We start from the raw sequence: 115,343 nt of genomic DNA on the forward strand, positions 1-115,343 counted from the left end.
AACCGAGCATTGTCGCCATGTTCGGGTGAATCATCCCCGAACCCTTAGCCGCTCCGGCAATGTGAACCTCTTTGCCGCCAACCACAACACGAACGCACGTCATCTTCTGCACGAGATCCGTCGTCAGGATCGACTGGCAGAAGTCCTCGCCGCCGTCTAGCTTCAACTTCGCTGGCAGCTGCTCGATGCCGCTCAGCACTTTACCCATCGGCAGAAGCTCGCCGATCACGCCCGTGCTCGTCACGCCGACGTGGTGCTCCGCCACGCCAAGTGCCTTCGCACTTGCCGCGCGCATGGAACGCGCGTCGTCTTCGCCTTGCTGCCCAGTGCACGCGTTCGCGTTGCCACTGTTGACGATCATCGCCTGCAGCTTGCCGCTGTGGGCGATGCTTTCCTGCGTCACGCGCAGCGGTGCCGCCTGGAACGCATTCAGCGTGTACACGCCTGCCGCTGAAGCAGGTACATCACAAAGGATCGCGCCAAGATCATAGCGCTCCGTCTTCTTCAATCCGCAGTGCAATCCGCCAGCGCGGAAGCCTTTCGGTGTTGTTACAGTGCCCTCTGGCACAACTGTAAAGCTAACTTGGTCCGACATGGTCGACTGTTCACCTATCCTTATCTTCTAGTTATGGATATACCGGTGCGAACAACAACCCTGTCGTTTCGTCCCAGCCTTGCATAATATTTAAGTTTTGAATCGCTTGACCTGCCGCGCCCTTCACGACATTGTCGATGACGGAAACGATCGTTACGCGCCCTGTGCGCTCATCCACAGAGAAACCGATATCGCAGTAATTGGAACCCGCGACTTCCTTCGTTGAAGGATATTTCCCGAGCGGACGAATCCGCACGAATTTGCGGCCTTCATAGTACTGGCGGTACTTCTCGATAAACTCTTCAGCTGTATGTTCACCTGTTAGCGTGGCATACATCGTCGCCATAATTCCGCGTGTCATCGGCACAAGGTGCGTCGTGAACGTCGTCACAACCGGTTTCCCCGCAATGCGGCTCAGCGCTTGCTCGATTTCCGGGATGTGCTGGTGTTTATTTATTTTGTAAGCCGATAAATTCTCATTCACTTCGGAGTAGTGTGCGCCTAAGCCCAAACCGCGACCTGCACCGGAAACACCCGATTTAGCATCAATAATAATCGTCGCTGGATCGATCCATCCCGCTTCAACCGCAGGAATAAGACCAAGCAGTGTCGCTGTTGGATAACAGCCTGGGTTCGCGATCAGATCGCTGCCCTTCACTTCGTCGCCGAACACTTCGGAAAGGCCATAGATGGAACGAGCCAAAGCTTCTTCGGAAGCGGCCGGTTTTTTGTACCATTTTTCATAGTCGCTAGCCGACTTCAATCTCAAATCCCCTGAAATATCAATGACCTTCAGGCCCGCTGCAAGCAGCTTCGGCGAAAGTCCTGCGCTCACACCTGCTGGTGTGGCCAAGAACACAACGTCCGCTTTGCTTGCGATGAGATCGACATCTAGAACGTCGAGGATATCGACAACAATTTCCTGCAAATGTGGAAAATGCTCCGCCAGTGGCGCTCCTGCATTCGAAGTTGAAATAACGGATGTAATATGTACATGTGGATGCGCCTGCAAAAGACGAATCACTTCCACACCACCATACCCTGTAGCACCAATAATAGCCGCTCTAATACTCTGACCCATGTCCCATGACCTCCCGATGTTCCGAAAATATATGTATTATTATACATTCGTATACATAATAATTCAATGAATATTTTTGCTGGTGATTTACCGCATTTTTCGCTTAATAGCAAGGTATTTCAAGGGTTTTACGGATCGAAACTCGCCGCCTTTATATTCACAGAATAGTCTGACTATATTCAGTCTTATGCACAATATGCATCATTTTCGTGTAATACGTGTATGAGAAAATTTGTGCAGTTCACACAGCTTCCTTCCACCTCTCATCCCTTTGCACGCTATCCATTATCCCAAACTCTCTAGCAAAAAGGCAAATTATGTTTATTGACTGATAGTTATTCACATAATTACCTACATGCTGTGGACAATTTTAATGGTTATACACAGATTGCCAACAAGTTATCCACATTTAGCACAAAAAAGCCCCGTTACACTTCGGCTTCTCCACATTCGATTGCAGATACCTGAGCATAACTAGAGGCTTATCTTGATGTTATCCACCCTTCGACTAGGCGTGGTGTTTAAATCCTTCTCCCAACACTTCATTCGTCTCACTCAAAATCACAAAAGCTTGCGGGTCCACAGATTGCACCAGTGTTTTCAGGCGACTAACCTCATTCTGTTTCACGACGACCATCATCACTGTTCGTGATTCACCTGTGTATCCGCCTGCTCCGCTGAGCTCTGTTAAGCCGCGATCCAAATCGTACAAAATCGCCTTCCGAATCGCATCCGTATGATCTGAAATTATAAAGGCCACTTTGGCATAGTTGAAGCCGATCTGTACGATATCAATGGTCTTCGTTGTGACATACAAACCGATCATCCCGTACAACGCGTTCTCTGGGGTAAACACTAGCGCTGAGCTAATAATGACGAGTCCGTCGAAAATGGCGACCGAAAAGCCGAGGCTTAAGCCTGAATATTTATGCAGCATTTGAGCAGCCAAGCCCAACCCGCCTGTGGATCCACGTCCTTTGAACACGATACCTAGCCCCAAACCCACACCGATCCCGCCATATACAGCAGCTAGTAGTGGATTATGTGTAGGAACGCCAAGGTGGCTGGTGATGAGTACACAGAATGGGAAAATGACCGATCCTACGATGGCTTTAATGCCGAATTTCTTCCCCAGTAACCATATGGCTAATAGTAAAATCGGGATATTGAGCGCCCACTGTGTGTACGCGGGGTTAATTTTGGTGACTTCCTGCAAAATGGTAGATATCCCCGACACGCCGCCTGTTGCGATTTGGTTCGGGTTTAAAAAGCTGTTAAAGCTAGCCGCCATGATTAACGATCCGACGATCAGCAGTATGTATTCGAATGCGGTGTGGCTAGGACTTCCTATCTTGATACGCGGTTCTCTTCTGGACACAATTGGTCCTCCTTCGTCACATGAAAAATCCTACACCTATTAGGTGTAGGATCAACGTTAATGATGCAATACATGCACAGCCGACAAAATCAGCTTGCTTATCTTTTTACCTGATTACTCTGGCTTACGAATTTGATGGCGCAAATACGCGTCGATAAAGGTATCGAGATCGCCATCCATGACGGCTCCAATGTTTCCTGTCTCTGCAGCGGTTCTGTGGTCCTTCACCATGCTGTACGGGTGGAAAACATAGGAACGAATCTGGCTGCCCCAAGCAATATCCGACTGCTCGCCGCGAATCTCGGCGAGGTGCTTCATTTGCTCTTCGATCTTCCGCTCGTAGAGCTTGGATCGCAACATCTTCATCGCTTTCTCGCGGTTCTTAATCTGCGAGCGCTCTTGCTGACAGCTCACCACGACACCAGTCGGAATGTGCGTAATCCGCACAGCCGAGTCCGTGGTGTTAATGTGCTGACCGCCGGCGCCGCTCGCGCGGTACGTATCGATCTTGAGATCCTCGGAGCGGATCTCACCTACTTCGGTGTCGTCTTCGATCTCTGGCATCACGTCACACGATGCGAACGAGGTGTGACGACGGCCAGAGGCGTCGAACGGCGAGATCCGAACTAGCCGATGCACGCCCTTCTCTGCCTTCAAGTAGCCGTAGGCGTTGAAGCCTGTGATCTGCAGCGTGACACTCTTCACGCCGGCTTCGTCGCCGGGCAAATAGTCGAGTACCTCGACTTTGTAGCCCCGCTTCTCCGCCCAGCGGCGGTACATCCGCAGCAGCATCTCTGCCCAGTCCTGCGACTCGGTGCCGCCGGCGCCTGGATGCAGCTCGAGAATGGCATTCAGCCGGTCATACGGCTGATTGAGGAGCAAGCCGAGCTCGAAGGACTCGAGCTTCTTGATGAGAGCCGCGATGCCCACTTCGATGTCTTTGACGAGGCCAGCATCGCTCTCTTCCTCTTCCAGCTCGACCATGACCTGCAGGTCATCGAAGCTATTCGTGAAGCCATGGAACTCATCAACGACGCTCTTAATGGCGTTGAGGTCCGCGATGGTCTTCTGGGCACGTTCGTTATCGTCCCAGAAGTCCGGCGCTCCCATTTTTTCCTCATAATCCCCGATCGCTTCTAGCTTATGATCTAAGTCAAAGAGACCCCCGTAATTCGGTTAGTCGCTTCGCTGTTTCTCTTAAGTCTTGTTTCACTTCTGGTTCTAGCATGTCTTACACCTCGTTTATTCTGCTTACATGTGCCTAGACAAGTTGTTTCAATGCTTACATGCCTTGCCCATGGCATTGCTTGAACTTCTTCCCACTGCCGCATGGACATGGGTCGTTGCGTCCAATACGCTGCTCTTCCGCGCGTACGAGTGGCTTTTTGCCGCCTGCTTCATTCTTCGTGTCAACTGCTTGACCTTCTGCTACCGCTTGACGCTCAAGGTTGCTCTGTACGTGTGCTTTCATGATGTACATCGCGACTTCTTCACGGATGTTGTCGATCATCTCCTGGAACATCTCGAAGCCTTCGAATTGATACTCACGAAGTGGATCTGTACCGCCGTATGCACGTAGGTGGATACCTTGGCGCAGCTGATCCATCGCGTCGATGTGATCCATCCATTTGCTATCAACCGCACGAAGTGCTACGACTTTTTCAAATTCACGCATGAATTCTGCGCCAATTTCCGTCTCACGCTCATCATAACGTTTGCTGACAAGTGCTTTGATTTGCTCAATAACCTCATCCTGCTCTTTGCCCCACAGATCTTGATCTGTGATTTGAGCATCGTCATGAAGCAAGTTATTGTTCACAAAGTTCGCAACTTCTTGCAGTTCCCACTCTTCCGGAATCGTTTCTTCAGGACAGTGCGCTTTCACGATACGCTCGATCACAGCACTGATCATTCCTTCAATAACCTCGCGGATATTCTCGGACTCCAGCAGCTCGCGGCGCTGTTTATATATAATTTCACGTTGTTGATTCATGACATCGTCATATTGAAGGACGACTTTACGCACGTCGAAGTTGTTGCCCTCAACGCGTTTTTGCGCGGATTCAACGGCACGGGAGATCAGTTTGCTCTCAATTGGCTGATCTTCTTCCATTCCCAGACGATCCATCATGGCCATAATATTTTCAGCACCAAAACGTTTCATCAATTCATCCTCTAGGGAGAGGTAGAACTGTGAGGAACCAGGGTCGCCTTGACGTCCTGCACGTCCACGCAGCTGATTATCAATCCGTCTGCTCTCATGACGTTCTGTACCTATGATATGCAAGCCGCCTGCTTCGTGTACGCCTTGACCGAGCATAATGTCGGTACCACGGCCCGCCATGTTCGTTGCAATGGTTACGGAACCTGGTTGGCCTGCACGTGAAACGATTTCCGCTTCTTCCGCATGATACTTGGCATTCAAAACTTTATGTTGAACACCTTTCTTCTTCAGCATTTCCGAAAGTTTCTCAGAGTTCTCAATCGATACTGTACCTACTAGTACCGGCTGATTCTGCTTGTGACGCTCCACAATTTGCTCAACAACGGCTCTGAACTTACCGTTCTCTGACTTATAAACCACGTCTGGTAAATCTTTACGGATCATTGGACGGTTCGTCGGAACGATAATAACCTCAAGGCCGTAAATTTTCTTCAACTCTTCTTCTTCCGTCTTCGCTGTTCCCGTCATTCCCGCTAGCTTGCGGTACATACGGAAATAGTTCTGGAACGTAATCGTTGCAAGCGTCATGCTCTCATTCTGAACTTTCAGCTGCTCTTTGGCCTCAATGGCTTGGTGCAACCCATCACTATAGCGACGGCCTGTCATAATACGACCTGTAAATTCATCAACGATCATGACTTCTTCTTCTTGAACGACATAATCTACGTCACGTTTCATAATGAAACGCGCTTTAAGCGCTTGTGTAATGTGGTGGTTGATGCTTACGTTCTGATGATCGAATAAGTTCTCGATACCAAACGCACGCTCCGCCTTCGCCACACCTTCTTCAGTAAGCGCAACAGCCTTCACTTTGATGTCGATCGTGTAATCTTCTTCTACTTCCAGCTTCGCTACAAAACGGTCAGCTGTAAAATACAATTCTGTCGATTTCGCCGCTTGTCCAGAAATAATCAATGGCGTTCTCGCCTCATCGACTAGAATGGAATCGACCTCATCGATTACTGCATAGTACAGAGGACGTTGAACCATCTGCTCTTTGTACAAAACCATGTTGTCGCGCAGGTAGTCAAATCCGTATTCGTTATTCGTACCATACGTAATATCACAAGCATAAGCGGCTTGCTTCTCTTCATGAGACAAGTCGTGCAAGTTAACCCCAACGCTTAAGCCGAGGAACTCATAGATTTGTCCCATTTCGCCGCTATCCCGCTGTGCCAAATAGTCATTGACGGTTACAACGTGTACACCTTTACCTAGCAAGGCATTCAAATAAACAGGAAGTGTTCCAACAAGTGTTTTCCCTTCCCCTGTTCTCATCTCCGCGATACGGCCTTCATGCAGCACCATACCTCCAATGAGTTGAACGTCATAATGACGTTTGCCTAGCACACGCCAAGCCGCTTCCCTAACAACTGCGAAAGCCTCTGGCAATAAATCATCAAGTTCTTCGCCTTTCTCAAGGCGTTCTCTGAACTCTATTGTTTTCGCTTTTAACTCTTCATCGGACAGCGGCTTAATGCCAGCTTCAAGCTCGTTGATGTAGTCAACGGCCTTGAGCATCCGTTTAATCTCCCGTTCATTGGAATCACCAAAAATCTTCTTCACTAGTCCTAGCATCGGTGAACCCCTTTCCCTTGCGTTCGTATCCTTAAATTGTACCACTTATGACAGTCTTGTCGCAACAAACGTGCAATCTATTCCCAATAAAACCTATATAAATAGGACTTAGAAACCATGCTTTCCCGTATTTCATAGTATGAAATGGAGATGCTACTAACATGCATACTAGCTCGATGATTTCTTTCTTTAAAGGAAAAAGCTTAATCCGATGAGATCGAATTAAGCTTACGTGATCAATTTTGTATAGGAATGTTGATAATTTATTAGGCAATTTACTTCTGCATTACATCGCTGGTTCGATTAGGCCGTACTTGCCGTCGTCCCGTTTGTACACAACGTTGACCGTGTCTGTTTCCATATTGGAGAAAACAAAGAAGCTATGACCCACCAGATTCATCTGGAGAATTGCCTCTTCCACGTCCATCGGCTTCAAATTGAAGCGTTTGTTACGTACGAGTTCAAAGTCCTCTTCTTCTTCCACATAGGAAGCTGCTGCGACCTCTGCTCTGAACAAATCACGTTTGAAGCCATCTTGGCGAATTTTACGATTCGTTCTTGTTTTGTGCTTGCGAATTTGACGTTCTAATTTGTCCACAACCAAATCAATGGATGCGTACATGTCGGAGTTACGCTCTTCTGCTCGCAGTAGCACGCCGATTAGCGGAATGCTGACCTCGATGGCCTGAAGACCTTTAACCACACTTAGCTTTACTTGTACATCGGATGTAAGGGGAGCTTCAAAATACCTCTCTAGTCTATTCAACTTCTTGTCGACATAGTCTCTGAGGGCTTCAGTAACTTCAAGGTGTTCTCCGCGAATGCTAATTTCCATAGTTAAACATCTCCCTTCCTGCTTACATTATACTACATTCCACTCCATCTTCATAATTCCTTTAAATACCGCTCTAAACTTTTTAGGCAAAATACAAAAAAACACCCCAGGTTCATGCCCCAGGGTGATGTTCGTAGGTGTATGCGATGGCACAACGCGTGCCAAATAATTATAGTCTGCTTACGTTTGCAGCTTGTGGTCCGCGCGCGCCTTCTACGATATCAAACTCAACAGCTTGACCTTCGTCTAGCGTTTTGAAACCTTCGGACTGAATCGCTGAGAAATGAACGAATACATCCCCGCCATCTTCACGCTCGATGAAACCATAGCCTTTTTCTGCGTTAAACCATTTTACTTTACCTTGCATAACGTACACATTCCTTTCGTTTTGAAAAATATAAAATGATAAAAGTAAGTAAATGAAAACCCTTACATTTTGACTATACCACCGATCTGCTTGACCTGTCAATTTCTAACTTTATCGGAAATTAATATTTCTGAAAATTCAAGTATTTACAAGCCGTGGATAACTGCGTAATTTGTAGAATCCTGTCGTGGCGGGCTTCTTTACACTTTATTAACAAACTTATTCACAGGTTTATGCACATTGTCCACAGGTTCAGGAGAGAGAAATATGGATAACTCGAGATGAAATGATCTATTTATTCACATGCTGGGGCTGGATTGTATTGTTTATCCACGGGTTTCTTCTGGCTGCTTAGGAAAACAGGGGATAAAAGAAAAAACCTATTGCCGCGGCAGTAGGTTTCTGTGGATAGGTTACTTCTTTTTGTCGAAGAAGTAGCTTTCTTGTGCATAGGGTTGCTCATACGCGTTGTTATGCACACGAGCCCGTTCTATTTTATCGATGCTGCTCTTGGCTTCATCCTTTAAATGCTGCATCCGTTTCACAATCGCCTCATCATGTTGGAGAATTTCCTTAATCACCAGCTTTTGCTGATCACTATAACTCCGATTCATCAATTGCAATTCATTAATAATGAGTTGTCTGTCCTCAACAAAACTCGCTAGCTGCTCATAATCCATCTGTTCCAGCTCTTCGATGATTTCTTGCGTTATCCGATGTAGCGTCTGGAGAAGCTTATCCATGTTTCGATGCTAAAGAAAGCTTCGCGGCTTCAACCCACGTTTCTTTCAGCTCTACTAGATAGCCTAAAACTTCCTCGGCGGATTCCACTTGCTTCTTTGTATTCGCTTCAACTAAGCGGAAGAGGAAATAGTCATACAAACGTAGCAACTCGTCTGCTATAGGTGCGTTCTTATCTAAAGTGATAATGAACTCTTGGATGATATCTTGAACTCTCATTAAATAGTTATTCGCATCTTGATAGTTCTTTTGAGTGAGCGCCTCAATTGCCTGTTTACAATATCGGATCGCACCGTCGGATAACATGATAAGCAGCTGAGTTGGGCTCGCTGTTTGAATTGAATTTTGCATATACTTATTCTGCTGCGCCGAAATCATGCAAATACCTCCTAAATTCTTATCTTATTCGCTTATTACCTGCGCTCATCTACCATGGCTCCAGCCATTTCCCATACCTTAGCTAGAAAATCAAGCGATTTCTCATTCGGAATTTCTCTAATAACTTCCCCGTTGCTTTTGTCTAATACTCTAACAATAATATGTTTCGTCTGTTCGTGAATTGAGAAGTCAAGCGTTGTGGAGGTTCCTTCTACCGCCTTAATTGCCCGTTCAATAGCCTTTACTAGCTGCTGCTCACTGATAGGAATATTCTGACCTTGTGCTTGTGCTTGCTTTAAATCATGAACATTCTGAATAACATCATTGCTCGCAACTTTAGGTGCTGCAGGAACTACGTTAGCGCTAGGCTTTGGAACATTTCCAATCGGCTGGTTCATACTCAAAGCAAAGACCTCCTAAAAATAATAGTTATTATTAATATCGGTGAACTGAGACATATTGTTTATAGGTACTAAATGAATGATTAACCACCATTTGATAGGGATTGTGATAGATAAGAGCTTTGCGAATTATAGTTATTCATCGCTGTTTCCATCGCCGTAAACTTTCTGTAAAAATTAGTTTCTTTCTTGCTTAATCGATCTGTCTCGGTATTAATGTCCTTGTATGTCTTACTCATCAACTTTCCGATTACACTTTGATCAAACTGGGTATTTCCAGCACTCCCCGCTTTATCTTGAATTTTAGTAAATACTGTCTGAAAATCATCGTACAAACGAACTACCAGTCCTTTTTTCACATCAGTTGTTGTATCGCTGGAGGTTTGTGAAAATAGGTTTTTGACCGCCTCTGGATCAGCTTGAATCGCCGCCCGCAACTTCGTTTCATCAATATACAGCTTCCCTTTATCCGTATAATTTTGAGAAGCAATACCGATTGAAGAAAGAGAGTTGTAACTGCTCCCATTATCCACTTTAGACGTTATATGATTTCGCATATTATTAATTAATTCTTTTAAGCTGCTGTCACTATGGAACAATCCGCTCTTAGCTTTCGTTTCCCACGCTGTGACCTGTGTTTCTGTCATAGCTTCTCTTTGCTCATCAGTCAAGGGCTGAAAGTCCTTGTAGACTGTTTCATTAACCGCTTTATTGAGTTTATCTAACATCTCATTATACTTGGTAACGAAATCTTTAATGTTTTTCACTTCTGCATCAATATCACTCGCAACAGTTACCGTCTGAGCTGTTGTGGTAGCATTTTTTAGTGTGTAATTAACTCCCATTATTTTCACACTATTAGATGCTGAGGTGACGTCCGTACCGTTAAATTTAATTTTTGCATCTTGTGCAATATTTTGATTCGATGGATCAGAACTACCTTTTCCAACAATTTTCCCCAGCGCTGTCGCTGCGGAAGCATCTTTAAGAGAGAAAAGATTTGCTACTTTGTCCGCTAGCGTACCATCGCCTGCATCTATCTCAATAGAGCTCGAAGGACCTGCCGATTTAGTCTTAAAACTAATATCTGTACCGTTTGTATTAATATCAACCATATCAGAAAGTTTGCTAGTGCCAGAGGTTACTTTCTTTAACTCGGCAACCACATCAGCAAGTGTCTTTCCAGACCAATTTTTTTGCAAAGCTAAAGCAATATCGAAGCGTTTGCCGTCAACTGTAATACTAGCATTCTTTGTAACATCCGTAGCACTCAAATCAAACATACTTGCTGATCCAGCTATATAGTTAGTCGCACTAGTGTCTGGCGCACGAGTTGCACTTGTTCTTTGAGCTGTCGCATAGGAACTTGAACCTCCGTTAAAGCCATTTGTAAAATCAGTATCTGCAGCTCTTTTAAAACCGAGTGTTGTATCCAGGAATGTATTAGGCGAAGTGTCGGAAGTATCGGTATTTGTTGCCGAAATTGAGATTTGTGTGTTTGCCCCTGTATCTTTTGTTTTTAAAATAAACTGTTTGAGTGTGGAATCGTAGATCGCTTTCAGGCCAAGACTTTTTCCAGATTCAGGTCTACCAGTTGTATTATCTTTGGCCGCATTTAATTTAGCGATCACGTCACCTATTTTATCCGTGGCAACAACGCTGACCTTCGTCGTGTAGGAAGCACCGGTCTGATCTTTGGTCGTTATAGTTAACTCCGTCGCACTACCCAATGCAGCAGTCTGGTCAATATCGATATTAGACTTCATCGTTGCCGATTGGGCTATGTTGGAAATCTGATAACTATATGTTCCCACAACAGCATCAGCTGATGATACACCACTCATAGAATCTGGACTCGAAAGAGTTGTTGAATAAGTGTTGTAATTGCTCGATAGCTTCATATTAAACAACGTGTTACTCCGAAACGCAAATAAGTCTGAATTCCATTGGCGGTAACCATCACTTTGCCAGGTGTACTTTTGTTGATTTTGCTTCATTTTATTTAACTTGACACTTTCAGCATCCATCATTTTTTTTACCAGCGCATCTGTGTCCAGACCTGAGGCCAATCCACTGATCCGAGTAACCGAAGTCATCATCATTCCTCCACTTATCAATAAAATTTCCAAGCATTATCCTGCAAAGAATTCTCTACTCTTTATATCGGTAGTAGCATCACTTTTCTGAATCCCTTTATGAAAAAACTCTAATACTAGCTACTATAACAATTATAAATAGACCGCCCTTGGTTAAAGGTTACGGTCTATTTCATCGGTAAACTAGATTTGATCAACGGAAGAGATTACTAACTACTTCATTCTATTACCTATACCTTAATATCAAAATTACTACCGAGATGTGGCTGTACAGACTGCTGTATGACTGTATTCTGACTTAACATCTCTGTAAGATTAGTTGCACTCACTTTAGCTGAATCCATCGCTATTTTCATAACAGACAAGCTTGCATTTTGCACTAAGTTAGTCTGACTCATGACCATCGACATTGCAGCAATATCCATTTTAGTACCTCCACTAATTTTTTAAGTCATGATCTTAAATATCTTATAGTTATTTCAGAGTATAAAAAGGGGACTCTAGAGAGTCTAGAGTCCCCTTCAGTAGGGCTAGCCACGAAGCAATTGAAGCACGCCTTGTGGTTGTTGGTTTGCTTGTGCGAGCATAGCTTGAGCAGCTTGTGCCAAGATGCTAGCCTTGGATTGTTGCATCATTTCTTTCGCCATATCAACGTCGCGAACACGGGATTCTGCAGCTGTCAGGTTCTCGGAAGATGTGTTCAAGTTGTTGATTGTGTGCTCTAAACGGTTTTGGTAAGCCCCCAGTTTGGAACGTTCCGCAGATACATTCTTGATAGCTTCATCAAGAATTTTTGTAGCATTTTGAGCGCCTTCTTTAGTAGAAATATCTACATCTGCTACGAAATTATCTGTACCGTTAATGTTCGTTTTACCAACAGCAGTAGTTCTCATATCACTGATGCCGATTTGAAGCGTTTGGTTTGCATTAGCACCGATTTGGAACGATACACCGGAGTTTTTAATATCCGAATTGATATCGTTCAACCCAAGGGAAGAAGCACCATTTGAAGTCTCATCGATCTTCATTTCGAAATCATTACTAATTTGTAATTTGCCTTCACTGTTAAATGATACAGCAAGGTTTGCTTTTAGATCAGAAGCATATGCAGCTTGGGCAGTTGCAAGAGTGCTGTCTTTGTATCCTAATTTATCTAACTGGCTAGCAGTCAATGCACCAGTTGCCGTATCAATAGCACTTTCGATTGCTGTCTTAACTGCTGTAGCAAGAGCAGTAGTGGTTGTATAGCTACCCTCAGCAACGTTAGCAGTTAAATCTAATCCATTCATTGTCAGTTTAAGTTGATTATTCACTTTTTCTGGAGATGCAATTCCATCCTCAATAGAAACTTTGAATTCATTCCACTGATAATCTGTAGTCCCGTCAGACGAGAAATTAGTTGCGGAAGAAGTTACTTTGTTAGTACCATCTCCTGTCACTGTTAAGTCTGCAGTAATACCCAATCGCTCATTTAGGAAAGTATTACCTGTACCTGAGAACTTAATTGCTATTGAATCAGTTGCTGCTGCTGCGTTTGATGCTGACAGATTGAAGGTAACTTTTCCATTGTTGCTAGCTGTGTTATCGACTTCAAAACCTAATGAGAATTTAGCGACATCCGCTGTAACATCTACTCCACCATTATCTGCTAATTCTTTGGCTGCTTTTTGAAGTGCTGTATTAAAAGCATTTGTAAAAGATACTACGTCATTGTAGTCACCTTCGGCAATTTTAACATTTAATTGTGTAGCCGTAGTACCATCATTAAATTCTACCACTATTTGATTGTTTTGAGTTTCACTAGAATCAGTCAGTTTAACTCCTGCAGCGACATCAACTTTCACACCACCAGTCAAATCTGCACTAGTAGTCTTAGCACCTTTGGAGCCATCAAGCAACTTCTGTGTATTGAACTCAGTTGTGTTACCGATACGGTCGATCTCGGATTTCAACTGTTTCACTTCTTCTTGAAGAGCATTACGGTCGTCTAATGTATTCGTATCATTGCTTGATTGAACGGAAAGTTCGCGCATACGTTGTAGGATATCGTGAGTTTCGTTCAATGCACCCTCAGCTGTTTGGATCAAAGAGATACCATCTTGAGCATTACGGGAAGCTTGATCTAGACCACGGATTTGACCGCGCATTTTTTCGGAGATTGCTAGACCAGCTGCATCATCACCTGCACGGTTGATGCGAAGACCGGAAGACAATTTCTCGATAGATTTAGATTGGTTAGCTGTGTTTGTGGACAATTGGCGGTGCGTGTTCAATGCTGTTACGTTGTGATTAATTCTCATTGGTAATTCCTCCCTGAATTATATAAATTCCACATCCATGTGGATTAGCGTTTCTTCCAGGTCGGCCGCCCTTGGAATCGCTCATAGTATTTATATCGACAGGAGGTGACTATTTCTTAAGTCCTATTTTCGCGAATTTCCGACATTTGAACCCATAAAGCATCTAGTATTCCGTTTTTTCGTATGTAATTAGCCTATTTACTCTGTTTTTCTCGATTTTTTAAACATTTCATTTAAACTATTGAAGTTCGATGCACTGCTAAGAGCATCCTTGTTAGCTTGCTGGATCGATAGGTAGATCTCTTTTCGAAATACCTCTACACTTTTAGGAGCTGAAATACCTAGCCGAACGGTGTCCCCTTCTGTACCTATTACGATCAGTTCTATATTATCGCCAATCATAATGGCTTCGCCTTTTTTACGAGTTAGAACAAGCATGCCTGTCACCCCTTATTTGTCATCGGATGGAACCGATTGCATCAGTTTATGTTTGGCGTTGTAGGAAGAGCCGTGAAGGATGACCTGCTTCCCTAATCTCGTACTCGCATTTACAATAATAGGTGCTAATAAATTTAATGTTGCTTCATCAAGCTTTTCCCCTACGGTTACAACCGACCAAACAGCCACATCTTCCTTGCTTTCAATCCCTAATTCAGTAACGACACTATCTGATAATTCCAAATCATAATCAGGGAAGAACTCGAATGGATTCGTTAATAACAGGGCTACATTCCCATCGTCCACACACTGTAAGAAAATAAATGGCGACTCCAGATCGGGTTGAATAAAAATATAACGAATATACTGTTCAAACCCTGGGATCCCCTGCGGGAATGTGAAAACTTCTTGCTCGGCGATGCTTAATTCACCAAACTGCAAAGTGGTTATATTCATGAGTGGCAACTCCTATACGGATTAGTGTTTAAAGGATAAACAAAAAAACTATAGATTAGTCAATCTACAGTTTAAACTATACCCTACTTTGTAGGGCAATCATACTTTCATGTCGATTTCTGGTGGAATCATCTCCACCTTTGGATATTGCTTCATATATATTGAAACCTTACCAGGCGTGTACGATATCTCAGCTTGATGCGGCGTGATCTGAATATCAACACTACCCGGATTCACTTCAATTTCAACCTTATGCTGCGTATAATCCAGGTCAACATTATCGTAAGATGCCTCGCCTAAATAGTTCATGCTGCTTGGTTCAAAGGCCCGCTGTGCTGCCAAATCGGCAATTGGGTTACCACCCTCATGTATGGCTGCTAGTCGATTCCCTTTCTCTACAATGCTTGCAATTCCTTGTAGAGCAATATTCTTCGACTCGCTGTAAATCCGATTCATAAAGGTTGTGTGGCTTCCCATCCCTAACGCATCCCAAGCACTACTCTGATCAATATGCAATTCCCCTTGAGGGGAGCGTATTTCCATTGTTAGCGGCGTTGTATGCATCTCCATATCAGCTTTAGGCTGACGAATATCCCACTGTCCTCGCTGAAAATCTATGCCAATCTGGGCAGACTGGATATCAAGTCTAATCGAAGGTACGGACGACATCACCTACACCGCCTTATTTGAGAAAATCAACTAGACTTGGACGTATAATTTGAGAACCTATTGATAAAGAGGCTTCATACACATTCTGCGAGGTTTTGAGGTTCGTCATCGCTTCAGCAACATCTACATCTTCCACTCTAGTTTGAAGCGTCTGGAGGTTAGTATTAATATCCTTCAGGCGTTCATTAGATAAATCCACACGGTTCATCTTAGCGCCTACTTCCGCGCGAACGGATAAGAAGCTTTCCATTCTGGTATCCAGACGAGCTAAACCGTCACTGATCCCCTTCAAATCACTTGTTCCCATAGCGGTCATTAAATCTTGCATAATTTTAAATGCGTTGTCTGCATCTGTTGATTTTCCAAATACCTGTTCTCCTGTAATATTTACAGAAATCCGTACGCCTGCACCAATTTCATACTGAATGGATGAGTTATCGGCATCAGTTATTGCAGCATTAGCCTCCGTATACGGCGATAAATCTGTAAGCTGTCCATTGAAAACATGCTTACCATTAAATTCACTATTGCCCAACTCAACGAGTTGACTGTATAACTGCTTAATTTCACTATTAATAGCATCTTCAGCAGTTTGCGGATTAGTTCCGCTTGCTGCCTGTACAGTTAGCTCTCGCACTCTCTGAAGGACTTCATTAACCTTACCTAGCGTTGAATCTGTATAATCCAACCAAGATGTAGCCGACTCCACATTCGCTTGGTATTGATCATTCGCAGACAGCTCACTGCGGTATCTCATAGCAAAGCTAAGACCTACCGGATCATCCGATGGCTTATTAATTCTTCTGCCTGTTGCTAACTGATTTTGCAGATTATCCATACGATTGAGATTCGTACCCAAATTTCGAACCATCTGGGTATTAATCATCGTTTGCGTGATTCTGGTTGGCATCGAGTCTCCACCTTTTATACAAAATAATTATTATCTGCCGACTACACCCATACTGTTAATAACTTTATCTAACATTTCATCAAATGTGGTTAATGATCTAGCCGCAGCGTTATAGGCGTGTTGATATTTAATCATGTCCGCCATCTCTTCATCCAAAGACACACCGCTTACAGACTGTCTTCTCGAATCGACCTGATCTACAAGTGCTTGTTGGTTCGTGGTTTGTCTCGTTGCTTCTTGCGACTGTACGCCTAATTGACCTACAATGGCACGGAGAAACTCGTCGAATGTACCGCTAGTCAAAAGCGGCGTTCCGTTAGAGCTTGGATCAAAGTCAAACTTCTGATTCTGAAAGGACGCCAAAGCTAGTGCGATATCATTATTCCCTCTAACTACTTTTGTACTGCCATCCGTATCTACATAAGTACGTGAGGAAGCAGCAATATTGGCCACTTTCTTAACAATCTCCGGATTTACAGAGAGACTGTTTGCATTAAACTCTGTAGCTCCATCTTTCATAGTAAAGAAAGGAATTCCGCTTTTCGGTGGATCTTCCAAGGTATATCCTAAGGCGTGCAGACCATTAATTCCGTTAACCGTTACTTTCGTATCGGCCGCTAAAGTGCTTCCTGGTGTCGCACCGGTAAGAGTTGCGCCTGCCGGGATCACTGCACCTGCAGGCAACGTTATCGTTACTGGTCCTTGGACAAGAGACTTCACCATTGAGTTGAATTGGAATTTGTAACTTTCTAAATATTGATCTCGGGAAACAAGCATTCCATAGATCTCACCGCTCTGCAAATCATTGGATTGTAAATCAGCAGCAACAGAACTAGCATCAAGCGGGGTGGTTACGCTAATCCCGTTAACCAACTCAACACTGCCCATTCTCAACGTATATCCGCCAGTCGTATCAACAGAGGTTATATTAACAATTTTAGACAAACTATCTACTAATAGATCCCTCTGATCTCTTAGATCATTCGCGTTATTACCTAAGCCTTCTATTTTAAATATTTCATTATTTAAATTAGCAACTTGCTCTAACATCGTATTGGCTTCAGAAACCTTAACGGAGATATTATCTGTCAGATTCGCTGATAAATCATCCAATTGCTTTCCTGTATGATTGAAAGCATCCGTCATGGCTAATGCTTTTTCCTTAAGCGCGGCACGAGCTGTCAAGTTATCAGGTTCCTTACTGACATCCTGCCAAGCACTCCAAAAGCCCTCCACCACTTGCCTAATACCTGTATCAGAAGGCTCATTCACGATAGCTTCCAGCTTCTCTAACGTATCTCTGCGAATGGTCCACTCGCCTAAGGTCTTATTCTCATCATAAAATTGCGTATCCAGAAACTTCTCGCGAACTCGTTTGATTTGATCAAATTCCACACCCTGTCCCAACTGACCTGGAACTGCGCTTCTTGTCATGCTCGCAGGTTCGTATGGGAGAGATGCTACCAAATTTACTCTTTGTCTCGAATATCCTTGTGTATTCGCGTTCGCCACGTTATGTCCAGTGGTCTGTAAGGCTGTTTGTTGTGCGAATAAACTTCGCTTTGAAATTTCAATGCCAGAGAATGTAGATCCCACAGCGATTCCCCCTAGATGTACTTATTCAGATCCGATTTCACGCTAAGCCTTTCTGTCAAACATCCCTGATCGTTTATCATTTTTCTGCAGAGCAGGGTTCCGATAAATGACATCATCCTCAGAGGGTCCCATCACAAGATCGATGGTATAATCTATAAATGAAAGTGATTGTTGTATCAATTGTTGATTGGATGTGTTGATCTCTTTCAACTTCTCCAAGACAACCATAAGCTGCTTATGTGCGTGTGCAAGAGCTACCTTCTCTTCCGCTTTGAAAATGAGCCTAATCAAGTCACTCACCGTAACCTGAGGATTCGGGTTATATCCACGCGAAATTAAATACTTGCCAGTTTCATGAAGCCGCTGCTTATCCAGCTCACTAATATGCCTAACAAGCTTACTCTCTTTATTAACAATCACATTAAGCTGATTCACGTTATTACTGACTAATTCCTGAGTCTTCTCTTGTGCAAGCTCTAGTAGTGATTCATGCGCCTCAAGTAACTGTTCCAATATCGTAATCAACGGTTGAATTGACATAGCGATCTCCTAATTCTTAATAAATCTATATAGACAGTTATTTCAAGTAGGGAAGAAGTTTCTCTGCAATTTTCTTAGCATCTACGTGATAAGTCCCTGAAGAAACTGAATTCTTCAATGATTCGATTCTAAGGCTTTGCTCTTCCGTACGAGCAGCTCCTGAAGCTCCTAGAAGTTCCTTGGCTTCCGCAGAGATTTCAACCTGATCCTTCACTTTGCCCTTCTTACCAACGGATTGTGCAGAAGATGCTTCTCCCGCTTTCTTATACGGATTCACAGCGCCGATACGGCTATTCTCATTTATTTTCATACCGATACACTCCTATGTTCACTGACCTAAAAAAATAAAAAACCGATAATCGTTAGTACTATTATCGGCATCTTCTATATAAAACTTTATATCTCTATAGACCTATTTCGAATTAACGCTTATTTTTTAGTCGTTCATGAATATTAAAGGTCACCTTATTCTCTTGCTGTCTACGTTCTTCATTCCGCCGTTGATCCGCTTCATGATTACTGACATCTTTCACAAGTTTCTGGCGACATAATTCACAAATGGTATTCTCTCGAATGAGGGTTCCACACACCTCGCACGGATAAGACATATTGGGAGCATTATAAATGGAGATTCGCCCGTCACGAACAAACTTAGTGATTTGCTTAATCGTTACGCCTGTTGCTTCGCTTAATTCCGTAATGTTGACACCCTTATTCTCGCGCAAATATTTCAAACATTTCTCATATTGTAATTCCTGCTCTCTCAAGCAATTCGGACAAAGCTCTACGAAGCCTTTCACAAATATTTTTCCACAGCGCGGACAATTTGCCACATTCATACCCATTGTATGGCCTCCTTTTAGTATTCCCAGTTCCCATTTTTTAATTCCAGTTTACCGCAATTCGACAGCTTTTGCCTATCCTTATTTTTGTAAAAATAAGACTAAACTGCTACTACCTCGCCCATGTGAGTCCGAAAATTTCGACAGGAATCGACATATTCTCCTTAACTGTCATAGCACATTGATTCATCGTGCTCCCCGTGGTGTACACATCGTCCACGATGTAAATGATAACAGATTCATTTTGTGTACCTATTTCACGCAGACCCACAACATCAACTTCAAAAACATGCGCAAGATCATCAATCCTCTCACTCCGCTTTTTAAAACTTTGCTTATCGGTATGCTTTGCACGATTCAGCAAACGTACGACCGGAAGGCCCACGTGCCGACCTAATTCCACAGCCATTTGCTCCGCTTGATTGAATCCACGCTCTTGCATACGACGTTCACTAACAGGTACGTATGTGATGAACTCTCGCACTTCACCCTGCGATGCCCCCCTCTCTGCTTGCAGCAACCGAAAAGAGTGCACAAGCATATGCCCGAGAACTGCCTTTAATCGTTCATCCCCTCGGTATTTGTACCTGGCCAGCAGCTCTTTCATCGATTCATCGTATCTGACGGCACTTCGACTTCTCGAGAAATAGGTATGCGGCTTCCGGCGACAATCAGGACAGTATTCCCCTCGTCCACAGGAAGTACAAATGACCTTGCGAATCCATGGAATACGTAGGTAGCACGTGTGACAAAGCCCCAGCTCGCCCGCTTTCAGGCTGGTTATTTGTTTGCATAACAAACATTCTTCTCTCTGAGCACTTAACAGCGAAAAAACCTCCTCGCTCACACGCCTCCACCACCAACTCATGAAACTCCTCCTTGTAGAAATCCTTGTTTACGAGCTATACGATTCATCATACGGATCTGCCGAACGGCTTCCTTTTGAGATTTCGATATTTCTGCGGCAGCAAAATACACTTTCCCATGCGGGTCATCCTTCGATCTTCCTGCACGGCCCGCCATTTGGACGAGTGCTGCTTCATCAAACAATTTTGAATCTGCATCTAAAATGAAAACATCCGACTGGGGCACAGTTACTCCGCGTTCAAGGATAGTCGTCGTGACGAGCACACGGATCTCCCGACTGCGGAAAAGCTGTACCTTCTCGGTGCGCGACTCGTCTTTGGAGGAGGTGCCCTCCACACGAATGGCCGCCTTGTTTCCTTGCAACCTAAGCCTCAATAGCTCTACCATCGGCTCCACGAGCTGAATATTCGGAACAAAAACAAAAACTTGCGCACCACGTTCAATGGACACTTCTAAACGGGATTGTATGGATGGCGGAATCGTTAGTGCAGCGATGGACTTTCTTAAGGTAGGGGTCATAATTAACTGCGGGATGGGCAGGGGATGTTTATGAAAGCGTACGGGTACGCGTACATGCGGTAGGCGCCCGCGCTCTGCGGCTCGCCTGATTAGAACAGGAGGTGTCGCCGATAGCAGGATGTTCGTCCCGCTGGGCTTGCATACTTGCTCAGCAGCATAGCTGAGCATCGGGTTGTTGTGGTACGGGAAGGCATCGATTTCATCGATGATGACGAGGTCAAAAGCTTGATAGAAGCGCAACAACTGATGTGTTGTTGCGATGGTGATTTGCCCTTGCTCCCAGCGCTGCTCGCTTCCTCCATACAGCGTAACCACGCTGTAGTTGGCGAACGCCCGCTGGATGCGCGGCTGTAGCTCTAGCACCACGTCTTTGCGTGGTGTCGCAATGAGGACACGCCCGCCCCGGGCGGCGGTGTAGTGAATAAACGGGAAGATCATCTCCGTCTTCCCGGCCCCAGTAACGGCCCAGATGAGGAACTTGCCTGGGCCACTAGCTTTCCTCCCCTGGATGTAGCTCAGCCCCTCCAGGGAAGCTTTGGTTTGAGCATCACTGAGCCCCCAGGGCTCTATGTAGGCTTGTAAATCTTCAACGCCATACCTCTCAGCGTTCATGTCTCCCGTGCCCCCATGCACGAGCAATGAGCAGGAGCGAACTCTCCTCATCGTGAGGCACTCTTCACAATAGGGGCAATCTTGTCCACAATGCACGCAGGGCGACCAGAACATTCGCTCATTACCGCTGCCACAGCGTTTACATCGGTAGTTCGCAACCTTTCTGAACCCCCGTCGCCAATCACGCCGTTCACGAATGTCCAAGCCGTTTGTGAGCATCACATCACCGTTAAGATGAGCAAGTTGTAGATAGGCCGGCCACGAAGCCTCCAAGCCTGCCAACTCTGCACCAGACGCTGCTATCAGCTGCTGAAGCTCATCAATCAGCAAGGAACGCCCTCGGCAAGCTTCAGCGAAACGCATGTATATGCCTGCAAGCAACCTAACGTCTTGAACATCCCTACCGCCTCGCCATACTTCGAAATCCACGCTATCCGATCGCATTGCGTCCACATTCGTGATGCCAATCGCCGCAGCCTCTCGCTTAACCATCGCAAGTAAATGTCTCTCACTACCCTTGCTACCAGCTAAAACTGGCCTCTTACTTAGCCCCTCAACGAGGCGTATTCCCTGCCCTAAAGAAATAAAAGGTTCGAACACTACGAGGCCGGCGTCGGCTGCGTAATGCTCGAACCAATATTGGATATCTGTCTGGGCGTGAACCGTAAATCTCCATTCCCATACATTTTCTTTGCGAACAGCATAGATCTGAACCTTCATTCCTCACCATACTCTCTTCATAGCTTGCATATTTGAAAGCGTTTACTATTAGATAACAGGAACTTTGACGAGATCCTCTCTATTACTGAGATGAACAAGTACAACAGGATCTTCCTCATGCTGACTCAGAAAACGATCAACAGCATCATAATCTGACTGAACACGCAGCTCCAGCGCATATGTTTGGGATAAACGCTCAATGATCTCTCTAGTATCGTCGGACGAACCCTCATCAATTATCGTCGCCTTGACCTGGTTGCCTTTTACACGTGAAAAGAAAAATAACGAGCGAATAACCCACTCAATCTGATTTTGATTATTTTTGGTAACGAGTAAAATAGTAGCCGGTTTCTTCATCTTCCTAGTCCTCTTACGAGAACCCAATAAGAGATGCAGCACGACAATGCTCAAGCCATAACAACCGAAGATACAAAGCAATCCAATCCACATAGCGGGTCCCTCCCTTACCTGCAGTGTATGCGGCAGAGTAAAGGGGGGTTCCTCCTAGTGCGGAATGGGAATAGCGTGAATTACAGCGTTACCCAGCCATTTTTGATTGCAATAATTACCGCTTGTGTACGGTCATCGACTTCCATTTTTTGAAGAATACTACTCACGTGGTTTTTTACCGTTTTCTCACTGATATACAGGAACTCGCCAATCAGCTTATTGCTCTTACCTTCGGCCATAAGACGAAGCACTTCTGCTTCCCTTTTAGTCAACGGGCTGTTCGCATTATGTATGTATTTCAGAGCGGAATCCTTCACTCCAGTGCCTGTTCCTACCACACCAGCGTCATCCAGATACGTCATACGTCTAAGTTGATTAATGAGCTTACCTGTTACTTTAGGGTGAATGTAGGCATGTCCTGCAACAACAGAACGAATCGCATTAATCAGCGACTCTGCTTCCATATCCTTCAACAAGTAACCTGAAGCCCCTTTACGCAGTGTCTCAAATACATAGCTCTCATCATCATGGATAGAAAGAATGATGACTTTAATATCTGGAAAGATCAATTTAAGACGTTCTGTTGCAATAACACCGTTCTCAAGGGGCATATTAATGTCCATGAGCACAATGTCAGGCGTGATTTGATTACATAGCTCAATGACTTGGATGCCATCGCCACACTCACCGATAACTTCCATGTCATCTTCCATATTAATAATTCGTTTTACACCTTCACGAAAAAGCTGATGATCGTCTGCAATGACAATATGCACATTGCGTTTATGACTCCCCGTGTTGTCCATTCTGATTATCCTCCTTGTTCTCTCCAACGCCGCCAATAGGGATGAGCATCGTAATTTTTGTTCCTGAATCTTTTGCGGACTCCAGAACCATCGTACCTTCTAGCAGCTCCACACGCTCTCGCATTCCGAGTAGACCAAAGTTATTCCCTTTGGCTATTCTTAGTTCTGTTAGCGGCACATCAAAGCCAATTCCATTATCTACAACGTAGATCTGTACTTGATCTGGTTCTAATGTGAGTTCAACAGATACGAAGGTTGCTTTGGCATGTTTGTTTACATTCGATAAAGCTTCCTGCACCAATCGGAATATCGCAATTTCTAGCCCGGACGGAATGCGTGTCTCTTTTCCCACCAAGTTGAATTGTGTGTGGATTCGATATTTATCTTCGAAATCCTGCACATATTTCCGTAATGTAGGCACAATCCCTAAATCATCAAGCGCCATTGGGCGGAGATTGAAGATAATCTTCCGAACTTCCTCAAGGCCGTTTCTGACTTGCCCTTTTAAATCGATTAGCTCATCCTTCACCGCAGAAATATCTTCCTTGACGAGCATGCGATGGGCAATTTCAGTCCGAAGCACGACGTTCGCTAAGGTTTGGGCCATGCCATCATGAATTTCTCGTGCGATTCGTTTGCGTTCTTCCTCCTGTGCCAAAATAATTTTAAGCCCCAGAAGTTGTCGATTTTTAGCAGACTCGATTATACGTGTTAACTGATTGAGATCGCCTGATAAGTATTCCAGTGCGACGTTCATCTGCGAGACTATAGTCTCGGCGCGTTCTACCTGCTTGTCCACATTTTTCATGCGGACCTGCAGGTCATGGCGGCGGACTTTGAGATTATTCTCTTTTTCCCGCGCCACCGTTAGCTGTAATTGAAAAGCGATAGCGGCTTCATAAGCAATCTTGATATCTTCTTCACGATACTTGTTGAAATCACGACTAACTTCCGTAAGCCGGATCCGCGACCTCTTGTATTCTTTTTCTAACATATCCACGAGATCAATCGTGACACCCGTCTCATGCTTAATGTCATTCAACTCTCGAGTAAGCGACTCTTTCTCTAAGCGTGATGACTCAGCAATCTCAAATAATTGATACTTGCTGCTTTCCATGACGTTAATGGCGTTGGTTATGACCTGGTCTATAGCGTCTGGTTGCACATGAAACGAGCTCCTTTTTAATAAAACCATATAGTAGTAAGTTGTCTACCCCATATTGTAGCATAGTTCTTCCCGTTTGCCGTGTACTTCTAGTACTATTTATTCAATAGAAATTCCGTAATTTTGGGGATCCCAGCCTACTTTGAAGCCTAATCTCTCCGAAATCATCCGTAATGGGACCATAGTCACATTATTCATGATCACTGGCGACACTTCTGCCGTGATACGCGCGCCGTTTACAAGCAGATCTGCTTGATCAATCCAAAGGTCAATTAGTTTATCACCACGAATCACAGTCACCTTACGTTCTTTGTCATCCCACTTCACATTTCCGCCTAATGCCTCTGTCACGAAACGGATTGGAACCAACGTATTGTCCTTCACTATTGTCGGTGCTTGCTCTAACGTCATCGGCTTGTTATTTAAAGTTGCTTGTTTTTTATTAACGGTCAATTTCACTGTATTCTTCGGTAGTGCTGGCAACTGTCCTTTATAAATGAATGAAATATCATCAATATTAATTTTCCCTTTAGCGGCTCTTTCATCCTGCCCGTTAGCGGGATTTGCTACATAAATGCTTTTAATAACAAGGGGAGCCTTCAGATCGGACACATCGGCCGTCACCTTACGCCAGCCCGTCCAATTCATATTTTCTGTAAAACTGACAAGATTCGATTTGCCGTCAGCATCCATTACTTCTGCACGAACCCAATTGAAGCTGCCATCGCCCAAGATTTTAGCTGTTATAAATTCTGGCTCACCCTCAATCGGCGCGCCGTTCCCACTATTGAATTTCGCATAGGCTGCTTTCGTTCCTAGTCCCTTTGAGAAATCATAAGCGATTTCTAAGTTCTTATTCCCGTTGTTCTGTGCAATGTTGACCGTAGAAACGACCTCAGCCGGATATTTATCCCCCGTTGTCATTACGGCAAACTTATCTAGATCGTACCACACCTTCTCCTGTCCAACTGGCAGTGTGACCATTGTGCTGTATCCATCGTATCGTGCTATGACCTGTGCGGTTTGTGCTCCAGCCGTACTATCGACATGCAAAACACCGCCCGTGATCGTCCCTTTGACCCCACTGAGCTCCCATGTGGCTGATGCCGCGGGTAATTCTCTTGTTGCTCCACTCCGCGTTGTTACGGTAATCGGAAGCTTGAAATCGCCACCCTCTGTCAGTGAGAATGACCCTGAGCTAAAAGCCATCGACGCAATCTGGTCACGTCCGACAACTTCGACATCTATAGCCGCAGTTCCTTTGCCGGATTTAGCTACAATCTGTGTTTTCCCAGGCATAGTTGGTGTATAAACATTATCTTTAAACGAGCCATTGGCAATTGTACTGCTCCATTGTGGAACAATGCCCGTTGTTGCAATCGGATTATAATAATCATCATAAGCTTTAAATTGATAAGTGCTGGATTCATTCACGAATAATAAGGATTGCCCTTTTAAAATAAGACCTTTCAACTCACCCTTCGGCGCCGTAGAATAGACACCCAATCCATTTGCAACCGCACGTTGATTGCCATACTGTGTTTTGTTAACGAGCTTCGGATCCACTTCACCTAGTGACCTAGACACCATCTGCGTTGAACCGCCGCCATCGAGAACCATGCCTCTCCAGACACCTGCATCAATCATGAATTGCTGCAACTCTGGGAGCGTCATACCAGCACTAGCACCGCTGCGATCAGCCGTTATAATATAAGCCTTCTTCAGATCCTTAGAGTAACCCACAGCCGTACGTGAAACTGGACTATATCCGCTAAAATCATTAATATTTCTTGTAAAATAGCTCGGCTTCGCCTCATCCACCAGCAACGTGCTGCCGCCTATGAGCATTTTGAAGTTTTTCCAATCATATGTCTTGGACGCATCGTGTGGAACCATGTCATATTTCGTCGTAATTTTATCGCCAACCTTCAGATGCTTTACGATAAACTCTCTGGCTAATCCGGACCCTCTTAGGATATACCCATCTTCAGGAGCAACCATTTTCACATTCGTATCAACTTGAATCTCTTTGACGATATCGTTCTGAATGAGCGCCTCCGTCGGAACGTGTGTGCCATCCACAGCGCGCTGTGTCATCGCCCAAGCACTCGTATAGAGGAAAAGACCATCCGCTATCAACGGAACATCGTTATCGTCCCAGTAAAACGTTTTGTTCACGCCGCCAAGCTCGAATGAAGTGCCATCTTTAGCCGTAACCGTACCCTGAAAATCAAAAATATCAATAATCGGCTGATTCGTCTTCGTAATAGCAAAAGAGTATAACCCCGAAATCTTCGCTGGTGTCGCCATTACCTGGCCATTCGTGATTTGCGCACCCTCTGGTACACCCTCAGCCTGTGTATTGTAAAAGTCGCCATTTACCCCAGCCACAGCGCCTGTATCCTTCACCATTCCGAGTACGCTCTGATTCTTCGTGAACTGGTTATTCGTTCCTGCCATTGCGTCTATCTTCACGTTCGGGTTTGTAAGATCAACCTCGATCACATTAGCGTTCACCGAGACTTCCTTATTACTTCGTGTTGTTGTCCATAAATAATTCTTCATTATTGCGCCCGATGTAATCGTCTCCTGCGAACTCAGCGTCAACTTCGTGCCCGCCGCGCTCACTGTTATTCCCGACACCAACTGCCACACCATAGCGCAAGTCAGTGCAGCTACTCCTACTTGCCTCTGTACCTTCACGTTGCTGTTCCACTCCTCTTTTTCATCTAAGTCTAGTATCTATCATTTATGCGATAACTATATAGACTCTTAAACTATGGAAAAAGTTACGATAATCCCCATGTTGTATTCATATGTCAGTAAAAATGGTAAAAAAACTAAAAAGAGCACACCCCGGCGGGGTTTGCTCTCTGCTTGAGATGCTTATATGATCTTATATAATCTTTTTAAGTTTAGCTTCTTGTTCAATGGAACGCGCTGAGAGAAGTTCAATAATTCTGTGTTGTTGTTCTTGAACATTCTCCAATCGTTTCACGATTTCATTAGTTTCTAGAACGGCTTGTTTGATTTGTGATTGTTCAAATTCTAGTCGATCTAATCTAGAGTCTATCACACCTAACCACTCTATTACCGGCGATATTTCTGCCTTAATTACCGTGGTAAGTGCTTCTTTTAATTCATTATCCATTCCGCCGCGCTCCCTTCGTTTAAAAAGCAGAAATAATCCTATCATCATCATAACATAATTCTCTATGTAATAGCACCAGATGACATATACAGATATTAACACGATGTTTCGCAAATATAAATTAAATATTTACTATTGTAAATTTATTGACGAACAAAAAGCCGCCCCTAAGGACGGCCTCATTTATATGCTAATGCTTAAGCTCTAACGCTTGTGCTTTCAACGTTTCTGCTTTATCTGTACGCTCCCAAGGAACATCTAGATCGTTACGACCAAAGTGGCCGTAAGCTGCAGTTTGACGGTAAATCGGACGGCGAAGATCAAGCTCTTTAATGATACCCGCTGGGCGAAGGTCAAAGTTGGAGTGAATGAGCTCAACAAGTTTCTCTTCACTTACTTTAGCCGTGCCAAACGTATCCACAGCAATGGACACTGGACGAGCAACACCAATGGCGTAAGCCAATTGAACTTCACATTTCTCAGCAAGACCCGCTGCTACGATGTTTTTAGCAACGTAACGCGCCGCGTATGCACCGGAACGGTCAACTTTTGTCGGATCCTTACCGGAGAACGCGCCGCCGCCATGACGAGCATAACCGCCGTACGTATCAACGATAATTTTACGACCAGTCAAACCAGCATCCCCTTGAGGTCCACCGATTACGAATCGACCTGTTGGGTTGATGAAATAGTTTGTTTTCTCATCCAGCAAGTGTGCTGGAACGATTGGAAGAATAACGTGCTCTTTAATATCTTTTTGGATTTGCTCCAAAGTTGTATTCTCATCATGCTGTGTGGATACAACAATTGCATCAACACGAACTGGTTTGTCGTCGATGTACTCAACGGTTACTTGCGTTTTACCATCTGGACGCAGGTATGGAAGAGTGCCATTCTTACGAACTTCAGTCAAACGACGAGCCAATTGGTGAGAAATGGAGATCGGAAGAGGCATAAGTTCAGGCGTCTCATTAACCGCAAACCCGAACATCAAACCTTGGTCACCAGCACCAATTGCTTCGATTTCTTCATCAGACATGTTACCTTCTCTTGCTTCAAGGGCTCTGTCTACACCTTGTGCAATATCAGGGGATTGCTCATTCAAAGAAACAAGAACCGCACATGTTTGGGAGTCAAAACCGTATTTCGCGCGCGTGTAACCAATTTCCTTAATTGTTTGTCTTGCGATCGCTTGAATATCTACATATTCAGACTTCGAAGTGATTTCACCAATTACCAAAACTAAACCTGTTGCTACAGAAACCTCACATGCTACACGAGCATTCGGGTCATTAGCTAGAAATGCATCCAATACCGAGTCAGAAATTTGGTCACAAATTTTATCAGGATGACCTTCTGTTACGGATTCGGATGTAAATAAACGACGTCCACGTACTTGAGCCATATTATTCATCCTCCTACATTATCATTTAGTATGCTTGAAAAGCTTCTACTCGATGCCTCTATAATAAAAAAATTGGGCCCGGCTTTAGCGTCAGCTTTTCACGCCAAACGGAATCCCTCTTTTGCGCTCATGCGCTGACAAGATCTTCGAATTCCGCACTAGGTAAATATATAAATCATGAATAAAGACAACATTAAAATGACCCTTTCCCTATAGGAAAAGGTTCCATTGAATATTGACCTTCAATAAATCATCCTACTTCATTTGTCGTCTGTTGTCAATTTATATTTGTTAAATCACTTTAAGAAAGCCTTAAGGTTCTCTTCACGGTTTTTTCACAGTTGGCATCTATACTCTATAAGTAAGTTATCCGTTACATAAATTGGTAAACTATATGAAATTACTCTAAAGGAGATCGTGAAAGTTAACATGAAGATGTCAATGAAAATGGTTCATACCATTACCGCGGCTATACTACTGCTATTTGTAGTTACTGCATGTGGGCAACAAAAAGAAAATGAAAAAGGCTATTCCTCTCAAGCCGTTAGCAAAATACAAGAAAGTCTAAAAGAACCTGATTACTGGCCAACAGCAGGCTGGAAGACTTCTTCACCTGAACAACAAGGGATGGATTCCAAGCTATTAGCAGAGGTATACAACAATTTAGAAGGCAAAAAAGTAGATAGTATGCTCGTAGTCCGTAACGGCTACCTGGTGGCTGAAGGTTATAACAGCGCATATTCTGCCGATAAAAACCATGACGTATTTTCTGTAACCAAGAGTGTACTATCAGCCCTAATTGGCATAGCCATTAATGAGAAGAAAATGCCTGACGTGGATGCCAAAGTTGCTGATTACCTGCCTTACCCTGAGATGAAAAATGACAAGCAAAAGAAAGACATAACCATCAGAGACTTCCTATCCATGACACCAGGTTTGAAATGGGATAATACAAACGAAAACTCAACTACCGCTATGACAGAATCGGAAGATTGGGTTAAGTACGTGATAGACCAACCCGTTGACGCCAAAAAATCTCAACAATTCGAGTACAGTAATGGAAATCCACATGTTTTATCAGCTGTCTTTCAAAGTGAAGTCGGACAAACTGCTTACGATTATGCAAAAGAAAAGCTATTTGCTCCATTAGGTATTACTAACACGAGTTGGTCCACAGATAACAAGGGGATTCAAAACGGAGCCTATTCACTCCATTTAACCCCTAGAGACATGGCTAAAATCGGGTATTTATATCTAAACGAAGGCAAGTGGGAAAACCAGCAAGTCATTCCTACAAATTGGATCAAAGAATCCCTTTCTACACAAACAAGTTTCACTTACTTTGATAAAACGCAAGGCGGTTACGGATACTTTTGGTGGCTAAAACCAGTTGAGTATGAAGATAACGGCAAAAAAATATCTCTAAACACCTATTATGCAGCTGGTTCTGGGGCTCAACGAATTTATCTTATTCCAGAGCTTAATATGGAAGTCATATTCACTGCTCATAATAACGCAGACGAGTTGCTAACCGAAAGATTGCTGCAAATGGTTGTAGCTAATGCAAAAAAATCAGATAAAGCTCTTCCTGAAAATGCTGCCGGGACAGAGGAACTGGGTAAAGCGATACTAGGTTTTAAATCAGCTATCGATTAATAACTACTATGAATAAAAGAGGCTAGCAATTGCCGGCCTCTTTCTTTTTTCCATATGCATATTAGGGAATGATTACAGGGTAAATAAGGTCTCTTCCGCTCTCTGAATGAGACGCTGCGTAATCCGGCCGCCAACGGCCCCGTTATCTCTGGATGTGATATGTCCCCAGGATTCTTTTTTCATAGATGAAGCTTGAATTGAGCCTAATTCTGACGCAAACTCCGTATCCGCATTTAGAGACGACATATGCTTACCTACGGGCAAGCCTAATTCTGCAGCAATTTCATACTTCAGAATGTCCAATGCCTTTTTCGATTCCGGAACCACTTTACTTCTTGCCATAACCAAACGCCTCCTCAGAGTATAAGTTGTGATCATGCACGTGTTAAGTAGCAACCATGTCATCTGGGTACATGAATTAGTATGGCTAGAATCATAAAGGTAACACGGATAAGAAGTTGTCAGATTGGGTAAAATTATGGAGTAAACATTTATTGCGCAACCTTACTACCGTCTGCATTCAAAATTAAAAAAGCCCCACGTACCATCACATAGATGGACGTATCATTCTTAGGAGAAGGCTTAATTCCACGGCCCTCTGTTGGGAAAATCAAAAGATGATTCAGCGCGACTTCCATCCCCGCTGCGAGATCTTTGCCTCCCGTTACATCCGGGATGCCGTTTTCATCGTTGCTCACCGCTAGTACCCTGCCGGTTCGCACGATAAATTCCGCACCAGCTCCGGCGTATAAAGTTTGTCCATTTTGCAATTGGACAACCTTCATACTCGTTGCCGCCACTGGAATAGTGCCCGTGCCTCCGTTGCTCCCTGCGATCGCAGTTGCAACAATTTCTTTCACCTTTGCTTCGCTTAAGGTGTTTAGTTCGAAGTAGCTTTTAGTGATTACAGGGTCGGTTGTGCCTGGGGACGGGGCTTCGGCTTGTGAGGTTGAAATCGTTGCGGTCAAGAGACATGTTGCTAAGATAGCTGTTGCATAGAATTTGTTAGGTTTCATCTGGCATCTCCTTGTTGTCTATATTCTTTCATTTATTATAGCTGTTTAAGGAAAAAAAAGAAGACCCCGAAGGGTCCTCTTATTGTTACACTAAATTATAGTGCATCTACGCTTACTTCAATAGTTGCAGTTTTTCCGTTAGGAGCAATTGCAGTAATTTTGAAGCTTTGTAGGTTTGTTGTTCCAGCAGTAATAGTAGCACCGCCATATTGTGTGAATGTAATTACACCAGCATTAGTAATTTCAATTGCGTTTTGAGCATTAGCTGCAGTTCCAGCAACATACTTCTTGTCAGAAATGAAGTATGTTACATTGTAGATTCCGTCGTAAGCAGCATCTTCAATTTTGTTGCTAGCTGTAGTACTTACAACTTCAGAACCATAGCTATCAACAAGTTTAAGTTCTTCCATCAACGCTAGATCCCAAGCAGCTTTAGTGTTAAGTGCAGTTGCAGCAATTGCTTTAGCTGTTTTCTTAGCAGTCAAAGTTGCAACAGTAGGAACTTCCTCAAGAACACTTACATCAAGAGTTGCAGAAGATTTACCTTTAGGCGTGTTAACAAGTACACTTACAGTTGCAGTACCTTTAGTTAAACCAGCAAGGTAGTAAATACCAGTATCAGCAGTAGCACCAACAACAGATGGATTAGTAACAGTTATGCTATCAACGGAAGTTGCAGGAATTGCTACAGTCGTGTCTCCTTCTTTAGCAGCTACAACCAACTTCTTAAGCAACAATGGGTTTGCAGCGTATTCAGCAGCAGCAGTAGTTGGTGAAGCAGTAGTGCCTAGAGCAAACAATTTGTTATCAACTGATTTGTCAAGCGTTACTGTGTAAGCAAGATTAGTATCAGTGCCTGTGATTGACTCAACAGTGCTAGTTGCATTGCTTACTTCAATGAATGCACCTGAAGCATTTTTCTTGAGAAGTGTAGCAGTAACTTTGTATTTACCAGTTTTGTTAGCAACTGCAGTCCATGTGTACTCATCATCAAAGATTGTGTCAGTACCTAATACTTCAGCTACTTGACCATTTGTATTTAAAAGTACAGCGCTGTTAGCTACAGTATTTCCGCCAGCAGCTTGAGTTGCAGTACCACTGAAAGTAAGCGCACCATCATCACCAGAGATTTTCTCTAGCTTCAAAACTACCTTACTTGTGTGATCAGCATAAGTAGCAGTAGTTACTGCTTGAGCCCAATCTCCACCGAATTGATCATAAGTTTTGAACTTCACTTTTGTTGTTGCAGTTTGAATTGCTTTGCCTGCAGCTGCAGAGGAAACAGTAATTCTGTCAGCATAACGAGAGTCATTTGCTGAGATATTAAGTTGAGCTTTAACATTTGGCTTATCTTTCAATTGAATAACAATTGTTGCAGTCCCTTTGTTATCTACAGAAGCGATTTTGATCTTACCTTTATCCGCTCCAGTTTCTTGGATTACAGGAGTTCCAAGTGTTACTACACCACCAGTAGCATAGATCGTGAATGCATTCTTGTTATCAACGATTTCTTGAGCGGAAAGAACATCGCCTTTTTCGTTTTTAATAACAAGTGGTACAAATTTATTAGTATCACCTTTAGCTAATGTAGCTGTGTAAGCACCAAACTCAACAGTTGCAGGCACTTTAGGTTGTGCAATTTTAATTGTTTTCGTTACGCTTTGACCTGTACCGTTAGCAAATAAAGTCACTACAATATCTTTAGCTTCTGCATTTGCTTTAGCAGTCAATAGAAGATCTGGAGCATCAGTACCGATAACTGAGCTTACAAATGCATCGTCAGCGCCAGTTGTACCTTTAACAAGGTTACCGTCTGGGATTACTACAGTTACACCTTTACCTGCACTGTTAAGTACAGTAGGATCTAGAACTTCAACACCATATTGGTCAAAAGCTTTGTATTCTAGATATGCACCTTTAGCAGATGTACCAGCTTCGATTGACTCAATTTTGTTGTTGTTGGAATCTTTCAGATCACCAACTTCAACTTTAGAAACGATTGGAGCTTCACCAACAGTGAAGATCTTGTTAGCTTGAACACCAGTCTCGTCGAAGATGATAGTTACAGGAACTTTGTCACCTTTAGCTTTAGCAGCTGTTGGACCAGCACCGAAGATATCAAGTTTCATAGCTTGTTTGCCGGAAATATTCTCAGGAGTAATATCACCTGCAAGAAGTCTAAAGTTGCTGGAAGTAAGATCAGCAGCTTCACCGTATTGGTTTGATGCTTTGAATTCAACAACAACATCATTAGCAAGAGGAAGAGTCTCAGATGCAGTTACGATGTCGATTTTGGAAACTTTTTCTTTTGTTGCAACAACTGAAGCTGTTTTCTTAGCGTCATCAACTGTTACGCCACCGATTGTTACAGCATAAGTTGCATCGATCAATTTGGAATCAAGTGTGATTGTAGCTACTTTTTTAGCAGCATCCCAAGTGATTGCTTTAGCGTCGAAAGTTGCAGTGGAACCATCACGTGTTACTGTGAAAGTTGCTACAGCTGTGTCAACTGGACCGTTCAAAGTAACAGCCAATTTTTTAGCGCCTACAGCTTTAACTTCTGCAACTTCATACTTTGCTGGTTTGCTAGCATTTGCAATAGCTTCAACTGCAGAGTAAGCACCAACAACTAGGTCAGCACGAGTAGCAGATTTGGAACCGTCAGTACCATCAGCAAGCAATTTCTTTTCAACTGCTTGTTTGATAGCATCCGCGTACCAAGGAGTACCTGTAGTGCTAGGCTTAACTCCAAGACCTTTAAGAAGTGCAGTAGCGAACTCGCCAAGAGTTACGTTTGCAGATGGATCAAAGCTAGTGTCGGATTTACCATCGATCAAGCCAGCTTTTTTAGCAGCTTCGATGAATGGGATTGCCCAAGCGTTAGCTGTGTCGTCTGCTTTTACATCAGCAAAGCTGGATGTTTTTACAGTCGTATCAACTGGAACACCTGCTACTAGAGCAAGAATTTTTGCGAATTGCGCACGAGTCATGTTCTCTTTGATACCGAAGGAATCCTCAGCTGTACCTTCGAACAATCCTTTTGCAAGCAAAGCGTCGATTTTAGCAGTTAATGCTGCATCAAGACCAGCCAAATCTTTGAAGTCTTTGGAAGTTTTTACTGCTGCTGCAGTAGTTACAGCCGTTGGAGTTGTTTCAGCAGCCATTGCTACGGAAGCGAACATGGAGAATGCTAGTGTTGCTGTTGCGATTACTTTTAAACTTTTTTTCATAACCTTTTTTTCTCCTCCTTGAATATCGTGAGTTTTATTTTTAGTGTTGGGTCTTACCATATTTGAGCTCGATTCACTCATTGTCTTGTTCACCCCCTCTCCAGAGTTAGAGCATTATATAACTAAGTTCGCTTGTAGTCATGAAAACCACATTGAAACTAGTAAACTTCGAATAGATAAATAGGTGGCTAACACCAATTTACATTATACATTGATCAATTAGGGTCGTAAAGTGTTATTTTCAATACAGCCACTACTGATTTTGTTAAATCGAAGAAACTATTTAGTATTAACTTGTTTCAAAGTATTAAACGCAGTACAAATAAAAAAGTTGCGAAGTCTAAAAAAAAGTTTTTATTTTCAGGACCGGAACATAGAAATTGATGACATTCTCAATATTAGTTCCTAAATTCTTTTGTAGATATTTAAACGAAAAGAAGACCCCTATGGGGCCTTCTTTTCGTTTAAACTTAATTATAGTGCGTCTACGTTCACTTCAATTGTTGCTGTTTTTCCGTTAGGAGCAATTGCAGTTAGCTTGAAGCTTTGTAGGTTTGTTGTACCAGCAGTAATAGCATTACCATTTGCTTGTGTAAATGTAATTACACCAGTATTGCTAACGTTAATATTATTTTGAGTAACAACTGTAGTGCCAGATGCATATTTCTTGTCGGAGACGAAGTAAGTTACGTTGTATTTAGCATCGTAAGCAGCTGCTTCAACATTATTGCCATCAGCGTTGCTTACAATCTCAGAACCATAGCTATCAACAAGTTTTAGTTCTTCCATCAAAAGAGCATCCCAAGCAGTTTTACTATTAAGTGCAGTAGCAGCAATAGTTTTAGCTGTTTTCTTAGCAGTCAAAGTTGCAACTGTAGGACCATCTTCAAGTACACTTACATCAAGTGTTGCAGAAGATTTACCTTTAGGAGTGTTTACAAGCACACTTACCGTTGCATTACCTTTTGCTAACCCAGCCAAGTAGTACGTACCAGCATTTTCATGAGTACCAACAACAGCTGGATTTGTTACAGTAATGCTGTCTACGGAAGCTGCAGGAATCGCTACAGTAGTATCTCCGTCTTTCGCAGCTACTACTACTTTCTTCGTTAGCAATGCAGTATTCGTGTATGCATCAGTAGCATTATCTTCACCTGTAGCAAACAATTTGTTGTCTACCGATTTGTCAAGGCTAACTGTGTAAGCAAGATTTGTATCAGTGCCCGTGATGGACTCAACAGTGCTAGTTGCATTACTTACTTCAATGAACGTACCAGATGCATTTTTCTTGTAAAGTGTAGCAGTTACTTTGTACTTACCAGTTTTACCTGCAAGCGCAGTCCATGTGTACTCGTCGTCAAAGATTGTATCAGTACCCAAGATAGTTGCTGTGTCGCCATTTGCATCTAATAGTACAGCACTGTTAGCTACAGTAGTTGGGCTAGTCGCTTGAGTTGCAGTACCACTGAAAGTTAGCGCAGCGTCATCGCCAGAGATTTTTTCCATTTTCAATACTACTTGGCTAGTGTAGTCGCCTGTAGCATATGATCCACTAGTTACAGCTTTCGCCCAATCTCCACCAAGTTGATCATACGTTTTGAATTTCACTGTTGTAGTTGCAGTTTGAATTGCTTTATCAGCAGCTGCAGAGGAAACAGCGATTCTATCAGCATAACGAACATCATTGGCAGAAATATTAAGTTGAGCTTTAACATTTGGCTTATCTTTCAATTGAACAACAATTGTTGCAGTACCTTTGTTATCAACAGTAGCGATTTTAATCTTACCTTTATCCGCTCCAGTTTCTTGGATTACAGGCGTTCCAAGTGTTACTACTCCACCAGTAGCATAGATTGTGAATGCATTCTTATTGTCAACAATTTCTTGAGCGGAAAGAACTTCACCTTTTTCGTTCTTAACAACGAATGGAACGAATTTTTCTGTATCACCTTTAGCTAATGTAGCTGTATAAGCACCGAACTCAAGGCTTGCAGGGACTTTAGGTTGTGCGATTTTAATTGTTTTCGTTACGCTTTGACCAGTACCATTAGCAAACAGAGTAACTACAACATCTTTAGCTTCTGCGTTGGCTTTTGCAGTCAATAGAAGATCTGGAGCATCAGTTCCAATTACAGAACTTACGAATGCATCGTCAGAACCAGTTGTTCCTTTTACAAGGTTACCGTCTGCAATAACTACAGTCACACCTTTACCTGCATTGTTAAGCACATTAGGGTTTTCAACTAGAACACCATATTGATCATAAGCTTTATACTCTAGATATACACCTTTAGCAGAAGTGCCAGCTTCAATGGATTCAATTGTCTTGTTATTGGAATCTTTCAGATCTCCAACTTCAACTTTAGATACGATTGGAGCTTCACCAACTGTAAAGATTTTGTTAGCTTGAACACCTGTTTCATCAAAAATGATTGTTACAGGAACTTTGTCACCTTTAGCTTTGTGAGCTGTTTCGATATCAAGTTTCATAGCTTGTTTACCGGATACATTCTCAGGAGTAATGTCACCAGCAAGAAGTCTGAAGTTGCTGGACGTTAGGTCAGAAGTTTCTCCATATTGGTTTGTAGCTTTGAATTCAACAACAACATCATCAGCAAGTGGAAGTGTTTCAGATGCAGTCACAACATCAACTTTGGATACTTTCTCTTTCGTTGCAACAACCGAAGCTGTTTTCTTAGTATCGTCAACTGTTACGCCACCGATTGTTACTTCATACGTTGCGTCCATTAATTTGGAGTCAAGCGTAATTGTCGCTTCGGATTTAGTAGCATTCCAAGTGATCGCTTTTGCATCAAAAGAAGCCGCGGAACCATCACGAGTTACTGCGAAAGTAATTTTAGTTGTATCAACGGTGCCGTTTAATTTAACAGCTAGTTTTTTAGCGCCAACTGCTTTAACTTCAGTTACAGCTGCTTTGTCTACAACTGGAGGAACGAATTGTTGTTTCGCTTCATAAGAACCAGTTACTAGTAGATCGCGAGTCGCGTTTACCATACCACCGAAAGTACCATCAGTGTTGTTGGAAAGAAGTTTCAATTTAAGAGCTTCAGCTACATAGCCTTGAGCCCAACCAGAAACTGTTTTGTCTGTACCAGTTAAACCTTTAGCTTCATCTTCTTTGCTAAGAACACGAACTAGGAATGTAGCCAATTGTTCTTTAGTTACTTTACCAGCTGGGTTGTAAAGACCTTCTGCAAAACCGTCTGTTACTTTAGCTGTTTTCAAAGCTTCGATGTAAGGAAGTGCATAACCATTAGCTGCATCGGACACACTAACATCAGTGAAGCTTGAAGTTTTAAGATCTTTGTTCACGTCAAGACCCATAATCAAAGCTGCTACTTTAGCAAATTGTGCGCGGTTCATTTCGTCTTTAAGACCAAAAGTTGTGTCGCTCACGCCATCAAAAATCTCAGCAGAGATCATAGCGTCGAACTTAGCTTTTGTTGCTGCGTCAAGGTCTTTCAAGTCTGTGAAATCTGCAGATGTTTTACCAAATGCAACGGATGAGAACATGGAAAGAGCCATGGCAGACGTAAGAACTACGGATAAAGTTTTCTTCATAAAGGTTGTTTCCTCCTAATATTTTAAAGTTTTTTGTTATAAAAACTTATAACCAATGGGACGACGACTGAATCATTTTTTTGATTCTGTGTAGCTTCGCGTCTATCACCTCGGCTACATGACTTAGTATACGACACTCTATACGACTTTTCATTGATAAGTATTTTCCAATTGAACTCCTCTGGAGCCTGACTACTTTCTTACTAATTGGGTGAATAACCTATAAGCTAAGATTGCTGACTAATGACTAAAATCTAAAGAAGACCCCTAGGGGTCTTCTTCTCATTAATACTTAATTATAGTGCGTCAACATTTACTTCAATTGTCGCAGTTTTTCCGTTAGGAGCAATTGCAGTTAGCTTGAAGCTTTGTAGGTTTGTTGTACCAGCAGTAATAGCAGCCCCACCAGCTTGTGTAAATGTAATTACACCAGTATTGCTAACGTTAATATCATTTTGAGTAACAACTGATGTGCCAGCGGCATACTTCTTGTCGGAGATGAAGTAAGTTACATTGTATTTAGCATCGTAAGCAGGAGCTTCAACATTATTACCATCAGCGTTGCTTACAATCTCAGAACCATAGCTATCAACAAGTTTTAGTTCTTCCATCAATAGAGCATCCCAAGCTGTTTTACTATTAAGTGCAGTAGCAGCAATAGTTTTAGCAGTTTTCTTAGCAGTCATAGTTGCAACTGTAGGAACATCCTCAAGGATACTTACGTCAAGCGTTGCAGAAGACTTACCGTTAGGTGTGTTAACTAACACACTTACCGTTGCATTACCTTTTGCTAAACCAGCCAAGTAGTACGTACCACCATTGTTATGAGTACCAACAACAGCTGGATTTGTTACAGTAATGCTGTCTACGGAAGCAGCAGGAATAGCTACAGTAGTATCTCCGTCTTTGGCAGCTACCACTACTTTCTTCGTTAACAACGCAGTATTTGTGTATGCATCAGTAGCATTATCTTCACCTGTAGCAAACAATTTGTTGTCAACTGTTTTGTCAAGGCTTACTGTGTAAGCAAGATTTGTATCAGTGCCTGTTATGGACTCAACAGTACTAGTTGCATTGCTTACTTCAATGAATGTACCAGATGCATTTTTCTTGTAAAGTGTAGCAGTAACTTTGTATTTACCAGTTTTACCAGCAACTGCAGTCCATGTGTACTCATCATCAAAAATTGTATCTGTACCTAAGATAGTAGCAGTATCGCCGCTAGCATCTAATAGCACAGCACTATTAGCTACTGTTGTTGGGCTATCAGCTTGAGTTGCAGTACCATTGAAAGTAAGTGCACCGTCATCGCCAGAGATTTTTTCCATTTTCAATACTACTTGGCTAGTATAGTCGCCTGTAGCATATGTTGCACTAGTTACAGCTTTCGCCCAATCTCCACCAAGTTGATCAAACGTTTTGAACTTCACTGTTGTTGTTGCAGTTTGAATGGCTTTGTCAGCAGCTGCAGAAGATACAGCGATTCTATCAGCATAGCGAACATCATTTGCTGAAACGTTAATCTGAGCTTTAACATTCGGCTTATCTTTCAATTGAACAACAATTGTTGCAGTACCTTTGTTATCTACAGAAGCGATTTTAATCTTACCTTTATCCGCTCCAGTTTCTTGGATTACAGGTGTTCCAAGTGTCACTACTCCACCAGTTGCATAAATCGTGAAGGCATCTTTGTTGTCAACAATTTCTTGTGCTGAAAGTACTTCGCCTTTTTCGTTTTTAATAACTAACGGAATGAATTTATCAGAATCACCTTTAGCTAATGTATCTGTATAAGCACCGAACTCAAGGCTTGCAGGAATTTTAGGTTGTGCAATTTTAATTGTTTTCGTTACACTTTGACCTGTACCGTTAGCAAATAGAGTTACCACAATGTCTTTAGCTTCTGCATTTGCTTTAGCAGTCAATAGAAGGTCCGGAGCATCAGTTCCAATTATTGAACTTACAAATGCATCGTCAGCCCCCGTTGTACCTTTTACAAGGTTTCCATCAGGAATTACCACAGTTACACCCTTACCTGCATTGTTAAGTACAGTAGGATCTTCTACTAGAACTCCGTATTGATCATATGCTTTATATTCTAAATATGCACCTTTAGCAGATGTACCGGCTTCGATTGATTCAATTGTCTTGTTATTGGAATCTTTCAGATCGCCAACTTCAACTTTAGAAACGATTGGAGCTTCACCAACTGTAAAGATTTTGTTAGCTTGAACACCAGTTTCGTCGAAAATGATAGTTACAGGAACTTTGTCACCTTTAGCTTTACCAGCTGTTACAATATCAAGTTTCATAGCTTGTTTACCGGATACATTCTCAGGAGTAATGTCACCAGCAAGAAGTCTAAAGTTGCTGGACGTTAGGTCAGAAGTTTCTCCATATTGGTTTGTAGCTTTGAATTCAACAACAACATCATCAGCAAGTGGAAGTGTTTCAGATGCAGTCACAACATCAACTTTGGATACTTTCTCTTTCGTTGCAACTACCGAAGCTGTTTTCTTAGCTTCGTCAACTGTTACGCCACCGATTGTTACTTCATATGTTGCGTCCATCAATTTGGAGTCAAGTGTAATTGTAGCTTCCGATTTAGCAGTATTCCAAGTGATCGCTTTTTCATCAAAAGAAGCCGCGGAGCCATCACGAGTTACTGCAAACGTAATTTTAGTTGCATCAACAGTACCGTTTAATTTAACTGCTAGTTTTTTAGCGCCGACTGCTTTAACTTCAGTTACAGCAGCTTTGTCTACAACTGGAGGAACGAATTGTTGTTTCGCCTCATAAGAACCTGTTACTAGTAGGTCACGCGTTGCATTCACCATACCACCGAAAGTACCATCAGCGTTGTTGGAAAGTAGTTTCAATGCAAGTGCTTCAGCTACATAACCTTGAGCCCAACCAGAAACTGTTTTGTCTGTACCTGTCAATTCTTTCGCTTCTGCATCTTTATCAAGAACACGAACCAAGAAAGTTGCAAGTTGTTCTTTCGTTACTTTACCTGCTGGATTGTATTGACCTTCTGCATAACCATCAGTAACACCAGCATTTTTCAAAGCTTCGATGTAGGGAAGAGCATAACCATTCGCTGCATCGGACACATTAACATCAGTGAAGCTTGAAGTTTGTAGATCCTTGTTAACGTCTAGGTTCATAATTAGCGCTGCTACTTTTGCGAATTGCGCGCGGTTCATTTCATCTTTCAAACCGAATGTCGTGTCGCTAACGCCATCAAAGATGTTAGCAGAAATCATAGCATCAAATTTCGCTTGTGTTGCCGCATCAAGATCTTTCAAATCTGTGAAATCTGCAGATGTTTTACCGAATGCTACGGATGAGAACATGGAAAGAGCCATTGCGGATGTAAGTACTACGGATAAAGTTTTCTTCATAAAGTTTGTTTCCTCCTAATATTTGAAAGTTTTTTGTTAAAAAACTAATAGCTAGCTATGCAATATAGTTTCAATTTCTCGATTGATTACCGTATATATCATCGTGTAGCTTTTCGTATATCACCTCGGCTACAAACCTAGTATACGACACTCTATACTGCATATCACTGCAAAGTATTTACCAGATGAGTTTTCCTTTGATGTTTACTAAGTTTTTCTCATCTTCGTCACCTCTAAATAGAATCTTACAGAAGATTTGTAAAGGAAATACGATAGGAAGCTTAATATAAACTAAAAGTTAACTGAAGGTTTCCTGAACGGGGAACTATACAAAAAGCCCATCTCCGAAGAGATGGGCTTCCTTTGATCGTTACCTTAGTTTAGATTAGCAGGGAACATTTTTGAATACTTCTGCAGCAATCTCACTGCGATTTGACCGGCTTCTGCGCGTGTTAAGTTGGCAGTTGCATCAAAACGTACGGTTTGCTTCTTCTCGCCTGCTAACAGCTCATTAGGCTTGCCTACCATGACGCCTGCTTTGCTCACAGCGTCGATCGCAGGAATTGCATAGTAAGAGAACTGGGATGAGTCTGTATACAGCTTAGACAGGCTTGCCGCAAGCTTGGCATCATTAATCGCTAACTTAAGCTCAAGCGCTCGAGCAATCATCGTAGCGGCTTGCTCGCGAGTAACTTTAAGGTCTGCTCCAAAGAAACGGTTATCCAGACCTGCAATAATACCTACCCGTGCCGCGGTCTCGATATGGGCGTAATCCCATGTCAATGAACGTGCGCCAGGACCAATTTCAAAGAAGGTTTGATTGTTGTCGTAGTTCAATGGAATGTTCAGTGCTTTCACAAGCATCGTAGCAAACTCGCCACGTGTTGTTAAATCGTCTGTACCAAACGTATCAAAACGTAGGTTAGGCATTAAACCTTTAGAGAATAGTGCTTCGAGTACATTTCGAGCCCATGGATGATTCGTCACATCCGGGAATCCATACTTTAATTTCGTAACCATATAGTATCCGAAATCGTCGAATGGAACTGTGATCGTGTTGTTTTTAGCATCTACTTCCCCACCAAGGTTTACCCACTCTCCCTTGTCATTGAAGAAGAATACCGTAATAGTCGTGCCTACAGCTTCAACTACGCTTTGATCATACTTCAGCGTGAGCTCGCCTCTGTTCGTAGGAACAACTTTGCGTGTGGATGGGAACAATGTAAATGTCCCTTCAACTGAATATGGTGTAAGACCATCTGTTGCAGGCTTATAGTTAGCGGCACCTACAACGCCTTCTTCACCAACACCACCTGAAATCCAATACACAGGAGAAACACGACTGAAGTTTCTTCTATTGATTTCAGAAACATAACGTTGTACCAAAATATCTGGAATTCGAATAACCGATTGACCTAATGGTGCTCTAGCATCGGTACGCGCATCAATATCGCGATTGATAATATTCCCGTAATCGTTCTTTCTTTCAACAACACCGTCTACTGGATCAGCAATCCCAAAGAGTAAGTTAGTTTTATCGTAGAACTGCGTAACACCATTAGCTGGACTATCTGATTTCAAGATTGTGCCTTTAGGGAAGGAAAGTTCTAGACCTTTATTAAAGACACTATGCTTGGTTTTAATAGCTTCCATAAACTCTGTATCTTCTTGAATCGAACTGGTGTAGAACACATTCACAGTTTGATTCAGCGCTCCACCTGGGCGCGTAATGACTAACTTAATAGCTGTATCTTTATCTGGTTTAAGACCAACGAAATCATAAATAAAGCGATCGCTCATATCTGGTCTTTTCGTTGCTTTAACACCATTGACCGTTACATCTGTTGCTCCTTCGGCTTCTACATCAAAGTGTACGAAGTTCTTGTTCACAACAATACGGCTACCTACCGTTGCTACTGGGGAAAGAATACGGAACGGTTCTAATACACGTTCTACTTCCAAGCGCTGATTAACTTTAGCGCCTGTTTTATTAGTTAGCTCCAAGGTATATACATGGCTTCCCGGCGCGTCGAAAATCAAGTTATTCAGACGTACTACGAGATTATCCTTGCTTCCGCTTAAATCGTAAGCAGGTGTAGTGCCAACAGCTGCCTTAGTAATAATTGAAGGAGTAGCTGGTTCAGGAATGCTTCCTGGATCCAAAGTTAAAATCGGATCGCTTCCTCTTTTCACTACGATGCTATTAATGCCTCCGACTTTAAAGGACAAATCGTAGGTTTTACGACTAGTCACAAATTTGCCTTTCTCAGAAACAAATTGCATATCCGGGCTTGTAAAGAAGATTTGTGAAAGAACCGCCTCGGACATTGGCATCGCTTGGAATGCAACACGGCCTCCAATAGGCAATGCAGAAGGTTGGAACCTTTCAATGACTGGCACATTCTTATCTACAACATAAATGCGAATTTCTTTTGAGATCTCACTGACACTCGTACCATTCGTGTAAGTCCCCGTGAAGACCAATCTATTTTCCCCTACAGCTAGTGAAGGAAGTGGCGGCGACTGTCTTGTATCACCAACCTGCAACTGAAGGTTACTAAATTTATTCGATGAATCAAGAACAAACGGAGTCACAAGTTGTCCATTTAGAAATAACTCGTGATTTGTTAAATTATCAAAACCGACGTAGGCACCTTTAATTGGAAGGTTTTCACCAATCGTTGGAAGCGTGCGGGAATCAATTTCGATCGTTTGGCCATCAATTAAATTTTCAATAGAAATAAAATTCTTGGACACATACGATAGTGACGCTTTGTAATCAGAAATAGCACCTTTATACTGGAGTGATATGGACTGACTACCCGTTGGGAATCCAGTAACCTTATACACTTTCTTGTTTGGTGATACCACTGGCGAAGCTGGAATAGTGGTATCGGTATAATCCCCCACATATTCAATGGAAAGCGGTGCTATACCAATCGGAAGCAGCTTACCTGTCAGATTAGTATCGGCCGGCAAACCTGAATCTTTCGTATGCCCAACTTCTATGTCTCGATTGGTTTCTACTAAAATGTAGAAATCAGGCTTCTGAATCTCAGCTTGATCAAGCGGAATTTTCGTATATGTTTGATCAATATTGTATAAGTCAGTGCCTGGAGGAATAAGACCAGCTCTACTATCTGTAAGGAGATAAACATTATTAATAACTACATCATTCGGAAAATATTTAAATGAATTATTAGCAACACCTCGGAAGGTATCATAATAAACATCCAAAGATACAGATTGCATTTGGGCATATCCAGATCCACTTGTACTTGGTTGGAAATTAAATAAATTCGTTGTAAAATCAACGATTTTGTACGCTGGTGTAACCCCATCACTCCCAGGAACGACCAGTGTGCTCTTTACTGTATTTACACCAATGGTAGTCGCATTAATTTGAACGGAAGCATTGGTTTTAAAATCTTGCGCACTGTATGGCACTAGCATTTCAACATTAAGGCTTGCTTGCTCAGCCGCAGGAGAATGATCCGCCGTTAATATCGGAACGTTATTTAGAATCGAACTGTTCCAATCACTATCATGAACAACTTCAATTTTGTTAAAAGGCTTCGTAGCATTAAAGTAATAGATTGTTCTACTAACTTTCAGCTCATTACTTGGATTCGTAATAATGATATTCAACGTATTGGTACCCGGATTCAATTTAATCGCAGGTGCAAAAAAGGTGCCATCATCAAGAATCGAAGCTTGATAGCCGTTTACCGATACAGCTGTTGCATTCAGAGCTTTACCTTCAAGAATGATCTGTTCCGTATCCACAACCATGCTAGTACCCTGATTCAGGTTCGCTGAAGGGTTAGAGCCAGAAGTGACTTTCAAGTACCCAAGGTATGGCACTTCATCATATAGCACATAGAAGGTATCTGTTTTATTGATTCCACCTTGTACACCTGTGAATGTAATTCGGTTGTAACCAGAGTACAGCGGCAATGCCGTTGCCGAGAATCGGTTGGAAGAGCTTGCCGTAACACCTTTCGTTGTCGTGCGATTGGTGTCTGTGTTCCACTTACCTTGTGAGTATAGTAATTGCTCAACTTTAACCGTCATTGTGTCTTTAGCAACAAACTGATAGGAACCGTTAATTGTTAATTCCTTGTTGGTTGTAACAAATACATTTTCCCGCTTTAAGGCTGTGGTTTTAGTTAAGTCTGTTTCTTTTTCATCTACATTTGAAGTTCGGGATATATTCGCATCATCCGGAACAAAAAACGTCGCAGCGGCTTGAACTGGACCGGCGAATGGAATAAGCGTCAATAATAAGGCCGCGATCATCGTCCATGCAAAAAAACGCATCTTAAACATGTCTTTACCTCTCCTTTTTCTAAAGCTGTCTTAGCTTGTACATAGATATGTATATGTTATCGGCAAATGCATCCATTTTGTTTAGTCATCCTTCTTGGAAACTTCTACATTTCACCCAATACTGACATTTTTCAGCAAAAAAAAGACCCCCATCACGTGGATGGAGATCTTTCTAATCCGAATCTTATTTATTTCCCTACGCGATCGCTCTGCACTTGCTTACCAACTAGCCTTTGCAGGAAGTTGATTACAGGCTTGCGGCTTTTGCTAATAATACCGATAGCTTCTGCTCCTACAAGCATAACAAGGAACAGTGCTACTATAATCATGATCAATCCCCACGTGGAATCTTGGGAAATAAATACCGAGCACACTACCGCGCTACCGCCGAAGATCGCAGCAATTCCGTAGATGATCAGAACGCTTGTACGATGGCTGAAGCCCATTTGCAATAAGCAGTGATGCAAGTGGCTTTTGTCCGGTGCCGAGATCGGCAGTTTATTCACATAACGGCGAAGCATCGCGAAGAAAGTATCAGATAATGGCACACCGAGAATCATAATCGGGATTAAAAGTGAAACGACAGCCGCTTGCTTAAAGCCGAGAATCGATAGCGTTGCAAGGGCGAAGCCGAGGAACAAGGCGCCGGAGTCGCCCATGAAAATTTTAGCCGGATGGAAGTTAAAGAACATAAAGCCTGAGATACTTCCTAGCAAAATCACACAAAGCAAAATAACTGTCACATTCCCCATCATAAGGGCAAGAATAAGAATAGTCGTAGTTGCGATACCCGATACACCTGCAGACAAGCCATCCAGGCCATCAATCAAGTTAATCGCATTGGATACGCCGACAATCCATACTATTGTAATGGGAATACTCAACCAGCCAATCGGCAAATTCGTTTCACCGAAGGGAATATTAACTAGATCTATTTTGAGCCCAAAGGAAACAACGATACAGGCAGCGATAAGCTGGCCTAGCAACTTCCATTTAGGTGATAATTGAAAGCGATCATCGAGAGCACCTGTGACAACAATCACAAAGCCTCCTAGCAGAAGTCCAAAAGCAGCATCTGAGTTCACGGCATCAAGTGCTGGAGAGACGACGAAATAAGCTCCGACGAACGCAAGGAAAATCGCTAATCCTCCTAGACGCGGCATAATTCGCGTATGTACCTTCCGATGGTTCGGGGCATCAACAGCTCCTACCCAGAAGGCAAATTTTTTGACCAGGGGTGTCAGCAACAACGCCATAACGCACGCAGCAATAAACCCTATCGCATATAATCCATACATGTCTTCTTCACAGCTCCTCTTATCATGGGTGGCAGGCAGGTCATCCGCCGAAATGAATTATACTCCCATTCCGTCACAAATACTACTGCTAAATTCATCTGAAATGACCGTTTTCAGCCAATTTTCATAGATTTTTTCATGATTTGGTGACTTTATCTTTGTCGCGCATCACTTTCACTGCGAATTTCGGGAGTAGAAGCATTCTCTTATAGCGCCAAGGCTCCTGAAGAAGGCGGTAGAACCATTCCAGACGTAGTTTTTGAAAAAATACGGGTGCTCGTTTTAGCTTGCCCGAAAGTACATCGAAACTTCCACCGACGCCCATCATGACCGGCACACCCAATTGTTCTTTGTATTTTCCGATCCAAGGCTCTTGATTAGCAGCGGCTCTTCCTACAAGAAGCAGGTCTGGCGCAGCATCTCTAATGGCTCTAATCACTTCCGCATCCTCGGCGTCACCGAAATAACCATCTCGGACTCCGACGAGTTTGACCTTCGGGTAGGTCGTGCGAATTTTTTCCGCCGCAGCTTGGATCACTTCATTGGAAGCTCCCAGCAAATATACTTTCCAATCCTTTTTTTCCCCGACTTTCATAAGCTCATGGATCAAATCATAGCCCGGCACTCTCTCCGCGACAGGTTGGCCCACATGACTTGCTGCCCACACGACGCCAGTTCCATCAGGAACAATTAACTCCGCGCGCTGCATCATACTTAGATAAGAAGGATCGTCCTGCGCAGCCATGACCATAATGGGGTTTGCAGTAATAACCTGATGCGGCTGTTTCAGCTCGATCACTTTGGTTAAGTATTCGACCGTTTGTTTCATGCTCATTTTGGAGATTGGCACGCCATAGATGCGAACCTTTGGAATAGCTTGCAAAGTGGCCAATGAAGTTGGCCCATTCGTTACAGAAGTCGAGCTCATCATATCTCTTCCTTATTATTGACGTTATAGGTTACGTTTTGGTTGCTAGTTGGTGGAATGTGGATGAAAATCTAGCGAAATTTCACCCAGTACTATTTCCTCTTGTAAAAGGAAATGATCCGCTGCGCGGGCAGCTGAGCTTGCGCCTTCAGCTGCTCAATGGCGGCACGCGAAGCAGCCGCCCACTGCTCGCGAGCATCGAGGAGGCCCAGCGCCTCCTTCGTAAATGCAGTAGCATCGAAGCGAGCTGTCGATGCAGCAGCTTTCATACCAAGCCTATGGAGGAACTGGTCGATCTTCGGATCGTACGAGATCCCTACCATAGGCACGAATTGCGAGGCTGCATAAATCAATGAATGCAGCCTCATCCCGATCAGCAGGTCGCACGCCGCGACCTGCGCGAGCATATCCTGCGGGTGCGTGACGCCACGCACCATCGCAGCACGCCCGCCGTGATCGCCCAAGCGGTCGATCACGAACTGCGACGCCACCTCATCCGAGGGGAGGTGGAAGGGCAAGAACCGCAGCTGCACATCCGTGCGGGCTGCGAGCAGCTCTTGCAGAGACCGCGCGAGAGCTTCCAGCTCGGAGCGGTCCTCGTTCCAGAAGCGGACGGACACGCCGATCGTCCGCACCGCTCCTAAAGACGCGCCACCTCTAGGCGCGCCATCCCCGCCGTCCCGGAGGGGCAAGCCCATCACCGGGTCGGGCACGACCGTGATGCGCTCCCGCGGGAGGCGCATCCGCCCCAACAAGTCCGCGGACTCCGTATCGCGGACCGTCACTACCGCGCAGCGCTTAAACACGCTGCGGATCCAGCCAAAGAACATCGGCCGGCTCACCGGTCCGATGCCTTGCGAATAAACAAACGTTGGCTTCCCGAGCCATTGGGCTATTTTCAATACCGCTAAATAATACGGGATCGTCTTCGAGCTTGTTGCATCCTGCAGGAGACTACCGCCCCCGCTGATTAAGCCGTCCGATTCACGCAGCGCCTTCAACAATGAGCCTGGCTTCATTCGATGATACGCCTTTACTCCGTACATCTGTGAGGTTTTCTCTGGATTGGCCGAAAGCACGATAGGTTCAATCTGAACGCCCTGCGCCTCGCCTTGCTCTTTTAAAGCGAACAAAATCGACTGCAGCACAGCCTCATCCCCGCTATTATCGAAGCCGTAGTAGCCGGATAATGCTATTTTGACAACTGGGGCTGTACCCATCGTTTCCAACTCCTTGCGAGTATTTCCCAAGCTGCAATAAAGACTAATCCAATCAGAGCACCTAGCACGAGTCCGTAGAAGATACGGATCAGGGAGATGTGCAGCGGCGTATGCAGATGAGCAAACGTATCCACTAAGGAAAGCTGGCCAACGACGCCAATAAAGAGTAAATAAACAGCATGACGATAGCGGACAGATAAGTACGCACCCAATAAGAAGATCGGATGAGCCACTAAGAATTCCTTCGTCCGAGGACGCACACCTAATGTATTTTCCAAGAATGAACGGAACAACTTCTCGATGGAGGAAGCTTGTCCTTCATTCCCTGTACGAGACAAGTAGTAGAAGACAGCAGCAAGCCCTACACCTGCAATAACAATCCAAAGCACACTTATATAGGAGGAAAGCAACCGGCGAATATTCGCGATTTTTTCCTTATACGTATTATTCTCACTAAAGAACAAGAGATACAGACCAACAATGCCAATTGGAAGCAAATGCAGCATGCCAACGCCTCTAAATTGCTGCAGCACCAAGGAATAGGTGACATGGTTTAGCAAAGCTACGACATAAACAATACCTAAACAGGAGATGAGTGATGTTCGAAGCAGCTGCCATAACCCGTACGAAAGTCCTGATTTCCACTTCGCAGCAGCGCCTGAGCGCACAGAGCGAATTGCCAGCATGACCGCAACGCTAGGTGCGCTGATAGCCGTCGCTAGGGCCAAGCCTTGCACGTACATATTCGCCGAAAGCGTATGTAAAGCAACTAAACCGAGCAAGCCCAGAACGAAGAAAACAAGCGTCAATTCTGGCAAGAAGAAGGAAATCATCCATACGATTAAGCTTAGTCCGCCTAGCAGCAAGAAGATGCGAGCGATTTTCTGCCAACCTGTTGTATGTACATCGAAAGCCTCTGCAGTTCCTAAGGTAAAGCCAACGTCTTGTATACGAGGGATCGCGCCATCTTTGCCCTGAAGAGCTGCATAATAGGATGACAGCGGGTCAACGAGCTTGCCTTTATCTAAGCTTTTCACCGGCTTGGCATTCAAGAATACCATGCGAATATTCCGATCTTTCACAGCCAAAACAAGTCGATCAGACACCCCTTGAATTCGGTCAGCAAGCTCCGATTTTTTCAGCGGCTCTGTCAGCTTCTCTCCATCTTTCTCTGTAAAAGAGTGCAGTCGCACGACGTTATAATTCGTTTGTTTCGCTAATGTGCTGAAGCCTTTTTGCGGCTCCTTCAACAATTCAATAGCTGCTAGCCCGATACCGTTCTTATGCAGCAAATCAGCCATTTTATTCAGATTAACTTCCGTATTCTCTTCCGTATACCCCGGCACTTCATTGCCGTCTACAATGATTCGCTTCACACCAAGATCATGAAATTTTTTGAGCATCGCATCCATTTCATTGGTGTTAAACGGTCTGCGGTTCGATAACCGCACGACGATTTGGAAGCCTTGATCCTTCAGCATTTGCAGCGTGATCGGATCAGGTTCCATTGCTTTAATGGAGGCATCATCCATGCTCATCTGAATGATCAGACCGTTACGGTTCTTAAAGCTCCACGGCTTCACGCCCACCTTAAGGTCTGCGAACGTTTTTTGGATAAGCGGTTCGAGCTTCTGCTGCGTTTGACCATCCGCAAACAGCACATAGGTGAAATTCTCACTTGGGTCACCCAGTGTTTGAGTCAGCATGGCCGCATCACGTGAGCTGTACATCTCAATGCGACGACTTTCCTTGAGCTCCCCTAATGTACTCTCATAAACAGCCATGGAGTTAATACCCGCGGCTTTCATGTTCTTCAACTCTGTGTTAACAAAGCCCTGCGGATTCGTCTGCACATCGGAAATATCCAATAAATCACGATAGTCAAAAACGAATTCAACTTGATTCGCCGAGGTTTCGGTTTGGTGTCGGGTATAGGCTAGCGGCAAGGAACACAGCATCCCTATAATTACGATCCACCACAACATATTTCTTAACGGGTTATTCCAGGTTTGATACAAATTCACCAGATCGTCCACTCCTTAGAGCATGTACTTTTTAAAATATCGCCTTCACTTGGTTCACTTTCTGATCCCGTATACATTCGAAAACCTCTCCGCCCCCAAACGCGGGGATTACGCCCCATGCCTGGTGGATTTCATATCCAGCCATTCATTAGACGATCTATCCCTCACTTAGGTTCTGAAGAGGTTATGTCTACCTATTGCCCTATCCGTCTACACGATTAAGTACATATTGAATGATCCCATCTAGCTGCTGCGCAGCTTCAGGTCCCGTTGAGCCTTGGACTGCAAAATAAAACTTAATTTTCGGCTCTGTACCCGAAGGGCGCAAGCAGAACCAAGAGCCGTCCTCTAACTTGAACTTCAATACGTTCTCGCGAGGCAAGCCTTGAATCCCTTGTGCATAGTCCTCAACGGAGCTTACGCGTGTACCGCTGATCTCAGCTGGCGGGTTCGTTCTCCAAGCTTCCATCATGCGGCCAATTTGTTCCACGCCGTCTTTCCCTTTGAGTGTTCTTGATTCCAGTTTTTCCAAAAAGAAACCAAAGGATTCGTACAGCTCCTGCAGTACTTCATATAGGGTCTTGCCTTGCTTCTTATAGTAAGCCGCAGCTTCTGCGATTAACATGGCTGCGATGACTGCATCCTTGTCCCTTGCGTAGCTGCCAGCTAAGTAGCCGTAGCTCTCTTCGTAACCAAACAGGTACGTATGCTCGCCCGTTTGCTCGAATTGCGACATTTTTTCACCGATATATTTAAAGCCCGTTAACGTATTCAGTGTTGGGATACCGTAATGGCTAGCTATGACTGCGCCCATCTCGCTGGTTACGATCGTTTTGATGACAACGCCGTTGGCAGGAAGTGTTCCACGCTCTTTCATGCTGCCCAATAAATAATTCACAATAATTGCCCCGGATTGATTCCCCGTTAAGACGACATATTCACCGTTCGCATCCTTCACTACGGCACCCATGCGGTCTGCATCCGGATCAGTTCCAATAATGATATCAGCATCCCAATCCTTCGCTTGTGCAATGGCCAGCGTGAACGCTTCGCGCTCTTCTGGGTTTGGTGATTTCACCGTGGAGAACTGCGCATCAGGCAGCTCTTGCTCTGCTACTACGCGTACTTGCTCGAAGCCTACGGCTTTCAATACTTCGCGTACAGGGATATTTCCTGCGCCGTGCAGCGGCGTGAAAATCACACGGAAATCATCGCTGATTTCCTTAATGACGTCTGGATTTTGACTTACAGCCGTAACAGCTTGTATGTAAGCCTGATCGACATCGTCGCCTAGCCAAGCCAGAAGCCCTTGTGCTTCAGCCTCTTGCTGGGACAGCTTCTTCACTTTATCAAATGTATCGATGCTTTGTACGTGCGCAATGACTTGCTCTGCAAATTCAGGCACCAACTGCCCACCGTCTGCACCGTATACTTTATAACCATTATATTCAGGCGGATTGTGGCTCGCTGTAACAACAACACCCGCAGTCGCGCCTAAGTATCTGACGGCAAAAGAAAGCTGAGGTGTCGCATGCAGCGTCTTAAATAGATACGCTTTAATCCCATTTCCTGCGAAAACAAGCGCGGACTCCAATGCGAACTCCGGAGACATATGACGGGAGTCATAAGCTAGAACGATGGCAGGGTTAGCCGCACCCGTTCCGTTCACATATTGGGCCAAGCCTTGGCTTGCGCGTCCCACGGTGTATACATTGATACGATTCGTACCCGCGCCAATGACCCCACGGAGACCGCCTGTCCCAAATTCAAGATCTTTATAAAAGCGATCCTCGATTTCTCTCTCATCTTCCCGAATTGCTTGAAGTTCTTGCTTCGTTTGCTCATCGACAGCTGGATCTTGGAGCCATAATTGATACTCTGTTTGTACACGCGTCATCGTCGTCAGGTTCATCTCCTTTATATGTATGGGTTATTTATTAGCAAGGGCGAACATAAGCTCACCTTCGACTACCACTTTGTCACCAACCTTAGCTACAGCTTGACCTTTGACAATGGTGCCTTTTACTCGTGTAATGGTCATTTCTAGCGTAAGTGTATCGCCAGGCACAACCTGTTGACGCCAGCGAATGCCGTCTGCGCCTGCGAATAGGCCGATTTTGCCTTTATACTCTGGCATCGACAATACGGCTACCGCGCCAACCTGAGCGAGTGCTTCAACAATCAGAACGCCTGGCATAACCGGATAACCGGGAAAATGCCCTGCGAAGAAAGGTTCATTAATCGTTACATTTTTGATCCCTACAGCTCGAACCCCTTCTTCTACTTCCAAAATACGGTCAACCAGCAGAAAAGGCGGGCGGTGAGGAATGATCTCTTGAATTTGGTTAATATCTAGCATCGTGCGTTCGTGCTCCTTTCGAATACTTGTATAAAATACAAGGGAATTACTTACAATAGGGGGGTCCCTTCATATCCTGCAGAAGTGAAGGTTCATATAAGGGGAGCTTATGTAAAGGTCTGTATCACAGACCCCTACATAGGCTCTTTTTTCGTTATTTTATTATGCCTGAAATCATTCTTTAGCTCTAGCCCCTCGATTTAATAGAAGGAACTGGAAAATATAAATAAATGATGTTAAGAATGAAACCCCGATCACATACCATAAATACGTGAGAGCAAAGGTAAATTGAAATACGATGAAGAGGATAGCGAAATAGTAGAGAACAGTCGTTAGTTTACCCATTACATTCGCTGGAACGGTCAGTTTTCCTCTGAAATGAAAAAAGGCGGAGCCAATAATCATGCCTGCATCACGGACGAACATGGCCGCTGCTGCTTGCCAAGGAATCATCTCGGAGATGAGGAGGGACAGAATGACCGCAATCATCATACACTTATCGGCAAGCGGGTCTAGCATGACACCCATTGGGGTGATTAACTTACGCGTTCTAGCGATATAGCCATCTAAAATATCCGTTAATCCCGCTACGAGTAGGATGATGAAGGAGGTTCGGATATGGCCATTGAAAAAAAGCACAAGGTACACGGGGATTAGTACAAACCTGCTAATCGTGAGCATGTTCGGTATATTCAAGGTACTCCTCCTGCGCCTAAGTATCCACTCCGAAATTTCAAGATTTGGTAGATAAAGCCTTTACTCATTATACCGCTGCTCGCATACAAAATAAACCACTAAACCGTCCTTCTTCGGACGGATGGGTTTATTCCGACATTTCGTTCACAACAGTGTGAAAAGTGTGAAACAAAAACGTTATATTGAAAATAAAACTCCCATACGGGAGTTCGAATTAATTTGCGAAAACGAGATCGTATAAATGCCGCCATGTGCTGATATGTAAAATTTCTGATGATGGCTGTTGTCCTAGTTTCGTATAACCTACCCATAATCCAATATAGATAGCTAGAATAGCCAGAACGGGAATACGTACAATTTTGAAAATAAGCCAAACAATCTTCTGCCATTTCGGCCTTGGCTTCTTCTTGACTGGAGCAGGCTTATCTGCCGCCATAGCCTATCCCTTCCTTTCTACGATCAAGCACGTAAATTGTTAGCCATGTTCATCATCTGATCGGACGATGTGATAGCTCGGGAATTCAGCTGAAGCGCTCGTTGGACAATAACCAAGTCCGTCATTTCGTCCGAGAGCGTCACATTCGATTGCTCCAGGAATCCTTGCAGCAAGCTAACGCGAGTCGTTTCTGTTGCAGCCACGCCGTTCACATCCTGCAAGATGTTCGCCTTCTCACCCTCGGTAATCCCCGTTGGCAGTGTATAAAGGTTATCTCCCACATCTTGAAGCAGCTGTGGACGTACCACACGAACAAGCTTAATTTGACCTAATGTCACAGGTGCTGCTGATGAATCTTGTTCATTGTAGCCTTGGATTGTACCGTCTTTGCCAACAGCTGGTCGGAAACCAACTGGAACACGTATCGGGTTGCCGTCCGAACCGGTGATAAAGTGTCCTTCTTTGGTCGTGAGGACCGTCCCGCCTTGTCCGTCCGGCGTTAGGCTGAATGCGCCATTACGGGTCCAAGCTGGCTGAAATACTTGATTCCCGTTCTCGTCCACCTTGCTGACAGACACTTCAAACAAGCCATCGCCTTGGATCGCGAAGTCTGTTAAATTGCCTGTCGACTGCACAGGCCCTTGTGACAAATTCGTTTGAATTTGCACGAGTCTCGAGCCCCAGCCTTGGTTAAAGCCGAGCGGCGAGAAACGTCCTTGCTGGCGGAACCCTTCGGGCTGTGCTTGAACGTTCGTCAAGACATCCTCGAAGGAGGCTTCTTTCTTCTTGAAGCCATTGGTATTAACGTTTGCTATGTTATTGGAGAGAATATCCAGCTTTTGCTGTAAGCTGTGCATGGATACCGATGAGTTGATCATGGAATTGTTCATGGCTGGCTCCTTCGCAAGCTAGATTTAGACGCGTCCTACTTCGTTTGCTGCTTTATCCATACTTTTATCATACGATTGAATGACCTTCTGATTCGCTTCATAGGCGCGCAGCGCTGCCATCATATCGACCATCGATTGCGCGGAATCCACGTTAGAACGCTCGATATAACCTTGTCGCACTTCCACTTGATCACCAGGCGCTACCTGTGTGATCGTCGCTTCATCCCCCGGATTAATACGCATCAACCCGTTCCCCTCGCGGAGCAAGAGATTCGGATTCTCTGCACGTGAAAGCATCAAGCCGATCGGTGCGCCTGCCGCATCCAATATCGGACGACCTTCGCTGTCCATGAACTCGCCCTTCGCTGTCACCTTGAAGGCTGAGATCGGTTGACCCGCCCCATCCAGCAACACCAAAGGTTGTCCATCACGGCCCAATACTTGTTCGCCATTGGCATTCACAAGTTGGCCTGCTGCGTCGACGGTAAACTTCCCGTTCAGCGAGTAGCGCTGTTCACCATTGGGATTCAACACCGTAAATAACGCCTGCGGTTGGAACGTACGCTCTCCATCTTCGTTCACGTACTTGCCCGTTGCATCAAATGTAATTCCCGGCAATTGAATATTGGAGACAAGTGCGAAGTCGAAGGGATTCTGCGTTTCCTGCAGATCGCCTTGCGTGTGAACAGAAATACTTTCCTCGGAGAACACACCTAAGGTCATCTTCCCAAGCGGCGCTGGAGAGGCATCTTGTCCACCGCGAATCGTAGAGATTAGCATTTCTGGAAACGAACGAGACAAGGCATTACCCTGTTTAAAACCCGGGGAATTCAAGTTGGCAATATTATTCGTTATAGTATCGTGTCTGCGTTGCTCAGAAATCATCCCTGCCGCCGCGGTATACAGTCCTCTTAACATCTAGTCACCTCTTAGGTCGTGTTATCTAGCTAAATTTACGTTTGCTTACTTTATCTAAATTATCCAACATAATGCCTGTACCTTTAACAACACAGGACATTGGGTCTTCAGCGATTAATACAGGTACTTTCAACTCATCCGCAAGCAATTGATCAAGACCATGCAGCAACGCGCCGCCGCCTGTCAAAATAACACCACGGTCAATAATGTCCGCAGATAACTCTGGAGGTGTCCGCTCAAGCACGCTCTTCGCTGCTGTAACGATGGAGTAAACCGGATCCCATAGTGCTTCCTGTACCTCACTGGAGTGAATCGTAATGGTCAATGGAAGTCCGGAGACCATATCTCTTCCGCGAATATCCATCTCTTGATCGCGCCCATGTGGATATACCGTTCCAATTTTCAACTTAATATCTTCACTTGTCCGTTCACCGATAAGCAGCTTGTACTTATTTTTGATATACTTCATGATCGCTGTATCGAACTTGTCGCCAGCAATCTTGATGGAGGAGGAGGTGACGATGTCGCCCATAGATAGCACGGCAACATCCGTCGTCCCTCCGCCAATATCTACAACCATGTTACCGCTTGGTTGGAAGATGTCCATGCCAGCACCAATTGCTGCTGCCTTCGGCTCTTCTTCCATGAATACCTCGCGGGCACCGCTGCGCTCAGCTGCTTCGCGAATCGCTTTCTGCTCAACCGAGGTAATGTTGGTAGGGGCGCAGATCAGTATTCTCGGGTGAGAATACCAATTCTTGCCCCCAATTTTTGCGATGAAATGCTTAAGCATCATTTCCGTAATATCAAAATCTGCGATAACACCGTCCTTCAGTGGACGAATCGCAATGATGTTGCCAGGCGTTCTGCCGACCATGCGGAAGGCTTCTTCGCCTACAGCCAGCACGCGTTTCGTATCGCTTTCAATCGCAACTACGGATGGCTCATCAAGCACAACTCCGCGACCTTTAACATGAATAAGCACATTTGCCGTGCCCAGATCTATTCCAATATCCTTGCTGAACATTTCTAATTAATCCTCCCTAAACCTACCGTCCATCCCGTGAAGAATCGGCGCTCTGATATACAGTTCTAATTATAAGCTAAATTCGCTACAAATGCATTATTTCCTCTTTTTCCGTGAAATTTCGACACGCCCATTAAAAGGAAATGCAGGAAACGCCTCGGGATGAAGGTATCTTAGGACTTGACCGTAACCAGGATTTCGGAAACCTTAGGATTACGGGTCTTCCGATACTTGATTTTCGTCGCTTCTCCTCCCCTAAGGTGTCGAATAGACTTGTGATACTCCAAAATGTGCTTCACCTGATTGGCCAGGTCCGGGTTGATTTCCGGTAGTCTTTCCGTTAAATCCTTATGCACCGTGCTTTTGGAAACGCCGAATTCCTTAGCAATGGTGCGAACCGTATTCTTGGTCTCGACGATACAGGTACCAATCTTAATGGTCCGCTCTTTGATGTAATCGTGCACTCCCCTCGCCTCCCTACTCGAGATAGTTTGGTAAAGTATATGAGGGGCATGACTAGATATTCTACGTAACCAAGCCTGACAAGCTCATTTCCCATATTTATTTTCAAAATAATGGCGCAAATTGGGCCATAGACGTTAAAATGGGTCCAATTTGAATGAAAAACAGGAAAAAGCAGCAGGTTTGTACCCGCTGCCTTTCACTGATATCTTATTGTTTCACGTTCAAGAGGCTTTCTGGGTTAACGGCTGCATTGTCGCTAACTTGGCGAACTTCAAAGTGTAAGTGTACGCCATCTTCCTTCTCAAAATCGTTGCTGCCTGCTTTGGCGATGATGTCGCCTTTTTTCACTTCTGCGCCTTTGGTTACCTTCACGTCTGATAAGCTTTGGTAAATACTGATCAAACCGTTGCTGTGAGTAATCTCAACCAGCTTACCAACCACAGGGCTTTGCTCAACTGCCGTAACTTTACCGCCTAATGCCGCTAGCACATCAAAGGCTGCGCCATCTTTAGCTTTCAAGTCAATAGCAGTATGCGGTGTCAGTTGATCGAGGTATTCGATCATAGCCGCTGCCTTCACATCATTGGAGGCATTGGTGTCATAGTAAGGAATCGCTACTTCGACAGCTGCTCTGTCTTTCACAGGCCATTGCATTGCTTCCGTTGTTCCGTTCACCGCGACAGCTCCATCATGAGGTGCTCTCGGATTATCGGTTTGTTGATTGCTGCTAACCTCAATACCCAGTTCATCTTGGCTGACTGTTTTCGTTCCTGCTCCCTGGTACACCCACATTAAGGTTAAGATAATTGCTGCAGCTGCCACATACGTCGCTGGGAATACCCATTTCTTAGCAAGCAACCTCTTCCATGCAGATGTTGAACCTTGTGCTCCTTGAACAGTTTTAGGAGCTTCTTCTTTCTGAAAACCTTTGTTATTATCACTCATGGTTATCACCTCATCAACCATTCTTGACACATTCCAAGGTTTTATACTTCCAGAAAGATATTTTTATAGAAACAATGAAAGTTTATGATTTGTGGAGAAAAGAAGCTGCATTTTCAATAGAGATGCCCGTGTAATAATAGGTTACGATCTCCTCAGCGGTTTTCCCTTCCTTCGCCATACCATTGGCGCCCCATTGACTGAGACCAACGCCGTGACCATAACCGTACGTGGTAAATGTAATTTGCGAGCCTGCCCATTTCCAAGCGAATTGCGAGGATGCTAGACCTAGCTTCTCTCTCACCTCACGTCCAGAGAAGACCTTGCCTCCTATTGTCATACTTTTTATCCGATGTCCAGTAGACCAAGAGAGTACCTTCATGCCCTTGGCGCTCGTATCCGTCGTCGCAATGCTCGCCACACCTAGCTTCTGAAGCATCGTCTTGTAACTGATCGTCACACTATCTTGATAGCGCGAGGAAAGCTTGATATCCCATGGGCTAGGCACGCTGCGTAGGTAGGGGCTTTTGAATGGCCAGTACTCTTCCGAATTCTCGGTATAGCCATTGCTTGTAGAGAAAAAAGTCGCATTTATCGGCTCGTGTCCATAGGTTAATATTTTGTCCTTGGTCTCATTGACCGCTCTATCAATCTTGGCCATATTCGTTTCATACTTCGACTTGTCCCACTTCTCTCTGAGCGCTTGATCGGTTAGATAAGCCTGATGGGTGGTCGTATCCGTCACTAGGGCATCGTTAACCGGCATATTGCTATAATCCTTTTCTATCACTCTACGCACAACATAGGTCCTCGCTGCCATGGCTTGCGCCTTGAGCGCCTCCAACTCGAAATCGACAGGCATTTCAGCAGCTAGCACACCTTTTACATATTGCTCTAGTGGAACAGTTTGGACAGTCGCTTGTTTTGTCAAATATACAGGAATCATCAGCCCTTGTTCGGCACTCGTCTCTTGCAAGGTTGAGCTTGTAATAGAGATGGGATATTCTTCATCCGCCGGAATCTTCTTGACTAGCAATCCAGGCACAATGATAGTGACACACAACATGGAAGATAGGCAAACAGCCATCCACAGGATGACTTCTTTTCTGAACATGCGTTTCTTTTTAAACATATGTCTGAGCAGCCTCCATAAGCGCGTTTACTAGCAGCGAATTTTAGTATGTCTTAGCTTATGAGAGGGGGTGCTAGAATAGAACTTGCGTGCTAGATCAACAGGAATAGGTAGGAAGCGAGAGTGCCCTGAACGGTATAAAATAAAAAGAGCCATCAGGTTCATTCCCTGATGGCTCCTCATATATTACGCTAGCGTTGGCTGGATATTGAAAAATCCAAGCTCCGCCACTTCTTGCTCGATCTCTTGCGGAACCGAGCGATAAATATCGGCTCCTAGTTCACGTAGAACGTCCGTGATGTCTACATATCCACGATCGATATGGTGTACACCTGTAATCTCGGTTTCACCCTCAGCCGCTAATGCCGCGAGAATGAGCGCCGCACCCGCACGCAGGTCTGTTGCACATACTTTCGCGCCGCGCAGCTTCGAGTTACCACTGACGATCGCTGTGCGTCCGTCTACTTTAATGTTTGCGTTCATATTCGCAAATTCATCCACATGCATGAACCGGTTCTCGAACACCGTCTCGGTTACAAGACTCGTGCCGTCGGCCACCATCAGCAGCGCCATCATTTGCGACTGCATATCCGTCGGAAAGCCCGGATATGGCAATGTCTTCACGTCCACTGCACGCAGTGGACCCGTGGAACGAACGCGAATACCGTTTTCATCTTCTTCGATCGTTACACCCATTTCCTGCATCTTCGAAATAACCGGACGCAGGTGATCACCAATCGCGCCTTCCATGTACAGTTCACTGCCCGTAATGGCTGCAGCGATCATATACGTTCCGGCTTCTACGCGATCTGGAATGACCGTATGTACGGCGCCGCGAAGCTTTTGAACACCCTCGATGCGAATTACGCCCGTTCCCGCACCGCGGATGATAGCGCCCATCGCATTTAGATAATTGGCCAAATCAACAATTTCCGGCTCTTTTGCCGCGTTTTCAATCGTTGTTGTACCTTCCGCAAGCGTTGCGGCCATCATAATGTTCTCGGTTGCGCCTACGCTGGCTACATCCAAATAGATTTTAGCACCCTTCAGGCGCCCTTTTACTCTTGCTTCGATATAACCTTGACCCAGTTCAATATCGGCACCCATCGCTTCAAAGCCTTTGAGATGCTGGTCAATCGGTCTTGTGCCAATCGCACAACCGCCTGGAAGCGAAATTCTCGCTTGACCCAACCTAGCTAACAAAGGACCCATCACGAGGAAAGAGGCTCTCATTTTACGGACTAGATCATAGGAGGCTTCACAGGTATTAATCTGCCCAGCTCTTACTCGAATCACCTGACGGTTATATTCGACTTCAATTCCTAAGCTTTGCAATACTTTATTAATGACTAGTACATCGTCAAGGGGAGGCGCATCGTGGATGACGCTTTCACCTTCCGACCCCAGAATGGAAGCCGCAATAATCGGCAGTACCGCATTCTTTGCTCCGTTGATTTTTACATTGCCAGCTAGCTTTCGGCCACCGCGGACGATAATTTTGCTCATCATGGTCCCTCCGCGCACTTATTTTAAAAGACAGGTTTTGCACATTTCCTAAGTTTATCATTTGGAGCCACATAGATACAACTGTGTTCTTTTGGCAGTCAGAGATGCCCTACATAGAGTTCGAAGCCTCTTGCGTTTTTCATTCCGTTCTATTATCCATTGTTGACAACAAACTTCATCATTATTCGGAAATTCGTATTAAAACATCCGACTGAAGCTCATGGAGAGACCTAAATACTGAATGAAAAAGCTCGCAACCAACTGCCCGAGTCCGATCGAAAGCAAAATCTGCAGCATGATCGCTTGTGCGCCTTTGGGCCTTCTCAGAAGAACATCGAAGCGGAACGCCTGCAGCGACCACCACGCTAAACCGATGCAAAGAATATAGACTGCTATACTGGCCATGTTCATCCAAGACGCGTATTGCGCCACTTCACTCCATTTGTCCGTCTCGCCCATAGGTCTAGGTCACTCCTCTTCCATTTAACGATTTACGACTTTGGCCAACAAAGATACGAATTCAGCCCGCGTTGCTTGATCCTCCGGATGAAAAGTACCGTCAGGAAACCCGCTGATCCAGCCATCTGCTGACATCTGTTTAAGAATACCCACACCCCAATAAGACTCACTCACATCGCTAAAAGGTGTATTGCCTCGCAGCTTTCCTGTCATATTCATACTGCGTGCAAGCATTTGCGTCATTTCCATGCGGGTCAGCTTCCCATCGGGATCGAAAGTTCCATCTGGATAACCATCGACGATAGAGGCTTGAACTGTTTTGGAAATATCCGCATAAGCCCAGTGTGACGTTGCTAAATCGCTAAATCTTACATCCTTGCGTTTCGTTAAACGCAGCGCGTGTGACAGCACGGTGGCCGCTTCGGCCCTCGTAATGGGCTGATTCGGAGCAAAACGATAGTTCCCATATCCGCTAATCATACCTTGCTCGGTAAGCTGGCTAATGGCATCCTTTGCCCAATGACCGGCAATATCGACATACCCGCTGACTAGCCCGTAACTACTCAACTGCAAGCGATACATTTGGCTCATAAACCATTGGTTCGCCTGGAGTTTGATATAGTACGTTCCCTCGGGTAAAGGCTTCTCGAAATTCAGCTGATTTGATCCCATGTCACTGCGATACGTTCCTTGCTCCTGCAATGCATTATTATACAAAGTGGCGTATAACGTTCGTGAGGTAGGAATATTCGTAAGTCTTACTTGCGCCAAGCTATCTGAAGTTAATCGGAATTCAAACCAATCAACGTCTTCATTTTTATTAAAAACACCCTCATATCCCGCATTCATTGCGGCAAATGTAGCTTGATACGACTTGTCATTTGGCTCGTTAGGATCAATAAGTTTAGGATTATACTCGATCTCTAACGTGTATTCACCCGTTATGGGTCCGGCATAGTCCTTCACATTACTAACACGAATGTAGTACTGTCCAGGAAGTACTTCCATTTGTGAGCTTACCTCGATACCACCATCGCCAGCTTGATCAATGGTCGTGGATTTTTCCCCTTCTTTCTGAAAAAGAAGCATGGGATCTATCCGCCCCGTATCCGTGGAAAGTCGTATGCGCATCGTGCCTGAGTGCTCCAGGTTAAGTGCGAACCAGTCGAGATCTCCTTTTTCATGAAAAGTTCCTCGTATCGTCTGACTGCGCTCTGGCAATGTAAAAGCCTTATACTGCCTATCATTATCCTCAAATGGATCCGTATAGATGACAAAATCCGTCCGGACCGAATAATTCAACGCTGTTTTGCGCGTGCGATCCACGTTCTCTAACTGGACATACGTGCGCCCTTTGGTCACAGGCACCGTGAACGACTGATTGGCATCAACAGTACCAGTTGTCGCGACATAGCTCTGCCCCGAATCAAAATTCACGCGGATCCCTGCGCCGTTGTCTTCCGGTATTACACCAAATTGAATATACCCGTCGTAAGCAGCATCAATCACATACCAGTCCAGATCCTGCCCCGAGCTAAGATTAGCTCTGACCATCGTATGATTGGGAAGTGACGCTGCCTGACTCGCAAGATCATTGGGCTCAAATCGATCCTGTTTATACGGTTCCGTCAAAGCCTTCTCGATGTTCAATAAGCCGTACCCCGTCTTGGCGTCCCACCCTTTGGTCATCAAATCCTGCGCCGTCTGTTCGATCTGTGAACGCACCTGATAGGCCGTCATCCCCGGGTATTTCCCCCAGACTAACGCCGCGGCCGCGGCTACTTGAGGCGCTGCCATCGAACTGCCATCTTGGTACTGGTATCCCCCGCCAAGAGCCGTCGTATAGACATCCCAAGGCGCCATAACGTCTAGCTCTGGGCCGTAATTCGATCTAGGATCAGCCAGCTTATCGGGGCTGACCCCTCCAACGGATAACACGGTCGCATAAGCCGCGGGATATTTGACACTCGTACTCTCATTACCAACAGCAGCGACTAGCAACACATTATGATCCTCAGCGTATTGCACAACACCTGCCAAATAGGAGGAATATTTGTTCAATCCTAAGGAAAGAACAACGATTTTCGCCCCGTGATCGACGGCATATTTAATGCCTTCACCCAACTTGGCTTCGCCGCCTGTTCCATCTGCTTCCAGCGCCTTAATTGGCATAATTTTAGCATTGGGAGCAATCCCCGCAATACCTTTATCGTTATTAATCGCAGCAGCAATTAAGCCAGCCACGTTCGTTCCATGTCCATTATCATCAAAAGGCTTCTTCGATGGTTGTAAAAGGTTTACACCTTCAACCAAATTGCCTGCCAAATCCGGATGACCAAGGTCGACCCCCGTATCCACAACGGCAACAATGATCGGCGAACGAGAGTCTCCTGCCGCCGCCCACGCCTGATCGACGCGAATCATATCCATATAAGTCTGCTTCACCCTCATAGGATCTGAAGACACCACATAAGCTGCCTTTACGTTGGTCACGAACCCTGTAAGTGCTAGCACGAGCAGCATAAGTATCATGGGCCCTACGTATCTAAAGCTTTTCATCACATCAGGTCCTTTATCCCAAAATAAATCTCACGTGTCATTTACTTACCACATAAGAAAGTATACGTTTTCGGTATCCGAAAGCAGCTTTCTTATTGGCGATAAAACTTACATCTTAACGCGGTCGCTCATCTTCGAGGGGCCTCGATAAAAGTTTTCTCATATATCTATACCACATTAAACTTCTTCTCGATACCTATAACGGTTTATCTTCGCAAAAAGTTCAGACTTTACGAAATATTTTTTAAAGTATTTTCTGGGAGTGGCTTCTAGGGGACATGATTGCCATTATTTCCAGGGAAATAGGAAAACAAAAAAGCCCTCCCTACTTGTTACGTAGAGAAGGCCTTGTGGTAACGCATTTACATAATGATAAAATCCTTCGTCAAAGTAAAGACGCTCTCAATGGCTTTGAGCACCAAATGTGGTACCACGCCAAGCGCCACGCTGACAAGGGCACATAGCCAAACGGTGATACCTAAAGGTACGGACACCTTGATAGCTGCCGGCTCATAGTCGCTGCGCATGAACATTTGACGCACGATACTGAAATAGTAGTAGAACGAAACTACGCTGGTTGCGATCATTAAAGCCCCAAGCCAGTATTGCTGCGTCTGCATCGTTCCTAAAATGATGTACAGCTTACCGAAGAATCCGCCTGATAATGGAATACCGGCTAAAGATAGAACGATCAATACCATTGCTACAGCTGTTAAAGGTGCGCGATAGTACAAGCCTGCGTAGCCTTTACCCTCGGTATGACCTTCCGCCTGCTCGATAATCATCAGCACCGCAAAAGCTCCGATGTTCATAAACACATATGCAATCAAGTAGAAAATGAATTCCGAGAAATTGGCATAATGTGTGGCTGAGAAGTACGTTCCGATTGGAACGAGCAGATAGCCGGCATTCGCAATTCCCGAATAGGCGAGTAGCCTTTTCATATTCGTTTGCTTCAGGGCAATGAAATTCCCCACGACCATCGCGATGGCTGCCATGACAGAAATCGCTAGGAACACATCGGATTGCAAGTGGCTCTCTTCAAAGCCATTAAATCCGAACAGGACATAGAAGACGCGGAACAAGATGGCAAAGCCAGCCGCTTTGGACACAACAGCCAAAAACGCAGTAACTGGTGTTGGCGCCCCCTCATAGACATCCGGTGCCCAGCTGTGGAATGGCGCAGCGGCGATTTTGAAGCCAAAGCCCGCTAAGAGTAGGAAGAAGGCCACATAGAGCAATGGCTCATAGGATGCTACTAACGATGGTAGAGCTGTGCCAATCTCTTGCAGATTAGCGGAACCGACCATCCCATACAGGAAGGACATGCCGTACAAAATAATAGCGGATGAAATACCGCCCATGACTAAGTACTTGAACGATCCTTCATTAGACTTGTTATCCTTTTTCTTCATCGCAACTAATAGGTAAGAGGTAATGCTAAGCAATTCCAAGCCTACGTAGAGTGTAATCAAATCACCCGAGGACGACATGATCATGGCCCCTAACGCAGCAGGCAAATAGAAGTAATAGTACTCCCCGACATGGGGGATGCTATCCTCTTTTACGAAGCCTAGGCTCATAAAGACGATAAGTCCCGTACCCACGAGGGTACATAATTTCAGTAAGTTCGAAAAATCATCGACGCGGTAGCTTTGATTGAGAAGCTGAATCGCCTCATCTGGATTCAACTGTAGAACTACAAAAACAGCTGAAATCGCGAGGCCGACTAAGGTCAACCATCCGATGATGGAACGACTGAATCTGTTCGGCAGGACCAAATCCAAGAGAGATAGGATGATCGCCGTAGCAACCAACGCAAGCTCAGGGAGCAGATGCATCAAATCAGCAGCATGGAGTCTAATCTGTTCCACTGGACTAACCTCCTATCTTCCCGGCTACGCTATGGATCAATTGATCCAAGCTGCCAATGGTTTGTTGAAGCGGCTGACTCAGCACGCTTGGGTACACACCCAGCAAGAGAATGAACGCGACCAAAGTAATCATCGGCACAGCCTCGATGAGACGCGCGTCGCGCATCCCTTGCTGCAGTAAGCTCGGCTGTTGCGGGCCGAACGTGATGTTCAGTACCCCGCGCAGCACGTAAACCGCTGCGAAGATGATGCCCAGTGTACCGATAATCGCGTACACGCGGTGTGTTTCAAAGAGTCCGACGAACGCGAGGAACTCACTGATGAAGCCGGATAAGCCTGGCAATCCGAGCGACGCCATCCCCGCAATCAGCAGGATTCCGCTGATGAAAGGGATATTCTTAGCGAGACCGCCCAAGCGATCGAGCTGCGTGGTTTCGGTCCGCTCGTAGATGCTGCCGACGAGCAAGAACATCAGGGCTGAAATCAACCCGTGTGAGATCAATTGGAACACGGCGCCTTGCAGACCTGCAATGTTGAACGCAGCAAGTCCTAACAGGACGATGCCCATGTGGCTGATACTCGAGTAGGCGAGCACGAGTTTAAAGTCCTTTTGGACCATCGCGAGCAGTGCACCGTACACGATGTTAATGACACCGAGGAGCGCAAGCACCCACGCCCATTGCTGAGCTTCTGCCGGGAAGAACAGAATGCCGAAACGGATGAGGCCGTAGGCCCCCATTTTAAGCAAAATCCCGGAGTGAATCATAACAACAGCTGGCGGAGCTTCGGTATGTACTTTCAGCATCCACGTATGGAACGGGAAGATCGGTAGCTTGATCCCGAAAGCGACCAGCAGCATGATGAATACGGTCCATTTCATGGCTTGACTCATAAAGAACGGCGTGCCCGCTTGATTCACATAAGCTTCAGGAGCCTGAAGCAGGTTATGCGCAATCGTATGAATATCACCGCTATAGTAAATGATAGCTTCTGTCTGCGACGGATCTTGATTAAAGCCCGCTGTCGTAACCAGAATAAGGAACGCAATCAGCATGATTGCCGAGCCAAGCCCGTTGTACAGCAAGAAGCGATTAGCCGCTTGCTCCCGGTTCATATAGCCCCAAATTCCGATTAAGAAGAACATCGGCACGAGTGTAATTTCGAAGAACAGGAAGAACAAGAAGAGATCCTGTGCCATGAATACACCGAACATGCCCGTTTCCAGCAAAAGAAACAGAATGAAATACGTTTTCCAACGTTTCTTGATGTACACGGACGCTAGTGCGGCCATCGACGAGATTAGCGCCGTTAGAAAGACGAGTGGCAGCGAAATGCCATCGACAGCTAACGAATATTTAAACTCAAAGAAGAATTGTGTAATTTGCTGAATACCCTCGTGATTTAAAGGAACTTTAATCCAATCAAGTTGCTCTTTGTACTGGAGCGGATCCCCTTGATAGTTATAGTCCACATACAGCCATGCCGCCAAAATGAGCGGAATCAGCGTGGTAACGATACCTACTGTTTTGATCAGACGTCCACGATCTCCCCGAAGGAATAACAGGACAAGCACACCAAGCAGAGGTGAGAAGGCAATCATACTGAGAATGGGTAAGTTAGCCGGCATGTATGAACCTCCTTCCTGCAATGGCAAGTGCCAGAATCAGCATCCCTAGTAGCATGATGACCCCGTAGGACTGCAGTTGACCATTTTGAAGTCGGGAGCCTAGGCGTCCAAGGCTGACCACCGTGAAAGCAACTAAACGTACAATCCCGTCAATGATATAAATATCAATCAATTCCAGGATGTAGCCAAGGCCACGAAGCGGTTTGACAACAATAGCCTCATAGATTTCATCGATGAAATATTTACGATTAAGTAACGTATACAACCAAGGCATTTTGCTCGAAACGATGTCCCGAGGGATGGTACGTTTGAGATAGATCAGGTACCCCAATCCAATGCCGAGCAAACCTGCTAATGTGGACAAAATAATAACCGTCCAATTCGCCGTCTCTTCATGCTCATGCCCTGTCAGCCACTGACCCAGCCATTCATTGAATGGCGTATTCACAAAGCCTGCAACAACAGCAAGCGCTGCAAGCACGATAAGCGGTGTCGTCATCGAAGCTGGAGATTCATGCGGCTCATGCGCGTGGTCATGCCCGTGCCCATGATCTTCGTGATCCTCCGAAGCATGAGCTTTCGCTCTAGACGAGCCCATAAACACAAGGAAGAACAGGCGTGACATATAGAAAGCGGTGAAGAACGCCGCAATCACACCGACCCAGAACAGAAGCTGATTATGCTCGTACGCTTCGGTTAGAATCATATCCTTCGACCAGAAGCCTGCGAATGGGAAAATACCAGCTAACGCCAGTGTTCCGATTGCAAAGGTCCAGGTCGTGATTTTCATTTTGCGGGATAATCCGCCCATTTCATTGATGTTTTGCGTATGAACTGCATGGATCACACTACCGGCGCCTAAGAAGAGCAGCGCTTTGAAGAAGGCGTGTGTAAACAAGTGGAACATACCTGACGTAATCGAAACGCCAATCCCCAGCGCCATCATCATGTAGCCGAGTTGGCTCACGGTCGAGTAAGCGAGAATCCGCTTAATATCGTTCTGTGCAATACCGATGGTCGCTGCGAAAATAGCGGTAAACCCACCCACATAAGCAACAACCATTAAGGCGTCCGGCGATGCATGGAAAATATCAAACGTCCGTGCCACGAGGTATACCCCAGCTGCAACCATTGTTGCGGCGTGGATCAGCGCTGAGATCGGCGTTGGGCCCTCCATCGCATCAGGTAACCAAGTGTGCAGCGGGAATTGACCGGATTTACCCATCGCCCCGATGAAAATCAAGACGGCGATCCAAGTGACGATTGTAGGGTCAATTTTGCCCGTTGTAAAAGCATTATGTATAGAAGTGAAATCAAGCGCGTGCCCTGGCATGTATAAATACAACAGCAGAATCGCGATAAATAAACCTACATCCCCAATACGGGTGACGATGAACGCCTTTTTAGCAGCAGCCTTCGCCTCAGGTTTAAAGTACCAGAATCCGACGAGCAAGAAGGAACATACCCCTACAAGCTCCCAGAAGATGTAGAGTTCCAACATATTTTCGGAAATAACCAGACCTAGCATCGAGAAGGAGAACAGCGCAATATAACCGAAAAACACGTGAATGCGCTCGTCGCCTTTCATGTAGCCCCTGGAATAAATGTTCACCAGTAGGGAAACGAGCGTGACGATAACGAGCATCAGGGAGTTTAGATTGGTAACCTCAAACCCCATTTTCAGCGTGAAATCGCCCACCTGCAGCCAGTTCATTTTATCCCACGTGTAGTCCTCTACCTTACCGCCAATCCGCTCTACAAAAATGAGTAAAGCCACGATAAAAGAAAGCAGCATCGCAAAAATGCTAATGTAAATCCCTAAATCCTTCAGTTGACGTCCCATCGCCGTAAGCGCTAGAAAAGCTAGCAGCGGAAACAATGGAATGAGCCAGGCGTACTGTGAATAGTCCGATACCATAGCCTTGTTAGCCTCCTAGCGCTTCATAGAATCCAAATCCGTAACTTCAACCGTACCTCTATTTCGGTAAATCGCGATCAATATCGCAATGCCCACAGCCGCCTCAGCAGCTGCAATTGTAATGTTAAAGAGGGAGAAAATTTGCCCTGTTAAGGCCGGATGATCTCCTAGCTTGGAGAAGGCAATCAAATTCAAGTTCACCGCATTGAGCATGAGCTCGATGGAGAGCAAGACGATGACCCCGTTTTTCTTCGTGAGTGCACCGTAAAGTCCGATACAGAATAGGATTGCCGCCAATGTCAGATAAGGAGTAATTAAGTTACCCAAGGCTAATCCTCCTCTCTCTTCGCGACTACGATAGCACCAATGAACGCTACCGTCAGCAGCACGGACATGATTTCGAAGGGAATGACATGCACGTTATAGAGCAGTTTTCCAATCTCAAGTGTGTTATCTTCGCCAGCATCCAGGGCTCCCGAAGAAACGAAGGTTGATTTTTGAATCGCATAGAACAAGACACCGAACAATCCCACAGCGCCAAGAATGGCCAAGCCTTCATGCCACGGACGCTTAGGTCCCTCTTCTTCACCCTGTCTATGCTTCGTCATCATAATGCCGAAAATCATCAGAATCGAGATCGCACCCGCATAAATCAAGACCTGCACGAAAGCGACAAATTCTGCTTCAAGGATGACATACAAGCCAGCCAAGCTGATAAACGTAAGGGCAACCGCAACAACCATGTGCACGACTTTCGTAAAAGAGATCATAAAGATCGCTCCGCCGATGGCCAGCAATGCGAAAATGAAGAACGCCCAGCTCGTACCGCTGGATAAGAAATCGCCAAGTCCACTAAACATCTTTCTTCGCGCCCCCTTTAGGCATCGCAGAATTGTTCTCTTGACGAATGTTTTGTGTGTTGTTGCTCAGCCACTCCATGTTTTTGAACAAATCATCACGACTGTAACTGCTCAGCTCAAAATTGTTCGTCATCACGATCGCTTCTGTCGGACACACTTCTGTGCACAGGTCGCACAGAATACAAATTTCGAAGTTGATGTCATACGTATCAATGACCTTCCCCTTTTTCTCAGGGTCTGGGTTCGCTTTTCCAGTTAACGTAATACACTCCGTCGGACATACACGCGCACATTGATTGCACACAATGCATTTCTCAGGATCAAAATATTGAATACCACGAAAGCGATCCGGCATTTTTAGCGGAACGTCTGGGTATGCGTACGTTACTTTCTTCTCAGTCAAGTGCTTGAACGTGAAGCCTAAACCTTTCATAATGCCCTTCATGTGTTTCAACTCCTTAACGTTTTCCGGAGGAAAACTGACTTCGTAAGCATGCATGGAACGTTTTCCGAAGGCACATATGCAATTCTCTTTATTAGAAGATCGTCATGATAATCGCCGTCACCAGCATATTAACCAGTGCTAATGGAAGCAGTACTTTCCAACCGAACCCCATCAGTTGATCAATCCGAACACGTGGCAATGTCGCCCGCAACCAGAAGAGGAAGAACACAACCGACGAGAATTTCAACAGGAACCACAGGACACCAGGAATGAAATCAAGGAACCCGAATGGCGCATCCCATCCACCAAGGAAGAGCAAACTGACGAGTGAGGCAATGACGAAGACGTACACATACTCTGCTAGCATGTAAAAAGCGAAGCGGAAGCCGCTATACTCGACATGGTAGCCCGCAACGAGCTCGGATTCTGCTTCTGGCAAGTCAAACGGCGTACGATTAAGCTCCGACACACCCGCAATCACGAAAATGATAAAGCCGAGAATTTGCGGAATGAAATTCCAGTGCCAGAAGCCGCCTGTTTGATGATCGACGATGGTATGCAGATTCAGGCTACCCGTCATCATGACCACACCAACAACCGAAATAACTAACGGAACTTCGTAACTAATCATTTGAGCTGCGGAACGCATGCCGCCCAAGAGCGCATATTTATTGTTGGATGCCCAACCGCCAAGGATAATCCCGATGGTTGAAATCCCTGTTAATGCTACATAATAGAGCAATCCCACATTCAAATTCGCATTGAACATCCGATCCGAGAACGGAATGGTCGCAATGATCGTAAACGATGGGATAAAGGTAATGATCGGTGCGAGAATGAATAGCTCACGCTCAGCTTTCTTAGGAATCGTATCTTCCTTAATAAGAAGCTTGAAGACGTCAGCGACGCTCTGCAGCAACCCGAAGGGACCTGTTCGGTTCGGACCAATCCGCAATTGCATCCAGCCGATCACTTTGCGCTCGAAATAAATCGCATAGGTAACGAAACCGAGCACGAGCATCAGCATGACAATGCCCCAAAACAGGAATACGAAGAAGTTCGTCCACGTTAGACTCTCCTCCAAAAGATTGACCATTAGGCATCCACCTCCCCAACGACTATATCGATGCCGCCCAAAATCGTAATGAGGTTCGTCATCGACTCGCCGACCAGCAGCTTGGGCAATATTTGCAGATTCACGAAGGACGGTCTGCGGAATTTTAAGCGGTAAGGCTCTTGTTTGCCTCGGGAAATAATATGACAACCAATCTCTCCACGCGGAGATTCAATTGCTGCATAGATTTCGCCTTCTGGCGGGCGAATGACTCTCGGCACTTTGCCCATCGTCTCGCCACCCTCAGGGAACACATCCAAGGCTTGCTCCAGGATGCGAAGGGACTGTTTCATTTCTTCCAAACGAATCAAATAACGATCATAGCAATCCCCGCCATTACGCACAGGCACATCGAACTGAAAGCGGCTGTACAAGCTGTAGGGCTGCGTTTTCCGAATATCCCAATCAACCCCCGTACAACGCAGGTTCGCCCCGCTAAGGCCATAAGCAATCGCTGTCTCGGCATCATATTTACCTACACCCTTAATCCGTGAGAGGAAAATCTCATTCCCCGTGACGAGCGTGTGATACTCTTCTAATTTGCCGTACATGTATGGAACAAATTTCCGCACTTTCTCAATCCAGCCTTCTGGTGCGTCCCATTTCACGCCGCCAACACGCATGTAGTTGTACGTTAATCGAGCGCCACACAATTCATTGAAGAGGTCGATAATGATTTCGCGGTCACGGAAGGCGAACAAGAACGGACTCATCGCCCCAATATCCAGCAGGTACGTTCCCCACCAAACCATATGAGACGCAATTCGCTGCAGCTCCATCACGATTAACCGAAGAAAGTCCGCGCGTTCTGGGATTTCTAGCCCCATCATTTTCTCTACCGCGTTAACTAACGCGTAGTTCGTCGTCATCGCCGATACATAGTCCATGCGGTCAGTGTACGGGATGATTTGTGTATAGCTGAGGTTCTCAGCCAATTTTTCTGTTCCTCTATGTAAGTAGCCCATAACGGGTATCGCTTCGCGAATAATTTCACCATCCAACTTTACAATCACGCGGAAAACGCCGTGCGTACTGGGATGCTGAGGGCCAACGTTTAACAGGAGCTCTTCTGTCCGTAACACGTGCTACACCTCCGGGTCAAGCGGTTCGTAGTCTTTGCGCAGTGGATGGCCCACCCAATCATCAGGCATCATAATACGCACTAAATTCGGGTGGCCAGGGAAATCGATGCCGAGAAGGTCAAAGGCTTCGCGCTCGTTCCAGTTGGCCGTAGGCCAAACATCAGCTACCGAAGGAATGCTGGCTTGATCGCGGTCTGTTTTCACTTTCACACAATACTCATGCTTGGTTGTGAGAGAAAGCAGATGATAGGCCACTTCTAGGTGCGTTTCTTGGTCTACACCGGAGAGATTGCGCAAGTAATTGCAGCGCAGCTCCTCATGATCTCTAAGCGTCAGCGCGGCCTGCGGCCAGCGCGAGCTGTGAATGACCACGTAAGGGCGATGAGCGTCCCTTTCGTTGATGAAGGCGTCGACGACGGCGTCTTCGCCGGCCTCGGCTTTCAAGATCGCCACCAGCCGGTCCAGCAGCGGCTGGTTCGGTGAAGGCTCCTTCGGCGCGGCTGGCTCCGCCGATTCGGTCTTCGCTCCGCGTGCTGCGGCACGCGCGGCTCGGGCTTCTGCGGCGGCCTGGGCTTTGGCCGCCGGGTCTTCGTTGCCAGCGTCTGCGGACGCTGGCGTTGCTGGTGTGGCGGGCGCAGGCTCGCCCGCCTCTGTGGCCGCGCGCGCTGCGAGGCGCGCGGCTCTTGCCGCGGCGCGCTCTGCCGCCGCGTCCGTGGCTGGCGTGCTCGCGCCAGCCTCTGGTGCCGCCTCAGACGGAGGCGGCTGCACTTCCGCTTTAGCTTCTTCTTTAGCTTCCGCTTTCTCCTCAGCTTTGCTCTCTTCTTTAACCTCAGCTTTGCCCTCTTCAGTACCTTCGGCTTTGCTCTCTACGCTGCCTTCTGCAGCGCTTTCAATGCTAACTTCCTCTTTTCCATCCTCACCAACAGGAGGAGTCGGAACCGTGGTTTTCTCCGGCTTTTTCTCCTCGCTCATCGATTGATCACCTGCTTCCCAGTCTTCGCTTCATAGCGAATCTTCTCCTGAAGCTTGTTGATGCCATAGATAAGCGCAGCTGGATTTGGCGGACAACCTGGGATATACACGTCCACCGGTACGATCTGATCGACACCTTTAACAACCGAATAGGATTTCACATAGGGTCCGCCTGCCGTTGCACAGGAGCCCATCGCGATAACCCATTTCGGTTCCGGCATTTGCTCGTAAAGACGGCGCAGCAAAGGAGCCATTTTCTTCGTAACTGTCCCTGCCACAATCATGACATCTGATTGCCTAGGTGACGTACGGAACATGACTCCGAATCGGTCCAAATCATAGTGAGATGCGCCAGTACCCATCATTTCGATCGCGCAACAAGCCAATCCAAACGTCAATGGCCAAAGCGAATTACTGCGGGCCCAGGCTTTCACCTGCTCCAGCGTTGTCATGAATACATTGCGGTTTATTTCTTCCCGTTCTTCGGGAGAGATCGACTCTAAATTGAAGTCCATTGCAGCACCTTCTTCTTCCAAGCGTATATTAATCCTATGGCAAGCAAGGCTACAAAAATACACATTTCTACTAAAGCAAACAATCCAAGCTTGTCAAAAGCGACAGCCCACGGATAGAGGAACACGGTCTCCACATCAAAGATGACAAACATCAAAGCAAACAAATAATAACGAATGTTAAACCGGATTTGCCCCTCACCTACAGGCTCGTTACCACTCTCATACGTCGTGTACTTCTCATCGACGGGTTTACTCGGTCTTAACCATTTGCCAATCGTCAGCGCTGCTATGGGGAGGAAAATACCTAACCCTAGAAAAATCGCCACGATTACATAGTTATTTGTATACATCATGTGAATGTAACCGCCTCCATTTCTTTTTTGCATTCCTTACGATCTCGGTAGTTTTGGTAATAATCACCTATATTAGTATAACAAAAAGGGGTTTAGGCGTCGACATTAATTCTTTTCACTATGAGTAGCATACCACGCAGCGGGGTATACTATGCATCGGCGATCGAGCCTTTGGGCTTATTGCCTATTTTGATATGCGAAAGGACTGATTGTTTATGGCAAATGCATCAAACGCGAATCACCAACATCGAACGAATGACAGAGTTACTGAAACCGGTCGCTATCGCGATGCCGACGGGCAAAGCATTCAACTAACAGCAGGCGAAACCTTCCCTCCATGCCCAAAAACAGGGGAATCCACCATCTGGCATCACGCTTAAAAGGGATCTTTATGACGAGCTGTTCCTCTCTTCTGAGAGGGGCAGCTTTTTTCTTGCCACTTCAACGCAAAAAAAAAAGCAGAAGAACCGAAGTTCCCCCGCTTTTAAATCATCTATTTATTTCCCGGACACACCGATACGATTCAATGCTCTTTGTAAAGAAGCTTCAGCACGTTTGAAATCCACGTTATCTTGCTTGTTGTCTGCAATACGTTTCTCCGCACGCTCTTTCGCTGCTCTCGCACGATCGATATCAATTTGTTCAGGCAGCTCGGCGCTTTCCGCCAAAATAACAACCTTATCCTTGCGCACTTCCATGAAACCGCCGTTCACTGCAATAACTTGGTCCTTAGAACCTTGTTTTTTCACAGTAATCGGAGCAATTTTCAAAGGTGTGACAAGTGGAATGTGATTCGGCAGAATTCCAAGCTCACCTTGGACACCCTTTACGCTAACCATATTTACTTGTTCAGCGTACACTTTGCGTTCCGGTGTTACAATTTCCAATAGGAATGTACTCACTTGGATTCTCCTTCCTAAGCTAACTTAGCGAATATGCAAATGCAACTTACAGCGTTTTAGCTTTAGCAATCGCATCTTCAATTGTTCCCACGTTGTGGAAAGCAACTTCAGGAAGATTGTCGTGCTTACCTTCAAGAACTTCTTTGAAGCTGCGCACAGTATCCTTCATTGGTACATACAAGCCTGGGAATCCGTTGAACGGCTCAGCAACGTGAAGCGGCTGAGACAAGAACAGACGAAGACGACGCGCACGAGTAACGACCAATTTGTCCTCATCAGACAACTCATCCATACCCAAGATTGCGATGATATCCAAAAGCTCTTTGTAACGTTGAAGAATTTGTTTAACGCCTTGTGCTACTTTATAGTGCTCTTCACCAACGATTTCTGGTGTCAAAACACGGGAAGATGACGCTAGTGGATCTACCGCAGGGAAAATACCTGCAGCCGCGATGCTACGCTCCAAGTTCGTAGTTGCGTCCAAGTGAGCGAAAGCCGTTGCAGGAGCCGGATCCGTATAGTCATCGGCAGGAACGTAAATCGCTTGAATGGAAGTAACGGAACCTTTTTTCGTGGAGGTAATACGCTCTTGCAATTGACCCATTTCTGTAGCTAGGGTTGGTTGGTAACCTACCGCGGAAGGCATACGGCCTAACAAAGCGGAAACCTCGGAACCTGCTTGTGTGAAACGGAAGATGTTATCGATGAAAAGAAGAACGTCTCTTCCTTCTTCGTCACGGAAATACTCAGCCATTGTCAAACCGGACAAAGCTACGCGAAGACGCGCGCCTGGAGGCTCGTTCATTTGACCGAATACCATCGCTGTTTTTGCGATAACGCCGGAGTCTTTCATCTCGTGGTAAAGGTCATTACCTTCACGAGTACGCTCACCAACGCCTGCAAATACGGAGATACCGCCGTGCTCTTGTGCAATGTTGTGAATTAGCTCTTGCATCGTTACCGTTTTACCTACACCGGCACCACCGAAGAGACCAATTTTACCACCTTTTGCATAAGGAGCCATCAAGTCAATAACTTTAATACCTGTTTCAAGAATCTCTGATTTTGTCGACAAGTTGTCGAATGCAGGAGCTTCTTTGTGGATCGGGCTGCTAAATGTACGGTCAACCGTTTCGATACCATCGATCGGATCGCCCAATACGTTAAACACACGGCCTAGTGTTGCTGCACCTACAGGTACAGTAATCGCTGCGCCAGTATCTGTTGCTACGGCACCACGTACAAGTCCGTCTGTTGAGGACATTGCTACGCAACGTACGAGGTTGTCACCAAGGTGAACAGCCGCTTCAACCGTCATAGTGGAGGATTGTCCACCTTCGGTTCTTTCAATTTTGATTGCATTCAGAATTTCAGGGAGTTGTCCGCGTTCGAACTCAATGTCGACGACAGGCCCTGTAATATTCACAACGCGCCCTTTGCTCATGGTTTCCCTCCTAAGTAAAGCTTGTGTCTCCATCGAGACCGTTTAATCATTATGCGTTCGCGTTTGCTCCAGCGACGATTTCGGAAATTTCTTGCGTAATCGAAGCTTGGCGCGCACGGTTGTAAGCCAATGTGTAGCTGCTGATCATCTTCGTTGCATTTTTCGTTGCGGAGTTCATCGCTGTCATTCTCGCGCCAAACTCACTCGCTTTACCTTCCAGAACAGCACTGTAAATAAGCGTCTCAGCATATTTAGGGAGCAGTACTTCCAGAACGCCTTCCGGTGACGGCTCATACTCATAGCTAGCAGTTGCCGCAACCTTAACTTCCTCCATAGGAAGCAGACGAATCATGGTTGGAATTTGGGTAATCGCGTTTTGGAACTTGTTGTAAATCAAGAACAGTTGGTCATACGTACCGTTAACGAAATTAGCTACCGCTGCAGTTGCAACAGGCTTAATATCCGAGAACTTCGGCGTATCCGGAACTCCGGTAACTTCTTCAACAATCGGAATATTGCGTTTCGAGAAGAAATTGCTTCCCTTACGTCCGATGACGAAGATAGAATACTCCGCTGTTGATTTATGATTTTCACGAATTTCAGTCATTGCTTTACGCAACACGTTCGCGTTGTAACCACCAGCTAGACCACGGTCGGAAGTAATGACCAAATAGGCCGTTTTCTTCACTTCACGTGATTGCAGCATCGGGTGCTTCACGCCTTTTGTGCCAGCTGCAATGCTTGCAACCACTTCCTTCAACTTCTCGGAGTACGGACGTGCCGCTTCCGCTGATTGCTGTGCTCTACGTAAGTTCGCTGCTGCAACCATTTCCATTGCTCTGGTGATTTGCTTCGTGCTTTGTGTGGATTTAATTTGGCGCTTAATCTCGCGCATTCCTTTTGCCATACCTGCTCACCTCTCTTTTGAGGCTTAGAAAAGCCTTCATTCGAAGACCTGAATTCAGGCGTCCGCCTGCCCAGGATTCACATGGTAGCAAGAGCTTCACTAAACATGAAGCTCTGCCTTCATGATTTATTCAGAAACTGCAAAGCTCTTTTTAAATGTATTGATTGCATCAACCAATGCTTTATCGTTATCCGCAGTAATATCTTTCGTGTCACGAATGCTATGCAGAACTTCAGGACGGTTGGATTCCAAGAAAGCCAAGAATTGAGCTTCGAAACGAGTTACGTCTTGAACTGGAATATCATCCACATGACCTTTTACAACCGTGTAAAGAGAAGCAACTTGCTTTTCCAAAGACATCGGTTGGTGAACGCCTTGTTTCAAGATTTCTAGTGTACGTACCCCACGATCCAAACGAGCTTTAGTCGCTCTATCCAAATCGGATCCGAATGCGGCAAACGCAGCAAGCTCACGATATTGTGCCAAGTCAACACGAAGTGTACCGGCAACTTTTTTCATCGCTTTCGTTTGAGCGGAGCCCCCTACACGGGATACAGAGTTACCAACGTTAACCGCTGGACGCTGACCGGAGTAGAACAAGTCGGATTCCAAGAAGATTTGACCATCTGTGATGGAAATTACGTTCGTTGGAATGTATGCAGAGATATCGCCTGCTTGTGTCTCGATGAATGGAAGCGCCGTAATGGAGCCGCCACCTAGCTCATCGTTCAATTTCGCAGCACGCTCTAGCAAACGGGAGTGCAAGTAGAATACATCCCCTGGATAAGCTTCACGACCCGGTGGACGACGAAGCAAGAGGGACAACTCACGGTATGCGGCAGCTTGTTTGGACAAGTCATCGTATACGATAAGAACGTGCTCGCCTTTGTACATGAAGTACTCAGCCATAGCACAACCGGAGTATGGAGCTAACCATAGCATCGGTGAAGGCTCGGAAGCGGAAGCTGTTACTACGATTGTGTAGTCAAGCGCACCAGCAGCACGTAGAGTTTCAACAACACCTACAACTGTGGATTGTTTTTGACCGATCGCAACGTAGATACATTTCACGCCATTGCCTTTTTGGTTGATGATTGCATCGATCGCAATCGCCGTTTTACCTGTTTGACGGTCACCAATGATCAACTCACGTTGACCACGACCAACTGGTACCATCGCGTCAATCGCTTTAATACCTGTTTGCATTGGTTCATGTACGGATTTACGAGCCATAACGCCTGGAGCCATGTTCTCTACAGGGCGGAACGCTGTTGTGTTGATTGGACCTCTGCCATCGACAGGTTGACCCAAGGAGTTAACTACACGTCCTAGAAGTTCTTCACCAACTGGAACCTCCATGATACGGCCTGTGCGTTTAACTTGGTCGCCTTCACGAATATCTTTGTAAGGTCCAAGAATAACGATACCTACGTTGCTTTCCTCAAGGTTAAAAGCATAGCCTAGTACGCCGCTCGGGAACTCAAGCAGCTCGCCTGCCATAACGTTTTCCAAGCCGTGAGCACGAGCAATACCGTCACCTACTTGAATGACTGTACCTACATCAACTACTTGGATATCGGAATTATAGTTTTCGATCTGTTGTTTAATCAATGAGCTGATTTCTTCAGGTTTGATACTCAACGAACTTCACCCCTATTCTTACAGTGGTTATATTAAACTAACGCTTTGGCCAAACGATCAAGTTTGCCTGCCAAGCTTCCATCATATAGACGATCACCGATACGCACTTGAATGCCGCCGAGCAGCTTAGGCTCAACTACAGACGAAACACGGATCGTTTTACCTGTTACTTTACTGAAATGTGCAGCAATCTCAGCTTGTTGTGCATCCGAAAGTACGTATGCGGAGTAAACGGTCGCACTCGCTTGTCCAAGCGCCTCATTCGCAACCTTGGCATAATCAAGCGCCAAAGCGGAAAGAATCGACTGTCTACCTTTATCAATCAAGACAAGCAGCGTGTTCCACACCGGTTCGGAAACTTTGCCTTCGAAAATCTGCTTCAGCAGGTCCGTTTTAGCGGTATTCCCGATGTTCGGATGGTTCAGGAACTTCTGCAAGTCTGCATTATCCCTAATCGCACTAGCTACAGATTTAAGCTCATCTTCAACTTGGGAAATAATATTCTTTTCCTTCGCTACTTCGAATAAAGCTTTGGCATAACGCTTCGCTACGACGATGTCACTCATACGTTGCCTCCTACCTCTTTGAGGTAATGCTCAACAAGTTCTTCTTGTGACTTTTCGTCGATTTGTTTTTCAATAATTTTGGATGCGATCAGAACGGACATCGCGCCAACTTGGCTGCGAAGAGCGGCAACCGCTTTGTTCTTCTCATTCTCGATATCTTTCAAGGCTTCGTCTTTCAGACGTGAAGCTTCTGCACTGGCAGCATGAATAATATCATCCGCTTGCTTGGAACCTGTATGCTTCGCTTGCTCAATAATATCGTAAGCTTCCTTACGAGTTTGTTGCAGCGCTTGCTTTTGTTCCTCTAACAATTGATCAGCTTGCTTGCGGCTAGCTTCAGCTGTTTGAATTTGTTCTTTAACCAATTGTCTGCGTTTTTCCATCATGCCAAACAGAGGACCGAACGCAAATTTGGAAAGCAACAGATATAGAATCAAAAACGCAACTAGTTGTATGAAAAATGTGGACCATTCAATATGCAAGTAACGTCACTCCCTTCTGATAACGTGGGCAAAACGAAGGCGTGGTGGCGACTGTGGCCATCAACGCCAAACGGTTTCTTAAGCTTTTCCCATAAAGATGAACGCAAGTACCAATGCAACGACTGGCATAGCCTCAACTAGACCTACCCCGATAAACATTGTTGTTTGAAGCGTACCACGAAGTTCTGGTTGACGTGAAATACCTTCCAAAGCGCGACCTACGATCAAACCGTTACCAATACCTGCACCTAGTGCTCCCAAACCGAATACGATACCTGCTGCTACTAATGCTATTGCTCCCATTGATAAAATCCTCCTCTAAACTCTTAGGTTTTGTTTGTTTTATAAGTGACTCGAGACTTCCCGAGGTAAGTCTAATGCTTAGTGCTCTTCTTCGTGAATCAATGTTTGCGAGATATAAACCATGGTTAACATCGTGAATACGAAGGCTTGAATCGCACCTACGAACACACTGAAGCCCTGCCATACGAAGAGAGGCGCAACGCCAAACCAACCTGCTCCAACAATGACAGATATCATGATTTCACCTGCATAAATGTTACCGTAAAGACGGAACGCAAGCGTAAGTGGCTTGGATACAACTTCAATTAAATGAAGGATCAACATTGCCCCTTTGAACTCAAAGTAATGCGCGAAGTAATGCTTCGTGTTACGCGTTATCCCTAAGTAGTGACTTATAAAGATAACGATAATTGTTAGGGCTCCTGTAACTGCGATATCAGCTGTCGGTGATTTCCACCAGGATACGTGATCTTCCGTTACGATTGAGAAAGGAAGGCCGAGCATGTTGCCGATAAAGATATACATGATGAGCGTAAGACCAAGTGCGATAAAGCCCTTGCCATGTTTGGAACCAATCGTGCTTCCGATGATGCCTTCGACAAACTCAATCGTCCATTCCATGAAGTTTTGCATTTTCGAAGGATTCGACACGGAAAGCTTGCGGGTACCTGCAAATGCAAGAATTAATACGATAACCGTGGTTATGCTGATCATCATCAGTGCTGATGCATCGAAGTGAAAACCTAACCACTCAAACTCTGGTACGTGATGTTCCATATTTTCCATTTTCACCCCTTTCATCCGTTGAAGTTACATCGTGGAATTACTTCTTCGGCTTCCTAATAGAAAGAATACCCAATACGAGTGTTACCAATTGAGCAAAAAAGTATCCAACAATCGTCGTAGTTAATGCGACATGTTCGGGGTACCTGACGGCAACCAAACCGACAAACCCAGCGACTGCTGCCCTCGTTAGAAACCCAAGGGTTACCTTGCGCCCTTTTTGCTCTATCGCAGCTGCTGCCAGCTTGTTAATCTTCCAGGCAAGAAACCTTGCATTGACCATACTCGCACAAGCTCCGAGCATTATGCCTGCAACGTAAATCCGGTAATCGACAAGAAGCGCCCATGCAGCCAAACAAAAGGATAAAAAGAAAAGAAATACATTTTGAACCGTTTTCAGAGTGGCTGAAAAGTCGTCCATCATAGCCCTCCGTACCGCTTAATCATGAAGTAAATGCTCATGATGCCGGTTACAAGCCCAAGTAAAAATCCGACTAACAACCAGATCTGTCCACCTAATGCCCCACTTAACCAATCACCGAAGAAATACCCGGCTGCCAAACATACGACAAGGTCTATGCCAATTGCACTAGTTAACGCCACTGCCCGCCAAGGATTATCATTGGAATTTGGCCGTTTCATTGCACCCTCCTGGGTGTTTTCCACATGGGAAAACGCGTCTCGCAGCTTACTTGCTACGAATCCTCATTCATTGTATCGAAGCCATGCTAACTTTGTCAATTGACGGAACTTCATTTGTCACATCCTACAAAACTCCTTAGAGCCTTGCGGCTCTAGGGTTTGCGCTTTTTCAAACCGAACAGTCCAACTGTACGCTGTAGCGTTTGTCATGATTTTGTCACGGTTAGAAAGCTTCTGGGCGTTCCGTAGTCCTGCCGAAGTGATGGAGAATCGCTTGAACGATACGTTCTGACGCTTTACCGTCTCCGTAAGGGTTCGCAGCTTGGCTCATTTTATTGTACAATTCTGGGTCTGTCAGCAGCGCGCGAGCACGCGTATAGACCACTTCTTCGTCTGTTCCAACTAACTCTAACGTTCCTGCCTGAATGCCTTCTGGACGCTCAGTTGTATCTCGAAGAACAAGAACCGGTACACCGAAGGACGGGGCTTCTTCTTGCAGACCACCTGAGTCCGTTAGAATCATGTGCGCGTGCGGGTAGAAATTGTGGAACTCGAACACATCGAAAGGCTCAACCAGCTTAATGCGTGGGTGATTACCAAGAATCTCATGTGCAGGCTCTTTGACGGCTGGGCTCAAATGCACCGGATATACAATAGCGATGTCCTCAAACTCGTCAGCAATACGTTTCACTGCACGGAAGATTTGGCGATGCGGTTCACCTTGTGATTCACGACGATGCGCTGTCATCAAGATTAATTTGCGACCAGCCGCCCACTCCAATACAGGATGATTGAATTCCTGTTGCACTGTATATTTGAAAACATCCGTAACCGTATTCCCCGTCACATAAATTTGTGACTCTGATTTATTCTCTTTACGCAGGTTATCTGCCGACTGCTGTGTTGGCGCAAAGTGAAGATCAGCGATCACGCCCGTTAATTGACGGTTCATTTCCTCTGGATAAGGGGACAATTTGTTCCACGTCCGAAGACCCGCTTCTACGTGACCCACTTGGATCTGCTGCATGAATGCGGCATAGCTAGCCAAGAAAGTCGTCAGTGTATCCCCATGGACAAGAATCAGATCAGGCTTCGCTTCTTGGAACACAGGCTCCAAGCCTTGCAGGACGCGCATGGTGATCTCATTCAATGTTTGGCGATCCTTCATTACGTTAAGGTCAAAGTTCGGTGTAATTTTAAAAATATCAAGCACTTGGTCCAACATCTGGCGATGCTGTGCAGTTACGCAAACCAGAGACTCAATCTGCTCAGGGTGCTTCTCCAGCTCGAGAATGAGCGGAGCCATTTTGATAGCTTCTGGTCTTGTTCCGAAGATCGTAATCACTTTAAGACGTTTCATCGGTTTCTTCTCCCCTTAAGTTCCTTCAAGTTTTCTTTCAAGAAAACTGACTTCGTAAGCGTTACTTTTGTTCAAAAATTAATCCGTGCCGTATAGTCGATCCCCAGCATCCCCGAGACCTGGCACAATGTAGCCATGATCGTTCAAATGATCATCAACCGCTGCGACGTAGATATCGACGTCAGGATGTTCTTTTTGCACGGAAGCTACGCCCTCTGGTGCAGCAATAAGACACATAAGTTTAATACGCGTACAGCCTCTGCGTTTCAATACATCAATCGCTGCATTGGCAGACCCACCAGTTGCGAGCATCGGATCAATAACGAGTAAATCCCGCTCCAACACATCGGTAGGCAGCTTCACATAATACTCAACAGGTTGAAGCGTATCCGGATCGCGATAGAGACCAACATGTCCTACTTTTGCAGCTGGCATCAGCTTTAACACGCCGTCAACCATACCTAAGCCTGCACGCAAAATCGGAATCAGCCCTAACATTCTGCCCGAAATCACATGGCAATCTGCTGTTGTAACCGGGGTTTTTACTTTCACTTGTTGAAGTGGAAGATCTCTTGTAATTTCATATACCATTAATGTAGCAACTTCATCGACAAGCGCTCTGAAATCCTTCGTTGTCGTGTTCTCATCCCGAATATATGTAAGCTTATGCTGGATAAGCGGATGATCGCAAATATGTACTGTTCCCATATGTACCTCCTAGAATATAAGCTTGTCGGTCAGGCAAACCTCGTTCATTATATCATATGTTATCCAACTTATCTTCTGTAGAACCCAACAAGTTGGACTGTTTTGTAAAGGGGGTAAATTCGCAGCAAAAAACCCTCACTGAAGACGCATTCTCCATCTGAGAAAGGGTCTCTAGCAAGGGTTTATTCAAGGTTAGCCAGCGTCCACGAGAATAAGCTGCAGCCCAGTCAGCCCGCAACTGACAAAGCAATAGCGATCGGTCCAAATCTTGTCGGCGCCAGCGTCGACCCAGCCGATTTTGTCGGTAAAGCTAGTGGGGCCGACGAAGGTTACTTCACCTTTTAGATGATGATGAGGCCCGAATGTATTGCGTCCGCTTGTCAGCAGTTCAATTTGAAGCAGCAACGATCCTTCTATTACTTCATCTGTAAGGTCTAGCTGATAGGCTCCCCAAAGTATGCTATGGGTGGACCCGCCATTTACGGTAATGTTCAAAGCTGGACAGCGCACAGCGTCCCACTGGAGGACGAGCCTGCTGCCCTCATCTCGAATACGTTGCAGAGCTTGCTCGGATAAGGTGATGGTTTTGCTTGCGCGGATACGTCCCGCATAAAACACCAACCCTTGCGTCGTAACATCCATCACATTGAGCTGCTTCGGCAGTGTGGTTAAGGTAAATGGCCCCTCTGTCCACAGTGCTTCACGCTCAGCTGGCTCCCAGCCGCCATGTGGCTTCACAGCGAAAGGCCCCAACACATAGATGCTTTCGATTTCAACATCGAAGGTAAGCTTATTGCGAATCGGAGCCAAATTGGCGCCGGCCACGCCGAAGAACTGATAGACATCTTCGTTACAGTAAAAGGACCCCGACATGCGGATATGATTCTGACCCTCCCGCACATAGTCACCAATGCCCAGCGTCGGGAAGCTGCGGTCACCACCAAACCAACCATTTGCATCCTCGGCTCGGACACTCTGTCCATTGACCTCCAGCTCCCAGTGCTCAGGACGTTCTACGGCTAACTTCCACCGCGCACGATCGGTATGCCGCATAAGCTCAACATCCGTCTCGAAAGTGAACGCCAGCTCAACTTGTACAGGACGTTTCATAGAGATACAAATCTCTTGAATGTTCAGCACATAGGTCGGTGCTGACCACTCGCCGCCGTCCAAACGATAGGCCGCATAGTCCAATGTCAGGGCATTGGGCGCCGATAGCTCATAATCCCATGGAGCCTCCATGTCTACTTCCACAGTTGAGAATGTCTTCTCAACAGGTACAGAGGGGATCGGTTCATTCACAGCCTCGCTGTCCCTAACGGTGAAGAGCTTCGAATCGCCTGGGGCCAGCTTCAGGCTTGCCGACAGCGTGCGAATATCAGCTTCCGCTTTTACACCATTCTCAAGGTCCAGCTCTATCCACGCTCGCCGATCCGACGCAGGAATCTTCAGCTCGATCACATCGGTATTACCTGTATTTACGGCATACAGCAGTGTCGCACCCGGTATACGCCGTTCCTGCACATACAGCTTGCGCAGTGCTTCCGGTGACGTACCGTCCACCGGTGTCCAATCCTTGCGCACCTGAATCTGCTCGCACAGTTCTCCGTATGTCGGCACGCGTACTACACGATCGCTCAAGAACCAAGATACCAGCTCGTCGCTCCGTTCACCTTCCAAATAACGTGGCGCCTCGCCCACCAGGATGACCTTCCCCCCGGCCTCTGTAAACAGCTTTAGCAAGGTAAATGTCGCAGATTCCAGTGTAAGCACATCACTTACAATCACCGTGTCGTAATGCTGCTCTCCGATCTGTAGCAGTCCATCCGAGATGCCGCCGTACTTACGGATTAACGCCTCATCCCCATAATCAAAATCGCGCTGAAGCGCCAATACCTGATCGGCCAGCTCATCCATGCGATCTTGCATATGTCCCAGAGCGGACTTATCCTTGCCATCCTGCAGCAACCAAGCCGAGCGAATCGGGTGCAGCACGAGAATCCCCGGCACAGCCTTACCCAGCGTCAAGAGATAAGTAAGCCTAGCAAAGTAATCATTAAACTTGCTATAGACATCCCACCACGGCTGCTGAATATAGAGTGATGGCGGGTAATCCCGCTTCCGAACCCCGCGAATCGAGTACGATTGCAGATGCGGACACAAACGGTTCACGCCTAGGACAAACTGCCATTCAGCGATCCGCTTCATCTCGCGAAAGCTCAAGTTCCAGCCACAGCAACCGAACGTTTCGGTGATCACAAATGGTTTGCCTAACTGCCGCGCTACCGAGGCAGCCTGCTTGGGCAGCAGCAGACTGCGCGGCGTCCGCCCCAGCATATCAATGCCCGGCATATGCATCCGCTCGTACAGCGGCATCACACCAGCCGTATACTGCATCTGATCCATCAGGGTGTCCTCGCCCATGAAATGTCCTGTCAGCTGCCAGCCGTGCGCTTCACACCAATCTGCCACAAGACGAACTGATGTTTGAAATTGCTCACTTACTAGATTCCAGAATCGATAGCGCGCCCGATAGGCGGCCTCCAATCTATCTGAATCTCTTTCATCTACCTCGGCCAACAGCCATCCTACTGCATTCGCCAATGACTCTCCGTAGTGTTCAAGATAGGCATCAACCAATTGGACCGACCAAGGAATGCCTGAGAACTTAAACTCATCTGTAAAAATGCCTGGCATACCGCCCTCACCGAAGCGCTCCCCCAAACGCTGAAAATATACCTCATGGCATGCCTGAAGAAAAGCTTCCATCGCTTGTACAGAAAGAATATCAATATAGTAAGGATTCACACGGCACATCACGGCCATGCCTTCATCCCAAGCCTCACCATCATCTGCTTCTTGCAACCGCCATTGATGCTCATGGTCGCGGCGTACAAGCAGGTACATAAAGTCCGGATCCTGACGAAGGACTTCAATCTCTTGCAATCCATAGACCCGAATACCCTCCAGCGACTTCTGCTGATACGCCTGCCCCATTGCCGGAACAACGCCATTCGCAGTTCCACTAGGCCAGCCATTCTCATCGTAGCACCAAGCTTCAAGCCCTTGGGCTTTCGCCTCTTCCACGGACACTTCAACCGCGTCCAGAAACGCTTCTCCCATGTAAGGGGTCAGGAGCCCTTGCCGTGTATGCATGAAGAAGCCGCCTAACCCTGCTCGTTTCATTTCGCCAATTTGCCTGCGCAGCTCTTCCGGTTCCAGCTTGTCGTTCCAAGACCAAAACGGTGCGCTTCTATATAAGGCAGGCGGACTGTGAAACACAGATGCATCAAATGAACGTTGATCTTCTTTGCGATTGCCTGCTTCCTTCTTCAATAGCAAAGCAACTCTCTCCTCGTCAATCCCTCCAGCTTGCCGCGACAAACTTCTGCGGAGAGGTCCCGGTTATTTTTTTGAATAAGGTACAAAAATATTTCTCATTATGAACGCCAACCGCCTCGGCCAGCTCTAAATTAGAATAATCGCTCTTGCGCAGCAGCTCGATCGCTCGCTCAATCCTGCGCTTGGAGACGTAGTCGGTGAAATTGATCCCTAACTCTTTTTTGAAAAGTTCGCTCACATATGACGGATTCAAATGGATATGCTCCGCCACGACGCCGAGAGAAATCGATTCCTTCAGGTGATCCTCAACGAAACGCATCGCTTTAACCATTTCAGGACGAAGACCATTCCCTTCCGCGTGTGCATGGAGCCTTTCCCACTCCATGCGCAACCGTTCAACAAGCTGATGCAGGTGCGTACAGTCCGTCAATGCGGCCATCGCTGCTAAATCGGCATGCCCCACCGGAAGCAGCCGCTGCCGAAGCCGCGTGCACCAGCCCTCGACATAGCCGAGCAGCTTGCTCGGGACGACGCGATGACTGTGCAGCACATGAAGCAGCGGCGTGAACGCTTCGCCGCTGGACTTCGTGCTCATCCGCTCGAGCGTTTGCTCGAATCGCTCTGTCAGCTCGCGCCAGTCGCTCTCGGTGTAGCTAATGCGCCGATTTGGCGTCACCACCGTGCCAAAGCTGGCATAGAAGGTGTCCGCAAGCGCACCTTTGGCTTCCTCATAAGCGGCTGAAGCATGCCCCCAGCCATGATGCATGCGGCTCACGCCAACGGATACCGATATCCGTAGATACGTCTTAATCGCATCGCGAATGCTCTCCCCAAGCTCATAGCAGATCCGATCGAACGATTGTTCGCTGCCTGCTCGAATCGTAGCAAGGGCAACGATGACGCCCTGCTGCAGCTCACAAGCGAAGCAGCTCCCTTTTTCCTGCAGCACTTCTTCAATAATGTTCAACATGCCGTATTTCAGCATGTTACGATCAGCTGGCGAGTACTCCGAGCAGAATACATCGTAGTTATCAAAACGCACAGTGAAACAACCATATTGCCGCGGCTCAAAGCCTGGCACCAGCTCCGCGCTTCGGCGATCCATCACAGGATCGGATACTTCCCCGCGCAGCAGCTCTTCCAGTAGATGTTTGCGCAGTCGATACGAATTCTCTTTCACCGAGCCGCTGAGACTTTGCAGCCGTCGCTCCTTCTCCTCGCGAGCAATGACGTTATCACGTGCTTTGGACAAAGCTAGGCGCACATCTTCTTCTCGCAGAGGCACCTTGACCAAATATTCAAAAACACCCATGGCAATCGCTTGTTTAGCATAGGCAAAGTCGGAATAAGCGCTTAGGATGATGACTTCAACCCCAGGCAAACGTTCCCGAAGCTGACGCACGAGTTCAATGCCGTCCATCCCTGGCATCACGATATCCGTGATAATCAGATCTGGGCGCAGCTGCTCAGCTTGTTCAAGTGCTTCAGCGCCCGAATAGGCACGGCCCACAAGTCGGAAAGGCAATCGTCGCTCCGCCCATCGCCCGAAGTACGTCTCTAACCGCTTCACCATCGGCGGCTCATCATCCACAATGAGGCAAGTTACTTCTCTCATTGCGCCTCCCCCCTTCCTCGTTCCTCCTGCTTCACTTGCGCCATATCATCGGGAAATGTCAGTGTTACACAAGTTCCACGCCCCGGTTCGCTCCATACGCTAAGCCCGTAAGGCTCCCCATAATTCAAACGGATGCGTTGATGAATGTTGTACAAGCCAATTCGTTTACGATGATCAAAATTCTTCTCCACAGGGTCTGCCAGCAGCAGCTCCGTGGCTTTGTCAGTCGTCATGCCGACGCCTTCATCCTCAACCTCAATGACAAGATTGCCGTCCCGACGAGCAGCAGATAACCGGATTGCCCCTGATTTACGTCCGCCTGCGTACCCGTGAAAAATGCTATTCTCCACAATCGGCTGAAGCGCCATGCGCAGTACAGGAAGCTCTAAGGTGATCGAATCGATCTCCTCGATGAGCTCAAACTCGCAGTCATATCGAATCTTTTGGATATATAAATAATCCTTCACATTCCGAAGCTCCTGCTCCAAGCTGACACGGTCAGAAAACTCCGTAATCCCGTATTCCAGAATAGAGATCAATGCCTCAATGATATTGTCGACCTCGTGATAACGGCCAAATGCGACCACATTGGAGATCGACCCCAGCGTGTTATAAAGAAAATGAGGATTGATTTGGGACTGAAGCACTTCAATTTCTAGCTCTTTCTTCTTACGCTCGCCACGATTCACGTGCTCAATTAGCGTCCGAATTTGGCGCAGCATATCGTCGAACGTTTCCGCCAACTTGCCGAACTCATCTTGGCGTGTGCTTGATATGTTCACGTTCAGATCCCCGTGACGAACTTGGCTTATTTTACGAATAAGATAATAAACTGGTGTTCGAATCATACGAGCTACGAAGCCAGCCGTTACTACACTGAGCAAAAAGCCAAGCAGCAGCAACCCGATGAAAAAGGTCTCAATTCGCTTCAATGTGGTTTGCAGCGTCGTGCCATCATAGAAGGCGAATACGATCCATTTGGTTCGTGGATTAATGCTCTTCATAATAGTCACAGCGGTGCCATTCATATTCTCTTTGAAGACGTCGTCCTTGGACTCCACAAGCTCCCGACCATCCCGGTCGTCAAAGCGCAAACGATGATCGACGATACTGAACAGACGACTGCCCGCTGGCTCGAGGATGATACGTCCCTCTTTATCCATGATGCCTAATTGTAAATCGTTGCTGCCGCCGCCAATTTTCTGTAATCGTTCCTGCATCGCAGTTAGATTCAAATCGACAGCCACGGCCATCGGCTCCCCCGCAATCGTAATTGCTTTGGTGAAGGTAACCGTCCAACCGGAGAAGAAGTTTTGGTAAGGCTGACTAACCGTAACTGCCCCGTAGGCGTTACTGTATGCCATTTTATATAGGGGATCACGATCGTCTCTAGGGTCATTAATGACTTTAGTTACCGGATTTCCGCCTAGAATAGACAAATCCTTGCGAATCACGTAGACGTCGGTTAACATAACCGAGTTTTCACGATAGGCATTCTCTAGGGCCGCTTGCGCAGCCGTCAAATCGTTACGCCACGAAGCAGCCGAAGTGGAGAGCTGCCCGATCGTATTTTGCACAAGTAGAAAGTAAAGATCGATATATTCCTCTTCCTTATGCAGCAACTGTGTGGCTTGATTGAGCTGACTGGACGTAATTTCATTCTTAATATAGCGGTAGGATAAGCCGCTTAGAATAGCCTCCGAGCTGAGCACGAAGACGAAACAGACCAGAAACAGTCGGAAGGATATATTGTGAAACCATTTCTTGATCCAATCTCGCATGTGCGCACCCCTCGTTGTAATGCGGAAAAAGAGGAGATATCTCCCCTATTTCCTTCTTTATTTATTTGATTACACCGTCACCCTGCAACTGCTTCGTATAATTCGCAATCGCATCGTTCAGCTTGAATTTGTCTTGCAGCGTCTTCACGTACGTATCCCAGTTCGTTAATGGCTCTTTACCCGTTACGAATTTCAGCATCATTTCATTCACATACTTCAGGCGATCTTGCGACATAGGATCAGCTGGATCGTCAAAAACACGTGGATTTACGTTGTTTTCTTTCAAGTAGCTCGTGTTAATCTTCTGGTTCGCGTTCGTGATATCAGGTTTTTGGAAGTCGAAGTACACGCTGTCTGTCGCCTTACGAACGAAAGCATAGTTATAGCGCCACTCAATCTCTTTCTCGTTGTAAGTGGCTCTATCAATCAGCTTCGGTGTGCCATTCGTCACCGTAAATGACTTATCTTTGATCCCATAAGCTAGGAACGGATACGCATCTTTATTGGTGTATAGATATTGAATGAACTGCAGCGCACGTTTCGCTTTGCCAGCATCTTTCAGCGCTTCCTTCGAAAGTCCAATAAGGGACTGTTGGAATGGTTTCACGTCAAGGATTTGATCACCATACGGCCCTTTTGGCGGCGCGATTTGTTTCCAATCCGGCACACTGCCTCCGGCATCCTGCATTTTCTTCGTTTCTGCAGGCTCCGAACGGCGCCAGTCTTCAATCATAATACCAACCTTGCCTTGGTACATTTTATTATCACGTTTGAGTCCATCATCAATCGTTACCCAGTCAGGGTCGACGACTTTGGCATCGATCATTTCTTTAATGAACGTCAGTGCTTCCTTCGTCTTCGCATCAGCGTTGTAGACAACAACTTTACCGTCTTTGACATCAACGAAGTTAGGCTGAACACCAAACATCCAGAAAATCTGCTGGAAGCCTTGCGCACCACTCGTGCTGTAACCTAATGAACCGTCCTTCGGCAGCATCGCGACGTAACCATACGTATCGTTTTTGCCATTGCCGTCTGGATCATTGAAAGTGAACGCTTTCATAACATTGAGCAACTCTTGTGGATTTGTAGGAACGGACAGGTTTAATTTTTTGAGCCATGTATTGTTAATCCACCAACCGTTTACACCGCCAACAGCTTCGGAAGCTGGTAAACCAATCGTATGACCTTTATATTTCATAGGCTCAAGGCGCGAAGGGTCGAATGCTTTCGGAAGCTCCGGGAACTCCTTCAACAAATCATCGAGATCGGCGAGTAAGCCTTGATCGTAATATTTAATCGCAGAGGCACGATCTGGGAAAGAGACGATGTCGGGAATCTGATTGGAGGAGATCAGCAGGTTCAGCTTATCCTTCCAGTTCTCGCCGCCCATGATCATGTCGAGATCCATGTTGTTGTCTTTTTCGATCATCTGACGAATCGGATCCTGCTCTTTCGCTGGCATTGGCGTCGTTAAACGATAGCCCACCGTATTATAAAAGCTAACTTTGTACTTCTTGTCAGCTTCCACCGGTTTAGCTGTTTGCGCTGCACCCGTCGAAGGAGCAACACTTGCGCTTGGAGAAGCCGTATTCTCGGCCTTACTACAGCCAGCAGCCACAACACCTAATAACACCGTCATACTAAGCAGCGCACTTGCGTGATTCTTTTTCATCTTGAACCTCTCCCTTTAGTCTATTATACATGCTATATCAAGAGTTGACTCTAGATATCATTCGTATTGGCCCCTCATTACCCCTTAACAGAGCCAAGCAGGACACCTCGGGTAAAATGCTTCTGGATGAACGGATACACAACCAGAATCGGCAGTGTTGTAATGGCGACGGACGCCATTTGGACCGAAATCGGGTTCACCGAGTTAGCAGCTTCCGCTGCATCCCCGCTAATTGCGACAGAGGCGAGTAAGATCTGCCTTAGAAATAGCTGCACAGGCTGATTCTCTGGGGTGTTGATGTAGAGCAGCGCATCGAAATAACTGTTCCAATGCCACACGGCGTAGAAAAGACCAATCGTCGCGATAATCGGGACGGACAGCGGGATGACGATACGTACCAGAATGGAGATTTCACCCGCTCCATCAATGCGAGCAGCTTCGTCAATGGCCTCTGGCAGCTGTTCAAAAAAGCTTTTCACAATCATGAGATAGAATGCATTAATCAATCCAGGGACGATGAGCGACCATTCGGAATTGAGCAGCCCTATATTTTTCACGAGCAAGTAGCCTGGAATAATACCGCCGTTGAACAGCATGGTGAAGACGATGAATAGCAGGAACCCGCTTCGGCCCGGCAACCCTTTTCGTGAGAGCGGGAGCGCCGTAATCACGGTGAACAAGAGGTTGAGCACTGTGCCGACAATGACTCGGAACAGCGTAACTTGATAAGCATCGAGCAGCCTGCCCCCCTGCATAATCTCGCGATACGCAGTCAATGTGGTGTGCGTAGGGATGATCACAAGCCCATCCTTCTTAATGAACTCGGAGATCGGGGTCAGTGACACACTGATTACATAGAGAAACGGTAGTACGCAGGAAGCAGCGAGCAGTGCAAGCAACGTATAATTAATGCCTTGGGCGAGCCGGTCGCCGGTAGTCATATGACGCATGGATGATTCCTCCTTCTACCAGATTTGTCCGTCGAATTTTTTGGCAACCCGATTCGCACCAAGCACTAGCACGAAGCCGATCACTGATTTGAACAATCCGACAGCGGTAGCAAGTCCAATGCGTCCTTCTTGTAAACCGACCCTATACACCCATGTCTCAATAACGTCGGCCTTCTCTTGATTAAGCGGATTGAGCATGATGAAAATTTGATCAAATCCGACATCGAGAATCGCGCTAAGCCGTAATACAAGCATCAATATAATGACATTGCGAATACCTGGGAGTGTAATATGCCACAGCTGACGGGACGAAGATGCGCCATCCATCGTCGCCGCTTCGTAAAGGCTCGGATCAATACCGGTGAGTGCTGCCAAGTAGATGATGGCTCCCCAACCAACTGACTGCCAGATATCCGTCGTGACAATAAGCGTTCTGATGAGATCGGACTCTGTTAAGAACGAAATTCGATCTAAGTGGAATGCCGTTAGCAGCTGATTCACAAGCCCTGTTCCCGGTGCTAGGAAAGCTACCAGCAAACCGTAAATGATGACCCACGATAAGAAATGAGGCAAGTAGGTTAATGTTTGAATCGTCCTTTTGAACCCAGTTGAGGTAACGGCATTGAGCATAAGTGCGAGTATAATCGGTGCTGGAAACGAAAATACGAGCTTGTAAAACGAAATCAGGATCGTGTTCCCGATAATTTGCTTGAAATACACGCCATCGAAAAATAGCTGAAAGTTCTGCCAGCCGACCCATGGGCTCTCCCATAATCCTTGCAGGACGTTGTAGTTCTTAAATGCAGCGGCGATGTACACCATCGGCACATATTTGAATACTGCAAAGTACAGCAAGCCCGGAAATAATAGGGCATACATCACACCGTATCTTCGCAGCAGGTTCATCGTTCGATGCATGAGCTGCCTCTCCTCTCTCTGTTTGTTATAGCTTTATTGTAGCAAGCTGTAAGAGTCGTTCCTTTTCATATCTTTGGCAGATGGTCTAAAATCTTCGGAAATACGAAAGCCGCCTCCCGGAAGAGAGACGGCTTATTAGATTAGTTTTTGACGAGTTTAATGTAGTCGTAAGCGAGATTATAGGTGCTGGCGGACGCGTTCTTACCTGTCACAGTGAAGCGGAACGTTTGGTTACCTGCTGTGCCAATCGTGATGGTTCCTAGGTTAGACTCCGCATACCCCGAAGTTGCGGCATACTGATCTACCGTCGAACCTAGATTGGTGCCATTCACTGCGAGCTGATAAATCCCTTTATTAAACGCTTTGCGATTACCCACATACACGGTATACGTCCCTGTCTGCGGCACATTCACAGTGTACTGCACATAATCGCCTACGCCGTTGCCGCTCAAATTATTGAATGATCCTGCGCTGGCAGGTGCATCTGTATAATTCGCTTGTGAGTCGCCAGATGATGTTGTGACGGGTAAGGACTCCGCTTCGTATACCGTTGTCGCTGACACCTCACTGAAATTCACATCATCAACAAGCATCCACTGTGTGGAAGTCGCATTGGACGTGAAGGCAATCGTTGCTTGACCATTGGTCACGGGGATGTTATTCAGCGTGATTTGTGTCCACGTGCTGGTTGTGGGAACCGTCATATTCATCTCCGCGCCGCCATAATTCAGCACTCGCATCATCGCCTGCGACTGGCCGCCGGAGCTCTTCACCCATGCGCTGAGCTGGTAGGTGCCATTGGCGATCCCATTGAGATTCTGTTTCGTCGTAACCAAATAATTGCTCGCTTTCGCGTGTTTCAACGAGCGCGTACCTGTATGAGCATCCGTCGTCGTCATGAAGCTGGCGTCTTTATCATAAGTTTCGATCCAGTTTGGCGTATCTTGATCCGTATAGCCATTTGACGTGTCCTTTACGGTAAACTCCATCTGAGGATTGCCCAGAAGGTTGGCATTAGGGTAGCTCTTCGCGTAAAAACGGAAGTAATCGAACTCACTTTCACCTGGCAGTTTCGTGTAGTCTGAGACTGTCTTGTAGCCCAGCGCAGTCAGCCAAAAATTCGCCGGCGCAAATGGCATCGGTGTCGTTGTGGTATTGATCGTATTGACAATTGTACCGTCAAGGTAGAACTTAATCGCCGTCGGCGTCCATTCATATCCATAGACATGCCATGCATCCGGCGTGACGTTCACATGCTGACGTGGCGAGCTGTAGCCGGGCACATACGTGATCGTCCCCGTATCGTAGTAGCCGTTAGCGGAGTCATGCTCGAAGCCGTCAATCTCAGTCGCCTGATTGTAATACGGCAAATTACCCGCAGCAATTTCGGCCGTTAAGCCGGTTATGTTATTCGCGGCGATATGGTTGCTCAGCCCCATACTCCAGAAGGAGGAATGCAGTCCCGTCGTTGAATTAAACAGCTTCGCTCTCGTTTCATAATAGCCATAGCCGAACAGCTTTTTCGATACTAAGCCGCCACAGGTGTTGTACCATGTGCCATTAATCTGTTCACGCTTAAAATCAATGTGCAAGGAACCGCCCGATTCACGTACGTTTTCTTTGCGATTGTAGCCAAGTGAGTAGGGTCCTGCATCGCGGTACATCCAGTCGTTCTCATTAATCACCGTATCGTCAAATTCATCGGCATAAAATAACGTATAGCCAGCAGGTGCAGCCGCCGAAGCCGGGGTGGGCGAAACTGTCGATAGCGCTGCAGTAGCCAGCAAACATAAGGGTAATACCGTGCGGAGCGGATTGACTAAACTAGTACGAAGCGGACTAAGCCATTTCAAGTTCATCATTAATCTCCTCCTAATGGAATTCGAATGTTGTACGATCGGCTCCCTTCTCGTTCAAGAACAGCACACAGCAGGACAGCAGGATTCCCGTTATCATCGAACCACAACTGAGGGCGTTCCAGTCGGTGTACGGATTGAGATACCTGATGAGCCCAGTGAATTTGTAGATCGAAAGCCAGCACATGCCGCGATGGTCGCCACGAAATACCGTCTGATGATTCAAATAAAGCCACAGAGCCGCGTTCTGATTTTGTAAAATAACCTTGAAAATCCTTCATCAATGCATAGTAGTCATTGCCCTGACACCATACGCAAGGGTCCTCAACCGCCCAATCGTTGGTCGGGTTCGACACCGCCACCTCTGGCAGCTTGCGGAACGGTCCGAGCGGATGGTCGGCAAAGGCGATGCCTGCATTCACCGCCCCGCCTTTTGGGGGAGGACCCTCGGCTACACCTTTATACATCATGAGGATTCGGCCGTCCACGGTTTCGCACACCGTAGGATTGCTCGTCATTAGACCATCCCACTCTCCTGGTGAAGCATCTAGTACAGGAGATGTTCCACGCGTCCATGGACCTGCGGGATGATCTGCGACAGCAACGCCGATCCGTTGATGGTTGCGATACGTCCACCATGTGGCTTCATCGGCAGCTTGGTCGAGATCAAAATCGGGGCCATGCGTCCCCATGTAGTACAAGTAATAACGATTATTGTGGTGCAAAATCGCTGGATTGTGCGCCACATCCCGATCCCAGCTCGCTGCGCCCTCGCGACAGGTCCAGAGCGTATCCACATGGTGGAACGGCCCCAGTGGATTGTCAGCCACCGCATAGGCGATTTCGGAATGCGTGACCCACGCCTCAAAGCCCACTTTCTCAGGCCAACGCGAGTAAAATAAGTAGTACCTCCCCTCCGCATCTCGTGTCATCGAACCACACCACACATGCCAACCATCTAGCTCAAACTTCGCATTGGCCGGCACCGGCCGAAGCCGTTCTTGAAAATTCATGCTCACCTCTCCTAGCTGTGTAAGGGTTTACATTCGTACAGACTCAGTGTAAGGCGTGCGCTTATCTGAAAGGTTTCATATTTTCGTAAGATGGTTTGAAGTTTTGGGGATGTGTTTCCGCGTGGACAAAAAAAGACCAGCTCCAATGAGCTGGCCCTGTCTCTAATGATTAGTAAGTCAAACCTGGGTAAAGCGGGTATTGTGCCGTTAAATCGGACACCATGCCACGAGCTTTCTCAAGCGTAGCTTCGTCTTTCGGGTTTTTCAACGTCAGCGCGATAACTTTCGCGATCGTTTTCATCGCTTCTTCGTCCATACCACGGGAAGTTACAGCCGGTGTACCCAAGCGGATACCGCTAGTGATGAACGGGCTAGTTGGGTCGAAAGGAATCGCGTTTTTGTTCGCTGTAATACCGATCTCATCAAGCACGTGCTCTGCATCCTTACCTGTGATGTTCAGGTTACGCAGGTCAACCAACATCAAGTGGTTGTCTGTACCGCCGGAAACAAGGTTGATGCCTTCAGCTGTAAGAGCCGTCGCCAATGCTTGTGCGTTGTTGATGACGTTTTGACCGTACACTTTGAAATCCGGTTGAAGAGCTTCACCGAAAGATACAGCTTTCGCTGCGATCGTGTGCATCAAAGGACCACCTTGGGAACCAGGGAATACCGCTTTATCAATCGCTGCTGCCCAAGCTTTTTTCGTAAGAATCATACCGCCGCGAGGACCACGAAGCGTTTTGTGTGTTGTAGTTGTTACAAAATGTGCGTGTGGCACTGGGTTCGGGTGCAAACCAGCTGCTACTAGACCAGCGATGTGCGCCATATCAACGAAGAACAATGCGCCTACATCGTTAGCGATGGAAGCCAATGCTTCGAAATCAATCGTACGCGGGTATGCACTTGCACCAGCTACGAGCATGCGAGGCTTATGTTTGAAAGCTGCTTTACGAACATCGTCATAGTCGATGCGAGCATCTTTTTCGCTTACGCCGTAAGCTACGAAGTTGTAAAGAATACCGGAAGCATTAACTGGGCTACCGTGTGTTAAGTGACCACCGTGCGCAAGGTTCATACCAAGAACCGTGTCACCAGGGTTTAGCGCAGCCAAGTAAACAGCCATGTTCGCTTGCGCACCGGAATGCGGTTGAACGTTCGCGTGCTCAGCACCGAAAAGCTCTTTCGCGCGATCACGAGCGATGTCTTCCACGATGTCTACGTACTCACAGCCACCATAGTATCTTTTGCCTGGGTAGCCTTCTGCATATTTGTTCGTCAAAACAGTGCCCATAGCCTCAAGAACCGCTTGGCTCACGATGTTCTCGGAAGCGATTAACTCAATTTTGTCGCGTTGACGGCCTAGCTCAAGGTTCATAGCTTCTACGATTTTCGGATCTTGTTTGCTCAAAAAGTTTGTCATAGGGAATTCCTCCTAAGGATGTTAGTTGAAAATAAATTAGCAATCTGCATCAGGTGCAGCTTGTTGATAAAGTTGATCCGCCTGATCAGCGGAGTATACAGCTCTAGTACCACCGATCAGCTTCGGCCGTGCGAATGCCATCGTGACATAAGCTTGGCCAATATGACGAACAGGCGGCCTTGCGGGAACAGCGACTCTGCGCAGATGCATGCCAATTAGCGTTGAGCCAATATCGATGCCTGCATGCGCCTGAATCGTCTCAACAACGACCGGCTTCGCGAAGTGTCTATACGCGTAGGAAGCCATCGAGCCCCCGGCCTTCGGCACGGGGATCACGGAAACAGGCTCCAGCTGTGGCGACAGCGCCAGCAGCTCTTCTTCTACGACCAGCGCACGATTCAGATGCTCGCAGCACTGGTAGGCCGCATACAGCCCGAACTCGCTGCAAATGCGCTTAACGGTTTCAAAAATCGGCTTAGCCGCATCCAGCGTGCCCGACGTACCGATCCGATGTCCGAGGATTTCACTCGTGCTCGTACCGATCACCACAATGTTGCCAGGACGCAGGCTGCCAACCGCAACCAACTCTCGTAGATTCGCTTCCAAAGCTTCTGCTATAGGTTCATACATAGAATCTGTCATTGTGGCTCCCTCATCTCTAGGGATGTACCGTGAAACGATCTTCGATGCTCTGTACTTTGTTAATCCGATTCTTGTGGCGGACACCTTCCGAAAACTCAGTTTCCAACCAGATTTTGACGATTTCTTCTGCTACGCCAGGACCAACAACACGCTCGCCCATCGCTAGTACGTTCGTATCATTATGTTCACGCGTCGCTTTCGCGGAGAAGAGGTCATGCACAAGCGCACAACGGATACCAGGAACTTTATTCGCAGCAATGGACATCCCAATGCCAGTTCCACAAAGCAGAATCCCTTTATCTGCGTCTCCTGAAACGACTTTTTCACAAACCTGAAGCGCATAATCTGGATAATCGACGGAATCGCCGCAGTTGCATCCGAAATCGATTACTTGATGACCTAATGATTCAATAAAAGGAATGATAACATCTTTCAAACGATAGCCTGCATGATCAGCACCTAAAGCAATTTTCATAACTTAAACGCTCCTTTTGACTTGTTCGAATTCGACCATCCTATTATATCCCAAAGCTCACCAAAAACGAAAAAAAGAGCGCACACGCTAGAAAACGCGCGTTGCTCTTTTGCCCAGGCGACCGGCCGTATAGCTCAATGCTCCATTGTGGTTACTCCCACTCGTCGCCAGTTACATTGAGTCTTGCTTGTTACTTTGTATTTTATCGCATTCCCTGCGATGTGTAAAGCTCTATTGGCCTAGCGTAATTTCTTCACCAATTTATCCAAGCTCCGACTAATTTCCTCAGCCGTATATCGATAATCAGCCAACGACCCACCATAAGGATCCGAGATGTCGTAATCGGGAATCGTATTTTCCAGCGTATACATACGACTTCTTTCTTCTATCGTTACCGTTTGGGACAGCGCCTGCTTAAGCTGAAGCTCTGTCGCAAGCTGCTCTCGTTCTTCAATCGCTTGGAGAATACGCGCATCGTCCTCTACGTACTCCTTGAGCGTATACGTCTTCTCGATCGCATGAGGAAAACGCCCAATGACTGTGCGCTTATGCCCCGTCGTCATCGTCAAGATCAGATCCGCCCAATCCACATCCGCCGAGCTTATCGCCAAAGAACTGATAGCTTCCTTGAAACCCGCTTCATGCAGAAGCGACTGGCTATTTCTCGATATCGGGCCTCCCGTCATCGCAGATACACCTGCCGAACGAACCTCCGCCGCAAGCCCCTCTTGATGCACCCTCATACGCAGCAAACCTTCAGCTAACGGACTGCGGCACGTATTTCCTGTACAGACAAATAGAATTCGCAACATGAAATCCTCCTGAAAATAAGCATTTTAATTCCTAAACTATACGTATTATTTCAAAAGCTAACTCCCCATATTGTATCATAGTAAAAACTTGATCCCAAACCCTAATAAGATAAGTCCGCCGAATGCCTCGCCGTATTCCCCTACCCAACCGCTAACCCGTCTTCCTAGCAGCAAGCCCGCTATCGAAAGCAACCCGCCAAACAGACCAAAGATGAGCACGGTAAGCACAATGTCTGTAGCAAACATACCCAAAGAAACGCCCACAGAGAACGAATCTATACTAACGCTGAGGGCGAAAATGATGAGCCCCCATAACGTCCGATGATCGAATGACGACGCTTCTTCCCCGCGTATCGAGCTGTATACCATATGAGCGCCGAGTAAAATAAGTAAACATCCACCAGCGGCTGTCGCGACGTTTCCCAGAAGGAGAGAGACATACTGGCCCATAAACATGCCCGTCAGTGGCATAAGCACATGAAAGATGCCGATCACAATGCTGATTTTCAAAATGTCCAACAACCGAATGCCTTTCATTCCTATGCCAATTCCTAACGAAAAAGCATCTAGGCCCAAAGCAATCGCCATTATTCCAATTGTCATGAGTTGCCCAACTTGTATCCCAGATGCGAGCATAGTACGATCCCCCTTGTCCACGATTCTTTCTCAAGATATGCGGACAAACTGGGAATCATGCTAGTTAGCGTTAGAGACGAATCTGCTCATGACCAGCAGCTTTCAACAATCGATTCATAATGGCTCGGCCAATACCCGAATCGGGTACACCCTCTGCAACAATATAGCTAATACCCTGCTGATCAAAAGTCCGCAGAGCGGCATAAAGCTCCCGAGCTATCGTTTCGGGTTGAGATAAGGAGCCGCACGCAAGAACGAGATCTGCGCTGTACCCTCGCACTCTTTCTTCAAAAGTGAGAATGCCCGTCGATTCCCCGCGTGACTTCGCGGCATCGATATCCTTTTGAATCCAAGCCAAGACTTCCTGTTCGTCATTCCCTTGCACAATGTGCATGAAGCCCTTTGGCGCGTAATGCGCGTACTTCATCCCCGGTGCACGAGGCGTATCCGCAGCGGCTACCTCCGTATGTTCAGTGGCATGAATACGGATGTCTGGCAGAACGGCCTGCAGCTTTTCTGCAGTCACACCACCCGGCCTCAGCACATGCAACTCGCCGTCTACAAGCTGGATGACCGTGGACTCGACGCCAACGCCCGTGGCACCACCGTCTACAATGCCGCCAATTTTGCCATCCAAGTCATCACGTACATGAGAGGCCAGCGTCGGGCTCGGTCTACCCGAGCTATTCGCGCTTGGCGCAGCAATAGGAAGTCCCGCTTCACGAAGCAGTTGAAGGGCAACAGGATGATCCGGTATGCGAATACCGACCGTTTGCAATCCAGCCGTCACTAACGGCGAAAGGCTACCTGCAATAACAGGTAGCACAATGGTTAAAGGTCCGGGCCAGAACGCATTCATAAGCGCTTGATGATCGGTTGTCACACTATCTGGCTGAACAAGGCTGGAAAGCTGCTTCACATCAGCTATATGGACAATCAGAGGATTGTCGGAGGGTCTCCCTTTTGCTGCAAAAACCTCCTTCACCGCTCCGGTATTCGTCGCATCCGCACCAAGTCCATACACCGTTTCGGTCGGAAATGCGACGGTATCACCTTGCTGCAGGAGGCTTGCCGCCTCTGCAATATGCTGCGCTATCGCGCGCTCTTCGCCTTGATCCACGTTCCAGTAGGTTGTCACAATCACTCTCATCCTTACTTGTATGTTATAAATTTAATTGTTAGCTAAACCATGAAAAAATGGCTTTAAACATTTCCCAGATAAAAAACTTCACTTCCGGTTTTGCAGGCTCTTCCGTTGTGGATGCTGAGGATGCTGCTACTTCACCTTTAGCGTCTTTCTTTACAACCTTATCTGTCGATGCCGCTTTATCTTTACTCGCGACTTCGTCTTTTTTCTTAGCCGATGGTGTTTCGCTAGCTTTAGCCTTACTATCCTTCACGGGCTGCTTTTCCTTGCCGTTCTCATCCGTAGTTTTGGCCACGACGACTGCTGCCGAAGCAACCGCTTCACCGGATACAGAATCTACAAAGCATAATGGCGGGAACAGCACACACCACCAATTCTGGCCTTCACCAGAACCGATCACAACACGCAACGCTTCATAATCCCCTGCTGGGTAGACGTCGTTTCCGTACATTTTGGTTGGAAAAGGGACAACACCTAGCTCAACCGTATGCGGATAGTTGTAGCCACGGGATGCAATCATCTCGCCAACGAGTTGATCAAATTCAGGCAAATGCGCATTCACGACAGCTCTAGCCTCGTCCAAAGAATGCGGTCCAACGACCCACTCCGCCATACGGGCAATAATCGCATCGCGAATCTCGCGTTTCAAAGCTTGGTCCTGCGCCGAATCCGAATTTGCTAGAATGCGCAAACGAATGGATTCTTCTGGTATGGTAGGCGAAACTACCGCCGCGTTCGTACGATTGGATTCCCAACACATAATCATAAGTATAAGTGCAAAAGCAATGAATAATAGGCTCTTAACTGAGTGGCGCTCCGTTCTCTTAACCATGGAAGTAGCCCCTTTCCCGTTTCCGCTATCTACTTGCCAGTATGGACAAGAGTTGGTGGGGCTAAACCTATGAATCTATGATTTTTATAAAAATAATAGAGTTGATAGAGAAAGGGGCCGATCCTTAAAGTAATCGGCTACTCCTCGAAAGAGCGGATCGCGATCACGTGGCGATCGATCCCCTGGAGATCCTGCACGAAGCGGATCTCCGTCCAGTCCGCGGCGGCACCTAACAGCGCCGCAACAGCCTCCGCCTGCCCGATGCCCACCTCGAACCCGACCACGGTCGGGATTCGCGGCAGCCGGTGCAGCTGCGAAATCATACGGCGGTACAGGTCGAGTCCCTCGACACCGCCGAATAGAGCTGTGTGCGGCTCGAATAGCCGCACCTCGGGCATCAGCGCCGGCAGATCGCCATCTGGGATATACGGTGGGTTGGACACCAGTATATCCGGCGCGAGCCCGCGCTCGATGTAAGGCTCGAGGAGGTCGCCCTCGAGCCACGTGATCCGCGCAGCCACTTCGTGGCGCTGCGCATTCTTTAAGGCCATCTCCAGCGCTGCCGGGGAGATGTCGCTGGCCGCCACGCGCCACGCAGGGCGCGCGTGCGCGATCGTCACCGGGATGATGCCGCTCCCGGTGCCCACATCCGCAAGCAGCGGAGCGCCTTGCGGGAACAGACGCGAGCCCTCGTGGAGCAACGCTTCCACGAGCAGCTCGGTCTCCGGCCGGGGGATTAGCACGGCCGGCCCTACAGCAAACGGAAGGCCGAAGAAATCCTGCTCACCGGTGATGTACTGCACCGGCTCGCCCGCGGCCTTCCTTGCAACTAGCTGGTCCCACGTGGCGACCAGCTCTTCGGGCATCTGTTCCTGCCACCAGCGGAACAGCAGCTCGGTCCGACTGCAGCCGCCTAAGAGGTGCTGCAGCAGCAATTCCGTGCAAGACGAAGCCTCTGCGACACCTTGCTCTGCTAAAAAAGAAGAAGCCTTCACAAAGGCTTCTCTCACACTCATGTTCGCAGTCGTCATTACATCGCCTCGAGGGCATCGGATTGTGCAGCAATCGTCAACGCTGACACAATTTCCGCCATATCGCCGTTAAGCACCGTCTCCAAACGGTGTAACGTTAGGCCGATACGGTGATCGGTAATACGGCTTTGCGGGAAGTTGTACGTACGAATACGCTCTGAACGGTCACCCGTTCCGACTTTGCTTTTACGCTCGCCGGCATATTTCGCTTCTTCTTCTTCACGCATTTTATCTGAAATACGCGCACGCAGTACACGAAGCGCTTGTTCTTTATTGGAGTTCTGGGATTTGCCATCCTGACACGTTGCGACGATACCCGTTGGTACGTGAGTTACACGCACAGCGGATTTCGTTGTATTAACGGACTGACCGCCCGCTCCACTGGAACAGAACGTATCAACGCGAATATCCGCGTCGTGAATCACGATTTCCACATCTTCCGCTTCTGGCATAACAACAACCGTTGACGTGGATGTGTGGATCCGTCCACCGGATTCCGTTACTGGAATACGTTGAACACGGTGCGCCCCGCTCTCAAACTTGAGCTTGCTGTAAGCACCTTTACCCGTAATCATGAAAATAATCTCTTTAAATCCGCCCAAATCATTCACAGATGCATCAAGAATTTCCGTTCTCCAACCTTGTGCATCCGCATAACGCGTATACATCCGGTAGAGGTCGCCTGCGAACAGCGCAGCCTCATCGCCGCCGGCCGCTCCGCGAATTTCTACGATGACGTTCTTGTCATCGTTCGGGTCCTTCGGCATCATCAAAATACGAAGATGTTCTTCGAGTTTAGCGGATTGCTCGCTAAGCTCTTCGATCTCCATTTTGACCATTTCACGCATCTCATCGTCCAGCTTCTCATTCTGCATCACTTTCGCATCAGCCAGCTGTTCGCTCACGCTCTTATATTCATTATAAGCATCGTAAGCTTCTTGAAGATCGGATTGCTCTTTCGAATACTCTCTTAGCTTCTTCGTATCACTCGTTACATCCGGGTCACACAATAACTCGCTTAGTTTCTCATAGCGGTCCACAATGGACTGAAGTCGATCCAACATAGGGGATCACTCCTTTCTTGTTTTTATAGTTAATTAAACATTGAAACGGAAATGCATAACGTCGCCGTCGTTTACCACGTAATCTTTACCTTCAAGGCGCACTTGGCCTTTTTCCTTCGCACCCGCCATGGATCCCGCAGCAGCCAAATCGTTATAAGAAACAACCTCTGCACGAATAAATCCACGTTCGAAATCCGTATGAATTACGCCAGCTGCTTGCGGAGCCTTCGTTCCTTTACGAATCGTCCAAGCTCTAACCTCTTGCACACCCGCTGTGAAATACGTGTACAAGCCAAGCTTTCTGTACGCTGCTTTGATTAATCTATTCAAGCCGGACTCTTGAAGTCCCAGCTCTTCCAGGAACATCGCTTTTTCTTCATCTTCCAGCTCAGCAATTTCGGATTCAACCTTCGCACTGATGGAAACGACTTCGTTGTTTTCTTTTTCAGCATAAGCTTTCACAATTTTAACGTATGCATTATCGTCCGCAGTTGCAACTTCATCTTCACTCACGTTTGCCGCGTAGAGCACTGGCTTCATCGTTAGCAAATGTAAATCGCGCACTAGAAGACGCTCGTCATCTGTTAAATCCAAGCTGCGTGCTGGCATATCATTATATAAGGCTTCTTTGATTCGTTCCAAACACTCAACTTCAGCTACAACTTTCTTGTCGCCGCCTTTAAGGTTTTTGCGTGAACGCTCGATCTTTTTATCAACCGACTCAATGTCTGCCAAAATCAATTCAAGATTAATCGTCTCGATGTCGCCAATCGGATCGACTTTCCCAGAAACGTGAGTAATATTATCATCCTCAAAACAACGTACAACATGCACAATCGCATCAACTTCACGGATGTGTGCAAGAAATTTATTCCCAAGGCCCTCGCCTTTGCTCGCACCCTTAACCAAACCCGCAATGTCAACGAATTCGAAGGCTGTCGGAACGATGCTCTTCGGCACCACGATTTCCACCAGCTTCTGCAATCTCTCGTCTGGTACTTCTACTACCCCAACATTCGGATCGATCGTACAGAACGGATAATTCGCAGATTCTGCCCCCGCCTGTGTAATTGCATTAAACAATGTCGATTTTCCTACGTTCGGTAGACCGACGATACCTGCTTTCAAAGCCATTGTCGTTACAACTCCTTAATTTTCGAAAATCATCCTTCTTATTATATAGTACTTGGAGGGCAAAAAAAAGCCTGCAAGCTATTGATTGGCTGCAGACTTTTTTTCCATTGCTTTTTTGAACTCGTCATCACGCTTCTGTTCGAAGTAAGTTGCGATCTGATTACGCAGGATAAACCCGCGCAGCGCATTGCTTTGTTCCTCTGGATAGCTTTCGAAAGTAGCCCCGTAATAGTAGCTGTCTTCCAGCTTTTCTTTCCGTATAATTTCCAACTTGCACGGCAGCTCAAAGCCTAAATCCAACTCGACTTGGAGGAGGCACTTTTTATGAAGAATCCCATCGATCATGGAGTTATCATTGATGGTAAACCCAATTCCATTCATTGAGATATTTTTAATCGCGAGTTCGATCGGATTTTCAAGGACATGCTGCTCTTTTTGTGTGATGTTTTGAAAACCGATAATTTGACCCGTATTTTTCACTTCTACCCGCGGGAATTCCCGCTTCTCCGAAAACTTTTTCCGATTCTCAGGTGGATTAATCACAATGAGTGAACCAGGTTCCCTCGCTACGACAGTTGTTTGAAAAACAAACAGACCCGATTTCGTATATAACGTCATTTTCGCTTTATCCCCAAGCTGAAACACATCATATTCCGGCATTTCAATCTCGATGATGTCCCCTTGCGCATAGGTAAGAATACCTGTCGACACGAAATCGTCCTTAGCCAGAACAGCTTTGGAATCGATCAATACTTCTGCATCATATCCTTCTTTACTCCCATACCGTTTCAACGCATCCTGTTTCATCGCCATGTGCACCAACACCTCTCCTTCTACAAATGGATTTTATACAACTTCTCCGCACAAAATAGACAAAGAGAGACTGCTCCATAATAAAGAAGCAGTCCCTCACCTTAATCAATTATTATGCATCGATTTTCGGTAACCAGGCTGCCATAGTTCAATAGAACCGTAGACCCTCAGCTTTGCGTCCTTGCTTTTCAACAAGTTTGCTATTGTCGAACCCTGCTATGTCATCGTATGTAAGATCGTCATTATGGTCTAAAAGACCCACTGTTATCACCATTATACGTAGCCCCTATATTTCTTTCAACTAAAATCCTTGCATGGGCGATGTTTTTATTGTATGAATGTGTAGTGGATGAAATATCCACAGGTTTATAAGTTATACACAATGTTATCCACAGCTTGTTAACAACGAATATTTGTTCTGTTTTTTATTCACATGTGGATAAAATATTATTGCGAGGTGTCCCCCTGTGGATGAACATATTCCCTGGATGCGAGAAGCGATTGGCGAGGCGCTAAAAGCTGAAGCTATCCGCGAAGTCCCGATTGGCGCAATCGTCGTCCATCAAGGTCAAATCATTGGCCGCGGCTACAATTTGCGTGAAACAACCCTAGATCCTCTTGCCCATGCCGAGATGATTGCCATTAAACAAGCGAGCGAGCATTTGCAGGCTTGGCGTCTGTTGGACTGCCAGCTCTATGTGACGCTGGAGCCTTGCCCGATGTGTGCAGGTGCGATTGTACAAGCGCGTGTTCCGCAGGTTATTTACGGTACAGTCGATCCGAAGGCTGGCTGTGCGGGGACGTTGATGAACTTGCTGCAGGAGGACCGGTTCAATCACCGTGTCGATGTGGTCAGTGGCGTTTTGCAAGAGGAGTGTTCGACGATGCTGACGCAATTTTTCCGGAAATTACGGGGAAAAGCTTAGGGGTTATGAGGGGCTTAAGGCCCCTCATTTTACTTTAATTGTATCGAACGAACGATGAAAAAGATGATCGTGCCAAACAGCATCAACAGGATGAAGCCCAACACCCACCAATTCAGATCGGCGTTGCCCTCCTTGGCGCTTTGGACAATAGACCATTCAATGAAGCCGAACAGAATCACAATCACCGCTTTTAAACTGTTCATAAATAAGCGAGCATTCTGGTATTGTTCACGGGCATTCTGAGGCGTAATCGACGTCGGATAATTGTACACGTGCGGGACATTGCTTAGGAGCGTCAAGCCAGCATAAACAATGATGCCTATGAGTGGCAAGGCAATTAGGCTCATTTTGTTCCCCCAACCATCGATCTCCCCTTTACCGTTAAAATGCGTCGGAATCCGCTCAGGCAGGTCCTGCCACACGTAGGCGACATAAGCGATTATACTTACGATGACTACAAGTGAGATGACATCAAGGATGGTTTCTGCTTTGGACTTGGGAAATTGAACCACGGGGCGATGCTCCATATGGCACCTTCTCTCTATGGGTTTAGTCATCGATTATGATGATTGCTTAACCTATTCTTTATTCACTGTATACTTTCCTTGCGAGATACCTTCACTTTGTCCTTGGGCTAAAATGGTTGCACCCCCAAAACATCTCATGTTAGAATGACGATACTATGCGCCCGTAGCTCAGCAGGATAGAGCAACAGTTTCCTAAACTGTAGGTCGTACGTTCGAATCGTATCGGGCGCGTATAGATGATCTTAAACCTTGATAATTCAAGGTTTTTTTGTTTTTTTCAGAAACGTATGGTAGCAATATGAACAACAGTCTGTGTCAAAATATATGTAGACTGTTGCCTAAACCTTATGAGACTGTTGGTATGCCTAGCTAATAGAATTATGTGTAACCTTCTTCTGGTCGATCTCAGGAGGATAAACTAATGTCTATTGGTATTAAATCGGATATCTTCATATTCATTAATTTCAACTGCTAATCTAAATCCTGTCTTCTTATAAGATGTTTCAATGCATGCTTGATAGGTTAGTTTCCACCGATTTTGATAATCTATAAACAGCCTACCTTCGTTGGGGTCATTCAATTGAAGGAGATGATGATATAAGAAAACCGTTTTCGAGTGCATCTCCGCTCGAAGTTTAGTTCGTATGAATAACGAGTATAGCTTTTAAAGAATCAGAACATGTTATTATTAGCCAGGGTTTGGTCAGAGGAATGTTGAGTCAATTGTAAACATCATACTATTTATATTGTTCAAAGGAGTGCGAGCGAAACTTTATGAATATCGAGGAAGAAAAAATTATACAATTGCACGATTGGTGCAAAAAGTTGCAATTTGACCATAGTATTAACACAAAAATGGGCACTCTGGCTTTTAATCCAGTACCAGGTCATTTTCACGTAAAAATATACACAGGTAAACCATATGGTGATGTTAAAACTATTAAGATTACGTATGGTGAAAAAATCAACAAATACTTGGTGCATGTCATTGATACTAACAACGGTATTAATTCTGATGATTATGTTGTAGTATCAAATACATTTGATGAAGTAACGAATGAGGTGTTAAGGCTCCTAAATACAAGACCTCTCTAAAACTCTTGGGATGCTACATAAGAACTTATACTGCCCATTGCATCTATTCAACATCATTCCGTAGCTCAGCAGGATAGAGCAATAGTTTCCTAAACTGTAGGTCGTACGTTCGAATCGTATCGGGCGCGTATTCGAATAACATTCACGTAAAAAAAGACGATAGCTAGTCGGATAATACCCGACTGCGATCGTCTTTTGTTTTAATCTACTAATACCAAGGATAGTATGGATAATAAGGGCGGTAGTATGGGAAAGGTCTGAAGAACGGAAAACCAAAAAGAAAAAACGGAAAATGCTGACGACGAAATCTGCGATATCTATAACCAAATGGTTGTCTACTAGGATCCATTTCCCTTTCCTCGCCACTAACCTCTTCTGGAACTAACATGGTGATGCCTTCCTCGTCCATACCATCGATGATTCCTTCCATTAGTGACCCGTCTCTCATTTGTGCGATAACATGGTAATTTAAATATTTTTTACAATGTGCTTTTACGTCGCCGCCTACAGGATTAGCTTGAATAGGATTTATTGCTGACACGCCTATCCCTCCTTTAACTATCATCAGGATATTCGCCTACTGTGAAAACTGTTACAGCTCTTAAACAACCACGAAGCATCGCCTTTTTGCATAATCTTTTTGACGTTGAGTTAGCAAAAGAAGGATAATAGAGGTATCACTGAATCGAAAGGAGTCTTCACTCCGATGACAACTCGCTCTATTTCTTCTTACCGCATCCCGCTCTTTTGTATAGTCACACTGCTCTTCTGGATGTCCATGTACACCAGCGTTCCGATTATGGCGCCTTATGTAGAGTTTCTCGGGGGAAGCCATCAGCTCGCTGGCTGGATTGTCGGCATGTATGGTATCTCGCAAATGCTGCTCCGTATTCCTGTCGGCATTATGTCGGATCGTTTTCATAAAAGGAGACTGTTCATCACCTTCGGTCTTCTCTTCACCGCCATTACAGGGCTTGGACTGTGGTTCACGCACGATTTTACTTGGATCTTAATTCTCCGAGCACTTGCAGGCGCAGCTGCAGCGACTTGGGTTGATTTTACGGTGTTATTCACCAGCTACTACAAGCATGAAGAGTCTACCAAGGCGATTGGGACTATATCTTTTTTTAACTCACTAGGTCAAGTGTTCGGTATTCTCAGTGCAGGCTGGGCAGCAGATCAATTCGGATGGGAATCCGTCTTTATTTTAGGCGCTGTACTTGGGGTATTGGGGATGATCGGATCTTTCTTTCTCATTGAAAAAGTAGAAAAAGACGCGCCCAAGATCACCTTGCGCGGAATCGGAAACGTGGCGACGGATCGCACGCTCTTATTCGTCTCGCTACTCGCCATTTTATCGCAAGTGCTGATCTTTGCTACGGTGTTCGGCTTCACGCCGGTTTATGCCACACAGCTCGGGGCTGACAAATTCTCGCTCTCCTTGCTCTCCTTGTTCGCCAACGTTCCTGTTGCGCTAGCCTCCCTATTCGGAGGGCGACGATGGGCAGCCAAGTATGGTGAGAAACGCATGGTGGTTACGGGCTTCCTACTCATGGGGATGTTCACCTTTACGATACCCTTCACGCATCATCTCTGGCTGCTCATGATTACTCAGGCGTTAGCCGGCTTTGGTCGTGGACTTTCATTTACCTTGCTCATGGGGATGAGCATTAAACATATGCCAGCGGAAAAGCGGGCAACCGCTATGGGCTTTTTCCAAGCGATATATGGGCTCGGGATGTTCGTAGGCCCTGTTCTTATGGGCATCATCGGCGATTATTTCTCGCTGAATGAAGGCTTTATTGTACTCGGCGTGCTGGGTGCCGGCAGTGCCCTGCTCTCCTATCTGTTCGTTCAAAGCTCAGCTAAGAAACAGCCTTTGGCACCTAACAAGTCTACGATTGCGCAATGATTTTAAACTACAAAAATAAACGGTTTCCTTCAGATTTTCACCTTGGTAGTATGCCTGCTGTCTTGTATGATCAGTGCAAGGTATCGTCACTCCGTAGTTCTGTCCAACTATCGAGTGAGGCAACTAACAAGGTGCGGCACAAGGAGGCAGACCCATGTTTCGCTACAATAAAGAATCCTCTTCCATTCGTTATGACGGCACACCAGCCATCGAACTGGCAGACATTGCTGTTAAAGCGCATATCGCCGGAGAAGGGGAAATCCTGCTCGCTTTGACATCGGCGAAAGATTCGCTGCAAGAAGAGGCAAACGGCTTACGGCTCGATACTCGGCTGGTGTACGAGGACGAAAAAGGCACAATTCAAGCGGAGCTGGTGCTTTCGAGTAACGGACGTTACCAGACCGCATGGGTAAGCGCTGAAATCCGTAACCAATCAGCCTATCATGCCCAGCGACTATTCGCCGCTGAAGGCAGCATTCGCATCTTCATTCACGCATTGACGGGCTTAACAGGCTTGATGGCAAACGCACGGCATAAGGTGTGGTGGACCCGGCCTCATTTTGACACAGACTTGCGCAAGCTGCCCCCACAAACCCAATCGTTGCTGTGGGAAACTGAAAACGGATACGGATACCTCCTTCCTATTTGCGATGAGATCAGCCGCACCGATCTGGCCGGATCTGCAGACGGACTCTCGATTCTTGTCTCTGCGCTGGAGCCAGGACATGAACGAATCCGAGCCTGCTCATTCGTTCTTGGCGCCGAGCTCGATCCGTTCAAGCTGGCGGATGCAGCCGCCAAACAAGGCTTTGCTGCACGCGGTATCGGCGGTGGACCACGGACCGAGAAAGTGTATCCTGACATATTGAATTATCTCGGTTGGTGCAGCTGGGATGCATTCTACCAGGATGTAAGCGAAGACGGCCTAACGCAGAAAGCGGCGGAATTTAACGAGCAAGGGCTGCCTGTCAAGTGGTTCATGATCGACGATGGCTGGTCCAACGTATCCGATAAAATGCTTGTGTCATTCTCTGCGGATAAAACCAAGTTTCCGCAAGGTCTGGGACATGCCGTTCAAGAGTTGAAGCAGCGTTACGGAATCCGCTGGGTCGGCGCCTGGCACAACCTTGCAGGCTATTGGAACGGCATCCATCCGCAAGGCGAAGTGTTCGCAGCGATGAAAGACAACCTGCATCTGACCCGCAACGGCAAATGGATGCCAAACCTGACGGCCGGCCAAAGCTTCGGCTTCTGGCATGCATGGCACTCGTACCTGAAGCTGCAAGGCATCAACCTCGTTAAGGTCGATAACCAAAGCTCGCTGGGCAGCTACTTGGGAGGCGAACAATCGATCGCCCGCGCGGCGCGCGCTGTACATAACGGTCTCGAAGGCTCCGTAGCGCTAAACTTCGGCGAGAGCTGCATCATCAACTGCATGGGCATGGCTTCGGAAAATGTATGGAACCGACCACAGTCGTCCATTTCCCGGAGCAGCAACGATTTTCTGCCGAAAATCGCCAACGGCTTCGGCGAGCATGCGCTGCAAAACGCATACAATTCGTTTTATCACGGCGCCTTCTATTGGGGCGATTGGGATATGTTTTGGACGGGGCACCACGATGCGCTCCCGCATATGGTGCTGCGCGCCGTCAGCGGCGGTCCGCTCTATTTCAGCGATGCGCCGGGGAAGACGAACACCGCGATCATCTGGCCGCTCATTTACAGCGACGGACGCATTATCCGCTGCGACGGAATTGGTCAGCCGACGCAGGATTGGCTGATGAAAGATCCGCTGCGCACGCCGGCGCCTCTAAAGGTGTGGAACACCGCGGGAGGAGCCGGTATCGTCGCTGCGTTCCATGCTTATGACGGCGACGATGTGCTGGAAGGCGATGTCGGACCCGCCGATGTCCCTGGACTCTCAGGAGACACCTTCCTCATCTACGAAGCGTTCCGTCACACCGCTCGCCGAATGCAAGCGGAAGAACGGCTGCCGATCCGCTTGGCACCTCTCGAGGCCGAGCTGTACGTAA

At 46.3% G+C, this 115,343-nt stretch carries 102 protein-coding genes, 1 tRNA gene and 2 riboswitches (2 of these 105 cut by a window edge); of the genes, 6 read left to right on the forward strand and 97 right to left on the reverse strand.

Translation table 11 applies throughout. The features are described 5' to 3' along the window. From argJ to metK, 30 genes are all read right to left on the reverse strand, one after another. Nucleotides 1–595 carry the beginning of a bifunctional glutamate N-acetyltransferase/amino-acid acetyltransferase ArgJ gene (gene argJ / locus AC58UX_RS27630; protein ID WP_497258755.1) on the reverse strand. 632 nt of this gene lie to the left of the window's left edge, so only the first 595 of its 1,227 coding nucleotides appear in the window; its start codon is at nucleotides 593–595; its stop codon lies off the left edge, out of view. Between the two features lie 31 nt (nucleotides 596–626). Then, the gene (gene argC / locus AC58UX_RS27635; protein ID WP_497258757.1) at nucleotides 627–1,676 is read right to left on the reverse strand and encodes an N-acetyl-gamma-glutamyl-phosphate reductase; all 1,050 of its coding nucleotides are present in this window, start codon (nucleotides 1,674–1,676) and stop codon (nucleotides 627–629) included. Between the two features lie 508 nt (nucleotides 1,677–2,184). Then, nucleotides 2,185–3,057 carry a YitT family protein gene (locus tag AC58UX_RS27640; RefSeq protein WP_497258962.1) on the reverse strand — a complete coding sequence of 291 codons (873 nt, stop codon included), beginning with the start codon at nucleotides 3,055–3,057 and terminating at the stop codon, nucleotides 2,185–2,187. Between the two features lie 111 nt (nucleotides 3,058–3,168). Then, nucleotides 3,169–4,282 (reverse strand): peptide chain release factor 2 gene (prfB, locus tag AC58UX_RS27645; protein ID WP_497258759.1). Its coding sequence is split into 2 segments (ribosomal slippage): nucleotides 3,169–4,209 and nucleotides 4,211–4,282, totalling 1,113 coding nucleotides; the frame shifts between segments, so codons are not numbered across the junction. A 54-nt stretch (nucleotides 4,283–4,336) separates the two neighbouring features. After that, nucleotides 4,337–6,856, reverse strand: a complete 2,520-nt coding sequence (gene secA / locus AC58UX_RS27650) for a preprotein translocase subunit SecA (protein WP_497258964.1) — start codon at nucleotides 6,854–6,856, stop codon at nucleotides 4,337–4,339. A 286-nt stretch (nucleotides 6,857–7,142) separates the two neighbouring features. After that, the gene (hpf, locus tag AC58UX_RS27655) at nucleotides 7,143–7,691 is read right to left on the reverse strand and encodes a ribosome hibernation-promoting factor, HPF/YfiA family (RefSeq protein ID WP_497258761.1); all 549 of its coding nucleotides are present in this window, start codon (nucleotides 7,689–7,691) and stop codon (nucleotides 7,143–7,145) included. Between the two features lie 169 nt (nucleotides 7,692–7,860). Then, complete coding sequence (locus AC58UX_RS27660) at nucleotides 7,861–8,058, reverse strand: cold shock domain-containing protein (RefSeq protein ID WP_028556842.1); 198 nt, start codon at nucleotides 8,056–8,058, stop codon at nucleotides 7,861–7,863. Nucleotides 8,059–8,471: 413 nt separating this feature from the next. Then, nucleotides 8,472–8,801, reverse strand: coding sequence for a flagellar protein FliT (locus AC58UX_RS27665; protein ID WP_497258763.1), 330 nt, complete (start codon nucleotides 8,799–8,801; stop codon nucleotides 8,472–8,474). Further along, nucleotides 8,794–9,177, reverse strand: a complete 384-nt coding sequence (gene fliS, locus AC58UX_RS27670) for a flagellar export chaperone FliS (protein ID WP_497258765.1) — start codon at nucleotides 9,175–9,177, stop codon at nucleotides 8,794–8,796. Before fliS ends, AC58UX_RS27665 begins: the two co-directional genes overlap by 8 nt. A gap of 35 nt (nucleotides 9,178–9,212) precedes the next feature. After that, the gene (locus AC58UX_RS27675) at nucleotides 9,213–9,575 is read right to left on the reverse strand and encodes a flagellar protein FlaG (protein WP_497258966.1); all 363 of its coding nucleotides are present in this window, start codon (nucleotides 9,573–9,575) and stop codon (nucleotides 9,213–9,215) included. Between the two features lie 86 nt (nucleotides 9,576–9,661). Next, nucleotides 9,662–11,674 (reverse strand): flagellar filament capping protein FliD, encoded by a 2,013-nt coding sequence (gene fliD, locus AC58UX_RS27680; protein ID WP_497258767.1) that lies wholly within the window; start codon nucleotides 11,672–11,674, stop codon nucleotides 9,662–9,664. 230 nt (nucleotides 11,675–11,904) lie between these two features. After that, the gene (locus tag AC58UX_RS27685) at nucleotides 11,905–12,099 is read right to left on the reverse strand and encodes a YjfB family protein (RefSeq protein WP_497258769.1); all 195 of its coding nucleotides are present in this window, start codon (nucleotides 12,097–12,099) and stop codon (nucleotides 11,905–11,907) included. A gap of 105 nt (nucleotides 12,100–12,204) precedes the next feature. Then, nucleotides 12,205–13,974, reverse strand: coding sequence for a flagellin N-terminal helical domain-containing protein (locus AC58UX_RS27690; RefSeq protein WP_497258771.1), 1,770 nt, complete (start codon nucleotides 13,972–13,974; stop codon nucleotides 12,205–12,207). A 198-nt stretch (nucleotides 13,975–14,172) separates the two neighbouring features. Then, a complete protein-coding gene (gene csrA / locus AC58UX_RS27695) occupies nucleotides 14,173–14,412 on the reverse strand; it encodes a carbon storage regulator CsrA (protein ID WP_497258773.1) in 240 nt (79 codons plus the stop codon). A gap of 12 nt (nucleotides 14,413–14,424) precedes the next feature. Next, nucleotides 14,425–14,868, reverse strand: a complete 444-nt coding sequence (gene fliW, locus AC58UX_RS27700; protein WP_497258775.1) for a flagellar assembly protein FliW — start codon at nucleotides 14,866–14,868, stop codon at nucleotides 14,425–14,427. Nucleotides 14,869–14,967: 99 nt separating this feature from the next. Beyond that, entirely contained in the window at nucleotides 14,968–15,537 is a 570-nt protein-coding gene (locus tag AC58UX_RS27705) for a DUF6470 family protein (protein WP_497258777.1), read from the reverse strand. A gap of 13 nt (nucleotides 15,538–15,550) precedes the next feature. Continuing rightward, complete coding sequence (flgL, locus tag AC58UX_RS27710) at nucleotides 15,551–16,447, reverse strand: flagellar hook-associated protein FlgL (protein WP_497258779.1); 897 nt, start codon at nucleotides 16,445–16,447, stop codon at nucleotides 15,551–15,553. Between the two features lie 30 nt (nucleotides 16,448–16,477). Beyond that, nucleotides 16,478–18,043, reverse strand: coding sequence for a flagellar hook-associated protein FlgK (gene flgK, locus AC58UX_RS27715; RefSeq protein WP_497258781.1), 1,566 nt, complete (start codon nucleotides 18,041–18,043; stop codon nucleotides 16,478–16,480). A gap of 42 nt (nucleotides 18,044–18,085) precedes the next feature. Continuing rightward, nucleotides 18,086–18,583 (reverse strand): flagellar protein FlgN, encoded by a 498-nt coding sequence (locus AC58UX_RS27720; RefSeq protein ID WP_497258783.1) that lies wholly within the window; start codon nucleotides 18,581–18,583, stop codon nucleotides 18,086–18,088. 37 nt (nucleotides 18,584–18,620) lie between these two features. Next, the gene (gene flgM / locus AC58UX_RS27725; RefSeq protein ID WP_497258785.1) at nucleotides 18,621–18,893 is read right to left on the reverse strand and encodes a flagellar biosynthesis anti-sigma factor FlgM; all 273 of its coding nucleotides are present in this window, start codon (nucleotides 18,891–18,893) and stop codon (nucleotides 18,621–18,623) included. Nucleotides 18,894–19,005: 112 nt separating this feature from the next. Then, the gene (locus tag AC58UX_RS27730; protein WP_497258787.1) at nucleotides 19,006–19,428 is read right to left on the reverse strand and encodes a TIGR03826 family flagellar region protein; all 423 of its coding nucleotides are present in this window, start codon (nucleotides 19,426–19,428) and stop codon (nucleotides 19,006–19,008) included. 109 nt (nucleotides 19,429–19,537) lie between these two features. Further along, complete coding sequence (locus AC58UX_RS27735) at nucleotides 19,538–20,293, reverse strand: ComFC family protein (RefSeq protein ID WP_497258789.1); 756 nt, start codon at nucleotides 20,291–20,293, stop codon at nucleotides 19,538–19,540. Further along, nucleotides 20,290–22,143 (reverse strand): ATP-dependent helicase ComFA, encoded by a 1,854-nt coding sequence (locus AC58UX_RS27740; protein ID WP_497258791.1) that lies wholly within the window; start codon nucleotides 22,141–22,143, stop codon nucleotides 20,290–20,292. Before AC58UX_RS27740 ends, AC58UX_RS27735 begins: the two co-directional genes overlap by 4 nt. A gap of 48 nt (nucleotides 22,144–22,191) precedes the next feature. Then, on the reverse strand, nucleotides 22,192–22,593 hold the full coding sequence (locus AC58UX_RS27745; protein ID WP_497258793.1) for a hypothetical protein: 402 nt from the start codon (nucleotides 22,591–22,593) through the stop codon (nucleotides 22,192–22,194). An 80-nt stretch (nucleotides 22,594–22,673) separates the two neighbouring features. After that, nucleotides 22,674–23,399: a response regulator gene (locus AC58UX_RS27750; RefSeq protein WP_497258795.1), complete on the reverse strand. Its 726-nt coding sequence runs from the start codon at nucleotides 23,397–23,399 to the stop codon at nucleotides 22,674–22,676. Continuing rightward, nucleotides 23,377–24,564, reverse strand: a complete 1,188-nt coding sequence (locus AC58UX_RS27755) for a sensor histidine kinase (protein ID WP_497258797.1) — start codon at nucleotides 24,562–24,564, stop codon at nucleotides 23,377–23,379. Before AC58UX_RS27755 ends, AC58UX_RS27750 begins: the two co-directional genes overlap by 23 nt. Nucleotides 24,565–24,663: 99 nt before the next feature. Next, the gene (locus AC58UX_RS27760) at nucleotides 24,664–27,129 is read right to left on the reverse strand and encodes a stalk domain-containing protein (RefSeq protein WP_497258799.1); all 2,466 of its coding nucleotides are present in this window, start codon (nucleotides 27,127–27,129) and stop codon (nucleotides 24,664–24,666) included. Next, nucleotides 27,095–27,229 (reverse strand): hypothetical protein, encoded by a 135-nt coding sequence (locus tag AC58UX_RS27765; RefSeq protein WP_497258801.1) that lies wholly within the window; start codon nucleotides 27,227–27,229, stop codon nucleotides 27,095–27,097. The genes AC58UX_RS27760 and AC58UX_RS27765 overlap by 35 nt, the downstream gene beginning before the upstream one ends. A gap of 231 nt (nucleotides 27,230–27,460) precedes the next feature. Continuing rightward, entirely contained in the window at nucleotides 27,461–27,715 is a 255-nt protein-coding gene (locus tag AC58UX_RS27770; protein ID WP_497258803.1) for a hypothetical protein, read from the reverse strand. Between the two features lie 190 nt (nucleotides 27,716–27,905). Beyond that, entirely contained in the window at nucleotides 27,906–29,120 is a 1,215-nt protein-coding gene (gene metK / locus AC58UX_RS27775; RefSeq protein ID WP_057312820.1) for a methionine adenosyltransferase, read from the reverse strand. Between the two features lie 435 nt (nucleotides 29,121–29,555). Here metK and AC58UX_RS27780 point away from each other — a divergent pair, with 435 nt between their 5' ends. Then, nucleotides 29,556–30,776: a serine hydrolase domain-containing protein gene (locus tag AC58UX_RS27780; protein ID WP_497258805.1), complete on the forward strand. Its 1,221-nt coding sequence runs from the start codon at nucleotides 29,556–29,558 to the stop codon at nucleotides 30,774–30,776. A 72-nt stretch (nucleotides 30,777–30,848) separates the two neighbouring features. On the opposite strand, the gene AC58UX_RS27785 is transcribed toward AC58UX_RS27780, so the two are convergent. The 65 genes from AC58UX_RS27785 to AC58UX_RS28105 all read right to left on the reverse strand — a co-directional run bounded on the left by AC58UX_RS27785 (nucleotide 30,849) and on the right by AC58UX_RS28105 (nucleotide 108,850). Then, the gene (locus AC58UX_RS27785; RefSeq protein ID WP_497258807.1) at nucleotides 30,849–31,118 is read right to left on the reverse strand and encodes an alpha/beta-type small acid-soluble spore protein; all 270 of its coding nucleotides are present in this window, start codon (nucleotides 31,116–31,118) and stop codon (nucleotides 30,849–30,851) included. A gap of 149 nt (nucleotides 31,119–31,267) precedes the next feature. Beyond that, nucleotides 31,268–31,792 carry a hypothetical protein gene (locus AC58UX_RS27790; protein WP_497258809.1) on the reverse strand — a complete coding sequence of 175 codons (525 nt, stop codon included), beginning with the start codon at nucleotides 31,790–31,792 and terminating at the stop codon, nucleotides 31,268–31,270. A 95-nt stretch (nucleotides 31,793–31,887) separates the two neighbouring features. Further along, nucleotides 31,888–35,103: an S-layer homology domain-containing protein gene (locus AC58UX_RS27795; RefSeq protein ID WP_497258811.1), complete on the reverse strand. Its 3,216-nt coding sequence runs from the start codon at nucleotides 35,101–35,103 to the stop codon at nucleotides 31,888–31,890. A gap of 393 nt (nucleotides 35,104–35,496) precedes the next feature. Beyond that, entirely contained in the window at nucleotides 35,497–38,604 is a 3,108-nt protein-coding gene (locus tag AC58UX_RS27800) for an S-layer homology domain-containing protein (RefSeq protein WP_497258813.1), read from the reverse strand. 296 nt (nucleotides 38,605–38,900) lie between these two features. After that, nucleotides 38,901–42,008: an S-layer homology domain-containing protein gene (locus AC58UX_RS27805; protein WP_497258815.1), complete on the reverse strand. Its 3,108-nt coding sequence runs from the start codon at nucleotides 42,006–42,008 to the stop codon at nucleotides 38,901–38,903. 375 nt (nucleotides 42,009–42,383) lie between these two features. Further along, nucleotides 42,384–46,337, reverse strand: a complete 3,954-nt coding sequence (locus AC58UX_RS27810) for an S-layer homology domain-containing protein (protein WP_497258817.1) — start codon at nucleotides 46,335–46,337, stop codon at nucleotides 42,384–42,386. Nucleotides 46,338–46,525: 188 nt separating this feature from the next. Continuing rightward, complete coding sequence (locus tag AC58UX_RS27815) at nucleotides 46,526–47,635, reverse strand: glycosyltransferase family 4 protein (protein ID WP_497258819.1); 1,110 nt, start codon at nucleotides 47,633–47,635, stop codon at nucleotides 46,526–46,528. Between the two features lie 136 nt (nucleotides 47,636–47,771). Further along, nucleotides 47,772–48,563 (reverse strand): WecB/TagA/CpsF family glycosyltransferase, encoded by a 792-nt coding sequence (locus AC58UX_RS27820; protein ID WP_497258821.1) that lies wholly within the window; start codon nucleotides 48,561–48,563, stop codon nucleotides 47,772–47,774. 92 nt (nucleotides 48,564–48,655) lie between these two features. Next, on the reverse strand, nucleotides 48,656–49,783 hold the full coding sequence (gene csaB / locus AC58UX_RS27825; protein WP_497258823.1) for a polysaccharide pyruvyl transferase CsaB: 1,128 nt from the start codon (nucleotides 49,781–49,783) through the stop codon (nucleotides 48,656–48,658). Continuing rightward, the gene (locus AC58UX_RS27830) at nucleotides 49,756–51,807 is read right to left on the reverse strand and encodes a DUF5693 family protein (RefSeq protein WP_497258825.1); all 2,052 of its coding nucleotides are present in this window, start codon (nucleotides 51,805–51,807) and stop codon (nucleotides 49,756–49,758) included. The genes csaB and AC58UX_RS27830 overlap by 28 nt, the downstream gene beginning before the upstream one ends. A gap of 202 nt (nucleotides 51,808–52,009) precedes the next feature. Further along, entirely contained in the window at nucleotides 52,010–53,713 is a 1,704-nt protein-coding gene (locus tag AC58UX_RS27835; protein WP_497258968.1) for a phospho-sugar mutase, read from the reverse strand. 24 nt (nucleotides 53,714–53,737) lie between these two features. Continuing rightward, nucleotides 53,738–54,166 carry a 3-hydroxyacyl-ACP dehydratase FabZ gene (fabZ, locus tag AC58UX_RS27840; protein WP_029195635.1) on the reverse strand — a complete coding sequence of 143 codons (429 nt, stop codon included), beginning with the start codon at nucleotides 54,164–54,166 and terminating at the stop codon, nucleotides 53,738–53,740. Nucleotides 54,167–54,340: 174 nt separating this feature from the next. Continuing rightward, the gene (locus AC58UX_RS27845) at nucleotides 54,341–54,862 is read right to left on the reverse strand and encodes a CDP-alcohol phosphatidyltransferase family protein (RefSeq protein WP_497258828.1); all 522 of its coding nucleotides are present in this window, start codon (nucleotides 54,860–54,862) and stop codon (nucleotides 54,341–54,343) included. 214 nt (nucleotides 54,863–55,076) lie between these two features. Further along, nucleotides 55,077–55,298 carry a DNA-directed RNA polymerase subunit beta gene (locus tag AC58UX_RS27850; RefSeq protein ID WP_497258830.1) on the reverse strand — a complete coding sequence of 74 codons (222 nt, stop codon included), beginning with the start codon at nucleotides 55,296–55,298 and terminating at the stop codon, nucleotides 55,077–55,079. Nucleotides 55,299–55,321: 23 nt separating this feature from the next. Then, entirely contained in the window at nucleotides 55,322–56,188 is an 867-nt protein-coding gene (locus tag AC58UX_RS27855; protein WP_497258832.1) for a flagellar hook-basal body protein, read from the reverse strand. A 24-nt stretch (nucleotides 56,189–56,212) separates the two neighbouring features. Continuing rightward, on the reverse strand, nucleotides 56,213–57,106 hold the full coding sequence (locus tag AC58UX_RS27860; RefSeq protein ID WP_497258834.1) for a flagellar hook-basal body protein: 894 nt from the start codon (nucleotides 57,104–57,106) through the stop codon (nucleotides 56,213–56,215). A gap of 25 nt (nucleotides 57,107–57,131) precedes the next feature. Beyond that, nucleotides 57,132–58,133 carry a rod shape-determining protein gene (locus AC58UX_RS27865; RefSeq protein ID WP_497258836.1) on the reverse strand — a complete coding sequence of 334 codons (1,002 nt, stop codon included), beginning with the start codon at nucleotides 58,131–58,133 and terminating at the stop codon, nucleotides 57,132–57,134. Between the two features lie 173 nt (nucleotides 58,134–58,306). Next, nucleotides 58,307–58,597 (reverse strand): sporulation transcriptional regulator SpoIIID, encoded by a 291-nt coding sequence (spoIIID, locus tag AC58UX_RS27870; RefSeq protein ID WP_497258838.1) that lies wholly within the window; start codon nucleotides 58,595–58,597, stop codon nucleotides 58,307–58,309. A gap of 208 nt (nucleotides 58,598–58,805) precedes the next feature. Further along, nucleotides 58,806–59,543 (reverse strand): peptidoglycan DD-metalloendopeptidase family protein, encoded by a 738-nt coding sequence (locus AC58UX_RS27875; protein ID WP_497258839.1) that lies wholly within the window; start codon nucleotides 59,541–59,543, stop codon nucleotides 58,806–58,808. Between the two features lie 82 nt (nucleotides 59,544–59,625). After that, complete coding sequence (gene spoIID / locus AC58UX_RS27880; protein ID WP_497258840.1) at nucleotides 59,626–60,672, reverse strand: stage II sporulation protein D; 1,047 nt, start codon at nucleotides 60,670–60,672, stop codon at nucleotides 59,626–59,628. A 186-nt stretch (nucleotides 60,673–60,858) separates the two neighbouring features. Further along, nucleotides 60,859–62,178, reverse strand: a complete 1,320-nt coding sequence (gene murA / locus AC58UX_RS27885; protein WP_497258841.1) for a UDP-N-acetylglucosamine 1-carboxyvinyltransferase — start codon at nucleotides 62,176–62,178, stop codon at nucleotides 60,859–60,861. Nucleotides 62,179–62,376: 198 nt separating this feature from the next. Beyond that, complete coding sequence (locus AC58UX_RS27890; RefSeq protein WP_497258843.1) at nucleotides 62,377–62,637, reverse strand: DUF1146 domain-containing protein; 261 nt, start codon at nucleotides 62,635–62,637, stop codon at nucleotides 62,377–62,379. A gap of 24 nt (nucleotides 62,638–62,661) precedes the next feature. Then, entirely contained in the window at nucleotides 62,662–65,196 is a 2,535-nt protein-coding gene (locus tag AC58UX_RS27895; RefSeq protein WP_497258845.1) for a S8 family serine peptidase, read from the reverse strand. Between the two features lie 362 nt (nucleotides 65,197–65,558). Next, complete coding sequence (locus AC58UX_RS27900; RefSeq protein ID WP_497258970.1) at nucleotides 65,559–67,037, reverse strand: NADH-quinone oxidoreductase subunit N; 1,479 nt, start codon at nucleotides 67,035–67,037, stop codon at nucleotides 65,559–65,561. Between the two features lie 37 nt (nucleotides 67,038–67,074). Then, the gene (locus AC58UX_RS27905; protein WP_497258847.1) at nucleotides 67,075–68,697 is read right to left on the reverse strand and encodes a complex I subunit 4 family protein; all 1,623 of its coding nucleotides are present in this window, start codon (nucleotides 68,695–68,697) and stop codon (nucleotides 67,075–67,077) included. Next, nucleotides 68,687–70,615 (reverse strand): NADH-quinone oxidoreductase subunit L, encoded by a 1,929-nt coding sequence (gene nuoL, locus AC58UX_RS27910; RefSeq protein ID WP_497258849.1) that lies wholly within the window; start codon nucleotides 70,613–70,615, stop codon nucleotides 68,687–68,689. The genes AC58UX_RS27905 and nuoL overlap by 11 nt, the downstream gene beginning before the upstream one ends. A gap of 15 nt (nucleotides 70,616–70,630) precedes the next feature. After that, nucleotides 70,631–70,942, reverse strand: coding sequence for an NADH-quinone oxidoreductase subunit NuoK (nuoK, locus tag AC58UX_RS27915; RefSeq protein ID WP_310501104.1), 312 nt, complete (start codon nucleotides 70,940–70,942; stop codon nucleotides 70,631–70,633). Between the two features lie 2 nt (nucleotides 70,943–70,944). After that, entirely contained in the window at nucleotides 70,945–71,475 is a 531-nt protein-coding gene (locus tag AC58UX_RS27920) for an NADH-quinone oxidoreductase subunit J (protein WP_497258852.1), read from the reverse strand. Beyond that, nucleotides 71,468–71,920 (reverse strand): NADH-quinone oxidoreductase subunit NuoI, encoded by a 453-nt coding sequence (gene nuoI / locus AC58UX_RS27925; RefSeq protein ID WP_497258854.1) that lies wholly within the window; start codon nucleotides 71,918–71,920, stop codon nucleotides 71,468–71,470. Before nuoI ends, AC58UX_RS27920 begins: the two co-directional genes overlap by 8 nt. Nucleotides 71,921–72,011: 91 nt before the next feature. Beyond that, a complete protein-coding gene (gene nuoH / locus AC58UX_RS27930) occupies nucleotides 72,012–73,016 on the reverse strand; it encodes an NADH-quinone oxidoreductase subunit NuoH (protein ID WP_497258856.1) in 1,005 nt (334 codons plus the stop codon). Continuing rightward, the gene (locus tag AC58UX_RS27935) at nucleotides 73,016–74,116 is read right to left on the reverse strand and encodes an NADH-quinone oxidoreductase subunit D (RefSeq protein WP_497258858.1); all 1,101 of its coding nucleotides are present in this window, start codon (nucleotides 74,114–74,116) and stop codon (nucleotides 73,016–73,018) included. The genes nuoH and AC58UX_RS27935 overlap by 1 nt, the downstream gene beginning before the upstream one ends. Before the next feature lie 3 nt (nucleotides 74,117–74,119). Next, nucleotides 74,120–75,088: an NADH-quinone oxidoreductase subunit C gene (locus AC58UX_RS27940; protein WP_497258860.1), complete on the reverse strand. Its 969-nt coding sequence runs from the start codon at nucleotides 75,086–75,088 to the stop codon at nucleotides 74,120–74,122. Next, complete coding sequence (locus tag AC58UX_RS27945; protein ID WP_497258862.1) at nucleotides 75,085–75,603, reverse strand: NuoB/complex I 20 kDa subunit family protein; 519 nt, start codon at nucleotides 75,601–75,603, stop codon at nucleotides 75,085–75,087. The genes AC58UX_RS27940 and AC58UX_RS27945 overlap by 4 nt, the downstream gene beginning before the upstream one ends. Further along, on the reverse strand, nucleotides 75,588–75,953 hold the full coding sequence (locus AC58UX_RS27950; protein ID WP_497258972.1) for an NADH-quinone oxidoreductase subunit A: 366 nt from the start codon (nucleotides 75,951–75,953) through the stop codon (nucleotides 75,588–75,590). Before AC58UX_RS27950 ends, AC58UX_RS27945 begins: the two co-directional genes overlap by 16 nt. Before the next feature lie 500 nt (nucleotides 75,954–76,453). Continuing rightward, a complete protein-coding gene (locus AC58UX_RS27955; RefSeq protein ID WP_497258864.1) occupies nucleotides 76,454–76,858 on the reverse strand; it encodes a F0F1 ATP synthase subunit epsilon in 405 nt (134 codons plus the stop codon). Nucleotides 76,859–76,904: 46 nt separating this feature from the next. After that, nucleotides 76,905–78,302 (reverse strand): F0F1 ATP synthase subunit beta, encoded by a 1,398-nt coding sequence (gene atpD, locus AC58UX_RS27960; protein ID WP_497258866.1) that lies wholly within the window; start codon nucleotides 78,300–78,302, stop codon nucleotides 76,905–76,907. A gap of 49 nt (nucleotides 78,303–78,351) precedes the next feature. Beyond that, entirely contained in the window at nucleotides 78,352–79,209 is an 858-nt protein-coding gene (gene atpG, locus AC58UX_RS27965) for an ATP synthase F1 subunit gamma (RefSeq protein WP_497258868.1), read from the reverse strand. Between the two features lie 126 nt (nucleotides 79,210–79,335). Next, a complete protein-coding gene (gene atpA, locus AC58UX_RS27970; RefSeq protein WP_057303733.1) occupies nucleotides 79,336–80,850 on the reverse strand; it encodes a F0F1 ATP synthase subunit alpha in 1,515 nt (504 codons plus the stop codon). A 32-nt stretch (nucleotides 80,851–80,882) separates the two neighbouring features. Continuing rightward, nucleotides 80,883–81,416, reverse strand: a complete 534-nt coding sequence (locus tag AC58UX_RS27975) for a F0F1 ATP synthase subunit delta (protein ID WP_497258870.1) — start codon at nucleotides 81,414–81,416, stop codon at nucleotides 80,883–80,885. Continuing rightward, nucleotides 81,413–81,898, reverse strand: a complete 486-nt coding sequence (gene atpF, locus AC58UX_RS27980) for a F0F1 ATP synthase subunit B (RefSeq protein WP_057313405.1) — start codon at nucleotides 81,896–81,898, stop codon at nucleotides 81,413–81,415. Before atpF ends, AC58UX_RS27975 begins: the two co-directional genes overlap by 4 nt. 78 nt (nucleotides 81,899–81,976) lie before the next feature. Then, the gene (atpE, locus tag AC58UX_RS27985) at nucleotides 81,977–82,201 is read right to left on the reverse strand and encodes a F0F1 ATP synthase subunit C (protein ID WP_028556930.1); all 225 of its coding nucleotides are present in this window, start codon (nucleotides 82,199–82,201) and stop codon (nucleotides 81,977–81,979) included. A gap of 78 nt (nucleotides 82,202–82,279) precedes the next feature. Next, nucleotides 82,280–82,978 (reverse strand): F0F1 ATP synthase subunit A, encoded by a 699-nt coding sequence (atpB, locus tag AC58UX_RS27990; protein WP_057313433.1) that lies wholly within the window; start codon nucleotides 82,976–82,978, stop codon nucleotides 82,280–82,282. 46 nt (nucleotides 82,979–83,024) lie between these two features. After that, the gene (locus AC58UX_RS27995; RefSeq protein ID WP_497258873.1) at nucleotides 83,025–83,405 is read right to left on the reverse strand and encodes an ATP synthase subunit I; all 381 of its coding nucleotides are present in this window, start codon (nucleotides 83,403–83,405) and stop codon (nucleotides 83,025–83,027) included. After that, on the reverse strand, nucleotides 83,405–83,626 hold the full coding sequence (locus tag AC58UX_RS28000; protein WP_056611689.1) for an AtpZ/AtpI family protein: 222 nt from the start codon (nucleotides 83,624–83,626) through the stop codon (nucleotides 83,405–83,407). The genes AC58UX_RS27995 and AC58UX_RS28000 overlap by 1 nt, the downstream gene beginning before the upstream one ends. 223 nt (nucleotides 83,627–83,849) lie before the next feature. Continuing rightward, on the reverse strand, nucleotides 83,850–84,986 hold the full coding sequence (wecB, locus tag AC58UX_RS28005) for a non-hydrolyzing UDP-N-acetylglucosamine 2-epimerase (protein ID WP_497258876.1): 1,137 nt from the start codon (nucleotides 84,984–84,986) through the stop codon (nucleotides 83,850–83,852). 78 nt (nucleotides 84,987–85,064) lie between these two features. Next, nucleotides 85,065–85,694 (reverse strand): uracil phosphoribosyltransferase, encoded by a 630-nt coding sequence (upp, locus tag AC58UX_RS28010; RefSeq protein ID WP_497258878.1) that lies wholly within the window; start codon nucleotides 85,692–85,694, stop codon nucleotides 85,065–85,067. 192 nt (nucleotides 85,695–85,886) lie between these two features. Continuing rightward, the gene (locus tag AC58UX_RS28015) at nucleotides 85,887–89,036 is read right to left on the reverse strand and encodes a glycosyl hydrolase (protein ID WP_497258880.1); all 3,150 of its coding nucleotides are present in this window, start codon (nucleotides 89,034–89,036) and stop codon (nucleotides 85,887–85,889) included. Nucleotides 89,037–89,052: 16 nt separating this feature from the next. After that, nucleotides 89,053–90,651: a response regulator gene (locus tag AC58UX_RS28020; protein WP_497258882.1), complete on the reverse strand. Its 1,599-nt coding sequence runs from the start codon at nucleotides 90,649–90,651 to the stop codon at nucleotides 89,053–89,055. Next, nucleotides 90,648–92,432 (reverse strand): cache domain-containing sensor histidine kinase, encoded by a 1,785-nt coding sequence (locus AC58UX_RS28025; RefSeq protein ID WP_497258884.1) that lies wholly within the window; start codon nucleotides 92,430–92,432, stop codon nucleotides 90,648–90,650. Before AC58UX_RS28025 ends, AC58UX_RS28020 begins: the two co-directional genes overlap by 4 nt. Nucleotides 92,433–92,493: 61 nt before the next feature. Then, on the reverse strand, nucleotides 92,494–94,107 hold the full coding sequence (locus tag AC58UX_RS28030) for a type 2 periplasmic-binding domain-containing protein (RefSeq protein ID WP_497258886.1): 1,614 nt from the start codon (nucleotides 94,105–94,107) through the stop codon (nucleotides 92,494–92,496). 77 nt (nucleotides 94,108–94,184) lie between these two features. Further along, nucleotides 94,185–95,057, reverse strand: a complete 873-nt coding sequence (locus tag AC58UX_RS28035; RefSeq protein ID WP_497258888.1) for a carbohydrate ABC transporter permease — start codon at nucleotides 95,055–95,057, stop codon at nucleotides 94,185–94,187. Between the two features lie 15 nt (nucleotides 95,058–95,072). Further along, nucleotides 95,073–95,975, reverse strand: coding sequence for an ABC transporter permease (locus tag AC58UX_RS28040; protein WP_497258890.1), 903 nt, complete (start codon nucleotides 95,973–95,975; stop codon nucleotides 95,073–95,075). A gap of 140 nt (nucleotides 95,976–96,115) precedes the next feature. Further along, nucleotides 96,116–97,834, reverse strand: coding sequence for a family 16 glycosylhydrolase (locus tag AC58UX_RS28045; RefSeq protein WP_497258892.1), 1,719 nt, complete (start codon nucleotides 97,832–97,834; stop codon nucleotides 96,116–96,118). Between the two features lie 2 nt (nucleotides 97,835–97,836). Further along, the gene (locus AC58UX_RS28050; protein WP_497258894.1) at nucleotides 97,837–98,844 is read right to left on the reverse strand and encodes a glycoside hydrolase family protein; all 1,008 of its coding nucleotides are present in this window, start codon (nucleotides 98,842–98,844) and stop codon (nucleotides 97,837–97,839) included. Nucleotides 98,845–99,013: 169 nt separating this feature from the next. Beyond that, a complete protein-coding gene (gene glyA, locus AC58UX_RS28055) occupies nucleotides 99,014–100,264 on the reverse strand; it encodes a serine hydroxymethyltransferase (protein WP_497258896.1) in 1,251 nt (416 codons plus the stop codon). Between the two features lie 36 nt (nucleotides 100,265–100,300). Further along, nucleotides 100,301–100,906: a TIGR01440 family protein gene (locus AC58UX_RS28060; RefSeq protein WP_497258898.1), complete on the reverse strand. Its 606-nt coding sequence runs from the start codon at nucleotides 100,904–100,906 to the stop codon at nucleotides 100,301–100,303. Nucleotides 100,907–100,922: 16 nt separating this feature from the next. Beyond that, nucleotides 100,923–101,381, reverse strand: coding sequence for a ribose 5-phosphate isomerase B (gene rpiB, locus AC58UX_RS28065; RefSeq protein ID WP_497258900.1), 459 nt, complete (start codon nucleotides 101,379–101,381; stop codon nucleotides 100,923–100,925). A gap of 104 nt (nucleotides 101,382–101,485) precedes the next feature. Then, a riboswitch (ZMP/ZTP riboswitch) is annotated at nucleotides 101,486–101,566 on the reverse strand. 54 nt (nucleotides 101,567–101,620) lie between these two features. Then, nucleotides 101,621–102,193: a low molecular weight protein arginine phosphatase gene (locus AC58UX_RS28070; protein WP_497258902.1), complete on the reverse strand. Its 573-nt coding sequence runs from the start codon at nucleotides 102,191–102,193 to the stop codon at nucleotides 101,621–101,623. Nucleotides 102,194–102,268: 75 nt separating this feature from the next. Beyond that, nucleotides 102,269–102,829: a manganese efflux pump MntP gene (locus AC58UX_RS28075; RefSeq protein WP_497258904.1), complete on the reverse strand. Its 561-nt coding sequence runs from the start codon at nucleotides 102,827–102,829 to the stop codon at nucleotides 102,269–102,271. 70 nt (nucleotides 102,830–102,899) lie between these two features. After that, nucleotides 102,900–103,979 (reverse strand): L-threonylcarbamoyladenylate synthase, encoded by a 1,080-nt coding sequence (locus AC58UX_RS28080; protein ID WP_497258906.1) that lies wholly within the window; start codon nucleotides 103,977–103,979, stop codon nucleotides 102,900–102,902. A gap of 28 nt (nucleotides 103,980–104,007) precedes the next feature. Next, complete coding sequence (gene spoIIR, locus AC58UX_RS28085) at nucleotides 104,008–104,808, reverse strand: stage II sporulation protein R (RefSeq protein WP_497258908.1); 801 nt, start codon at nucleotides 104,806–104,808, stop codon at nucleotides 104,008–104,010. Between the two features lie 137 nt (nucleotides 104,809–104,945). After that, entirely contained in the window at nucleotides 104,946–105,839 is an 894-nt protein-coding gene (prmC, locus tag AC58UX_RS28090) for a peptide chain release factor N(5)-glutamine methyltransferase (RefSeq protein ID WP_497258910.1), read from the reverse strand. Continuing rightward, nucleotides 105,839–106,903: a peptide chain release factor 1 gene (prfA, locus tag AC58UX_RS28095; RefSeq protein WP_497258912.1), complete on the reverse strand. Its 1,065-nt coding sequence runs from the start codon at nucleotides 106,901–106,903 to the stop codon at nucleotides 105,839–105,841. Before prfA ends, prmC begins: the two co-directional genes overlap by 1 nt. 33 nt (nucleotides 106,904–106,936) lie before the next feature. Beyond that, nucleotides 106,937–108,037 carry a redox-regulated ATPase YchF gene (gene ychF / locus AC58UX_RS28100; RefSeq protein WP_497258914.1) on the reverse strand — a complete coding sequence of 367 codons (1,101 nt, stop codon included), beginning with the start codon at nucleotides 108,035–108,037 and terminating at the stop codon, nucleotides 106,937–106,939. Nucleotides 108,038–108,115: 78 nt separating this feature from the next. Next, the gene (locus AC58UX_RS28105; RefSeq protein ID WP_497258916.1) at nucleotides 108,116–108,850 is read right to left on the reverse strand and encodes a PilZ domain-containing protein; all 735 of its coding nucleotides are present in this window, start codon (nucleotides 108,848–108,850) and stop codon (nucleotides 108,116–108,118) included. A 125-nt stretch (nucleotides 108,851–108,975) separates the two neighbouring features. Then, a riboswitch (cyclic di-GMP riboswitch) is annotated at nucleotides 108,976–109,062 on the reverse strand. 276 nt (nucleotides 109,063–109,338) lie between these two features. On the opposite strand from AC58UX_RS28105, the gene tadA reads away from it, so the two are divergent. Next, nucleotides 109,339–109,776, forward strand: coding sequence for a tRNA adenosine(34) deaminase TadA (gene tadA, locus AC58UX_RS28110; RefSeq protein ID WP_497258974.1), 438 nt, complete (start codon nucleotides 109,339–109,341; stop codon nucleotides 109,774–109,776). A gap of 29 nt (nucleotides 109,777–109,805) precedes the next feature. Here the strand turns inward: tadA and AC58UX_RS28115 are convergent, their stop codons facing one another. After that, on the reverse strand, nucleotides 109,806–110,288 hold the full coding sequence (locus tag AC58UX_RS28115; RefSeq protein WP_497258918.1) for a DUF1648 domain-containing protein: 483 nt from the start codon (nucleotides 110,286–110,288) through the stop codon (nucleotides 109,806–109,808). A gap of 172 nt (nucleotides 110,289–110,460) precedes the next feature. Here AC58UX_RS28115 and AC58UX_RS28120 point away from each other — a divergent pair. Together AC58UX_RS28120 and AC58UX_RS28125 are read left to right on the forward strand one after the other, a co-directional pair. Continuing rightward, a tRNA-Arg gene (locus tag AC58UX_RS28120) sits at nucleotides 110,461–110,534 on the forward strand. Between the two features lie 543 nt (nucleotides 110,535–111,077). After that, the gene (locus tag AC58UX_RS28125; protein WP_497258920.1) at nucleotides 111,078–111,398 is read left to right on the forward strand and encodes a hypothetical protein; all 321 of its coding nucleotides are present in this window, start codon (nucleotides 111,078–111,080) and stop codon (nucleotides 111,396–111,398) included. A gap of 208 nt (nucleotides 111,399–111,606) precedes the next feature. Here the strand turns inward: AC58UX_RS28125 and AC58UX_RS28130 are convergent, their stop codons facing one another. Further along, nucleotides 111,607–111,939, reverse strand: a complete 333-nt coding sequence (locus AC58UX_RS28130; protein WP_497258922.1) for a hypothetical protein — start codon at nucleotides 111,937–111,939, stop codon at nucleotides 111,607–111,609. 165 nt (nucleotides 111,940–112,104) lie between these two features. On the opposite strand from AC58UX_RS28130, the gene AC58UX_RS28135 reads away from it, so the two are divergent. Beyond that, complete coding sequence (locus AC58UX_RS28135) at nucleotides 112,105–113,310, forward strand: MFS transporter (RefSeq protein ID WP_497258924.1); 1,206 nt, start codon at nucleotides 112,105–112,107, stop codon at nucleotides 113,308–113,310. A 154-nt stretch (nucleotides 113,311–113,464) separates the two neighbouring features. Next, nucleotides 113,465–115,343, forward strand: partial view of a Sip1-related alpha-galactosidase gene (locus AC58UX_RS28140; RefSeq protein WP_497258926.1) — the 5' portion only. 281 nt of this gene lie beyond the right edge of the window; the window shows 1,879 of its 2,160 coding nt (coding positions 1–1,879); the start codon lies at nucleotides 113,465–113,467; its stop codon lies off the right edge, out of view.

This window comes from Paenibacillus sp. J22P90 (assembly GCF_059692195.1).

Excerpts from the sequence above, each read along its gene's own strand:
- AC58UX_RS27795 (WP_497258811.1), bottom strand. The coding sequence starts at position 35,103 with ATGAGTGAATCGAGCTCAAATATGGTAAGACCCAACACTAAAAATAAA.
- flgL (WP_497258779.1), bottom strand. The coding sequence starts at position 16,447 with ATGCCAACCAGAATCACGCAAACGATGATTAATACCCAGATGGTTCGA.
- AC58UX_RS28075 (WP_497258904.1), bottom strand. The coding sequence starts at position 102,829 with ATGCTCGCATCTGGGATACAAGTTGGGCAACTCATGACAATTGGAATA.
- AC58UX_RS27780 (WP_497258805.1), top strand. The coding sequence starts at position 29,556 with ATGTCAATGAAAATGGTTCATACCATTACCGCGGCTATACTACTGCTA.
- AC58UX_RS27675 (WP_497258966.1), bottom strand. The coding sequence starts at position 9,575 with ATGAACCAGCCGATTGGAAATGTTCCAAAGCCTAGCGCTAACGTAGTT.
- atpD (WP_497258866.1), bottom strand. The coding sequence starts at position 78,302 with ATGAGCAAAGGGCGCGTTGTGAATATTACAGGGCCTGTCGTCGACATT.
- AC58UX_RS27820 (WP_497258821.1), bottom strand. The coding sequence starts at position 48,563 with ATGAGCTCGACTTCTGTAACGAATGGGCCAACTTCATTGGCCACTTTG.
- AC58UX_RS28020 (WP_497258882.1), bottom strand. The coding sequence starts at position 90,651 with ATGAGAGAAGTAACTTGCCTCATTGTGGATGATGAGCCGCCGATGGTG.
- AC58UX_RS27750 (WP_497258795.1), bottom strand. The coding sequence starts at position 23,399 with ATGGACAACACGGGGAGTCATAAACGCAATGTGCATATTGTCATTGCA.
- AC58UX_RS28035 (WP_497258888.1), bottom strand. The coding sequence starts at position 95,057 with ATGCGTCATATGACTACCGGCGACCGGCTCGCCCAAGGCATTAATTAT.
- murA (WP_497258841.1), bottom strand. The coding sequence starts at position 62,178 with ATGAGCAAAATTATCGTCCGCGGTGGCCGAAAGCTAGCTGGCAATGTA.
- AC58UX_RS28105 (WP_497258916.1), bottom strand. The coding sequence starts at position 108,850 with ATGGCGATGAAACAGGATGCGTTGAAACGGTATGGGAGTAAAGAAGGA.
- atpB (WP_057313433.1), bottom strand. The coding sequence starts at position 82,978 with ATGGAACATCACGTACCAGAGTTTGAGTGGTTAGGTTTTCACTTCGAT.
- AC58UX_RS27865 (WP_497258836.1), bottom strand. The coding sequence starts at position 58,133 with ATGTTCAGCAAGGATATTGGAATAGATCTGGGCACGGCAAATGTGCTT.
- AC58UX_RS28080 (WP_497258906.1), bottom strand. The coding sequence starts at position 103,979 with ATGAGAGTGATTGTGACAACCTACTGGAACGTGGATCAAGGCGAAGAG.
- hpf (WP_497258761.1), bottom strand. The coding sequence starts at position 7,691 with ATGGAAATTAGCATTCGCGGAGAACACCTTGAAGTTACTGAAGCCCTC.
- fliS (WP_497258765.1), bottom strand. The coding sequence starts at position 9,177 with ATGATTTCGGCGCAGCAGAATAAGTATATGCAAAATTCAATTCAAACA.
- AC58UX_RS27665 (WP_497258763.1), bottom strand. The coding sequence starts at position 8,801 with ATGGATAAGCTTCTCCAGACGCTACATCGGATAACGCAAGAAATCATC.
- AC58UX_RS27945 (WP_497258862.1), bottom strand. The coding sequence starts at position 75,603 with ATGGACTTCAATTTAGAGTCGATCTCTCCCGAAGAACGGGAAGAAATA.
- glyA (WP_497258896.1), bottom strand. The coding sequence starts at position 100,264 with ATGACAAACTTTTTGAGCAAACAAGATCCGAAAATCGTAGAAGCTATG.
- AC58UX_RS27900 (WP_497258970.1), bottom strand. The coding sequence starts at position 67,037 with ATGCATCTGCTCCCTGAGCTTGCGTTGGTTGCTACGGCGATCATCCTA.
- AC58UX_RS27720 (WP_497258783.1), bottom strand. The coding sequence starts at position 18,583 with ATGTCAATTCAACCGTTGATTACGATATTGGAACAGTTACTTGAGGCG.
- AC58UX_RS27685 (WP_497258769.1), bottom strand. The coding sequence starts at position 12,099 with ATGGATATTGCTGCAATGTCGATGGTCATGAGTCAGACTAACTTAGTG.
- AC58UX_RS27800 (WP_497258813.1), bottom strand. The coding sequence starts at position 38,604 with ATGAAGAAAACTTTATCCGTAGTTCTTACGTCTGCCATGGCTCTTTCC.
- AC58UX_RS28000 (WP_056611689.1), bottom strand. The coding sequence starts at position 83,626 with ATGAAACGGCCAAATTCCAATGATAATCCTTGGCGGGCAGTGGCGTTA.
- AC58UX_RS28050 (WP_497258894.1), bottom strand. The coding sequence starts at position 98,844 with ATGAATTTTCAAGAACGGCTTCGGCCGGTGCCGGCCAATGCGAAGTTT.
- AC58UX_RS27740 (WP_497258791.1), bottom strand. The coding sequence starts at position 22,143 with ATGAAGGTTCAGATCTATGCTGTTCGCAAAGAAAATGTATGGGAATGG.
- fliD (WP_497258767.1), bottom strand. The coding sequence starts at position 11,674 with ATGACTTCGGTTACTCGGATCAGTGGATTGGCCTCAGGTCTGGACACA.
- AC58UX_RS28045 (WP_497258892.1), bottom strand. The coding sequence starts at position 97,834 with ATGAACTTGAAATGGCTTAGTCCGCTTCGTACTAGTTTAGTCAATCCG.
- atpE (WP_028556930.1), bottom strand. The coding sequence starts at position 82,201 with ATGGGAGCAATAGCATTAGTAGCAGCAGGTATCGTATTCGGTTTGGGA.
- AC58UX_RS27895 (WP_497258845.1), bottom strand. The coding sequence starts at position 65,196 with ATGAAAAGCTTTAGATACGTAGGGCCCATGATACTTATGCTGCTCGTG.
- flgM (WP_497258785.1), bottom strand. The coding sequence starts at position 18,893 with ATGAAAATAAATGAGAATAGCCGTATCGGCGCTGTGAATCCGTATAAG.
- AC58UX_RS27690 (WP_497258771.1), bottom strand. The coding sequence starts at position 13,974 with ATGAGAATTAATCACAACGTAACAGCATTGAACACGCACCGCCAATTG.
- AC58UX_RS28040 (WP_497258890.1), bottom strand. The coding sequence starts at position 95,975 with ATGCATCGAACGATGAACCTGCTGCGAAGATACGGTGTGATGTATGCC.
- fabZ (WP_029195635.1), bottom strand. The coding sequence starts at position 54,166 with ATGCTAGATATTAACCAAATTCAAGAGATCATTCCTCACCGCCCGCCT.
- AC58UX_RS27875 (WP_497258839.1), bottom strand. The coding sequence starts at position 59,543 with ATGAGTGATAATAACAAAGGTTTTCAGAAAGAAGAAGCTCCTAAAACT.
- AC58UX_RS28135 (WP_497258924.1), top strand. The coding sequence starts at position 112,105 with ATGACAACTCGCTCTATTTCTTCTTACCGCATCCCGCTCTTTTGTATA.
- secA (WP_497258964.1), bottom strand. The coding sequence starts at position 6,856 with ATGCTAGGACTAGTGAAGAAGATTTTTGGTGATTCCAATGAACGGGAG.
- csrA (WP_497258773.1), bottom strand. The coding sequence starts at position 14,412 with ATGCTTGTTCTAACTCGTAAAAAAGGCGAAGCCATTATGATTGGCGAT.
- AC58UX_RS27940 (WP_497258860.1), bottom strand. The coding sequence starts at position 75,088 with ATGAGCGAGGAGAAAAAGCCGGAGAAAACCACGGTTCCGACTCCTCCT.
- AC58UX_RS27815 (WP_497258819.1), bottom strand. The coding sequence starts at position 47,635 with ATGTATGGATTATATGCGATAGGGTTTATTGCTGCGTGCGTTATGGCG.
- nuoH (WP_497258856.1), bottom strand. The coding sequence starts at position 73,016 with ATGGTCAATCTTTTGGAGGAGAGTCTAACGTGGACGAACTTCTTCGTA.
- AC58UX_RS27995 (WP_497258873.1), bottom strand. The coding sequence starts at position 83,405 with ATGGACGACTTTTCAGCCACTCTGAAAACGGTTCAAAATGTATTTCTT.
- atpG (WP_497258868.1), bottom strand. The coding sequence starts at position 79,209 with ATGGCAAAAGGAATGCGCGAGATTAAGCGCCAAATTAAATCCACACAA.
- AC58UX_RS27975 (WP_497258870.1), bottom strand. The coding sequence starts at position 81,416 with ATGAGTGACATCGTCGTAGCGAAGCGTTATGCCAAAGCTTTATTCGAA.
- metK (WP_057312820.1), bottom strand. The coding sequence starts at position 29,120 with ATGGCTCAAGTACGTGGACGTCGTTTATTTACATCCGAATCCGTAACA.
- AC58UX_RS27790 (WP_497258809.1), bottom strand. The coding sequence starts at position 31,792 with ATGAAACCTAACAAATTCTATGCAACAGCTATCTTAGCAACATGTCTC.
- fliW (WP_497258775.1), bottom strand. The coding sequence starts at position 14,868 with ATGAATATAACCACTTTGCAGTTTGGTGAATTAAGCATCGCCGAGCAA.
- AC58UX_RS27810 (WP_497258817.1), bottom strand. The coding sequence starts at position 46,337 with ATGTTTAAGATGCGTTTTTTTGCATGGACGATGATCGCGGCCTTATTA.
- csaB (WP_497258823.1), bottom strand. The coding sequence starts at position 49,783 with ATGGGTACAGCCCCAGTTGTCAAAATAGCATTATCCGGCTACTACGGC.
- AC58UX_RS27745 (WP_497258793.1), bottom strand. The coding sequence starts at position 22,593 with ATGTGGATTGGATTGCTTTGTATCTTCGGTTGTTATGGCTTGAGCATT.
- spoIIR (WP_497258908.1), bottom strand. The coding sequence starts at position 104,808 with ATGGTTAAGAGAACGGAGCGCCACTCAGTTAAGAGCCTATTATTCATT.
- AC58UX_RS27850 (WP_497258830.1), bottom strand. The coding sequence starts at position 55,298 with ATGGCGGCAGATAAGCCTGCTCCAGTCAAGAAGAAGCCAAGGCCGAAA.
- AC58UX_RS27805 (WP_497258815.1), bottom strand. The coding sequence starts at position 42,008 with ATGAAGAAAACTTTATCCGTAGTACTTACATCCGCAATGGCTCTTTCC.
- prmC (WP_497258910.1), bottom strand. The coding sequence starts at position 105,839 with ATGACGACTGCGAACATGAGTGTGAGAGAAGCCTTTGTGAAGGCTTCT.
- AC58UX_RS27785 (WP_497258807.1), bottom strand. The coding sequence starts at position 31,118 with ATGGCAAGAAGTAAAGTGGTTCCGGAATCGAAAAAGGCATTGGACATT.
- AC58UX_RS27860 (WP_497258834.1), bottom strand. The coding sequence starts at position 57,106 with ATGTTAAGAGGACTGTATACCGCGGCGGCAGGGATGATTTCTGAGCAA.
- nuoI (WP_497258854.1), bottom strand. The coding sequence starts at position 71,920 with ATGAAGGGCATTATGAAAGGTTTAGGCTTCACGTTCAAGCACTTGACT.
- AC58UX_RS27920 (WP_497258852.1), bottom strand. The coding sequence starts at position 71,475 with ATGTTTAGTGGACTTGGCGATTTCTTATCCAGCGGTACGAGCTGGGCG.
- AC58UX_RS27950 (WP_497258972.1), bottom strand. The coding sequence starts at position 75,953 with ATGTATACAAATAACTATGTAATCGTGGCGATTTTTCTAGGGTTAGGT.
- AC58UX_RS27855 (WP_497258832.1), bottom strand. The coding sequence starts at position 56,188 with ATGAACAATTCCATGATCAACTCATCGGTATCCATGCACAGCTTACAG.
- upp (WP_497258878.1), bottom strand. The coding sequence starts at position 85,694 with ATGGGAACAGTACATATTTGCGATCATCCGCTTATCCAGCATAAGCTT.
- AC58UX_RS27770 (WP_497258803.1), bottom strand. The coding sequence starts at position 27,715 with ATGGATAATGAATTAAAAGAAGCACTTACCACGGTAATTAAGGCAGAA.
- AC58UX_RS28025 (WP_497258884.1), bottom strand. The coding sequence starts at position 92,432 with ATGCGAGATTGGATCAAGAAATGGTTTCACAATATATCCTTCCGACTG.
- AC58UX_RS28125 (WP_497258920.1), top strand. The coding sequence starts at position 111,078 with ATGAATATCGAGGAAGAAAAAATTATACAATTGCACGATTGGTGCAAA.
- AC58UX_RS27905 (WP_497258847.1), bottom strand. The coding sequence starts at position 68,697 with ATGCCGGCTAACTTACCCATTCTCAGTATGATTGCCTTCTCACCTCTG.
- ychF (WP_497258914.1), bottom strand. The coding sequence starts at position 108,037 with ATGGCTTTGAAAGCAGGTATCGTCGGTCTACCGAACGTAGGAAAATCG.
- prfA (WP_497258912.1), bottom strand. The coding sequence starts at position 106,903 with ATGTTGGATCGACTTCAGTCCATTGTGGACCGCTATGAGAAACTAAGC.
- tadA (WP_497258974.1), top strand. The coding sequence starts at position 109,339 with ATGCGAGAAGCGATTGGCGAGGCGCTAAAAGCTGAAGCTATCCGCGAA.
- AC58UX_RS27735 (WP_497258789.1), bottom strand. The coding sequence starts at position 20,293 with ATGAGTTGGTGGTGGAGGCGTGTGAGCGAGGAGGTTTTTTCGCTGTTA.
- wecB (WP_497258876.1), bottom strand. The coding sequence starts at position 84,986 with ATGAAACGTCTTAAAGTGATTACGATCTTCGGAACAAGACCAGAAGCT.
- AC58UX_RS28060 (WP_497258898.1), bottom strand. The coding sequence starts at position 100,906 with ATGACAGATTCTATGTATGAACCTATAGCAGAAGCTTTGGAAGCGAAT.
- AC58UX_RS27890 (WP_497258843.1), bottom strand. The coding sequence starts at position 62,637 with ATGGGCGAGACGGACAAATGGAGTGAAGTGGCGCAATACGCGTCTTGG.
- AC58UX_RS28070 (WP_497258902.1), bottom strand. The coding sequence starts at position 102,193 with ATGTTGCGAATTCTATTTGTCTGTACAGGAAATACGTGCCGCAGTCCG.
- AC58UX_RS28030 (WP_497258886.1), bottom strand. The coding sequence starts at position 94,107 with ATGAAAAAGAATCACGCAAGTGCGCTGCTTAGTATGACGGTGTTATTA.
- spoIID (WP_497258840.1), bottom strand. The coding sequence starts at position 60,672 with ATGTTTAAAAAGAAACGCATGTTCAGAAAAGAAGTCATCCTGTGGATG.
- nuoL (WP_497258849.1), bottom strand. The coding sequence starts at position 70,615 with ATGGTATCGGACTATTCACAGTACGCCTGGCTCATTCCATTGTTTCCG.
- AC58UX_RS27730 (WP_497258787.1), bottom strand. The coding sequence starts at position 19,428 with ATGGGTATGAATGTGGCAAATTGTCCGCGCTGTGGAAAAATATTTGTG.
- AC58UX_RS27660 (WP_028556842.1), bottom strand. The coding sequence starts at position 8,058 with ATGCAAGGTAAAGTAAAATGGTTTAACGCAGAAAAAGGCTATGGTTTC.
- argC (WP_497258757.1), bottom strand. The coding sequence starts at position 1,676 with ATGGGTCAGAGTATTAGAGCGGCTATTATTGGTGCTACAGGGTATGGT.
- AC58UX_RS27705 (WP_497258777.1), bottom strand. The coding sequence starts at position 15,537 with ATGTCGTCCGTACCTTCGATTAGACTTGATATCCAGTCTGCCCAGATT.
- AC58UX_RS27760 (WP_497258799.1), bottom strand. The coding sequence starts at position 27,129 with ATGAAGAATTATTTATGGACAACAACACGAAGTAATAAGGAAGTCTCG.
- rpiB (WP_497258900.1), bottom strand. The coding sequence starts at position 101,381 with ATGAAAATTGCTTTAGGTGCTGATCATGCAGGCTATCGTTTGAAAGAT.